Raw genomic sequence first — 112,650 nt, 5'->3', positions numbered from 1 at the left:
ATATTTTTTTATTAAAGTTAAGGGTTTTTTAATATTTGTTGTTTTTTTATTATAAATGTCAGTTCGATTTGATTATTTTTTCTCTTCTTATTTATTTTAAAATGTTCTAAATGAGCTTGCTCTATGCTATATTTATTAGAAGATTTTATATCTATGCGGCGGCTTAATTTTAAGCAGTATGTGTGGAAATAATTAATCTGTAGGATTATTGAACAAAGTTTATTTTAAAAAGACTAATGGAGGGATCTATCGATTAGTCAAAAAAATTTTATGGACTAATGGTTTTTGTAAATCATAGTTCTTTTTAACTCCCAAACGGTTATGTCACTTCTTTTGTATTTATATTTCAGCCGGCTGGTTTTAGTGGGTTGTGGCTAGTTTTTTGCTTTTATAAAACTCTCTTTATAAACAGCAATTTAGACAAAAGAAAACTTGTAAAAGATATCGGTATATAAAAGTAGATCGTACTTTTAGTACCAACAAATGGAATTTAAAAAATCTGATGCTTTAGAAGAGCAAAAGATTTAGTAAATAAACTAAGGCACTGTTATTTCAGGGTTTTAGTTGCTAAATAATAAAGATTACAGATTTATCAAATCTGAGTCTATGAAGGTATATAGGAAAAAAGATGTCAGATCTTTCATACGTAAACGAACACAGCGATGCATGGCAAACTTACTTGGCACAAATTGACCGTGTTGCTCCGTACTTAGACCACTTGGCTGAGTTTATTGACACTTTAAAACGTCCAAAACGTGCACTTATTGTAGACGTGCCAATTGTAATGGATGACGGTTCTATTCAGCACTTTGAAGGCTACCGTGTACAACACAACTTGTCTCGTGGTCCTGGTAAAGGTGGTGTTCGTTACCATCCGAATGTTGATTTGAACGAAGTTATGGCGTTGTCTGCATGGATGACAATTAAAACTGCTGTTTTGAACTTGCCATTTGGCGGTGCAAAAGGTGGTATCCGTGTTGATCCACGTAAATTATCTAATCGTGAATTAGAGCGTTTAACTCGTCGTTATACGACTGAAATCGGTCACATTATCGGGCCTCAAAAAGATATCCCAGCTCCAGACGTTGGTACAAATGCCAATATCATGGGTTGGATGATGGATACTTATTCTACAAGCCAAGGTTACACAGTAACTGGTGTTGTAACTGGTAAGCCAGTTCACTTAGGTGGCTCTTTAGGTCGTGTTAAAGCGACTGGTCGCGGTGTATTCGTTACAGGTCGCGAAGTAGCTGCAAAAATCAATTTACCAATTGAAGGCGCGAAAATCGCTGTTCAAGGTTTTGGTAACGTAGGTAGTGAAGCTGCTTTCTTATTTGTTGAATCAAAAGCAAAAATCACTCACGTTCAAGATCACACTGGCACAATTTTCAATGCTGATGGTATTGATCTTGTTGCATTACGTGAACACGTAAATGCAAACCAAGGTGGTGTTGGTGGTTTCGCTGGCGCGCAAGCAATTGCTGATGAAGATTTCTGGACTGCAGATGTAGACATCATTATTCCTGCTGCGTTAGAAGGTCAAATCACAGTTGAACGTGCTGAAAAACTTAAAGCTAAGTTGATTTTAGAAGGTGCGAACGGCCCGACTTATCCTAAAGCTGAAGACGTATTAGTTGAGCGTGGCATTGTTGTAGTACCTGACGTTGTATGTAACGCCGGCGGTGTAACTGTAAGTTACTTCGAATGGGTTCAAGACATGGCGAGCTACTTCTGGACTGAAGAAGAAATCAATGAGCGTTTAGACAAATTGATGGTTCAAGCTATGGATGACGTTTGGAACACAGCGAACAGCAACGCTTGTACTTTACGTACAGCAGCTTACATCTTGGCATGTGAGCGTATTTTAAAAGCTCGTAAAGAGCGTGGTATTTTCCCAGGCTAATCTGCGGAAATTACTTTTAGGAAAAGTGGTCTGAGCAAATATTAAGGATGTTATAGGGTTATTTGTTCAGCCTCTTTTTCTGAATGATTTAAATTTAAGTGTTATCGAATATATTAAATAAATACTGAGGTAAGCATGGAACAGCCAATTTCTGTAACTCGAAGCAACTTTAACGACTGGATGGTTCCAGTTTTTGCACCGGCAAATTTCATTCCGGTACGTGGTGAAGGTTCACGTATTTGGGATCAAGAAAATAAAGAATATATTGATTTTGCAGGCGGGATTGCAGTAAATGCATTAGGTCATGCGCATCCAGTGGCAGTAAATGCTTTAACAGAACAAGCAACAAAACTTTGGCATGTAGGTAACGGTTATACAAATGAACCTGTTCTACGCCTTGCAAAACAACTCACCGAAAATACATTTGCAGACAAGATTTTTTTCTGTAACTCAGGTGCTGAAGCAAATGAAGCTGCTTTAAAACTGGCTCGTAAAGTTGGTTTAGATAGCGGCGTTGCTGGCAAAAGTGGCATTGTGGCATTTAATAATGCTTTCCATGGCCGTACTTTATTTACCGTTTCAGCGGGTGGTCAACCTAAATATTCACAAGACTTTGCACCACTTCCAAATGGTATTAACCACGTTGCCTTTAATGATTTAGAAGCTGCAAAAGCGGTAATTAATGAGCAAACATGTGCAGTCATTGTTGAACCGATCCAAGGTGAAGGCGGCGTTATTCCTGCTGACATCGAATTTTTAAAAGGTTTACGTGCACTGTGTGATGAATTTGGTGCGTTACTTATTTTTGATGAAGTGCAAACGGGTGTAGGCCGTACAGGTGCACTTTATGCCTACATGAACTCTGGCGTTATTCCAGATGTGTTAACGACTGCAAAAGCATTAGGCGGTGGTTTCCCAGTGGGTGCAATGTTAACAACAGATAAGTTTGCTCCGCATTTTTCAGTGGGTACACATGGTACGACTTATGGCGGTAACCCGTTAGCAAGTGCGGTTGCAGGTGCAGTATTTGAGTTTATTAATACGCCTGAAGTACTCGAAGGTGTGAAGCATCGTCATCAATATTTCCTCGATGCACTAAATGCATTAAACGCTGAACATCAGATTTTTGAAGAAGTTCGTGGTCAAGGTTTATTGATTGGTTGTGAATTAAAAGCTGAGTATGCAGGGAAAGCTAAAGATATTACGACTTGGGCGGGTGAAGAAGGTTTACTTGCTTTAATTGCGGGCCCGAATGTGGTTCGTTTTACTCCGTCGCTTATCATTCCTGAACAAGATATTGATGAAGGGATTGCTCGTTTAAAAAGAGCGTTGGCAAAATTGGCTAAATAAAAAAAAGGAAAGCTAGCCATGATGATCGTCCGTCATGCCGAGTTTCGAGACCTTGAAGATATTTATAAATTAGCGGGTAAGTCGGGTGTAGGCCTGACTTCCTTGCCACAAAATATGGATACACTTTCGGCTCGAATTTCACGTACTCGCAATACTTTAAATGGCAATGTCCATAAAAGTGAACAAGGCTATCTGTTTGTTCTCGAAGATACAGAAGCTCAACGTGTTATTGGTTTAAGCGCAATTGAAGTTGCTGTAGGACTCATTGAGCCGTGGTACAACTTTCATGTTGGTACTCAAGTACACGCTTCAAAAGCATTAAACGTTTATAAGTCATTACCAACCTTATTTTTGAGTAATGACAGAACGGGCAGTAGCGAACTCTGTACATTATTTTTAGATCCAGAGCGTCGTGAAAACCAAAACGGTAAATTCTTATCGAAAATCCGTTTTATGTTTATTGCTGCTTTTAAGCAATATTTCGAGAAAAAGTTAATTGCTGAAATGCGTGGTTTTTCAGACGAAAATGGATGTTCTCCATTTTGGGATGCGATTGGTCACCATTTCTTTAATATGGATTTTTCAACAGCAGATTATTTAAGTGGAATTGGGCAAAAAGTATTTATTGCAGAGCTTATGCCACGTTTTCCAGTCTATGTAGATCTCTTGCCAAAAGATGCGCAAGAGGTGATTGGAAAAATGCACCCACAAACTTTGCCTGCTTACCATGTGCTTGAGTCGGAAGGCTTACGCTATCAAGGATATGTCGATATTTTTGATGCGGGTCCAACCATTGAAGCCAATATTGATGAATTGCGGGCAGTAAAAGAAAGTCAGTTCTTAAACGTCAAAATTACAAGTGAAGCTGCGGTCGGTAAGACCCAATATCTCGTTGCCAATGATAATTATCATGACTATAAGGCAATGTTGATGAAGCTTGATCTTGTTGATAACACTATAAATTTAACACATGAACAAGCTGAAAAACTCGGTGTACAAGAAGGTCACGTTGTTCGTGTGTTATCACTAAATCCAATGGAAGTATCCTGATGTCAAACTCTTTATTTATAAACGGTGTCTGGTTACAAGGCAGCGGCACAACATTTGAAAAAACAAATCCTGTTGATAACCAAACTGTATGGTCAGGTGCTGAAGCAACTGCTGCTGATGTAGAGCAAGCTTGTCAGGCAGCGCGTACTGCATTTCCAGCATGGGCACGTTTACCACTTGCAGAGCGTGTAGCGATTGTTGAAAAATTTGCGACTTTGCTTGAAGAAAATAAAAAGCATTTAGCAGAAGTAATTAGCCAAGAAACCAGTAAGCCATTTTGGGAAACACTAACTGAAGTTCAATCAATGATTGGCAAAGTTGCAATTTCAATTCGTGCTTATCATCAGCGTACAGGTGAAAGCTCAACTGAAATGGCCGATGGTGTAGCATCTTTACGTCACCGTCCACATGGTGTGCTTGCAGTTTTCGGTCCATATAACTTCCCGGGCCATTTACCAAATGGGCATATTGTTCCTGCATTATTGGCAGGTAATACTGTGGTATTTAAACCAAGCGAATTAACACCTTGGACTGCTGAAGAAACTGTAAAACTTTGGCAGCAAGCTGGTTTGCCAAATGGTGTAATGAACTTGGTGCAAGGTGGTCGTACCACTGGTGAAGCGCTAGCTGCTTCACATGAAATTGACGGTTTATTGTTTACTGGAAGTGCAAACACGGGTTATCACTTGCATAAGCAAATGGCAGGTACTCCTGAGAAAATCCTTGCGCTTGAAATGGGCGGCAATAATGCATTGATTATTGATGAAATTATTGATGTCGATGCTGTGGTTAATCTCACTATTCAATCTGCATTTGTTTCGGCGGGTCAGCGTTGTACATGTGCACGCCGTATCTTGGTGAAAAATGGTGCAGAAGGTGATGCATTTATTCAACGTTTCGTTGAAGTTGCTAAAAATCTAAAAGTTGGTCGTTGGAACGATGAGCAACAACCATTTATGGGTGGCGTTATCTCGTCAGTTGCCGCATCAAATATGATGCTTGCTCAGCAAAAATTGCTTGAGCTTGGCGCAAAAAGCTTGTTGCCAATGACGCGTCCACAAGAAGATAGTTCGTTACTTACTCCAGGCATTGTTGATGTAACAGGCGTCACAGATATTCCAGATGAAGAATATTTTGGTCCGCTTACGACGATTCAACGTTATGACAACTTTGAAGAAGCATTAAAAATTGCGAATGCAACTCGCTTTGGTTTGTCTGTTGGTTTGGTTTCACCAAAACGTGAACTGTTTGATCAAGTGCTTATTGAAGCGCGTGCCGGTATTGTGAACTGGAATAAGCCATTAACAGGTGCTTCAAGTGCTGCACCGTTTGGTGGGGTCGGAGCCTCAGGTAACCACCGCGCAAGTGCCTTTTATGCAGCTGATTATTGTGCTTGGCCAATGGCTTCACTTGAAAGTGACAGCTTAACCTTACCAGAAAAATTATCTCCAGGGATTGTGTTGCCTTAAACACTAGGGAAAGAAAAATGAAAGGATATGAAGTAAATTTCGATGGTTTGGTGGGACCAACACATCACTACGCGGGCTTGTCGTTTGGTAATGAAGCATCGACAAAAAACCGTAATAACGCCTCGAATCCAAAATTAGCAGCTAAACAGGGTTTGCTAAAGATGAAAGCCTTGGCTGACATGGGAATGAAACAAGGTGTGCTTGTTCCGCATGAGCGCCCACATGTTCCAATGTTACGCCGTTTAGGTTTTACAGGAGATGACATTAGTGTTGTTGCTCAAGCAATGCGTCATTCACCTGAACTATTATCATCGCTAAGTTCAGCTTCTCCAATGTGGACTGCAAATGCGGCAACTGTTTCACCTTCGGCAGATAGCCAAGATGAACGCGTGCATTTTACCGCAGCGAACTTAAATAATAAGTTTCACCGTTCAATTGAAGCTGAGACTACAAGTCAGGTCCTACAAGCGATCTTTAAAAATGAACGTCATTTTGTTCATCATGAAGCTTTACCACAAGTGGCCTTGTTTGGTGATGAAGGTGCAGCAAATCACAATCGTTTAGGTGGTGATTATGCTAAGCGCGGTGTTCAAGTATTTGTGTATGGTCAACAACATTTAAATAATGGCTTACCAGGACCAAAACGCTATCCAGCTCGTCAGACGCGTGAAGCAAGTGAAGCAATTGCACGTTTGCATCGTTTAGATGATGCGCATACCGTTTTTGTTCAACAAAATCCGGATGTAATTGATCAGGGTGTATTCCATAACGATGTTATCGCGGTAAGTAACCAACAGGTATTATTCCATCATCAACATGCATTCTTAAATCAAGATCAAGCTTTTGCTGAAATTCGTCAGAAAATGGCAAGTATCGGTGAAGATTTTATCTCGATTGAAGTTCCTGAAAATCGCGTTACTGTTGATGATGCCGTAGCAACTTATTTATTTAATAGCCAGATTTTGACTCGTCCAGATGGTGGAATGACCATTGTTGTGCCAGAAGAGTCTCGCCAGAATAAGGCAGTTTGGGGTTATCTGAATGATATGGTTCAGATGGGTACACCAATTGATGCTATTCAGGTATATGACTTACGCGAAAGTATGCGTAATGGTGGTGGTCCGGCATGTTTACGTTTACGCGTAGCTTTAAACGAAACTGAGTTAAATGCTGTAAATCCAAAAGTATTAATGAATGATCAATTGTTTGGAACCCTTAATCAATGGGTAGATAAACATTATCGTGATCGTTTAGCACAAGAAGATTTGGCTGATCCGCATTTACTCATGGAAAGCCGTATGGCACTCGATGAACTGACCAAAATTTTAGGTTTAGGTTCGGTTTATCCTTTCCAAAAATAATGAGGAGGTGACATGCAAGATTTTCTAGCATTAACCTTACAAGGTGAGCAGCCTAAAACCCGCGAAGGAAAACAAGATAATTTTTCTTGGCGTTGGTTGGGTGAGGGGATTCTTGAATGTACACCAAATGCACAGTACGACAAAGCTGTCGTACTGTCAGCTGGAGTACATGGTAATGAAACAGCACCAATTGAATTGTTATCTCATCTTTGCACAGATTTGTTTGTAGGACGTTTAAACCTTGCTGTGAGATTACTGTTTGTACTGGGTAATCCTTATGCAATGCGTCAAGGTAAACGTTATGTGCATGACGATGTAAACCGAATGTTTTGTGGTGGGTATAAAACTCTACCTGTGACTGAAGAATCAAAACGTGCTGAAGTTTTAGAGCAAGTGGTCACGACTTTTTTTCAGGAAAGTTCAAGCCAAGCAAAACGTTATCACTATGATTTGCACACCGCAATTCGCGCTTCTTTATTGCCAACGTTTGCTTTATTTCCCTATCAAACACATGCTTATGATGCTGATTTGACAGCGAGCCTTGAAGCAGCTGACCTAGATGCTTTAGTTTACCACAATGCGGTCGGTAAAACCTTTACGCATTTTACCAGTGAAAATTTTAAAGCTGCGAGCGCAACTTTAGAGTTAGGCAAAGCCTTACCATTTGGACAAAATGACTTGAGCCAGTTTGCTGCAATTGATGAAGTGATTCGTCATGTGGTTTCTGAGCAAGCCTTGCCACCACGTAATAAAACAAAAATTCGGGTCTTTAAAGTATCGGACTCTTTAATTAAAAAAGACGAAGATTTTCAGATGAACTTATCGGCTGAAGCACCAAATTTTTCGACTTTTACCAAAGGTGAAATCATTGCGACTCAACCTTCTGGCAATTATATTGTTGACCAAGATCAAGTCTGGATTTTATTTCCAAATCCAAATGTGAAACTTGGTTTACGTGCAGGTTTGCTTTTAACTGAAACCAGCTGAACATTTGATTTTTAAGAAATAAAAAAAGGGCAATGAATTGCCCTTTTTTTATTTATAAGATATTAGTTCGTACCGAAAAGACCTTTAACCCAAGATTTCTTTTCAGCTTTTTGTGTAGACGATTGAGCACCAGCATTTATATTTGCGTTTGTGTTAACTCCAACAGGACCAACGTTAACGCCAACATTTACACCAGTTTGAGCATTAATTGCATGTGCTGGTTGAGCTGCATTCAACTGTGCTTGGGCATCAGCTTTAGTATCAGCTACAAATTCTTTTTGCTCAGCTTGATTTTGAGCTACACGAGTTTTTACTGCATCTACATGCGCTTGAGCATTAGCTTGTTTTTCAGCAGTAAATTCTTTTTGGTCTGCTTGTTTTTCTGTAACTTTAGTCTTTACAGCATTAAAACCTGCTTTTGTATCAGCTTTAGCCTCAACTGCTAGGTTTTTAGTGCCGTTTGCAGCTTTAGTCGCTACATTTTTAGTACCTGTTACTGCTTCGGTAGCAAAATGTTTAGTACCTGTTGCAGCTTTAGTCGCTACATTTTTAGTACCTGTCGCAGCTTCGGTAGCAAAGTGTTTGGTACCCGTTGCAGCTTCAGTTGCTATGTGTTTTGTACCATTTGCAGCTTTAGAAGAAAGTTCAGTCACTTTTCCTGTTGTTTTTTTAGTTGCTTTAACTGTAGTGTCAGCAGCGACATGACCAGCATGCTTTGCTGTGCTACCTACAGTGTGTGCAGTATTTTTGACTGTATTGGCTACGCCACTAACAAGACCACCCGGTTGTACATTTACTTGAGCAGAAGCATCTGCATTAACGCCCGCACTTTGTGCAAAAATAGAAGCAGAAGCAAGAACACTTGCAGTAACGATAGCTGTTTTCATCATTTTCATTGCGATATCCTTCAAAGAATATACCCTTTTAGTGAGGTATTTCATAAACGCAAACGAATCATAGCCAAGGGAATATGGGCTTGGGAACTGACTTCATCAAAACGTTACAACAGTGTTACGTTGAGTAAACAGACTAGGGAGGAATTGTGGAGATTAATAAAAATTAATAATAAAGTGAAAAAGAACATTTATTTATTAGAAAATCTAATTAAGCAAAATGAGTTCTTATTATTTAGTTTTAAAAAAAATATATTTTAATTTTTTCATTTCGTTTTTTCGAATTTGTTCTCTATATCTTCAAATGTGATGTAAATCTCATTATTTATTGGAGTAAACGGCATAGTTATTGCTTATTATGAGAATAAGGCGCTTTTTAGCACTTTTTTGAACCATCTTCTGCCAGAAATATAAACGTACAGGGCAGAACTGTATTTTTGCTTATTCGGGATAAAGTTATTTTAACTTTTTAGTGGTTATGTATTTCATTAAATAGATTTTTCACATGATAAATCTATTAAGAAATGCTGCTTTATTTCAAATAATCAAAAATAAAAATAGATATCTATAAACAAAAAAACAGAGATATGACAGATGAAAATTATTGCTTCCCTTCTTGTAATAGTCGGCTTGATCGCCGTTGTTCTCTATTTAAAGCCCACAAGTGGTGCATCTGATGTGTTTAATTCTGCTTTACATGAGTCGAATTCGCCACAACCAGACACATCGTCTTTTCTTTCTAGACTTAAGGAGCCTACTCAACCTAAAAATCTATCTCAACATTCAACTCATCCTCAATCGGTATCAGCTGATACTGTTCCTTTTTATGACACAAAAAGTGATCCTTCAATTCAACCGATTGATCCAGAAAAAGATCCAGCAAATGAAATAAAAGCGAAATAAGTAAATTGTTAGTTGAAAAACTACGGAGAAAAATAATGCAAAGTAAAACGTTATTTCTATTAGGTCTATGTACGATTTTAAGTACAACTGCATCTGCTCTTCCTTTAGATTCTAAAGGTGCTAAACAGCGATTAAATCAGGCAGCAAAACAAAAAGTATTTCAGGGTAAAATCGATTTAGATGCCTTGGTTAATAATGATTCGAATGATTTAATTGTTGAATACAATATTGCTTCGGTGAGCGTGCCTTCCGGGTTAGAACGGCGAAGTTATATTGCAACAAATAAGAAAAATTTACAGGCAAGGTTTAACCGTGCTGGTGGTGTTCAAGTACTTCGGGACTACAATAATTTGCCTTTAGCTTTTTATCGGATTAGTAACCGCGAAGCTTTGGTCTCTTTACTCAATGATCCGAATGTTAAAGCGGTTTATCCAAATCGTATTAATCAAACCACGACCAATGAAAGTTTACCTTTAATTAATCAACCACAAGCAAATACCAATGGTTTCACTGGTGAAGGCTCTAGTGTGGCAGTGATTGATACAGGGGTGAATTATCTTCATTCTGATTTTGGTTGTACGGCAGTAAATACACCATCAAATACTTGTCGCGTTGTTTACTCATTTGATAGTGCACCAGATGATGGCGCTTTAGATGATGATGGGCATGGTAGTAATGTTTCAGGCATTGTGTCTAAGGTTGCCACCAAGACCAAAATTATAGGCATTGATGTGTTTAGAAAGGTCAGATCCCAAGGTAAATGGGTAAGCACAGCTTATGATAGTGATATCCTCGCAGGGATTAATTGGGCTGTAAATAATGCACAAACCTATAATATTAAAGCAGTTAATTTAAGCCTTGGCGTGCCGGGTGTTAAATATACCTCGGAGTGTAGCGACAGCAGTTATGGAACGGCATTTGCTAATGCACGAGCTGCTGGTGTGGTACCTGTAGTCGCTTCAGGCAATGATGCATTTTCAGATGGAATTTCATCTCCTGCCTGTGTTGCTGGTGCAGTAAGAGTTGGTGCTGTTTATGATAGTAATATTGGTGGTGTGTCATGGGGGAATCCAGTGAAATGTTCTGACCCAACAACAGCAGCAGACAAAGTGGCGTGTTTCAGTAATGGTGGTAGCCTTGTGACTTTATTGGCACCGGGAGCAATGATTACGGCAGGTGGCTACACTATGGGAGGTACATCTCAAGCGACACCACATGTGGCCGGTGCGATTGCTTTATTACGAGCGAATAGCGTAAGTCCAACAGAAAGTATTGATCAAACCATCAGCCGTTTAAAAACGACAGGTAAACCAATTACTGACTCAAGAACGGGCTTGGTTTTCCCGCGTATTGATTTACTGGCAGCAACAAATGGTTTAACCATTAATTAATAGCTTATTTATAATTTTTTAAATTAGGTCCAAGAAATTTTTAAAATAGCTATAACCCGTTGCAGAAGATAGCTTTTGCAACGGGCTTTTTATGAAAAAGTATTAATAACACTTTTCTAAATTTGCTGGATTAAAGTTATTTTGGAGTTTTTTGAAATTATTCTGAATTTCTGGATCTTGAATATTAAAAGTTGTTGAGCTTTTAGTCGTAGAGTTTGTTGCCTGATTTAATATGCCTGACTCATCAGGGTATTGTTGTGTAAATGATGTGGCTGAAATGAGCCCTTTATCATTAAATACCCAGTGTTCAGTGACGTGTCCGCCCCCTAAATATCCCGTAAATTCAATCATACAAGCTTGCTTATCTTGTTTAATGAGTTTGGCTACATTACCTGTAGTTGATGGATAAGCTTCGATATTGGTATCTTGCTCTAGAACTTGTGCCTGAGAATAAGATGAAGAAGGAGGTGCAGAGGTTGCACATGCAGTTAATGCTAAGCAGCATAGTGTTGAAAAGAGAAGTTTTTGACTATTCATAAGGCAGATTCCTAGCTCTTTATAGTTGATGATCAATAGTTCTAAATGAATATCTGTATTTATAAAAGCGCGAATTTATCGCGCTGTCCTAGCAAATTAGTTAGTTGTTGTGCTCGATTTACTTAGCTCACCTTGTTCAATTGGGATATTTTCACCGTTTCGACTACTGGTAATATTTTGCTTCGCTTGATCTATTTTATTTTCTGTAAAAGCTTTGGCTGTATCTGCTTTCTGCTGAACAACTTCTGCTTTTTCAGCTGTAAATTCTTTGGTGTTTTTCCACTTTTCGCTAATTTTATTTGAGGTTTTTTCAGAAGCTCCTTGAATAGAGTCTCCTAAATTTTGTATGCCTTTTCCAGTTTTATATAACAATACACGACCTAAACTTGGGTTATCACCATAAGGTTGTGCTTTAGAGGTTGTTTCACCCACTTGTTGTGGTTGCGTTGTTTCTGCAAATAAGGTCGATGAAGCCAACATAGAGGTCGCAATACATAAAATGTGTATGGTTTTCATTTTGGATAAATCTCCCCAACCAGAATCAAAAGATGAAGTGGTGATCTTACTGTTAAAAATAAAGCTTGTACTGCAATGAGATAAAACCCATACGATTTGATTACGATAAATCATCACTTGATCGCAATAAAGTAATTATCCCAATGACTCATAAACAAAATTCAGACTTAATTAAATCTAAAAACATATCTCGAGCTTTATGGTTGCTCACATTTTTATGCCAAAAAAATTGATTCTGCATAAAGGCAAGGTGTTCAAATTTATAGCCTCGAATATTGGTTAAATTTTTATATTGTTCATAAATACTCTTCGGTACCAAAGACACCCCAGAGCCTGCGCTGACGCAACCAATAATGGTGGCGTAACTGGTAATGCTAGTAATTGGAAGTGAAATATTTTTGAGCTTAAGCCATTCTTCAAGAGCTGCTCGGTAAGGACAGCCTTCAGTCCACATAAAAATTTCTTTACCAATCAAGTCTTCTTGGTTGTGGATTTCTCCCAAAGAATGAGATGCAATCAAGACCATTTCTTCTTGATAAATACTAAGTTTATTCAGCATAGGAAACTCAATATTGCCCGCTACAATTGCACCATCAAGTTTGTGTTGAGAAATATCGACTAATAGCTGTTTCCATGTGCCTGTAATAATTTGAATAGAAACTTCTGGAAAACGTTGATGATACTTCGCAAGTAAGTTAGGCAGACGAGTTGTGGCAGAAGATTCAATCGCCCCAATTTTTAATGGGCCAGAGGGTGGAGCATCAGGGTGAATACTACGTTTTGCTTCATCGCATAGCGCTAAAATTTTATGGCAATAATTAAGAAAAATTTCTCCAGAGGGCGTGAGCTTTAAACGTTTTCCTTCCCGATAAAACAGCGGTGCGCCTAATTCTTCTTCGAGTTGTTTAATGCGCGTTGTGATATTGGATGGTACACAATGTAGTTGCATTGATGCCTTAGCCATTGTTCCGCATTCAACCACGGTCTGAAACATTTTTAGCTGTGCGATATCCATATTTTATCATTCACTTTTAATGAATATTTGACTCAATATAAGTTAATTTTATTCAACTATCCATGCGCATATGATGAAAGTGTTCCATTTCATTAGTGCAGATTTAACATGGCAATTTCTCTTGCTGCCGAAACCCAGCCTCCCGCATTTAAGCTCTATTTATGTATTGCTGTGACCGTCTTTTGTTGGGGCTATTCACCTATTGGCGTACATAGTGCTTTGCATTCATATACACCGCAGCATATTGCCTTGCTCCGCTTTTTGATTGCATCGTTTTTTTTACTTTTATTGATTATGAAAAAAGGCATTCAACCTTTAAAGTGGAAAGATGCTCCTGCACTTGCTGTATTAGGATTTTTCTCTGTAACGCTTCATCATTTGCTTATAAATACGGGGCAGCAATATGTAACTGCAGTCGCATCTAGTATTTTGAGTCAATCTATTCCCTTATTTACTTTTATTATTTCAGCTTTGCTTTTTAAGGAAAAAATTAGTTTCAAACAATGGTTATGTATTTTGCTCGGTCTTTGCGGCGCCGTGTTGGTGGTTAGTGGAGATCATGGTTTTGGTGTACCGAGCCCTTATAGTTTATTAATTGTTTTAGCTGCAATTGCATGGGGTCTTTATTTTAATTTATATAAGAAATTTGCTTTAAATTATGATGCCTTGAGCATGATGTGCTACATCATCTGGTTCGGAACCATTCCTTTACTTTTTTATAGTGCTCATTTGCCTAGTGAAATTTTACATGCCACTTGGCAAGCCAATATGTCGGTTGTCCTATTAGGTATTTTTCCAAGTGCGATGGCTTATGTGCTTTGGGGTTATGTACTTAAAAATATGTCGTTAACGATTGCATCGAATTTTTTATATTGTTCGCCGATTGTCGCCATGAGTTTGGCGGTTCTTTTTTTAAATGAAAAACCATCAATGATGGTGTTGCTGGGTGGAGTAATTATTGTGGGGAGCTTGGTATGGATGAATTGGAAAAATAATTCTTGTACCAAGCTAAGTGGATAATAATGAGACAGTTATTGAGCGCTGATTTAAGAGTGAGAATATTAATTTCATTAAAAAGTCACTTAAATCAGCATGCCTCAATAGTTTTTAGAATTTACTTTAATTAATTTCACCATGAAAAGTTTGGTTATAGCCAAAAAATAAGGATTTATAATTAAATTATTCTACTCTTTCGACTTTTTCAATATGACTAGAGGAATCATACGTAATCTCAATTACTACTTTCTCTTTGTTAAGTGCGGAGTCTGAGATTGATACTGTTTCGTCAACGGAATCGAGTGATAATTCACTCGGCATTATATTGTGTAATGTCGACACGATTGTATTCGCTACTAAGCCGTTATATAAAGCCATTCCATATGCTTTTGGTTTATTGTTAATTTTATAATAAGTGATCGTATCTATCCTTTTATCACCAATGAGTCTACTTACTACGGGCGGATGGAATTTATTTAGAAATTCACTTCGAGACATTCCAACCACATTAATCTTTTCTATAGCAGGAGGGTTTGTAGTATCAGGTAAAGTGATCCGATGAGGATTTATAGAACAGGCTATTTGTCCAATGGATAAGATAGAAATAACAAGTAATAAAATATTCTTTTTCATTTATATAATCTTAATTAATAAAAGCAGCTAATTTATAACGATATTTTTTGAAAACATCAAATTATTATAAAGACTTATCTGCGAAAAATACTTACACGAATAAACGTCGTAAACAAGTTAGGGAATTGAATTAATTATTGCGCTACTGTGTAGGGTCATTATTATAAAAAGTTTTAATGTGGATGAACTGGGGGAATAGGCGTAGTATCGAATGAGCTATAGATCATTAAACTATCTGTAGATTGATGTTATGTCATGTGCTGCTTACTTTAAGAGAATGAGATGATTGTTGTTACCTTGACCTATAAAAAACTATTAGCCGAAGTTGATGCTGTACTCAAGGAGCATATTGCTTTTTTAGATCATTATTATGAGCAGAAGAAATTTCTGGCATCAGGGCGTCGAGAAAATAGAGTAGGTGGGATAATTTTAGTTTTAAGTTCTTCCATTCAAGAAGCCGAAGAAATCATGAAAAATGATCCGTTTTATATTCAAGATTTGGCTGATTATGATTTCATGTGGTTTGAGCCATCGAAAAGTTTAGAAGAAATTAAAGAGTTTGTTTGATTACATTAGAGAACTACTTAAATTTAAGTAGTTCTCTAGTCTTTTGGTTAATTTTTATTATTGCTCAACAATATAAATACTATTTTCGAATACATCTCCTTTACTTGTTTTAACTACACCAACACATAAATTGTCAGGAGTCTGTATAAAAGAAACTAAGGATGTATCTGCATTAGTTTTACAGTTCTTTTGCTTATTCTCATCAAATGCTTTTAAATTTAATTGATGTTGTAAATCTAAAGTGAATACTTGGCTAAGAGCGCCAAATGCTTGATCTGCTTTTTTCATAAATAATAAATTATTTTGAGCTTCCCATTCAGCTAAAGAAATACGTTCCTTGCTTACATAGTGATATAAGCGTTTTGTATCTGCATTATTGTCTGCCGCATTTTTAAATTGGGTCTTTAGACCAAAATTTACTTTTACAATTGGCTTTTCACGGAAAGAAAGGCGTGAATAAGGCACAATTTTAATTTCGGATGTCTGATTTAAATCTAATAATTTAAGTGTAGGATCTGCTTTATTTTGAGCGAGAGAATCGTTAATTTTTTGATTTGTTAATTGGTCAAATTTAATAGGTTGATTGATAGAGCTTTTTTCAATAGCTGAACTATTTGCATTTTTATCAATTGCCATTGCGACTCCTACTCCGATAAGGCCAAACATTCCAGAAACTGGACTGGCCGAAGCACTACTTGCATCACCAACTAATATTTGACTTTCCTTTACAAAGTAATCACCTGCACCTGATTCAGTCATTGAAGAAAGTTGTTCTGAAGAAACAGAAAGAGAGGTTTGTTTTCCCGCTGCTGGATATTGAATCGATTTAGTCGTTGCACATCCAGTAAATAATAATGTTGATATGAGTAATAAATTTAAGTTTTTCATTGCAATCATTCTTTATTAAGTTAGGTAATTATTTGTTAAAACTGGTTAAATTATGGATTAACTAAAATAAAAGTAAATAATTGTTATTTATTGAGCGTTCACAAATTAATCATTTATTATTTTGAATAAAATTAGAAAATAAAAGTATTAAAAAACCATGCTTCCGATTTAGATCGAAAACATGGTTTTAATAAAGCTTAATTATACAAAAATTAATTTCTATATAATCTTAACCCTGCAACACACTCACATCAGCAACAGCAGTAAACAAGTTACGTAACTGGGCCAATAAACGTAAACGGTTTGCCTTCAGGTCAGCATCATCTGCCATTACCATTACACCATCAAAGAATGCATCAATCGGCGCGCGAAGTGCTGCAAGTTTAGAAAGGGCAGCAGTGTAATCTTTTGCTGCAAGTAATGGTTCAACAGCAGGGGTAACTGCTTGAAGTTCAGCGAATAATGCTTTTTCAGCATCTTCAACCAAGTTTGCTTCAACTACAGAACCTTCTGGGGCTGCTTCTTTCGCAAGAATATTAGCAACACGTTTGTTTGCAGCAGCAAGTGCAGCAGCTTCAGGTAATGTACGGAAGTGGTTAACTGCATTTACACGTTTGTCAAAATCAAGTGGAGACTTCGGTGCAAGTGCTTGAACAGCTTGAAGTACGTCAACGGCAACGCCTTGGTCTTCGTACTTAGCACGATAACGACCTTCCAAGAATGCAACCGCATCAGCAAGAGTCTTGTCGTGGTCTTTAACGATGTCGCCATAAGCTTGAAGTGCAAGATTAACTAGCTCTTCAATTGTTATATCTAATTCATTTTCAATAATTAAACGTAAGATACCAATTGCTGAACGGCGAAGAGCAAACGGATCTTTAGAACCTGTCGGCGCTTGTCCAATACCGAAAATACCAACTAGGGTATCTAAGCGGTCAGCAAGAGCAATCGTTGTACCTGTTTTGGTTTTTGGTAAAACATCACCAGCAAATTTTGGTAAATATTGCTCACCTAACGCTTCTGAAACTTCAGTATTTTCACCTTCAATACGCGCGTAGTAAGTACCTGCAATACCTTGAAGTTCTGGGAACTCACCTACCAGTTCTGAAGTTAAGTCGCATTTAGCAAGTAATGCAGCTTTTTCAGCATCTGCTGGGTTTGCGCCAGTGATTGCAGATAATGCAACAGCAAGTTTCGCAATACGTGTTGATTTATCCCAAAGCGTACCAAGCTGCGCTTGGAATACCATGTTTGCTAATTTTTCTTTACGAGATGCAAGTGGTTGCTTTTGATCTTGTAAAAAGAAGAATTCAGCATCAGACAAACGAGGACGAACAACTTTTTCATTACCTTCAATAATTTGAGTTGGGTCTTTAGACTCAATGTTTGAAACAGTAATAAAGTAAGGCTGTAATTTACCTTCGCTATTGATCAAGCAGAAATACTTCTGGTTGTCTTGCATTGTCGTAATGAGTGCTTCTTGAGGAACAGCAAGGAAGCGCTCTTCAAAGTTTGCACGAAGAGCAACTGGCCATTCAACCAAGCTTGTTACTTCATCAAGTAAGTCAGCTGGAACAATTGCAGTCGCGTTAACTTCATCAGCTAATTTCTTTACTTGTTCTTGAATGATTGCTTGACGTTTTTCAAAGTTCGCAACAACATAAGCTTTTTCTAAAGCAGCTAAGTAGTCATTTGCATGCGCTAAAGTCACAGCTTCAGGTGCATGGAAACGGTGACCATAAGTTACATTGCCAGCTTTGTGATCTTGAATAGTCGCATCAACAATTTGATCGTCTTTGAGTAAAAGAACCCATTTCACTGGACGTACAAATTCGGTACGGCTTGCAGCAGAACGCATACGCTTAGCAATTGGTAAATTGTCTAACGCAGTTTGTAAAATCTGTGGAAGTAAAGCATCAAGGCTTTGACCTTTCACATCTTTTAAATAGCAAACTTTTTCAACTTTACCTGCTTGGAAAGTAGAAATCTGGTCAACTGTAATCCCTTGACCACGCATAAAGCCTTCGAGTGCTTTAGTCGGTTTGCCTTCTGCATCGTAAGCCGCTTGAACAGCAGGGCCATCAAAACGTTTTTGTGTATCAGCTTGAGCAGCATCGATATCAACAATTTTAAGCGCTAAACGACGTGGAGCTGCATAAGCTTCAATTGATGCGAAATTTAAGCCAGCATCTTTTAAGCCTTTTACCGTTTCTGCCTGTAATGCATCACGTAAAGTTTTCAAGCTTTTTGGTGGAAGCTCTTCACAGCCAAGTTCGAATAAAACAGTATGTTTGCTCATTAGTTTTTCTCCGCCTTTGCTGCTTCACTTTCAGCTTGTGCTTTTAGCTGTGCCAATACTTCATCACGTAAATGTGGTTCTGCCATTGGGAAGCCAAGCTCTGCACGTGCTTGTACATAACTTTGTGCAATAGCACGAGCCAAAGTACGTACACGTAAAATGTAACGCTGACGCTCAGTCACAGAAATTGCGCCACGTGCATCAAGTAAGTTAAAGGTATGAGATGCTTTAACAACTTGCTCATAAGCAGGAAGAGAAAGTTTTGCTTCAATTAAACGGTTTGCTTCTGATTCGTAAAAATCAAACAGTTCAAATAGTTTTTCAACTGGAGCGTATTCAAAGTTATAAGTCGATTGTTCAACTTCATTTTGATGGAATACGTCGCCGTAAGTCACAGTACCAAATTGGCCTTTGGTCCAAACAAGGTCATAAACCGAGTCAACACCTTGAAGGTACATTGCAAGACGTTCTAAACCGTAAGTGATTTCACCTGTTACTGGGTAACATTCAACACCACCGACTTGTTGGAAGTAAGTGAACTGAGTCACTTCCATACCGTTAAGCCAAACTTCCCAACCTAAGCCCCAAGCACCTAGCGTCGGAGATTCCCAGTTGTCTTCTACAAAGCGAATATCGTGAGTAAGCGTATCGATCCCGATTGCTTTTAAAGAATCAAGATAGAGCTGTTGGATGTTGTCTGGATTTGGCTTAAGTACCACTTGGAACTGGTAGTAGTGTTGCAAACGGTTCGGGTTTTCACCATAGCGGCCATCTTTTGGACGACGTGAAGGTTGAACGTATGCAGCATTCCAAGTTTCAGGCCCTAAAGCACGTAAGAATGTTGCGGTGTGGAATGTTCCAGCGCCCATTTCCATGTCGTAAGGTTGTAGTACGACGCAGCCTTGTTCGGCCCAATAGTTTTGTAGGGCAAGAATTAAGCCCTGAAATGTATCAATGTGCGAGATGGCGCGACTCATGTAGCATCCACGAATTTATGAGAAAAATTGCCCCTAAGTATAAGGATTTTGTGGGGGAGTGGCAAAGGCTAGTTTGGGAATTTCAGATTTGATGGCTTAGCTGCTTTTTTTATACTTTTGAATAGTAAAACCCAATATGTAATAGCGAAAATTATAGAAAAATAACTAAAGAAAATGATCATTTCTATTGGTGCGAATTCTAAGCACATTAAACTAAGAATTAACGTAGTAAGTATGATCGCACTAGTAATAATTGAGAAAAAATTTATGAAATTATACTTTTGCAAGAAAAGTTGACATAGATAAGCAGGTATAAACGCGAGTATGTAATAAGTCATTACAACCATAAAGAGTATCAATGGCATATTCGCAGCAGTTTTTAGAATTTCTAAAGTGAACCCTTCATATAGCATCATGGTAAAGATCCATAGAAGCCAAGCAGGTATAAATAAGTAGAGTGGAACTTTTAAAAGGCTATATAGAATTTGGCTTTGATCGGGATCTAAATTTTGAATGAAAATTTTAAAATTAGATTTTTTCATATAAATCAATATGAGTTTGATTCTTATAACTATGTATAGCATGAATAAAAGTTAATGTATTTGAAAATGTGATCAAATCAAAATGTTTAATTAATATAGTTCTGCTTATAAGGATTTTATATTCAATTAGCAGAGCGTTCATTCAATGTTGATGTTCTGTTCTTTGAACTTGGATTATAGGCAACCGTTACAGAATTTTTGTTATATTGAAGCATATTAAAAATTATAGAATCGAGAATTAATTATGCTGAAATTTTGCTGCAAACTCATTGTTTTATCCAGTCTTTTCTGTAGTCCGTGGCTATATGCACAAACCGAAACTGATGAGCAAGATGAATATAATCAATGTGTAGATCAGACCATTAAAGAAATGAAGCTTGAAAGTATTAATAACATGGTCGTGCATAGCTGTTCTGAACAAGTAAAAAAGATTTATGAGGAAAAAATTGTTGCTCTCATTGATCAAATTCGTACACAAAGCGAAGAATACAAACAGCCAGAGCGTTACCAAGATATTTTAAAATCTCAGCGACTTTGGAAAGCTTATGTAGATCAGGAATGTAGTAATGCAGGCTCATACATTGGCTCACCGATGTATTCGTATTGCCCAATGCAAGAGTATGCAGCGCGTGTAAAGCAGCTTGAAGAATACGTTAATTAAGACGGATTATTTTAAACGTCACCTCATGACGCTTAGCGTACTTCGCTGGATTAAATTTAAGAATGCAAAATGATATTTTTTAAACGATGCCATAAATGAGTCGTTTGATATGTCTGATCGCATTCGAGAAAAACTACAGATTCTTGCCGATGCTGCTAAATATGATGTGTCTTGTTCATCAAGTGGCAGTGACCGTAAAAACAAAGATAAAGGTCTAGGTGATGCCAGCCATTCAGGAATTTGCCATAGCTATACTGAAGATGGTCGCTGTGTATCACTCTTAAAAATTCTATTTAGTAATGTGTGTATTTTTGACTGCGCCTATTGTGTTTCACGTCGTTCTAATGACGTCCAACGTGCAGCATTTACAGTGCAAGAAGTCGTAGACTTAACCATTAATTTTTACCGCCGTAATTATATTGAAGGTTTATTTTTGAGCTCTGGCATTTTTAAATCAGCCGATCATACGATGGAGCGTATGCTTCAAGTCGTGAAGAAGTTGCGCCTTGAAGAAAACTTTAATGGCTATATTCATCTAAAAACCATTCCGGGAGCATCGCCTGAACTGATTCATGAAGCAGGTTTATATGCTGACCGTATGAGTATTAATTTAGAGATGCCTACCGAGGTTGGCCTAAAAACTTTTGCACCAGAAAAATCACATCAGGAAGTGCAAAAAGATTTAGGTTTGGTCCGTGACAGACTTATTCAGCTTAAAGATGAACGCCAAATCATTAAGCATGTGCCGAAATATGTGCCAGCAGGACAGACCACCCAAATGGTAGTGGGTGCTCATCAAGAGTCAGATCAAGATGTTTTGTTTATGGCAGACAAGCACTACAAAGAATTTAAACTCAAACGCGTCTATTTCTCTGGCTATATCCCAATTAATACTGAAAATAATTACTTGCCAGCAGTCGGTTCTGCACCGCCATTACTGCGGGAAAACCGCCTCTATCAGAGCGATTGGCTGATGCGCTTTTACGGTTTTCAGGTCAATGAAATCGTCAATGAAAAACATCCAAACTTAGATCTTGATGTGGACCCGAAATTAAGCTGGGCATTAAGGCATCCTGAACAGTTTCCAGTAGATTTAAATCGTGCAGATTATCAAATGATTTTGCGTGTACCGGGCATTGGTGTGAAATCTGCAAAGAAAATTGTGCAGGCTCGCCGTTTTGGAAAAATCCATATCGACTTACTTAAAAAACTCGGCGTAGCTTATCAGCGTGCAAAATTCTTTATTCGCTGTGAAGACAGCCCAAAGTTCCAAAAAGAACTTTCTTCAAGTTTTATTCGACAGCAGATTTTAACGCAGGGTTCCTCGAAATATGTGCAGCAACTCTCGCCACAATTAAGCCTTGGGTTTTAGTCATGTTTAATGATGAAGTGGCTTACTATTTTGATGGTTCAATGGTGGGGCTGCTGAGCTGTGTGTTTCGTGCATTTCAATTTAAAGAATTGCAGGTCAGGCTCTGTTTAAATGATGCGGCTCAACATGGCTTATTTGCCGATAAAATTGAGGTTTCAAATAACGAGCAACATGCCGAGCGTGTTTGGTCAGCACTGCAAAAAAAGCTTTCATCTTCTTCGTTAAAACAATTTTATTTTGCTTATTTATCTGAATCTTTAGATGCCTATCAGCATATATTTAATTACTGTATTTATGTGTTTAGTAGTCATTTTTCTGTAGAAAAAGATTATTCACATCCCAGTGTTTTAGCAATTGCACAGTGGACGAAAAAGGTCGGGCGAGAGAAGCATCGGATGGAAGCTTTTATTCGTTTTAAGAAAACCAAGGATGAGCTTTTTTTAAGTCTGGTTCGCCCCGATTTTAATGTTTTACCGCTTATCCAGCCGCATTTTAAAAGACGGTATCAAGATCAACGTTGGCTGATTTATGACGAGCAACGTAAGTTTGGAATTTATTATGATTTACGTGAAATACATGAAGTTTCACTCGAAGCCTCTGAGGTTGACCGTAATTTAAAAAATGGCATGAGTCAAAGCTTTCAGCTTGAATTGGATGAGCAAGAAGTTTTGTATGATCAACTTTGGAAAGATTATTTTAACAGCGTAAATATTACAGAACGCCAGAATATTAAGCTTCATGTGCAATATTTACCAAAACGTTACTGGCGTTACTTAAATGAAAAATTGATGGAATATTAAAGTTTTAAAATTATAAAGATTATTTTTAATAAGTTTTCTTGTTGTTGAAAGATATAATTTAAATGCACTTTATATAGCTTTGCGCGTATACTTTTGCCCGTTATAAATAACGGCATATCCCCAAAGGTGTACTGTGAGTGTTATACAGCGAGAATGGTTACAGATTTTAAAGCCAAATTTTAAGGTTTTACCTTTAAAGGAACGCTTACTTTGCGGTATTGGAGCGTTGTGTGGTTTAGCAATTTCTTCCTTAATTAGCTGGTATGTTCTGGGTGGAATTAATGCTTGGTATATCGCCCCAATGGGCGCCTCATCTGTTCTATTGTTTGCTGTACCGACCAGTCCCTTGGCTCAACCATGGAATGTGATTATTGGTAATACCTTAGCTGGAATTATTGGTGTTGCCTGTGCGCAGTGGATTCCTGATTTAACTACAGCTTTTAGTGTCGCAGTAGGTTTTGCCATATTTTTAATGATGACCACCGACTCTTTGCATCCACCAAGTGGCGCAGTCGCAATTACCGCGGTATTAGGTGGGGCGGCAATTCATAAATTAGGCTTTTATTTTATTTTTTATCCAGTTTTACTCAACTCGTTACTTTTACTTGGTTTCGCCATCTTTTTTAATAGATTAATTGGGCGGCATTATCCGGTTACTGCTCATCTTAATGACCGTAGTAAAGACCCTACACCGACTCAAAAAGTATCAATTCAACCCAAAGACATTGAGTATGCATTAGGGCATCACACAGAATTACTAGATATTAGTCAGTACGATTTAGAAAAAATTATTTTAGAGGCTCAGGAACATGCCAATGAGCGCATGGTAAATCAATATATCTGTCAGGATATTATGAGCCGTGATGTTATCAAACTACATGAAGATGACGACATTCATCAGGCACTCGATAAATTTAAACAAGTGAACTTGATGAGCCTACCTGTAGTAAATGCAGAAAACCATTTGGTGGGAACTTTAGCATTATATGAAGTTGTTGAATGGTTTAAGGGCGCAGCAGATCCAAGAAACTCTTGGCAGCACTATGTAAAACAAATTATGAGTCGTCGAGTGGTCACGGTACTGCCAACTCAACCTATTCAAGATTTGGTGCCATACTTTGTAGAAAAATCCTTTAACTATATTCCTGTGGTTGAAGAGCGTAAGCTCGTAGGAATGATCAGCCGTGCAGATATGATTGCTGCGTTACAGCAACAGTTAAATCAAAAGCTATAATTTTTAGAATAAAAAAAGCTACGGTTGATTAGGGGATGCAACCGTAGCGACCAAAATTATTAATTAACGTACTTGTTCTTCATTTACTGTTCGAACGGATTGTCGATAGCCTTCAATATGCTCTGGCTGTTTTTTCGGAATGACTAACCATAAAACCAGATAAACTAAAATTCCTGGAAAGGCCGCACTCATAACTGAGATCAAAACAAAAATGACACGTAGTAAAGTTACGTTCCAACCAAAACGTTCAGCAATACCACCCATTACACCGGCGATCATGCTGTGTCGGTTCGAGCGATATAAACCAGAACTGGCCATCTAATTCTCCTTAAAGATAAATAATTACAAGAAGCTATTGTGCTCTTGCTTAATAAAAATATGGAGGCGAAATAACGGGTTTAAAGTCCTCTCAAAAGTAAATTGGTTAAAATATGTAAAGGATTGGAATGATGGAAACCAACATCAACTAAAATGCACCTTTTCAGGGCTTAAGGGTTTATTGCAGCAATTGGTTAATGCCTGAAATGAATATAAACATGGCGGTTGCTGTTATCTGTGAATAATGTATATGTCTTTGAAGCGGTCTAGTTTTTTAGTTAAGTATTTAGTTGTAGGGGCTATGATGTGCCTGACACTGAGTGCTTGCGATATAAACCATGCCAACTCAAAAGATCACTCTAGTGCCAGCTCTAATTCTACGCATGAAGAAAATCTAATAAAAAATAGTACATCTACAAAAACATTAGATTATGTGGCAGGGCGTACTTTTTTACCCGAAGAAAATTTAGATCAAGCTAAAAAATTAAGCGGAACCTTATTGCAATATGTAGGGCGATATCACACCCGAATTTCATGTGAGGATGCTTTTGCTGATTGTGAATCGGGCGAAGCAGAGTACATTTTAAATTTATTACCCAATGGATCGGCTTATTGGAATGTTATTCATTTTGGCCGTGTGGGAAGTAAAGATGGGGCTAAAAGTGCCACTGTAAATGAATTATGTCCTTCTTTAAATTGGAAGGTAGATGAAAAAGAGCATGAGTTAACCATTCAATGTCCTTTATCTAAAGTTAATTTTTATTTTAATTTTGATTCAAATAAAAGATTGGTTATGAATCTGGAAAAACTGTTTTATAGCGATTATGGTAAAAATCGTGAATTTTTAGAGCAAAACTATTTTGTTCCAAATCAGGCTTATGTATTAACTAAAGAATAAATATTACTTGAATAAAAAAGAGCGCAATATAAATTGCGCTCTTTTCGTTTCTCTATTTAAAAATCATTAGTAGTCGAAGCTAAAGTGTTCAACTGGTAATGATGTTAATGTGCGAGAGCTTGTCACCATCGACTCTGCATGACCTTGAGTACGAGGCAACATACGGTCAAAGTAGAAGTCTGCAACTTTGATTTTAGCTTTATAGAATTCAGGTGTTTCTGCACCGTCACCTGCTTCAAGTTTTTCAGAAGCAATGACTGCTTGTTGCGCCCAGAAGTAAGCCATCATCACGTAACCTGAGAACATTAAAAAGTCTACAGAAGCAGAAGATACGATATCACGGTCTTTACGTGCAGCAAGCATGATACGAACAGTTAATGTATTCCATTGAGCACAAAGCTTAGTTAAGTCCCAAGCAAAACGACGTAAGTATTTATTACGTGCGTGCGCAGCACAGAATTTTAAGATTTCAGCAGTGTAGTCACGAACCACTTTGCCTTTTGAGCTAAGCAATACTTTACGACCAATCAAGTCAAGTGCTTGAATGCCTGTTGTACCTTCGTATAGCGTTGAAATACGAGCATCACGAGCGATTTGTTCCATGCCCCATTCTTTGATGTAGCCGTGGCCGCCGTAAACTTGCATACCGTTATTTGCAGCTTCTAAACCAAGTTCAGTCAAGAAACCTTTTAAAATCGGGGTATAAAAACCAAGCTTGTCATCATAGTCTTCATAAGCAGCTTGGTCGCCACGTGTTAATGCATCTGTCATTTTGTCTGCAAGTTTTGCAGCATGATAGATCATTGAACGACCACCTTCAGCAATTGCTTTTTGAGTCAACAATAGGCGGCGTACGTCCGCATGATGAATGATTGCATCAGCAACTTTATCTGGATCTTTCTTGCCTGAAAGCGCACGCATAGACATACGGTCTTTCGCATAAGGTAACGCACCTTGATAAGATAACTCAGCATGTGCAATACCTTGAACAGCAGTACCAATACGTGCTGTGTTCATGAAAGTAAACATTGCATGTAGACCTTTGTTCACTTCACCGATTAAATAACCAGTTGCATTATCAAAGTTCAACACCGCAGTAGCAGAAGCTCGGATCCCCATTTTGTGTTCGATTGAACCACAGGCTACTGTATTACGTTCACCAACACCGCCATCAGCAGTAGGGATGAATTTAGGTACGATAAATAATGAAATACCACGAGTACCAGCAGGAGCATCTGGAAGACGTGCAAGTACGATGTGAATAATATTTTCAGTTAAGTCATGTTCACCGGCAGAAATGAAGATTTTTGTACCAGAGATTTTATAAGTGCCATCTGCTTGAGGTTCAGCTTTAGTTTTAACTTGACCTAAGTCAGTACCACATTGAGGCTCAGTTAAGCACATTGTGCCGCTCCAAGTTCCTTCAACAAGTTTAGGCATATAGGTTTGTTTTTGCTCATCAGTACCGAATTGCAAGATAGTATTCATACAACCTGAACTTAAGCCAGGGTACATCGTAAATGACCAGTTTGCAGTACCCATCATTTCTGATTTAATCAGATTTAATGACATTGGTAGGCCTTGACCACCAAATTCTTCTGGATAAGAAAGACCTTGCCAACCGCCCATTACGAATTGGTCATAAGCTTCTTTAAAGCCTTTAGGCGTTCTCACTTCACCATTGTCAAAATGGCAACCTTCTTCATCACCAGGCTGGTTAAGTGGCGACAATACGTTTTCACAATAATCTGCCGCACCTTCAAGAATCATATCAACTGTATCTGGATCTGCATTTTCACCATTTGATAAAGTTTTATAGTGAGCAGGGTAATCTAATACTTCATTCATTAAGAAACGAATATCATGTAGCGGGGCTTTATATGCTGGCATGGCTTTAATCCTAATTTTGAATCATTGTGGGATTATCTGAATCGATGATTTGATTATTCACTCACCTGATAAAAATACAATGATAATCACATCCGAAAGAAATGTCAGAAAAGCGAATTTTGTCGAAAATAAATACACCCGAAAATACATTTTCTGCTACATTCAGGACTTATACTTTTATGTGAAAAAACAACTATTTTTTATTTTTAGCAAGTTTTGCTAAAAAGATAAAGCTATAAGGTTTTAAAAAAGGTTATGCATTTAAAATATCTCAGTTTATGTTTATTTAGTTTGGGTTTGACCGCATGTGCGCAGCATAACCTACGTCCATCAGTGGCATCTGCCAACTTAGATCAAAAAGTCATTCAGGGTATGAATGCAATGTATGAATACCCAAGCTATGACTACCGCGGGCATTTTAAAGTTAATGTTGATCCAAATCAGCCTAAGAAAATCAGTACTGTAGAGAAAACGGTTCAGCTTGATGCTGGAGTGCAAAAAAAAGTAGATCAATATTTACGTGAACAAAAAACTAATTTGAATAAAAAACAGAAGCAGGCGCTTTATGCTGCAATTGCAAATGAGCAATCTATTTCGGGTGTATCTGACGAATCACGTTCAGAAAAAGTAAATGCTGTATTAATTAATTTATTAAATGATCTCCAATTTAGTTACGATGGTTCAGTTCATTACCGTCAAAAAATGGGGTCGTTAAATCTCACTGCAAGATATGAGAAACCGACCTTACTAGTACAGGCAAAATTGCCAATGGTACTTGATCTGAAAGACTATAAATTTTACGTTAATTATTTCGGATTAATGCCTTATCTCGTAAATAAAGACAATCAAAATAACTTGGCGTATGTCGATTTTTCAAAGTATAAAAATCTGTTTACAAACGTCGATATGAAGAAGTTTGTTGAATATGCAAAAGCTTCTAGCGCGGTATCTTATCGTTTGGCTGAACCACAAAATTTACAGCGTTTACCCATTACCGATGCTGACCGTAAAGCCGGAATTGTAGAAAAAATTCGTTTAAAAGATACGGTCGAAGAGTTATTGCTGCAATCGGAACTCTATGGTCAAGTCAATGAAAAATATTTGCAAAAAAATGTTTTAGGGTTTGATGACCAAAAGGTTGCCGAATCTATAGCAACTGAACTTGCTGCTTCTGAAGCTAAGAAAAAGGTGACTGGTGCTGAGGGGCAGAGGGTTTCTTCTGAAGATGCAGCGGCTGTCAGTCAGCAACTCTACTCACTTATTAATGCTCATTTTGGCAATACATTGGCTTCTGAGGAAGGTGATGAAGACCAAGCAAGTGCAGCTCAAGATGTGGCAGCAGCAGAAGCAGCCTCTGATTCAGCTCAAGCCGAAGACGTTGCTGTGGCAAATGCTGAACCAACTGCACAAGATGAAGAAGTGGCTACACTTACAGAAGAGCAGTGTGTTGAATTACAGTCTCTTAAGAAACCAGTTGCCTTAGGTGATGTTAATTACTGTCAAATTTACGGTATTAATGTGCTTGATCAGAGCGCTGTAAATACCGAAAAAACTCAGTTGAAAGCTCGTCAAGCTGCACTAAAACAAACTTTTGCTGCTTATGATCAGAACCAGTTTGTGAATGATGATGCATTTAAAGCTTTATGGTTAAAACATAAAGCCGAGATTGAGCAAGCTTTACCAAAACAAAGAAATCCAATTAAGATTGATGTTGGACTTGATGAAAAAGGCCGTTTAGTTAACGCAGATTATGATGTTGCCTATACACCAGCCGAGTTTAATCATCGCTTTAATATTAAAATGGACATGCAAATTTTAAATTATGGTAAAGCCACTTCAATTGACCAGCAGCAGCTTAAACAAGCTAAATCAGTTGCTGAAGCAAGCAAAGGTTCGCTATTTGAAAACTTCGTAAAAGGCTTTAGTGAAAAACTTGGGCAGAGTGATGTTTCTGAACATCCAGTTGGCTTACATAGCGATGTACAAGATTTAGATTCTAGTCTGGCGCTGTTGGCTAACCAAACTTATGATGCAACACGTGCCTATGACAAAACGTATAAAGCTGTGTTTATTGCAAAATTGACTGCCGAAAAACCGTCATATATTCATTATTATTCAGTTCAACAGTTGCAAGAAATTGCTGAAGTTTATGCTTATTGGTTCTCTGAAGAAGAAACTTATAATCCTCAAGGTAAGGCTTTAGAGCATATAGAAGCATTGCAGAAAAAGCATCATCTTGAGCAAGAAGAGCAATTTGATAATGATTTAGGTCGTGCTGTGGACCATATTGTGATTACGACAATACAAGGTGAGGCAGGGCGTGAAGCATGGCAAAAATTACAGAAGCAATATAAGCAGCCTGAGCAGCTTTTCTCAAAGCAATATCAGTTAAAATTTGAACAACAAAATGGTGCTTCTGCTGAGGAAAAACCATTGTTGTCACAAACGGCTGATATTTTAGGGAAGGCTTATGCTGCTGCGCGTAAACAGCAACTTACGGAAAAAACAATTCAGAATTTAAAACCTGAACATAATGAATTTATTGATTATGAGATTTTCCGCGATGTTTACCAGCAAATGGTTGTGACCAAAAAATAATAAATGCAGTTAAAAAAGAACCTACTTAAAGTAGGTTCTTTTTTGTTTTATAGAAAATCTTTTAATTCAGGTCTCACACCATTCCAGATATAGAAGGCTTCAATAGCCTGACCCACTAACATTCCAAAACCTTCTGAATATGGCACATTGCGTTGTTTAGCTTGCTCAAGGAAGCTGGATGGCTTGCCATAAGCCATTTCATAGGCATATTTGAACTCTAAATTTTCAGGTAGTTGTAGTGCGTCACCTGAAAGGCTCGCAGAAGTTGCATTAATTACAATGTCAAAACTCCCTTCTAACTCACTTAGAGAAATTGCTTGTAATTGAGCTTGAGAAACTGCTGCTTTCAAGTCATCTACAAGTTGCTCTGCACGAGCGAGAGTACGGTTTGCAATCACAATCTTTTTAGCGCCAGCCTGTACCAGTGGGTAAATAACACCACGAGTTGCACCCCCAGCTCCTAAAATTAAAATATTTGTATTTTCTAGGTTCCAGTCTAAGGCTTGAATTGCGGCCACTAAGCCTTGGCCATCAGTATTATCGCCGTGCAATTTGCCATTCTGCATCCATAACGTATTCACCGCTTTCGCAATTTGAGCGCGTTCGGTTAACACGTCACACAAGGCAAAAGCTTGTTCTTTAAATGGTACGGTAACGTTCATACCACTTCCACCATTTGCAAAGAAACTACGCATACTCGGTTCAAAACCATCAAGAGGGGCAAGACGTTTTTGATAGTCGAGATCAACACCTGTTTTTTGAGCGAAAGCATGATGCAATTCAGGAGAGCGTGATTGTTCGATTGGGTTGCCAATTACTGCAAACTGTTTGGTCATTCTTATATCCAAAATTTTAAAATGGCATGAAGCAGTTAAAAACGTGTGCTGAATATTCAGCAGGCCTCACTATAAGCCAAATTGGAATAAGAAAAAATATTTGAATGAGGTTCAGAAAAGTGAAAATAAAAAAGGAGATTCTCTAGGGTGGAAGCCAAAGAATCTCCAAAAAGCAAAAAATTAAGCGACTTTTTCTTTTAAATTTAACCAGTCACGTGGTTTTAGGTAATAGTCAGTTAAACGTTTCTCTGGCGAGTCTTCATCCCATTCTGGGCGATACGACCAACCTGCAAGGTTAGGGAGGCTGACTAAAATAGATTCGATACGTCCACCTGTTTGTAAGCCAAACAATGTTCCACGGTCGTACACTAAGTTATATTCGACATATCTACCGCGACGGTAAATTTGGAACTCACGCTGAGCTTCGGTGTAAGGCTGTTCACGATGTTTTTCAAAAATTGGTAAAATGGCATTTAAATAACCATTGCCTACAGCTTGAATATATTTAAAGCAAGTTTCGAAATCCCAGCCATTGAGATCATCAAAAAATAAACCACCAACACCACGTTGTTCATCACGATGTTTTAAATAGAAATAGTCATCACACCATTTTTTATGTTCAGCGTAGACATGGTCACCAAAAGGCTGACATAGGTCATGTGCAGCTTGATGCCAATCGATAACATCTTGCTCATCTGGATAAAAAGGCGTTAAGTCAAAACCACCGCCAAACCACCAAATCGGATCTTGTCCTTCAGGTTCTGCAACGAATAAACGTACATTGGCATGAGAAGTCGGAATATTCGGGTTTTTAGGGTGAATCACTAACGAAACTCCCAGTGCTTGAGCCTTAGCGCCAGCAATTTGAGGGTGTCTTTCTGTAGCGGAAGCGGGCAGTTTACTAATGTTGATGTGAGAGAACATCACACCACCTTTTTCAATCACTGTACCATTTTGCAGTACGCGTGAACGTCCACCACCACCTTCAGGACGTTCCCAATCATCAATAATAAATTCACTCGTACCGCCACCAGCTTTTTCTTGTTGTTCTAAACCAGCACATATACGGGCTTGTAAATCGAGGAGAAATTCGCGGACACGTTGAATATCTGTGGAAGTCGGATGTTGCATAATGACCCTCAAAGATGATTGAGATAGGAGATAGATACATCAAAACACAAAACCATAAAAAAAGTAAGGGATTTTTAAGAAATGTCTCAAAAATCCCTTGTGATTGCTTTCTTAATATTTATTTTTTTAAAAAATCATCTTTTTGGTAAAGGTGATCCATACGTTCACGTTTGGTTTTTAAATATTGCTCATTAAAAGGGTTGCGCCCAACCGTTAATGGAACACGGTCAACAACATTAATTCCTTGATCTTTGAGTGCCTGAATTTTCAAAGGATTATTGGTAATTAATTTAACTTCTTTTACTTCTAAATGATCGAGCATGATGCTACACATGTCGTAACGACGTGCATCGGCAGGTAAATTTAAAAGTAAATTAGCATCTACGGTGTCATGCCCCTGATCTTGTAAAGCATAGGCGCGAATTTTATTTGTAAGCCCAATACCACGACCTTCTTGACGTAAATATAAAATAACGCCTTGGCCTGCCTCGTTGATGAGCTTTTGAGTTGCCTGCAATTGAGGACCACAGTCGCATTTTAATGATGCAAAGGCATCACCTGTTAAACATTCTGAATGTACACGAACCAAAACAGGGCCTGTAGGGGGATTTTCTAACCCTTTAGAAAGTGCCACATGTTCTTCACCTGATACTGGATCTTGAAACACAGAAATATTGAATTCACCAAAAGCGGTCGGGAGTTTTGATGTTGCAATGAACTCTATAGGCACAGATTAACTCATCTTTTAACCGAAAACGGTTTAAAGTATAGCGTAATGCTGGGAGATTGGTCGAATTGTCATAATCATTTTGCACACTAAGGTTTTCTTTTTTGTATAAAGATGACGATAATAGTTGATAAATAGTCAGATTATTCAGGATAATCTGCCAACCATACCCATGATGTATGAGAGACTGCTTTGCATGACCTCGTTCGCAAATGTGGCTGATTGAAGGTGACTTCATTCGATTGTATGATCGACCCATTTTGACCCAGCTTAGGATTTGCCAGGCTTATAAAGGCTTTGCCACATATGTTGTATACCGAAATTCCAACTCAACGCCCTGTTACGCCATTGTTAGATGCAATTGATCATCCTCAACAATTACGTCAGCTCGAGCATAGCCAATTGGTTCAAGTGGCTGATGAGTTGCGTCAATATATTTTATATGCAGCAGGCCAGAGTGGTGGCCATTTCGGTGCTAATCTCGGCGTGGTTGAGCTGACGGTTGCGCTGCATTATTGCTTTAATACACCAAATGACCGATTAGTTTGGGATGTAGGACATCAGGCCTATCCGCACAAAGTCCTGACAGGTCGTCGTGAACAAATGACGACGATTCGTTCTAAAAATGGTTTAGCAGCATTTCCAGCCAGAGAAGAATCAGTTTTTGATACATTCGGTGTAGGGCATTCATCAACAGCAATTTCAGCTGGTTTAGGAATGTCGTTAGCACGTCGTTATCAAAACGACCCATGTGAAGTGGTTTGTATTGTAGGTGATGGTGCAATGACAGCGGGTATGGCATTTGAAGCCATGAACGATGCTGTTGCACATAATGCCGATTTAATTGTTGTGCTCAATGACAATGACATGTCAATTTCGTGTAGTACAGGTGGGTTTGCTAAACATTTGGCTGCAATTTGGGAAAAAGGCCATTTAGTTAACGTTAATGAAGATGGCGAAGCGTATATACAGCCACATCCAAAATGGACTTATAACTCTCGTTTGCATCAATCAGCAACAGATGCGGCCGATAATTTATTTAAAGCAATTGGTTTTGATTACTTTGGTCCATTCGATGGCCATGACGTAAATCAACTGGCCCAAGTATTTAATGCTCTAAAGAAGCGTAAAGGCCCACGTTTAGTCCACGTCTATACTAAAAAAGGTAAAGGTTTCACTCCAGCAGAAGCGGATCCGATTACCTATCATGCAATTAGCAAAATTAATGCGACTTCAGCAGGTAAAACACCACCTAAATATTCTGATGTATTTGGCCAGTGGTTATGTGATGAGGCGGCGCAAGATGAACGTCTACTCGCGATCACACCTGCGATGTGTGAAGGCTCAGGCATGGTTCAGTTTGCTAAAGAATTTCCACAGAGATTCTTTGATGTTGCGATTGCTGAACAGCATGCTGTAACACTTGCAGCAGGAATGGCTTGTGAAGGCTTAAAACCTGTTGTTGCAATCTATTCGACGTTCTTGCAGCGTGGTTACGATCAGTTTATTCATGATGTTGCATTACAAAATCTTGATGTGACTTTCGGGATTGACCGTGCTGGTTTGGTTGGTGAAGATGGTCCAACTCATGCAGGTGCATATGATTATGCATACATGCGTACAGTTCCAAACATAGTCATTATGGCGCCAAAAGACGAAAATGAATGCCGTCAGATGCTTCATACAGCCTATGTCTATAATGGACCAGCGGCAGTACGTTACCCGCGTGGTGCAGGTGTAGGTGTTGAAATTCAGCAAGAGTTGACTGCTATTGAGTTAGGAAAAGCTGAAATCGTTGCTGAAATTAAATTTGCTTGTGATGAACAGATTACAATTTTGGCATTTGGTAGCCGCGTTATGGTTGCCATAGAAGCTGCTGAACAATTTGCACAAAAACATGATGTGGGTGTGCGTGTTGTAAATATGCGTTTTGTGAAACCACTTGATGAAAAAATTATTCGTGATTTGGCTGAGCACACACATTTATTTGTCACTGTTGAAGAGCATGCGGTTATGGGTGGTGCGGGAAGTGCGGTAAATGAGTTCATGGCTCAAGAACAAATTGTGAAACCTATCATTAATTTAGGCTTGCCAGATTTGTTCTTACAACAGGCTTCACACGGACAAATGTTGCAAGACTGTGGTCTAGACGCTAAGGGTATTTTGAGCTCAATTGAGAAAGTTTGGCTCAAGTTAAATCAGGTCGTTTAACCCTCAATAAAATTTTTGAAACATTTTCCCCCTAAAAGCGCATATATTTGCTAAAATATTTGCGCTTTTATGCATTATTCTTTGTCAAAATCTTCAAATTTGTCTAGTGGGTGTTCAATGGAACCTATGGTGGTTATGGCTGCGCGTGCGGCTCAAACAGTTGGTCAAGAGCTTTTAAAAGCGCATCAAAATCGTCATAAACTCGATTTACAAGTTGAAGAGAAAGGCATTGATGGCCCAGTAACGCGTGTAGATCGTTATTTAGAACAGTTAGCGATTGATACGTTACGTAAAAGTTATAAAAACCATAGCTTCTTAGGTGAAGAGTTTGGTTTACAAGAAGGTAAAGGCCATGATGCAGAGTGGTGCTGGGTAATTGACCCGCTTGATGGCACACAAAACTTTATTAATGGTTTCCCTCATTTCTGTATTTCAATTGCAGTTCAGCATAAAGGCGTTACTCAACACGGCGTAATCTACGATCCAGTACGTGATGAGTTATTCTCTGCTAGTCGTGGTCGCGGTGCAGTTATGAATCAACGCCGTATTCGTGTAAATGTAAAAGATAGTTTAGAAAATACATTCTTAGCAGTAGGCCATCCTTACCGCGCTAAACGTGCTGGCGAAATCGTATCTTATGCAGAGCAGCATTTCGCATCATTACTAGCTGTTACTGAAGCAGGCGCACAAATCCGTCGTGGTGGTTCAGCTGCTCTAGATTTAGCGTATGTAGCTGCAGGTCGTTTCGATGGCTTCTTTGAGCTTGGTTTAAAGCCATGGGATATCGCTGCGGGTGAACTTATTCTTAAAGAAGCGGGCGGTGTAGTTGTTGATGCACGTGGTGGTAATAATTCACTTGAAAATGGTCAAGTACTCGCATGTTCGCTTAAATTGCTAAAACCTTTAATGCAAACAGTTGTTCCAGCTTGGGATAAAGCTGCAAAATAATTTGGTTTATTATTAATAAAACCCTCTGCAATCAGAGGGTTTTATGTTTTAAATAAGGATTAAAATTAAGTTAATTCAAGAAATATGCATAAAGTTGATTAAAAAAGGTGACTTTTAAATTATTTCTGCTATAATCCGCCAACGCACTTAAATTTCCGTTCATTACCTGAACATTCTGTTCTATTCATTGTAAGCGCACGCTGTCCATAGAGAGGACCATTACTTGCGCCCCAATCGCTCAGCGATTCTTCAGGTTCGGCCGTAATCAAGCGTGCGTTTAGTCCACATCGTCGTTACTCGGATTGCTGCTGAAAAAATGTTTCAGCTAACTTTGCTTTGCCGCTTTTTGCCGATGTCTATTTTTTTGTATTTATTAAAAATGGAGCACCCACAAGGGTGAAACTCTCTATGAGCAAAACTTTTGCCGAATTTTCTTTGCATGAAACCTTACAACAAGCGCTTGAAGGTTTAGGTTTTACTGCCCCGACTCCTGTGCAAGAACAAGCAATTCCTGCTGCTTTAGAAGGTAAAGACCTTCTTGTATCAAGCCAAACTGGCTCTGGTAAAACTGCTGCATTCTTACTCCCAACATTAAATGCTTTAGCTGGTCAAGAGACTGTTGTACCGTTCAAAGACCGTATGAAAGCAGTAACTCAACCGAATATCTTGGTAATTTCACCAACTCGTGAATTGGCTCAGCAAGTAAGTCAAGATGCAATTGCATTTGTACGTCACATGAAAGGTGTTCGTATTGCTGCCATTATGGGTGGTATGCCATTTGCAAAACAAATTCAACAATTAAAAGGCGCGCAAGTTGTTGTTGCAACACCTGGTCGTTTACTTGACTTGGTAAATCGTCGTCAAATTAAATTAGATCAAGTAGATGCTTTAATCGTTGATGAAGCGGACCGTATGCTTGACCTAGGTTTCTCTGAAGACTTAGAAGCAATTAGCGAATTAGCGGCTAACCGTAAACAAACATTAATGTTCTCTGCAACATTTGCTGACCGTATTATTCGTCTTGCATCATGCATGATGAAAGATCCTATGCGTATTGCAATTGAAACAGGTCATTCAACCAATACTGATATTACACAAACATTGCATTGGACGGATGGCTTCGAACATAAGAAAAAATTACTTACCCATTGGTTAAGTGATGAAAACTTAGATCAAGCTGTTGTTTTTGCTAGTACGCAAGAAGATACAGATATGTTGGCAGAAGAACTTGCTGAAGCAGGTCATTCTGTAGTTGCACTTCATGGTGCAATGCCACAAACAGTTCGTAACCGTCGTTTACGTAGTATTCGTGAAGGTCGTGCAAAAATCTTAGTTGCAACTGACGTTGCTGCTCGTGGTCTTGACGTTCCGACTATTTCTCACGTAATTAACTTCGGTCTTCCGATGAAGCATGAAGATTATGTACACCGTATTGGTCGTACTGGTCGTGCTGGTCGTACTGGTCAAGCAATTACTTTAGCGACTTATCGTGAACGCGGTAAGATTCGTGCACTTGAAGAATATTTAGAAGCGCGTTTAAGTGTTTCTGAAATTGAAGGCTTAGAGCCATCTCCACCTCCTGCTCGTTCAGGTCGTGATGGCGGTGGTCGTGGTCGTGGCGGTAATGGCGGTAGCCGTGATGGTCGTCGTGGTGGCGGCGGTTTCGGTGGCGGTCGTCGTTTTGAAGGCGAAAGCAACTTCAAACGCCGTGAAGGTGGTCGTGATGACCGTCCACGTCGTAGCTTCGATGATAAACCACGTGGTGAGCGTCCAGCATTTGGTGGTGAAGATCGTCCACGTCGCGAGTTCAATTCAGACCGTCCACGTCGTGAAGGTGGTTTTGAAGATCGTCCACGTCGTGAGTTCGGTTCAGATCGTCCGCGTCGTGAAGGTGGTTTCAATGATAAACCGCGTTTTGACTCGAATGATGACAACCGTGGTAATCGCGTAGATTATAAACCACGTCGTGAAAGTGGTTTTGGTGATCGTCCAAAACGTAGCTTCGGTGGTGAAGATCGTCCACGTCGTAGTTTTGATGACAAACCACGTGGCGAGCGTCCAGCGTTTGGTGGTGAAGATCGTCCACGTCGTAGTTTTGATGACAAACCACGTGGTGAACGTCCAGCGTTCGGTGGTGAAGATCGTCCGCGTCGCGAGTTCAACTCAGATCGTCCACGTCGTGAAGGCGGCTTCAGCGATAAGCCACGTGGTGAACGTCCAGCGTTTGGTGAAGATCGTCCAAAACGTAGCTTTGGTGGTGAAGATCGTCCGCGTCGTAGTTTTGATGACAAACCGCCGCGTCGTAAATTCGACCGCTAATCAAAATTTAGTTTGAAAAAAAGGCCAGTAAAAATACTGGCCTTTTTTATTTTTCAGTTTTGTTATAAACTAACAAAATGTGAATTGGTTCAATTTTTTATTAAATAATGCGTAAAAGTAAGCGAAAAGAGACAATAATGGCACAGTTGAAGAACCTTCTGGTTCAGCATGGGTTGCCTTATCTTTTTATTGCACTCGTTTTGTGCAATGGGGTTTACTTCGCCTACGCTTTTGTAAATGGAAGTTCTGTTGAGCAATTCCAAGCTTCTGAATTGACCTCTTTTTACGAACATACTTCTTCGACTTCTCTCAAGTAAGTTAGCTTTGCTTTTGTCAAAATTACAACAAGTTTGCTAATTTTCAGTGTTATAGTATGCGTGCATAAAAGTGCAGGAACGATTGCCATTATGAATAATAAAACTCCTCTCTCGACTCAACCGCTTATTGAAGTGAAGAACTTGAGTTTTAATCGAGGGGAACGCGTCATTTATGACAATATTAGTTTAAATATACGTCGAGGCCAGATTACGGCCATTATGGGACCTTCTGGTACAGGTAAAACAACTTTATTACGTCTGATTGGTGGACAGTTAGTTCCAGATCAGGGGGAAGTTTTACTCGACGCTAAAGATATTGCCAAAATGTCTCGTCAGGAACTTTTTTCCGCTCGTGCACGTATGGGAATGTTATTTCAGAGTGGAGCTCTATTTACGGATATGTCCGTTTATGAAAATGTGGCGTTTCCAATCCGAGCGCACACAAAGCTTCCTGAAAATCTCATTGCTGAACTGGTTGCATTAAAACTTGAATCGGTGGGTCTACGTGGTTCTGAACAATTAATGCCGACAGAACTTTCAGGTGGTATGAATCGTCGTGTAGCATTGGCTCGCGCGATTGCACTTGATCCCGATTTGATCATGTACGATGAACCTTTTGCTGGTCAAGACCCAATTGTGAAAGGTGTTTTGACACGTTTAATTCGTTCACTACGTGAAGCGTTAGATTTAACAACAATTATTGTTTCGCATGATGTTGCAGAAACATTATCGATTGCTGACTACATCTATGTGGTAGCTGAAGGAAAAATTCAGGGAGAGGGTACACCTGAAGAGTTGCAAAAACATGCTTCTCCATTTGTACACCAATTCTTAACAGGTTCGGCAGAAGGACCAGTTGAATACCAGTTTAGTCATCTAGCTTATTTAAATAACGAGGTTCGTCCATGAATACGATTGCCTGGTTAGGTAGACTCGTTATTGAGCGGATTCGAGGCATTGGTGCTGCGGCACATATGCTCTTGCAGATTATTTTTTCACTTCCTAGCAAGGGTGGTTTTGGTCGTTTTGGTTACCAAATGCACCGCGTAGGTGTGATGTCCTTACTTATTATTACCGTTTCTGGTTTGTTTATTGGTGCGGTTCTTGGCTTGCAGATGTATAGCATTTTGGTCACTTTCGGTGCTGAGTCAATGTTGGGTACAGCGATTTCGTTAACCCTACTCCGTGAGCTTGCTTCTGTGGTTGCTGCATTGCTATTTGCAGGACGAGCAGGTTCTGCATTGACTGCCGAAATTGGTTCAATGAAGCAAAGCGAACAGCTTGCCAGTATGGAAATGATCGGGGTTGACCCTTTAAAGCAAATCGTATCACCACGTCTTTGGGCTGGTATTGTCAGTTTGCCAATGTTAACTGTGATATTTGCCGCCATTGGGATTATTGGTGGCAAGATGGTCGGTGTTGACTTTTTAGGTGCTGATGAAGGCTCCTTCTGGAGTGGCATGCAAAATACAGTGCGTTTCGGGCATGACATTATCAATGGCACGATTATTAAAAGTATTGTTTTTGCTTTGATTTGTACATGGGTCGCTGTTTATCAAGGCTATGCTTGTGATCCGACACCAGAAGGCATTGCAACGGCAATGACCCGGACGGTTGTGTATTCTTCATTATGTGTTTTAGGTTTTGATTTCGTGTTGACTGCGGTCATGTTCGGAGGGATTTAATGAAATCACGTAGTAGTGAACTGGCCGTTGGTATCTTTGTTATTATCTTCGGTATTGCATTGTTTTTCTTAGCAATGAAAGTTAGTGGGCTTGTTGGTACTAACTTAAGTGATAGTTATACCATGAAGGCTCAATTTGATAACGTCAATGGGCTAAAGCCACGTGCTAAAGTAACAATGAGTGGGGTTACAATTGGTCGTGTTGATTCAATTACGCTTGATCCGGTTACGCGTTTGGCTACCGTAACATTTGGTTTAGATGGAAAATTGACAAGTTTCAATCCTGAACAATTAAAAGAAGTTCAGAAGAATGCGCTGGAAGAGTTGCGTTATAGCTCAGATTATACTCAGGCTTCTCCAGAGCAACAAAAAGCAATGGAACAGCAACTGACCAGTAACATGACCTCCATCACAAGTATTGATGAAGATGCTTATATAATGGTAGCAACCAATGGTTTGTTGGGTGAAAAATATTTGAAAGTTGTACCTGGTGGTGGTGTGAACTACTTGAAACGAGGTGACACGATTTCAAACACTCAAGGAACTATGGATTTAGAAGATTTAATTAGTAAATTTATTACTGGTGGTGGGGCTGGTAAAGTTGCTGCCGGTTCAGGCTCAACAGAAGCGAGTGCTCCTGCAAGCACTGATAAAGATAGTGCACAAGCCTCATTTGTTGAGTAAAAGATTATTTGAAGGAGTGGTTCCTGGTGAATACGTTGTTTAAACAAACCCTGACAGCAAGTCTTTTGTCTACCATGATTGTGGGTACAGCATTTGCTGCACCTTCAGAAGCACCACCTGATTTTATCAAGCGTGTTGCTGATGGTTTGATTACTCGTTTGAAAGCTGATCATGCAAAATTGCAAAATAATCCAGCATTAGTGAAGAGTATCGTACGTCAGAATTTAGACCCGTATGTTGATTCACAAGCATTTACTCGTATTGTAATGGGTACTTATGCAACAAATCAGTATAGTACAGCGGCACAGCGTGCTCAGTTCGAAACTAACTTCCGTAATACTTTAATTGAAAATTACGGTAGTGCATTTGCTAAATATACGAACCAAAGCTATACCATGCGCCCTTACAAGGCAACTGCGGGTAAAAACCCAGTAGTGACATTGGACTTCAGTCATAACGGCGACAAAATTCCAGTATCTTTCCAGTTAGCTGATAAAGGTACACAGTGGAAAATCCGTAATATCAATGTTTCTGGCATTGATTTGGGATTACAGTTCCGTAATCAGTTTGCTGCAACAGTGAAACGTAATGGTGGCGATTTGAATAAAGCAATTGCAACCTTCCAACCGGATGCGGATGCTGCTGTTAATCAGAACAAACAAAAATAGTAGGTGAAGAGTGGTTCAGTATCTCAACCAACAATTGGTTGTTTCGGGAAAAATTGATTTTGAAAATGCGGAACAACAGTATCAAGCAGGTTTAGCTATCATCAAGAAGCAGCAAAGCTTTCCTCTGGTGGTAGATTTAACAGAGCTTGAGCATGGTAGTACCTTGGCATTGGCTGTTTTAGTTCAATGGTTGCGAGTGACTCCACAAAAAGCTGGTTTGCATTTTAAAAATGTACCCGAAAAAATGCTGAAGATCATTCAAGCCTGCCATTTGCAGGAAGATCTACATTTGATCTGATGTTCTAGATGTAAAAAAGCACCTATATTTAGGTGCTTTTTTATGCTTTGGACTAGCATTTTATTACAAAGCTTAAATCCATTTTTTCCAGCGGAAATAAATAATAGGGCCAATAAAGAAACCGATAATAATCAGTAAAACGATGATGAAACTAGTCGTACCATGGGCAAAAGGAAGTACATCTGTGTTCATCCCATAGATGCTGGCAATAAGCATCGGAGGAGCTAACATACTTGGTAAGATCGAGAATCGACGGATCGTGTCATTCTGTTCGGTATTAATGAATCCAGACGTTGTATCAAGCAAGAATCGTACTTTTTGGAATAAGAAAGCATCATGTTCTACGAGTGAGCGGACATCTTCACTCAATTCTCGAATATCAGCATCGTAAATATGACTGCCTAATGCTCGAGGACGTGATAAAAAAGTAAGTACACGTCGTAAATCAATTAAACAGAGCTGAGCTTTTCCTAGCATGTCTTCTTGTTGAGCTAGGCGCGTAATCATGTCATCTAGATCTAGAATTTGTTCACGTTGGTGATTGTTAAGAACCTCTGTCGAGTATTTTTCTAAATCTTTGTGGATATCTTCTAAGATATCCGCAAGCTCATCGAGCTTTGCTTCAAGAAGACCTAATAAAATCCATGTTGGATCTTTATAGTCCATGTCGTAGTCATTTCGGCGAGCACGCGCACGAAAGGCACGAAACGCAACTAATTTTTCTCCCCGCATCGTAAAGAGACGGTCTTTATGTAAAATAAATGCGACCGTTTGTACCATCGCTAAAATGTGTGATGAATCTTCTGCATCACCATCCACTTGATAGTTTTTATTTTTCGTTAAAAAATAAGTACTGATATGCAAAATACCATCATCATCACGGTAGAATCGTGCTGAGGATGAAATATCTTCAAGCGATTTTAGTGTGGGTAAATTTTGGTCATAGGCATCTAGTACCCATTGTTGCTCTTCTTGCGAGGGTGCAATAAGATCAAGCCAGACTAATTCGGGATGTAGATCAAATCCACCATTGATGGTGGCATCTTCCAGACTTCCGCGTTCTGTGGCATAAAAGGCTTCAAGCATGTGTCTTTTTTCCTCACGCAGTCTGATGGAAATGGATGGGTGTATTTTAGACAAGGATTTGCCGAAAAACACTTGCCAATACGCTATTTTGCAAAAAAAAACTCTATCGATAGTTTAGTTTGTCAGCATGACAGTTCAATAAAACGGTTTTTTACACTATGAATTCAATTTGTATTTTCTGTGGTTCATCTCTTGGTTCAAACCCAATTTTCCAACAAATTGCCAAAATTACAGGTGAGGCTATTGCAAAACAAGGTAAGACCTTGGTTTATGGCGGCGGTCGCTCAGGCTTAATGGGCGTTGTCGCTGATAGTGCCTTGCAGGCAGGTGGACAAGTCATTGGCGTGATTCCTCGTGCTTTGGTCGATCGTGAGTTAGCTCATCCGGGCTTAACCAAATTATATGTGGTCGAAAATATGCATGAGCGCAAAACCAAAATGGCGGATCTCTCCGATGGTTTTATTGCTTTACCTGGCGGTGCGGGTACATTGGAAGAAATCTTTGAACAATGGACGTGGGCGCAATTAGGTATTCATCAAAAGCCATGTGCTTTCTTAAATGTAGCTGGCTTTTATGAAGATTTACTTAAAATGATTCAAGGAACGGTAGATAATGGATTTAGCCAAGCACGTTTCGTTGATAAATTGATCGCATCAGACAAAATCGAAGATATTCTTCAACAATTTGAACAATATCAGGCTCCTGCTCCCAAATGGGCAAATGCTGATGTACAGCCATAAAGAGGTTAAATAGGTGAAAACAATTACGGTCGCTGCTGCAGTGATCTTGAACGAGCAAAATCAGTTGTTGCTCGTAAGAAAGCGTAATACCCATGCTTTTATGCAAGTGGGTGGTAAGCTGGAGCCTAATGAGCCGCCAGAGATTACAATGCAGCGAGAAATTTTAGAAGAAGTTGGAAGTTCTTGTGTAATTGAGCAATTTCTTGGTCGTTTTGAAACAGCAGCGGCGAATGAACCTGATCATATTCTGGTCAGTCATTTATATCTGGTTCAACTCGATCAGGCTCCTAAAATTGCTGCCGAAATTGCAGAAATGAAATGGGTTGATTTAAATGATTCAGAAACACACCTTGCACCATTAACCCGTGAAATTGTTATTCCTTGGTGTGAGCAGCATTTATCTACAGTTTAATCATTTTAACTGGTCAGAGTTGCCGCTAGACAAGCGGCATAGATAGATGTGCAGCCTAATTGTTTAAGTGCTTGACTGAGCGCATGAATAGAGCTTCCAGTGGTTATTACATCATCAATAATAAGAACACGGCGATAACGCCGTTTTTCTTGACTAAGCGCAATAAATTGTTGCTCAATGTTCTCAAAGCGTTCCAGTCGAGAAAGCCCTTTTTGCGAATGTTCAGCAAGACGTTGTACTGGCTGCCAAACAGGTATTTTTAATTGTTTGCTTAAGATGTTTGCAAGTAACAATGACTGATTAAAACCACGTTCGATTAAACGTTGATTTGAAATAGGCATAGGTACGATAGCTTGTATCTTGGGAAATTTGAGTTGTTGTAAAATTTCACCTAACAAAATTTCATAATGTAATTTTTGTTCATATTTAAACTGCTGAATGATCCGGCTAACTGGATAAGCATAATCACAGGCCACAAGAACTGATTGATCATTGCGTTGAATTGTTTGTTTAAGCCAAGGTAATTGCTTCCAACAGTCCTTACAGAGCGAATGTTTTTCACGTACATCTGACTCACATAACAAGCAAGGTGAGAGTAATTGAATAAGATGCTGTGGGTTTAAGAAACTAAACATACGCGTAGCGAGGCGCTTCTGGAAGCCAACGTTTTAGTAACGCATCTGCTTGTTCTGGATAATCTTTTAAGACTTGCTGAGCTACATAGTGAGCTTGACTGAGTAAGTGGTCATCTCGCTCTAAACGAGCAACTCTAAACCCCATATCCCCAGTTTGTTTCGTACCTAGTAATTCACCCGGTCCGCGTAACTCAAGATCTTTTTCTGCGATCACAAAGCCATCATTACTTTCTCTTAAAATAGAAAGTCTCTCTTGCCCATTTTGAGAAAGAGGCGTTTTATATAAAAGTACACAAAAGCTGGCTTGAGCGCCTCGACCTACGCGACCCCGTAATTGGTGTAGCTGAGAAAGTCCTAAACGTTCGGCATTTTCAATGACCATAATAGAAGAGTTGGGAACATCGACACCAACTTCAATGACAGTGGTTGCAATAAGAAGCTGTAACTCATTATTTTTGAACGCTTGCATGACCGACTGTTTTTCGTCAGCTTTCATTTTGCCATGCACTAAGCCAATATTAAGCTCAGGAAAGCGTTCCTTCATTTCTTGATAGGTAGCTTCGGCGGCTTGAGCATCTAAAGTTTCAGACTGCTCAACCAGTGTACATACCCAATATGCCTGTTTCCCATCTCTACAATTAGAAGCAATTCGTTGAAGTACTTCTTCGCGACGATCAAGTGGAATCGTAACGGTTTGAATTGGAGTACGGCCTGGTGGTAATTCATCAATAATTGATGTGTCTAAGTCTCCATAGGCACTCATTGCTAGTGTTCTTGGGATAGGAGTGGCTGTCATGACGAGTTGGTGCGGGGTGAATTGCTCAGCACCTTTATTACGTAAAGCTAAGCGTTGATCCACACCAAAACGATGTTGTTCATCAATGATTACTAGCCCTAATTTAGCGAAGCCAACATTGTCTTGAAATAAGGCATGTGTACCAACAATAAGTTCCGCGTGGCCTTCTTTAATCTGTTGTTCTGCTTGGGCACGGGCTTTACCTTTTTGTTTGCCAGATAGCCACGCAACTGTAATGCCTAATGGTTCAAACCAACGTTTAAAATTCAAATAGTGCTGTTCTGCAAGAATCTCAGTCGGGGCCATTAATGCAACTTGCCAATCCGCTTCTAAAGCATGGCAAGCTGCTACAGCAGCAACTAAGGTCTTTCCGGCACCTACGTCACCTTGTACTAGGCGCAGCATAGGTTGTTGTTGTTTTAAGTCATTTAGAATTTCTTTAGATACACGTTTTTGTGCATTGGTCATTTGAAAAGGTAAAGCTTCTAAAAGCTTTTTAGCTAATATTTTACTACTTGAGAAAGCAGGGGATGCAATTTGACGAATATAAGCACGGCGATTAAGTAAACTAATTTGGTGTGCAACCAGTTCTTCAAAAATAAGTCGCTGTTGGGCTGGGTGTGAACCTTGGGCCAACTGGAGCATATTGGCATCAACAGGTGGCTCATGAATGTAATACAAAGCCTCTTTAAGCGCATAGCCATTAGTATATTTTTTTGGGAGAAGCTCTGGTAAGGCATCACTATGATGCTTTAAAGCTTGTTTTACATATTCACGCAGTTTGGGTTGAGTTAGCCCATCAGTACTTGGGTAAATTGCTGTAAGCTGAGTTTTTGGTAGAGGTGTATGTTCATGAATAAGCTGAATTTCAGGATGATACATCTCAAGCCCGCGAGCGCCGACGCGAACTTCACCAAAAATACGTAAGCGATGACCCGGTTTTATTTTGTCAGTCAGGTTTTTATAAATATGATAAAAGCGTAAGGTGATTTTACCGAATTCATCTTGAACCAAGGCGGCCATAGATTTTCTTTTTCCCGGAGGAAAATCAATTGATCTGACTTCACCTTCAAGTAAATAGCTACGCCCAACCACAAGTTGATTCATTGCAATAACCGTACTGCGGTCTTCATAATCACGTGGCAGATGAAACAGTAAATCATCTGTGGTAAAAATATTTAGTTTTTCGAGTAGGGCTGCTGAAGCCGATCCAACGCCTTGTAACTGATGGACTGAAGTCATGTCCCCTCAACGAGTTTTCTATGCATATATTATTTATCGGTTATGGTAAAACATCTCAGCGTGTTGCTAAACAACTATTTGAGAAAGAACATCAAATTACCACAATCAGCCGTAGTGTAAAAACGGATAGTTACGCAACACATCTTGTTCAAGATATCTTTAAACTTGATTTAAGTAAAATTGAACCTGTGGATGTGGTATATATTTTACTTTCTCCAAACGAGAGTACGGTTGAGGGCTACCAACATACTTATGTCGATAGTATTGAACCGATTCGAGATGCATTAAAAATACATCCAGTAAAAAAAATAATCGTAGTGTCGTCTACACGGGTATATGGTGAAAATGCAGGGGAGATCATTGATGATTTTAGTGAAATTAAGCCAAATGATGCACAAGGCCATATATTGCGTACTATGGAACGCCTTTGGCAAAAACACTATCCAGCACAATGTGTAATTGTTCGCCCAACTGGGATTTACGGAACCTCAGTTGCCCGTTTAAAGAAGATGGCTGAAAATAGTCAAAGTTATCCAAATATACATTATAGCAATCGAATACATATTGATGATTTAGCAAAGTTTTTGGCTTTTATTGCGGACTATGAAAATCATCAAGCCAGCTATATTGTGACTAATAACCAACCATTGCCTTTGCATGAAGTTATCGTGTGGTTCCAAAAACAATTGGGATTGCCAGAGTTAACATTAGAATCAAACCAAATCTCAGGTAAACGAATTTATGCGAAATATTTGCCTGAAACGGGTTTTCGATTAGAGTATCCAATTTGCTTTAATGACTATTTATTATGTTTAAATGTTCATAGCACTAAATAAAATTTTGATTAAACTTTAAATAAGAACAGAAATACCTGATGAGGCAGTCAAATTGCCGATAAAGATAAAAAGTTTGAAAGTGAAAAGAATTTGTTTAGCTCTTATTTTGAGCGTAACAGCTGTTGCGAGTTGGGCCGAGGATCAGGTGTGGTGTGCATATGATCCGATTGGTTCCCAAGGGGATATTACACGTCGTTTAAATGACATTCGATTATATGCTCAGCAATATCAAGTCAAATTTAAAGTGGTGACCTATCAAAAAGAACAACAGGCCATACAAGCTTTTGATGATGGTAAATGTTCAGGTTTAGCGGCATCTAATTTTAATACTTATCGCTATAACCAGTTTATGGGAAGTACCGCAGGGATTGGGCTTATTCCTAATAATCGTACTGCTAAAAGCTTATTACAGCTTTTGAATCATCCAACAGTCGAAAAAAGATTAATTTCTAAGGATTATGAGGCAGTAGGAATGATTCCTGTTGGCACGGCCTATATGGTCCTAAAAAATAAAAAAATCTCTAGAGTTGCTCAATTAAGAAATCAACGTATTGGTGTGTTACCAAATAATCCACCACAACAAGCATTGGTACGAAGTGTAGGTGCTCAGCCAGTTTACGTTGATTTATCTAATGCGATTGTGCAGTTTAAGCAAGATAAAATCGATATTGTTCCAGCTCCCATATATGGACTATTACCATATAACTTACAAAAGGAGTTTGGACCAGATGTTCAAGTCATTAACTTTCCTTTAGCATATTTTGGCGTTAATTTAATTATTAAGCCGCAAGCTTATCCTGCTAATTTTGGTCGAAAAATACGAGGATGGTTTGTTCAAAATAGCCAATTGCTGACTAACCGTGCAACTCAGTGGGAAAATCATTTACCTGCCTATTACTGGGTAGACGTTTCTTTTTATGAAAGGCAGAGCTACGACGTGATGGTTGCCAAAATACGTAATCAGTACGTGCTTTCAGGTTATTACGATGCTTATTTTGTTCAACTTATGAAGCGTTTACGTTGTATGGATGATCCACGCTATTTTGAATGCCCAATTCGCTAATAAAATAAAAGGCAACCGAAGTTGCCTTTTATTTTGACTCAAAATTTTAAGATTTTTTACGTTTTAAACGTCGTTTTGCTTGTTGAGATGCCATCGCTTCAAGCGCATCTTTTAATTCTTCGTCAGTAAAGGTCGTGATGTGCTGCAACATTTGTAAGGTTACTTCATCAAGAACCAACTGTGCGCCAGCAGCCATTTGACGGAAATTGTCATCAAACTCGATTTGGCCTTGGTCGTTTGTACGAATGTAATTTTGCTGTGTAAGAACTTTTAAGAAGCTTTGGAATAAAGCTTTGTCGAAGAACTCTGGCGAATTAAATTCATATAGAACTGACAAACGTTGTCCGAGTAAATGACTTAATTCTTCAACCTGTTTAGCAGAAATATTACCCGAACCACGTTGAGTAATGAGCGCAAGCGTCATGTAGTAACGCTCAAGACTTTGCTTAACAGGCGTAGCTAAAACAACAAGCTGATTATGCTCTTCAGTGTTTGGTGCAGAGCTAATTAAATTACCTTCATCATCTTGCTGAATAAGGTTTGATTGAACCAATGCATTTGCATATTGCTCAATTTGTTCTTTAAGTTCGCTACTCTTCCATTTAAGGAATAACTCTGCTTTCAAGAATGGATACAGGGTGTAGATCACATTGGTTAAATCTGAACGGCTGATTTTTCCATTGTGTTCAACAAGTGATGCAACCAATGAAGGTAAAACAAAGGCATGCAAAATGTTATTACGGAAATAGGTCAGAAGTACCGCTTGGTTATCTTCAATCGCAATAATATCGCCGAGCGCATGCTGAACTCGTTTAATGAGCTTAAGCTTTAAACCATACGCAATAATTTCTTTACCAGAAAGCGGCGTTACTTCCATACGTTGGTCATATGGGAAGTTCGACGCTAGATTGCGGTAAGCTTCAAGCTGCTTAATACAAATTTCTTCATCAAGCGTATGCTTTGGAGTTGCAAGCAAAATAATAGAAAGTAAAGAGACAGGGTTAATCACCACAGCTCGGTTAATGTTTTCTAAAATTGCATGTGCAGAGCTATTTACGGCATCTGAAACCGCTTGAGGAATTGGGTCGTCATTTTTCTCGATAAAAACATTTTCTGCATTATGTTGCTTGAGCAGGTCATCAAGAAAAACAGGTTCACCAAAGTTCACGTGGACTTTACCGAAAATACGTTCAATTTTTCGTAAGGTTTTCACAATACCAAAAATTGATTCAGCTTCTTTCGGTTTACCTTGCATTTCGCCTACGTAGGTCGAGCCTTCCATTAGGCGTTCATAACCAATGTAGGTTGGTACAAATACAATTGGCTTTGTACGGCCACGTAAATGACTATGAACCGTCATAGCAAGCATGCCAGTCTTAGGTGGTAATAGGCGTCCTGTGCGCGAACGTCCACCTTCAATAAAGTATTCAAGTGGCGTGTTACGTGACAAAATACTATATAAATATTCTTTGAATACGGTTGTATAAAGCCCATTGCCGCGGAAAGAGCGGCGAATAAAGAAGGCACCACCACCACGTAAAAGCTGACCAACGAAAGGCAAGTTTAGGTTATCACCCGCAGCAATATACGGAACCATAAGGCCACGTCTATAAATCACATAAGACAATAATAAGTAGTCAATATGGCTGCGGTGGCAAGGTGTGTAAACCACTTCATAATCTTTTGCCAGTTCACGAACGGTACTGAAGTTATGCACATCTACGCCGTCATAAAGCTGGGTCCATAAGCGCGTTAAAGCGAGATCGGCAAAGCGGACTGCTGAATGTGAATAATCTGATACGATTTCATTGACATAACCAATCGCGCGACGCTCAGCTTCGAGCATACTAACTTTCCCGCGAATACTTTCACGGCGGATTGCTTCTTGAACATCACGAGATTTGACAACCGACTGCATGACATTACGGCGATCCGATAAATCGGGACCTAAGACCACTTCACGCTGACGATCTAAGTAATCATTTAACGTACTTACAATATAAGTGGCTGGTGAAAGGTTCGGATAATGCTGTTGAGCATATTCAACCAATTCACGTAGCGATTGTGGTTCATGAAACTCTAAATAAGATTGGCGACCATGTAAGCCAATGTTGACCAATTGCTTAACGGTGCTTGGTGTAGCCCATGTATCTGAAAATAAAAGCTTAAACCAAGAGTCTTCTTTATCTGGAGAACGACCCCATAAAACGGTAACTGGAACAAGCTCTATATCAAGTTCAGGATTTTCTTGTAAGACTTCAATCAGTTTTAGTAAGCGTGGTGGAAAAGCATGGGGAGGAGGATTCAGTAAATTATTTTCATCATTGTGCTGTAAAAATAAAACTGATGCTTTTTCCTGATGAGTGCCAACAACTAATGGGTCTAACGCAGGTTTTAAATTTAAACGACGCGTTTCTCCATCAACCACCAAAGCATTGCTTCGAGAGTGGTTTTGTAAGACATAGCACACCACTTTTTGGCGCTCAGTCTTTGCTTCTGCTTCTATTGTTTCTGATACTGGTTCAGTAGGAACTTCCCCAAGAACATGTGGTGTTACCACGAGGTCAAGTAGTTTACTCGAAAGCCGACGATACATTTGACCAAACCCACTCTTGGACATAAGAACTCCTACTTCTTAAAGACAAATCCCAGCACCAAATGCGGAGGGTAATTATTTTGAGGCATTTATTAAAAAAAACAATATGCTACTTTCTTATAAATTATAATGCTTTTGGCATATTTTATCGTTAAAAATCGTATTTTTAGCTGTTATATGAGCAATGTTCATCAGAAGTTGACTGATTGTTCCATGTTCAAATAGTTTTTTATGGCACAATAGATTCTACACATCTGTCCTTTAATACGATTTTTTACCTGAAATATGAAGGTATCTCTCATGAATGCGTTAACCCAAGAACTAGTCGAGCTTCTCACTTTAGAAAAGCTAGAAGAAAATATTTACCGTGGCATGAGCCGTAATCTTGTCGGTAAACGTGTCTTTGGTGGACAGGTTTTGGGTCAGGCTTTACGTGCAGCATCTTATACAACGGATCGCCCAGCGCATTCTTTACATGCTTACTTTTTATATGGTGGCGATATTAATGCTCCAATTATCTATGAAGTAGACCGTTTACGGGATGGAAAAAGCTTTGTAAGTCGTCAAGTTCGTGCGATTCAGCATGGGCGAGTTATATTTTCAGCAATGGTGTCTTTTGCCAATCCAGAAGAAGGCTTGAACTATCAACATCAAGAACCTGAGTATCCTGCACCGGAAACACTTAAATCTGAAAATGAGCTAAAACAGGGTATTTTAAACTTTGTACCTGAAAATGTTCGTGCTAGTTTCATGCGTGAGCGTCATGTAGAAATTCGCCCAATTGATCCAGTCAATCCATTTCAGCCACAACCTGAAGCTCCCTATAATGCGCACTATATTCGTACCCATGATCGTATTCCAAAACAATTAGATGATATTGCCTTGCATCAAGCAATTGTTGCCTTTTATTCAGACTTTACCTTAATGACAACAGCTTTAAGACCGCATGGCTTGAGTTATATTTCTCCAAGTTTGCAATGTGCAAGTATTGATCATGCAATTTATTTCCACCGTCCATTGCGCGCAGATGAGTGGATGCTTTATGACATGGAAGCCACAGTGAGTGCGGCTTCAAGAGGTCTTAATTTTGGTCGTATGTGGCAAAATGGCCAACTTGTATGCAGTACCGTACAAGAAGGTTTAATTCGTTTGCGGGAAATTGAAACCCAATAGACCTATTGAAGAGCCATCTAACCAGATGGCTTTTTTATTTTTAATGGGAACGATGTGACAAAAAATTGCTCGAATGAAAAGCAACCTCATGTCATATTGTAAAAAGGTATGCCAACTGAAAAAAATAATGCTGATATGAACTTAAATACACAAATTCTGATTGCCGCCATTTTAGGTTTAGCCTTTGGTTTCCTACTCACCATGTATCCAGACACAGCTTTTGTAAAACATAGTTTATATGGGCTTGGAATATTAAGTAGTGTTTTTATCGGGCTTCTTAAAATGCTTTTGGTGCCCTTAATTTTCAGTTCGATTGTTGTGGGGGTATCAAACCTACAAGCGGGCGGACAGTTAGGGCCAGTCTGGAAAATCACATTTTTATGCTGTTTAACTACAACAACTTTAGCCTTAATTTTAGGTATTAGTTGTGCTCATTTATTTGAGGTTGGACGTGGCATAGATATTTCTATTTTTCAGACATCTATGCAAAATTATCAAGCACCGGATAGTTTAAACCCGGCAAGTTTTTTCACTAATTTTATTCAAAATACTTTAATCAATCCATTTAAAGCATTTAGTGACGGCAACGTTTTAGCCGTTGTGGTCTTTGCTTTATTTGTCGGTGTCGCTTTGGTGCAGGGTGGGGAACGTTTCAAAAGTATTCGTGTATTGAGCCACCAGTTCTTTGAAATGATGATGCTGCTCGTTGGCTGGGTCATGAAATTAGCGCCTTTGGGTATTTTTGCTTTATTAGCAAAGTTAATGGCAACCGAAGACATTTCAGTATTAAGTCGTTTGGCTGAGTTTGCAGTTGTTGTAACAGGCACAACCATTTTCCATGGTGCTGTTGTTTTACCACTACTGCTTTGGATTTTTGGTCGCATGAGCCCTTGGACTTTTTTCAAAGGAACACGTACAGCATTAATTACAGCATTTGCAACCAGTTCTAGTTCTGCCACGATGCCACTTAGCATGAAGTGTGCACAAGAAAACTTAGGGGTACGCCCTCAAACAGCGGGATTTGTTATCCCACTTGGTACTCAGCTTAATATGGATGGTACTGCTCTATATGAGGCGGCAGCTGCACTGTTTGTAGCAAATTTGGTGGGTCTAGATTTAAACCTGACACAGCAAATTATCGTCTGTTTAACAGCAATGATCGCATCACTTGGTGCACCTGGAATCCCAAGTGCTGGCATGGTGACGATGATTATGGTTTTACAATCGGTAGGTTTACCAGCTGAAGCAATTGCCATTTTACTGCCAATTGACCGTTTACTAGATACGGTGAGAACGGTGGTAAATGTACAAGGCGATATGATGATTAGTGTGGTTGTAGATCGTTATACCAAAGATAAAGATATCAGTGTCTAATATCTCGAAATAAAAAAGCAGGATTTAAAATCCTGCTTTTTTTTATTTTTAAGCAGCTTGAAGTTCTGCTCTTTTTGCTGCTGGAGATTGCGATAAATAACTAACCGCATCTTCAGTGCTACCTTCTTTTACTGGATCATACCAAGGCATGAGGTAATCAATTTGTTGAGCAATAAGCCAAAATGGATTTGGTAATACTTGGTTATCTTTGCGACTAATCTTAAGCCATTCTATAGCAACCCATACTGGGAAAAATCTTGACTTGGCTGCATCAGCAAAGCGTGGATCTTGTTTCATGATGTGTGCAGCACCGTCTACCCATAAACCCAGTACCAGTACAATCACTGCGAGGCTTAAATAGTAGCGTGGAATATATCCACCACCCAAATGGCGGTACAAATCAAAGGCTACGGTACGGTGTTCAATTTCTTCTGAACCATGCCATTTAACCAGATCGACCATTTCAGGGTCAGCGCCTAATTCTTCCCAGCGTTTGTTATAGAGAGCATATTTGCCTAATACACAGGTCATATGTTCAACAGTGGCAATAACGCCTAAACGGAAAAGGTCCCATTGCTCTTGTAGAGCTTGAGGGACTTCTTTATCGAAAGGCTTATCTGCTAAGGCTTTGGTAAATAGATAATTCATAATGTCCAGATTTCTCTGGATATCAATATTGCGCGCACTTAAATATTCTTTATTTGCAGAAGTATGTGCATTGGCATGCATAGCTTCCTGACGTATAAATGCTTGTACATCCTGCTTGAGTTTTTCATCTGTGATTTGCGGTAAAACCTTGTTATACAAACGGCAAAACCAGAACTCTCCAGCAGGCAAGATGTTATTAATCTCATTAATAAAATAACTTGCGAAAGGCTGATTAGGAATCCAGTCGACAGGGGTATCTTTCCAGTCAAATTTCACTTTACGTGGAAGAATTTTATAATCAATAGAAGAACCTAAAGCCTTGTTCTTCAAAAAAGATAACAATTTCATCATTTAGTCCTGATTTTTAACTCGATGAAGTTATAACGAGTATAAAAAAAGCCCCTACATTTGTGTTTAGCAATAGGGGACAATTGAGTATAAATTTAATGAAAAAATTGTATCTGTTATGACAATTTAGCTTTCAGCATCTTCATCTGTCGCTTCAGGGATTGAATCGACATCAAATTCTGGCTGTTGATCTAGCGTAAAATGCAGACGTCCACCCATGACACTTGCAAGCTCTTCCAAACCTAATTTGTTAAGGGAAGAGAAAAGCTGAATGGAAAAATCAAGCTTCATTTTTTTAAGTTGTTGTTTAACTTCAAGCAATACTTTATTTGCAGGACCACGATTAAGTTTATCTGCTTTCGTTAAGAGAATATGAACGAATAGATGACGCGAATAAGCCCACTCTAACATCATCATGTCAAAATGTTGTAGAGGGTGGCGAATATCCATAAGTAAGACTAAGCCTTGTAAGCTTTTACGGTGAATTAGATAGTTTTCTAATTCCTTTTGCCATACTTTTTTCATATCTTCAGGTACAGCTGCATAACCGTAACCTGGAAGATCGACTAAACGCTGATCAGGATTACCTAGACTAAAGAAGTTAATCATCTGGGTACGACCAGGCTTTTTAGAAGCACGGGCAAGTTGTTTCTGATTAGTTAATGCATTAATAGCACTAGACTTACCCGCATTTGAGCGTCCTGCAAAAGCAATTTCGTAGCCACTATCTTCAACACAAAGTGCCAATTTAGGTGCACTCATTAGAAACTCAGCTTGGCGTAACCAGTTTAGAGATTGCACAGCATAGGCTGTGATCGCCGGATCTGGTGCTTTTTCATAGCTGATCTTTTGCTTGGGTGCGAGTCTGGCTTTGGTGTCTTTCGATTTTTCACTACGACGCATAAAAAATAACTTTTTAAATGAGAGGGCTCGCGCCTAGTATAAAGGAGCTTGGGTATTCTTGCTAATTTTCAATAAATCAACTTATGAAAATCAATAAAAGCTAGATTTCTAAAAACGCAATAGGGGAATTAGCAGGAGCAGATTTTGATTGCTGCAAAACTTCTCCGAGGGTGTATTGGTCTAGGCTTTGATAAAAGCTCTCTAGAGCTTGATCTAAAATACCTTTTAAACCACAGTGACTGCGTAATACACATGGTGGTGTATTGCATTCAACGATTTGATTGTCGCCTTGTAATATTCGAACAATTGAACCCAAATTGGAGTTAAGTGCATCTGGGTTTAAGCGAATTCCACCGCCTTTTCCACGAATGGTAATAATCCATTCTTGTTTGCCCATAAAGTGAACAACTTTAACCAGATGGTTTTGTGAAACATGCAAATCTTTCGCGATTTCTGCAATCGTGTAGGGTGCATCACTTGGGCGTGCAACATACATTAATATTCGTAATGCATAATCGGTAAATTTATTAAGCTGCATGATCACCAAAAATGGAAGAGAAAAAGGATGATCATCTTAGCCTGAAAGTTTAAATAAGAAAACTTTCAGGCAAGAGGTTTTTACATTACAGCGTTAAAGGAGCTGAAACCTGTACTTGATCGCCCACTCTATAATGCTCAAGCAAGATGTTCGAAACTGAAAATTCAGTATGGTTTTCTTCAGGCTGAACGTCAAAGTGATATGAGTTATTTTCTTGAGCTTCTGTAAATTTAAAAGCTTTGGGTTGTTCAAGTTGTTGCTCTGGAACTTGTACCTTAACCGAAATAAAAGCATTTGCAGGACTAGTTAGTACGTCCTCATGATCAGTTGCTTTTAAAGTGAAACGTTTGCCAGATTCAAGAGGATCAATTTGTGTAATTTCAAATGGACGCCAGCCAGCCCATCCACCTTTTAAGCTCTCAAGTTGTTCATATTTTTGTTTTTCAACGCCAATCAAGATATCTGCCAATTGTAGATAAGCTTGCTTCCACGCTTCGATAAGTTCTGATTCAAATGGCACGTTAAGTACTTCACTAATTGAATGAAGTAGGTTGTCACCAACAATTGCATATTGATCAGGTTGGATGTCTAAACTTACATGTTTAGTGGTGATACGTTCAACAGCTTTAGCTAGAACAGTAGGGTTCTCAATATTTTCTGCATAAGCAAGAACGGCAGCTGCAAGCGCACGTGGCTGACGTAAGCTAGTTTGGTCATCTAAGTTAAAAACATTTTTTAATTCGGGATTGTTATTAAGCATACGCTTATAAAAGTATGTAGTCAGCGTAACACCGTGTTCACGTAAAACCGGTACAGTAGATTTAACAAGTTCAATTTGTTGTGGAGTCATGGCTAGACCTTATTTATCTGGCTATATAAGATGTATTTAAAATACATCTTTAAAAAAGTAATGGCAATAGCTTTTCGAGAAAAACCATAAAAAAATTAGGGGATATAAAATCCCCTTAAATTAACATTATGTTATTAAATGTTTTTATTTACCAAATAAAGAACCAAGTAGGCCTCGAACAAGTTTTTGACCTGTACTTCCTCCTAAACTGCGCGCAGCACTTTTTGCAAAAGTTCCAACAATATCTTGGGTGAATTTGGCTCTTTCACGCGCTGCTCGTTCTTCCTCTTTTAATTGATCACGTGCCAATCTTTCCTGCTCTTTCGCCTGCTTTTTTGCTAGGGTTTCTTGCTCTTTCGCTTGTTGTTTTGCAAGCTCGGCATTTTGTTGCTGCTGTTCGCGTTCAGCCACTTTATTTTGTAGCATTTCATAGGCGCTATCACGATCTACAACCTGCTCATAAACTCCAGCAATAATACTTTGTGAGATTAAAGCTTGACGCTCTTCTGGAGTGATTGGTGTAAATGCAGAGTAAGGAGGCATGACCCAACCACGCTCAACAATTTGTGGAGTACCTTGCTCATCTAGGCAGCTAATGAGTGCCTCACCAACACCAAGTTCAGTGATCGCTTCATCAACTTTAAAGTTTGGATTGGCTCGGAAAGTATCTGCTGCGGTTTTTACCGCTTTCTGATCTTTAGGGGTAAATGCGCGTAGGGCATGTTGAACGCGATTACCAAGTTGACCTAGAACACTTTCAGGTAAATCGAGTGGATTTTGGGTAATGAAATAGATACCGACTCCTTTAGAACGAATTAAACGTACAACTTGTTCAATTTTGTCTTGGAGTGCTTGGCTGGCATTGTCAAATAATAAGTGAGCTTCATCAAAGAAAAACACGAGTTTAGGTTTATCCATATCACCGACTTCTGGAAGCTGTTCAAATAGTTCTGAAAGCATCCATAAAAGGAAAGTGGCATATAGCTTAGGTGTATTCATGAGCTTGTCAGCCGCAAGAATATTAATGTAGCCATGACCATTTGCATCGGTTTGAATAAAATCTAAAATATTTAAAGCAGGTTCACCAAAAAATTGCTCTCCACCTTGGTCGGCAAGGGCGAGTAAATTACGCTGAATAGCGCCTAGGCTTGCTGGAGATAAATTGCCATATTCTGCTTTAAACTCGGCTGCATGTTCACTCACAAAAGTGATCATGGCTTTTAAATCTTTAAAATCTACTAATAGTAGACCTTGGTCATCTGCAATACGGAATACAGCAGATAGCACACCCTCTTGAGTATCATTTAAATTGAGCATACGAGCCAATAAAATTGGCCCAATTTCAGAAATGGTAGTACGAATAGGGTGGCCTTGTTGGCCAAATAAATCCCAAAAAACAACTGGATTAGCTGCGAAAGGAACGCTATCAATCTGCAAAAGCTTTAGTCGCTCATTAAATTTATCTGAAGCTTCTCCCGCTTTGGCGAGACTCGAAACATCACCTTTAGCATCGGCAAGAAATACCGGTACACCAATTCGAGAAAAACTCTCTGCTAGAACTTTTAACGTAACTGTTTTACCTGTACCCGTGGCGCCCGCAATAAGTCCATGGCGGTTAGCAAACTGGGAAAGTAAAACAATTTCTTTGGATGTGTCATTAATATTTTTAGCAATAACAATCGGTGTACCCATATATTTTTATCCTGTGGTTCGAGTCACTATGATCTTGTCGTTTTACAGTTGTTTCAGTGCATTTTCGATATCTTGTATTAAATCTTGTGGATCTTCTAGTCCTATACAGAAGCGAACCAATAATCCTTGTTGTAAATGTGTATTCTCAAGTTTTCTCATCATTTTTAAATCATAAAGCATAATCAGACTAACGGGTCCTCCCCAGCTAAAACCAAGCTTAAATAACGCTAAGGCATCGCAAAAACGACGTACTGCTGTAATGTCATATTCAGGTTTGAAAATAACACTGACTAGACCAGCACTTTGATTATCTATGCAGATTTCTTGCCAATATTGATGGCCTGGGGCGGCCTCATCACTTGGATGTAGAACTTGTGCAAATTGAGATTGGTTTTTTAGCCATTTAAGTAAAGTTTGAGCATTGGCTGATTGTTGTTCATAACGTAAAGACATATGAGCAAGACTGCGTTGGACTTGAGCTGCATCATCTCCTGAAACTGCAATACCTAAAATGGCATGTGTACGGAACAGGCGGTGATGAAGTTTCTCATCACGAGTTACAATGCTACCCATTAAGATGTCACCACCACCACTCGGATATTTGGTGAGTGCATGCACGGTTAAATCGACTGATAGATGTTCATCAGAAAAATTAAAAGCATTAAACGCAAGCCCAGCTCCCCAAGTGTTATCTAGAGCAGTTAATACACCGTGCTTTTTAGCTTTTTTGACTAGATTCTTAAGATCAGGAAATTCTAGAGTAACTGAGCCTGCTGCCTCTAACCACAACAGTTTGCTTCTTTCGGTTGGTTGAAAGCTTGAGGCGTCAATAGGGTTGTACACTTTGACAATAACGCCATATTGATTTTGCAGATGATTTAAATGCTCAAGGTTTGGTCCATAAATGTTATCTGGTACCCATACTTCATCATTAGTACTTAAAAATGCTGAGTTCACAACATTAATTGCTGATAAACCACTTGGTGCAAGCAAACAATGCAATCCACCTTCAATTTGCGCAATATTGTCGCCTAAGGTGAAGGTAGTAGGAGTGCCGTGTGTCCCATAGCTATAGTCGTAGTCATCCGTCCAATGACGATCAAAAAGGTGCGAAGTTGATTTAAAAATAATAGTAGATGCACGAAATAAGGGTGGTTGCACTGTTTCAATAAATTGCGGAGCCTTTCTTTGTGCATGAATGAGGCGAGTCTGGAAGTCGTTATGCTTTTTCATAGTGCTTTGCATTTTCAATAATAAAGTTAGATTAAGAGAAATTTAGATTCTTCGCTAGATTTACGAAGTTTTATAAGACGTTTCGTTACAGTAGGCCCATAAAATAAAAACTTGGCTTTATTTTTGCAAAGACCACTACAACATTCTAACAACAATAGGTTTAAGCGCATGAAGTCGCATTTACGTGTTCACTATTTTCAACATATCGCGGGTGAGGGATTTGGAAGTTGTTATTCATTTTTAAAAGCCCACCACGCGACAATTAGCTCTACAGAGTTTTTTGCACTTCCGGTTGATCGGTCACTTGAAATAGAAGCTTTGCCTCGAATTGATGAGGTTGATTTACTATTGGTCATGGGTGGCACCATGAGTGTAAATGATGAGGCAAACTTCCCATGGCTAAAGATAGAAAAAAGATGGTTGCGCCGTTATTTGGCAGCGGGAAAGCCAGCTATTGGTCTTTGTTTAGGGGGGCAGTTAATTGCTAATGCGTTAGGGGCTGCGGTAAGCCGTAATCGCTATCAGGAACTTGGATGGTCAACAGTTCAGAGAGTTGCGAATCTACCTCAAGAAAGCTTCCCATTACCAGAGAAAATAAAGGTGATGCAGTGGCATAGCGAGACATTTGAAATACCTAAAGGTGCTATACATTTGGCTGAAAATCAGGCCTGTCGCAATCAGATGTATCAGATTGGGAAAAATGTACTGGGTTTTCAGTTCCATCCAGAGATGACACCAGCAGCTCTAGCGCTTTTACTTGAAGATGAAGAAGAGCTTTCTATTTTTGATGGAGAATATGTTCAACCTACGCGTGAACTATATTCTTCCGAAGCACAAAAATTTGAACAAGGTAATCAACTTCTAAATAAAGCAATTGAATTTGTAATAAGTGCTTAGTTTAGTTCCCAATACTCGATTAAAGCAGGTTTTGTGGAGAAAATAGAAAAAGAGAATTGCATAAGACTTAAACAATCGTTATAATGAGCGACCCTCAATAGGAGGGGCATTTACTGCGAAGAAAGTGGTAAATGTGCATTACAGTCGTGGCATCGATCATGACCTTAGTGATTTTCACTGCCTTTGACACTTACCAATGGGTGAGATGCGTCAAAGGTGATTCTTTATATGTTTGGCTTGGAGTTTACTGGTATGTCTAACCAGAGAATTCGTATCCGTTTGAAGTCTTTTGATCATCGTCTGATTGATCAATCTGCTCAAGAGATCGTAGAAACCGCTAAGCGTACTGGCGCACAAGTTTGTGGTCCAATTCCGATGCCTACTCGCATCGAACGCTTCAACGTTCTTACTTCACCGCACGTTAACAAAGATGCGCGTGACCAGTACGAAATCCGCACCTACAAACGTTTGATCGACATCGTTCAACCTACAGATAAAACTGTTGATGCATTGATGAAATTAGATCTTGCGGCTGGTGTTGATGTTCAGATCGCTTTGGGTTAAGGCTTTCGGTTGATTAACTTTTAAGTTAATTAGGCCGCTTTTTTAGAGGTTTATGCACATGGCTATTGGTTTAGTCGGTCGCAAATGTGGTATGACTCGCATCTTTACAGATGCAGGTGTTTCTGTACCTGTTACAGTCATCGAAGTCGATCCAAACCGCATTACGCAAATCAAAACACTTGAAACTGATGGTTATCAAGCTGTTCAAGTAACTACTGGTGAACGTCGCGAATCTCGCGTAACTAACGCTCAGAAAGGTCACTTCGCGAAAGCTGGTGTTGCTGCTGGTCGTTTAGTTAAAGAGTTCCGTGTTACTGAAGCTGAGCTTGAAGGTCGTGAAGTTGGCGGTACTATTGGTGTTGATTTGTTCACAGTTGGTCAAGTAGTTGACGTAACTGGTCAATCAAAAGGTAAAGGTTTCCAAGGTGGTGTTAAACGTTGGAACTTCCGTACCCAAGACGCTACTCACGGTAACTCAGTTTCTCACCGTGTATTAGGTTCTACAGGTCAAAACCAAACTCCTGGTCGCGTGTTCAAAGGCAAAAAAATGGCTGGTCACTTAGGTGATGAACGCGTAACAGTACAAGGTCTTGAAATCGTATCTATTGACGCTGAACGTTCTGTTTTAGTTGTTAAAGGTGCAATTCCTGGTTCAACTGGCGGTGACGTGATTGTACGTCCTACCATCAAGGCCTGAGGGGAAATACCGTGAATTTGAAAACTGTTTCCGGCTCTGCTGTTGAATTGTCTGAAGTTGCTTTCGGACGTGAATTTAACGAAGCTCTTGTACACCAAGTTGTTACTGCTTACTTAGCAGGTGGTCGTCAAGGTACTCGTGCTCAGAAGTCACGTGCAGACGTTTCTGGCGGTGGTAAAAAACCATTCCGTCAAAAAGGTACTGGTCGTGCTCGTGCGGGTTCTACTCGTAGCCCAATCTGGGTTGGTGGTGGTAAAACTTTTGCTGCTCGTCCACAAGATTGGTCTCAAAAAGTAAACCGTAAAATGTATCGCGGTGCAATGCAATGTATCTTAGCTGAACTTGTTCGCCAAGATCGTCTTGTACTAGTTGAAGAGTTTGCTATTGCAGCTCCAAAAACTAAAGAATTGCTTGCAAAGCTTGGCGATTTAAATGCCGCTCGTGCATTGATCGTTACTGAAGCTGTAGATGAGAACTTATATCTTGCAGCACGCAACCTTCCGCATGTAGATGTGGTAGATGCTACTGCAATCGATCCTGTAAGCTTGATCGCGTTTGATAAAGTTGTGATGTCTGTAGCTGCTGCTAAGAAAATTGAGGTAGAACTCGGATGAACAACGAACGTATCTATCAAGTCCTTAAAGGACCAGTCTTCTCAGAAAAGGCACAAGTTTTAGGTGATACTGTTGGCGTTCAAGTATTTAAAGTAGATATTAATGCTACTAAACTTGAAGTTAAAAAAGCAGTTGAAAAACTTTTTGGTGTAGAAGTTGTTAAAGTTAACACTACTATTACTAAAGGTAAAACTAAGCGCTTTGGTAAAACATTAGGACGTCGTTCTGATGTTAAAAAAGCATACGTCACCCTGAAAGCTGGCCAAGATGTTGAAATGGCTGACTTGGGCGATACCGCTGAAAGCGCAGCGGAATAAGGACGAAAATTATGCCGATTCAAAAATGTAAGCCAACGTCTCCAGGACGTCGCTTTGTAGAGAAAGTGGTTCATGACCACCTTCACAAAGGCGCGCCTTACTCACCGTTGGTTGAAGCAAAAAAACGTACTGGTGGTCGTAATAATAACGGTCACATTACAACTCGTCACGTTGGTGGTGGTCATAAGCAACACTATCGTATCGTTGACTTTAAGCGTAATAAAGACAGCATCCCAGCTGTTGTAGAGCGTATTGAATACGATCCTAACCGTACAGCACATATTGCTTTGTTGAAATATGCTGATGGTGAGCGTCGTTATATCATTGCTCCTAAAGGCTTACGTGCTGGCGATAAAGTACAATCTGGTAACGATGCTCCAATTCGTCCAGGTAACTGCTTGCCACTTCGTAACATGCCTATCGGTTCTACACTTCATAACGTTGAACTTAAAATTGGTAAGGGTGCGCAATTAGCGCGTTCTGCTGGTGCTTCTGTTCAGTTGTTGGGTCGTGATGGTTCTTACGCGATTGTTCGTCTTCGTTCAGGCGAAATGCGTAAAATTCATGTTGAATGCCGCGCTGTAATTGGTGAAGTTTCTAACCAAGAAAACAACCTTCGTTCATTGGGTAAAGCTGGTGCTTCGCGCTGGCGTGGTGTTCGTCCTACCGTACGTGGTATGGCGATGAACCCAGTTGATCACCCGCACGGTGGTGGTGAAGGGCGTAACAAAGGTATTCAACCTGTAAGCCCATGGGGTCAAAAAGCTAAAGGGTACAAGACACGTACCAATAAGCGTACGACTAAGATGATTATTCGCGACCGTCGCGTCAAGTAAAGGAATCTGACTAATGCCTCGTTCTCTGAAAAAAGGCCCATTCGTCGATGCGCACTTGTTCGCTAAGGTTGAAGCGGCTGTTGCTAGTAACTCTCGCAAGCCGATTAAAACTTGGTCTCGTCGTTCGATGATCCTTCCAGATTTTGTTGGTCTAACAATTTCTGTTCATAATGGTCGTAATCACGTTCCAGTAATTGTTACTGAGCATATGGTTGGTCATAAACTCGGTGAATTCGCGCCAACTCGTACCTATCGTGGTCACGGTGTTGACAAGAAGTCTAAACGTTAATAGGTGTCATGATGGAAGTAACTGCTAAATTACGCGGTGCCGCTATCTCGGCACAAAAGGCACGTTTGGTTGCAGATCTTATTCGCGGCAAATCTGTTGCGCATGCTTTAAATATCTTAAACTTCAGCAATAAAAAAGCTGCTGTTTTAGTAAAAAAAGCATTGGAATCTGCGATTGCAAACGCTGAACACAATAACAGTTTAGATGTTGACGATCTTAAAGTTTCTACGATTTACGTTGATGAAGGTGTTAGCCTTAAACGTATTATGCCACGTGCTAAAGGCCGTGCAGATCGTATTACGAAGCGTACTTGTCACATCACCGTTAAGGTAGGGGTTTGATATGGGTCAGAAGGTTCATCCAATCGGTATCCGCCTAGGTGTTGTGAAACGTCATAACGCTAACTGGTATGCGAGTCCGAAACAATACGCTGAATACTTGCTTAAAGATCTTCAAGTTCGTGAGTTTTTAACTAAAAAACTTAAGAATGCGATGATCAGCAACATTCTTATCGAACGTCCATCAGGCGCTGCTAAAGTAACAATTAGCACAGCTCGTCCTGGTATCGTAATCGGTAAAAAAGGCGAAGATATTGAGAAATTACAGCGCGAACTTACCAGCATTATGGGTGTTCCTGCGCAAGTAAGTATCAATGAAATTGATCGCCCAGACTTAGATGCGCGTTTAGTTGCTGAAGCAATTGCTTCTCAATTGGAAAAGCGTGTAATGTTCCGTCGTGCTATGAAGCGTGCGGTTCAAAACACTATGCGTGCTGGTGCTAAAGGTATCAAAGTTGAAGTGTCTGGCCGTTTAGGTGGTGCAGAGATTGCTCGTACTGAATGGTATCGTGAAGGTCGTGTACCTTTGCATACATTACGTGCAGACATTGACTATGCAACTATGCGTGCAGAAACAACTTACGGTACGATTGGTGTTAAAGTTTGGATTTTCCGTGGCGAGATTTTAGGTGGCATGAAACAAGTCATGAACCCTGCTCCTGCTGAAGATCGTCCAGCTAAACGTGGTCGTGGTCGTGGTGAAGGTCAAGAGCGTCGTGGTCGTCGCGGTGACCGTGCTGCTGACAAGGGAGAATAATCCATGTTGCAACCTAAACGTACCAAATTCCGTAAGGTGCACAAAGGCCGTAATACTGGTCTAGCGCATCGTGGTAGTACAGTATCATTTGGTTCGATTGCAATCAAAGCAACTGAACGTGGTCGTATGACTGCGCGTCAGATTGAAGCTGCACGTCGTACTATTAGCCGCCGTATTAAGCGTGGTGGTAAAATCTTTATTCGCGTATTCCCGGATAAACCAATTACTCAAAAGCCTCTTGAAGTGCGTATGGGTAAAGGTAAGGGTAGCGTGGAATACTGGGTTTGCCAGATCCAACCAGGTAAGATCCTGTACGAAATTGAAGGTGTGAACGAAGAATTAGCGCGTGAAGCATTTGCTTTAGCTGCTGCTAAACTTCCGTTTAAAACCACTATCGTGACTCGGACGGTAATGTAATGAAAACTAAAGATTTACGTGAAAAGTCGGTAGAAGAGTTGAAAGCTTTGCTTGATGAGCAACAGCTTAACCAATTCCGTCTTCGTATGGCGAAAGCAACTGGTCAGTTGGGTAAATCGCACGAAGTGCAAGTTGCTCGTAAGACAATTGCTCGTATTAAGACACTCCTTACCGAAAAACAGGGGAACGGACAATGAGTGAAAAAACAGTCCGCACGTTAACCGGCAAAGTCGTAAGTGACAAAATGGATAAATCTATTGTTGTTCTTATTGAACGCCGCGTTCAACACCCGTTGTATGGCAAGTCAATTCGCCGTTCAACTAAGTTACACGCTCATGATGAGAACAATGTTGCTAAAATTGGTGATGTTGTGACAATCAAAGAAAGCCGCCCAATTTCTAAAACTAAAGCTTGGACTTTAGTGGAAGTAGTTGAAGCAGCTGCTGAGTAATTCGACGTTCTTGTTGCATCATCGGTCAATTTCGAGTACTCTTTGAGCCTTTCGAAATTGTGACCGGTGATGCTCGGTTTTGGAGTAGGGCAATGATTCAAACCGAAACTATGCTCGACGTAGCAGACAACAGTGGTGCTCGCCGCGTACAATGTATTAAAGTACTTGGTGGTTCACATCGTCGTTATGCTTCTGTTGGCGACATTATTAAAGTTACTGTAAAAGAAGCAATCCCACGCGCACGTGTTAAAAAAGGTGACGTGATGAATGCGGTTGTAGTTCGTACTAAATTCGGCATTCGTCGTCCAGATGGTTCTGTGATCCGTTTTGATGATAATGCTGCAGTTATTCTGAACAACAACAAAGCTCCGATTGCTACTCGTATCTTCGGACCAGTGACTCGTGAACTTCGTACTGAACAGTTCATGAAAATCATTTCATTGGCTCCTGAAGTTCTATAAGAGGCAATCATGGCTAAGATTAAAAAAGGCGATCAAGTTATCGTGATCGCAGGTAAAGAAAAAGGCAAACAGGGTACTGTATTGTCTGTTTCTGAAGACCGCGTTAAGGTTGAAGGCCTTAACTTAGTGAAGAAGCATCAAAAGCCGAATCGTGTAACTGGCGCTGAAGGCGGTATCGTTACTCAAGAAGCTTCGCTTCATATTTCAAACGTGGCAATTTTAAATGCTACAACCCAGAAGGCTGACCGTGTTGGTTACCAAGTGATTGATGGCGTGAAAACTCGCGTTTATAAATCAAATGGTGAATCAGTGGCGGTAGCGAAGTAATAGGTTGAAAAGGCAATGGCCAGACTTAAAGCACGTTACAATGATGAACTTAAAGCAAAGTTAAAAGAAGAACTTAGCATTAAGAACGTGATGGAAATTCCACGCATCACAAAAATTACCCTAAACATGGGTGTAGGCGCAGCTGCAACTGATAAGAAATTATTAGATGGCGCTGTAGTCGACATGCAATTAATTGCTGGTCAAAAACCAGTAATTACACTTGCTCGCAAATCTATCGCTGGTTTTAAAATCCGTGACGGTTGGCCGATTGGTTGTAAAGTTACTTTACGTGGCGACCAAATGTACGAATTCTTGGACCGTTTGATCTCAATCGCAATCCCTCGTATCCGTGACTTCCGTGGTTTCTCTTCGAAATCATTTGATGGTCGTGGTAACTACTCAATGGGTTTGAAAGAGCAAATCGTTTTCCCTGAAATCGATTTCGATAAGATTGATCGTATTCGTGGTATGGATATTACTATTACTACGACTGCTCGCACCGATGACGAAGGCCGTGCGCTTATGCGTGCATTCGGCTTCCCGTTCAAATAAGAGGTCGATATGGCTAAGAAAGGTATGGTTAATCGCGAATTGAAACGCGAAAAAACAGTTGCTAAATACGCTGCAAAACGTGCTGAATTAAAAGCTACGATTGCAAACGTAAATGCAAGTGAAGAAGAACGTTTCGAAGCGATGTTAAAGTTACAAGCGTTGCCACGTAATGCATCTCCGGTACGTCTTCGTAACCGTTGTGGTTTAACTGGTCGTCCTCATGGTTACTTCCGTAAGTTCGGTTTAAGCCGTAACAAATTACGTGACACAGTAATGCAGGGTGATGTACCAGGCGTTGTTAAGGCAAGCTGGTAAGGAGCGACTAAATGAGTATGCAAGATACCGTTGCCGACATGCTAACACGTGTTCGTAACGCACAAATGGCTAAGAAACAAACTGTTTCTATGCCTTCTTCTAAGTTGAAAGTTGCAATTGCAAACGTACTTCAACAAGAAGGTTATGTTTCAAACGTAGAAGTTGCTCAAGAAGAGACAAAATCTACTTTGACAATTACTTTAAAATATTTCGAAGGCAAACCAGTTATCGAAATGGTTAAGCGCGTAAGCCGTCCAGGTCTTCGCCAATACCGTGGTAAAGATAAACTTCCAAGCGTTAAGCAAGGTTTAGGTATTGCAATTGTTTCTACAAGCAAAGGCATCATGACTGATCGCGCTGCACGTGCTGCGGGCGTTGGTGGTGAAGTTATTGCTTTTGTTTCTTAATAGGTGATTCCTCATGTCTCGTGTGGCTAAAGCCCCAGTAACTGTACCGAATGGTGTAACAGTTACTCAGAACGGCCGGCAGGTCGAAGTGAAAGGCAGCAAAGGTACGTTGTCTTTCAACCTGCATGCGCTGGTCGAGCTAAAACAGGAAGAAGGTAAACTTCAACTTGCTCCAGTTAAAGAATCGAAAGATGCTTGGATGCAAGCTGGTACTGCTCGCGCTGTATTGAATAACCTTGTAAAAGGGGTTAGTGAAGGCTTCGAACGTAAGTTGCAGCTAGTTGGTGTTGGTTATAAAGCTGCGGTTAAGGGTACTGTTGTAAACCTTAACCTTGGTTACTCACACCCAATTGACTACGCTTTACCTGAAAGTGTAACAGCGGAAACTCCAACTGCAACTGAAATCATTTTGAAATCAGCAAACAAGCAGTTGTTAGGTCAAGTAGCGGCAGAAATCCGTGCGTATCGTGCTCCTGAACCATATAAAGGTAAAGGTGTTCGCTATTCGGATGAAGTCATTCTTCGTAAAGAAGCTAAGAAGAAATAAGGCGCGAGGTTCTTATGAACGAAAAGAAACAAACCCGTTTGCGTCGTGCGAAAAGCACACGCTTGCACATCCGTGCATTGGGTGCGACTCGTTTGTGTGTAAACCGCACTCCGCGTCACATCTATGCTCAAGTTATTTCAGCAGATGGTGGCAAAGTTTTAGCGCAAGCTTCAACTTTGGATGCATCTTTACGTAGCGGTACTACAGGTAATGTAGACGCGGCTACTAAAGTAGGTGCTTTAATCGCAGAACGCGCGAAAGCAGCTGGTGTAACTAAAGTTGCATTTGACCGTTCTGGTTTTAAATATCATGGTCGTATCAAAGCCTTGGCTGATGCTGCTCGTGAAAACGGCTTGGAGTTCTAATCATGGCTAAAGTTGAACAAAACGAAGGTCTTGTTGAAAAGCTGGTTGCCGTTGATCGTGTAGCCAAAGTTGTTAAGGGCGGTCGTATCTTCTCTTTCACAGCATTAACTGTTGTGGGTGATGGTAATGGTCGTGTTGGTTTTGGTCGTGGTAAAGCACGTGAAGTTCCAGCTGCTATTTCTAAAGCACTTGAAGCTGCACGTCGCAACATGATTACTGTAGACCTTGCAGGTACTACTTTACAACACCCTGTGAATGCTCGTCATGGCGCAAGCCGCGTATACATGCAACCTGCTTCTGAAGGTACTGGCGTAATCGCTGGTGGCGCAATGCGTGCCGTTCTAGAAGCTGCGGGCGTGCATAACGTACTTGCTAAATGTTATGGTTCTACTAATGCTGCAAACGTAGTAAACGCAACTTTCAAAGGTTTGCGTGATATGACTTCTCCTGAGAAAGTCGCTGCGAAACGTGGTAAATCAGTAGCAGAAATTCAAGGGTAATCAATCATGAAAACGATTAAAGTTACCCAGACTAAATCTTCTTCACATCGCTTGAAAAATCACAAGCTTTGCTTACAAGGTTTAGGTCTGCGTCGTATTGGTCATACTGTAGAAGTGCAAGATACGCCTTCTAACCGCGGTATGATCAACAAAGTCTACTATATGGTTAGTGTAGAGGAATAAGCCATGACTCTGCGTTTAAATGAGCTTGCGCCTGCGGAAGGTGCAAAACGTGAAAACCGTCGTTTAGGCCGTGGTATCGGTTCTGGCGTTGGTAAGACTGGTGGCCGTGGTGTCAAAGGTCAAAAATCACGTAAAAGTGGTGGCGTTCGTCCAGGCTTTGAAGGCGGTCAAACAGCGATTTATCGTCGTTTACCTAAATTCGGTTTCACTAGCCAAATCGCTTTAAAAACTGCTGAAGTACGTTTATCTGAGTTAAGCAAAGTTGAAGGCGACATCGTTAGCCTAGAAACTTTGAAAGCTGCGAATGTTGTTCGTCGTGACCAAGTTCGTGCTCGTATCGTACTTTCTGGTGAAATCACTCGTGCATTCACTGTTCAAGGTGTTGCATTGACTAAAGGCGCTAAAGCTGCAATTGAAGCAGCTGGCGGCAAAGTCGAGGAGTAATCTCGAGTGTCTATGTCTCCTAGTTCTTCAGGTCATGTCAACATGATGAAAGGTCAGCCATTTCACGTGAAATATCGTGAAATTATTCGCCGGATGAGTTTTCTAATCGGTGCATTGCTGGTCTTTCGACTAGGAGCGCATATTCCAGTACCAGGCATTAATAATGCTGCGTTAGAAAATTTATTTCATGCGAACCAAGGAACTATTCTTGGGCTATTCAATATGTTTTCTGGCGGTGCTTTAGAGCGAATGTCTATTCTTGCTTTAGGAATTATGCCTTACATTTCTGCATCAATTATTGTGCAGTTAATGTCTACTGTAATTCCTTCACTAGAAGCCTTGAAAAAGGAAGGTGAGCAAGGTAAGCGTAAAATTAATCAATATACGCGTCAGGGTACGTTGTTGCTTGCAGTGGTTCAGGCAGTTGGTATGTGCGCAGGTTTGATTGGTCAGGGTATTACTCTGTCAGTTGGTCTTGAGTTTTATATACCAGCGGTTACTTCACTTGTCGCTGGAACTATGTTCTTAATGTGGCTAGGTGAACAAATCACTGAAAGAGGTATTGGTAACGGTATCTCAATGATTATTTTTGCTGGTATTGTTTCTGGTTTGCCTAAATTAATTATGCAATCAGTTTCATCAGTAGATAATGGTCAGACAAGCTTAATTGGTCTTGTGATCTTTGGTCTTTTGTCTGTAGGTGTGCTGGCTGCCATTGTGTTTATTGAAAAAGCACAACGTCGTATTCCAGTAAATTATGCACAAAAGCAACAAGGTCGTCGTATATTTACAGCACAGCAGACACATTTGCCATTAAAAATTAATATGGCTGGTGTGATTCCTGCGATTTTTGCAAGTTCTTTACTATTGTTCCCAGCGAGTCTTGGTCAATGGGTAGGAAGTGCAGATGCAAATGCTGGATTAATTAAACGTAGCTTACAAGATTTAGCTTTAGTATTGTCGCCTGGACAGCCTTTGTATTTGGTGCTCTTTGGTGCGTTAATTATCTTTTTCTGTTACTTTTATACGGCTTTAGTATTTAGCCCTAAGGAAGTATCAGAAAATCTAAAACGCAGCGGAGCTTATGTGCCTGGTATTCGCCCAGGTGAGCAAACTGCTCGTTACTTAGATCATATTCTTAATCGTTTGACGTTTATTGGTGCGATTTATATTACGGTCATTTGTTTAATGCCAATGATTCTACAGAGTTCTTTTGGAATCCCATTCTCTTTGGGTGGTACATCATTACTAATCGTAGTTGTCGTTGTTATGGACTTCATGGCTCAGCTACAAGCGCACTTAACATCTCATCAATATGATAATCAAACATTAATGAGAAAAACGACTGCTCATCCTAAGGGATAAGCGCACTTAGAGGTTTCATCATGAAAGTACAAGCTTCTGTAAAGAAAATTTGTGGTAGCTGTAAAGTTATCCGTCGTAATGGGGTTATTCGCGTAATTTGTAGCGCAGAACCTCGTCATAAGCAGCGTCAAGGTTAATCTAATCAAGACCTGTTGATTTCAGTAGGCGAATTGGGTTAATATCCGCCCCTCAAGATTTTGTGGGGCGGTTGATTATCTCTACTGCCTTTTTGGAGAAAGTGAATGGCTCGTATTGCCGGTGTAAACATTCCGGATAACAAGCATGCTGTTATCTCCCTCACTTACATCTTTGGTGTCGGTCGCCATACTGCTAAGAATATCTTAGCTACAGTTGGTATTACTGAAACTACTAAGATCCGTGAGTTGGACGATGCTCAGCTTGATGCGATTCGTGCAGAAGTTGCTAAGGTTCCTACCGAAGGTGACTTACGTCGCGAAATTTCCATGAACATTAAACGTTTAATGGATTTGGGTTGCTATCGCGGCCTTCGCCATCGTCGCAGCTTGCCTGTCCGTGGTCAACGCACCAAAACTAACGCACGTACCCGTAAAGGTCCGCGCAAACCGATTAAAAAGTAAGATTTCTGGAAGCTAAAAGATGGCTAAAGATACTCGCACACGCAAGAAGGTCACTCGTACCGTCTCTGAAGGTGTTGCACACATTCACGCGTCTTTTAATAACACCATTGTTACGATTACTGATCGTCAAGGTAATGCATTGGCTTGGGCCACCTCTGGTGGACAAGGCTTCCGTGGTTCACGTAAATCAACTCCGTTTGCTGCTCAGGTAGCTGCTGAAGTTGCTGGTAAAGCAGCTTTAGATTACGGTTTGAAAAATCTGGATGTCCTTGTAAAAGGTCCTGGTCCAGGTCGTGAGTCTGCGGTTCGTGCATTAGGCGCAGTGGGTTATAAAATTAACAGCATTACCGATGTGACGCCAATTCCTCACAACGGTTGCCGTCCACCTAAAAAACGTCGCGTGTAAGGAGAAACATTCATGGCTCGTTATATTGGTCCAAAATGCAAACTCTCTCGCCGCGAAGGGACAGACCTGCAACTTAAATCTGGCGTTAAACCATTTGACGTCAAAACTAAAAAAGCTAACAAAGCACCTGGTCAACATGGTCAGGCACGCGGTGGTAAGCAATCTGAGTATTCACTACAATTACGTGAAAAACAAAAAGTCCGTCGTATTTACGGTGTGTTAGAACGTCAATTTAGTAACTACTATAAAGAAGCAGCTCGTGTTAAAGGCGCAACAGGTGAGAACTTGTTGAAATTGCTTGAAAGCCGTCTTGATAACGTTGTTTATCGCATGGGTTTTGGTTCTACACGTGCAGAAGCTCGTCAGTTAGTAAGTCACCGTAGCATTACTTTGAATGGTCGTCGTGTAAACATCGCATCTATTCAAGTTAAAGCTGGTGATGTAATTGCGGTTCACGAAGGTGCTAAACAACAATTGCGTATTAAAAACGCGATTGAGTTAGCTGCACAACGTGGTATTCCAGCTTGGATGGATGTTGATCATTCTAAGCTTGAAGGTACGTTTAAAGCTGCACCAGATCGTGCTGATTTACCTGCTGAAATCAATGAAAGCTTGATTGTAGAATTGTATTCTAAATAATCCTTGAGGTAGCAATAATGACGCGTACTGCAAACGAGTTTCTAACTCCGCAAGCGATCAAGGTCGAAGCGGTTAGCGGGACCTCGGCAAAAGTGATTCTAGAACCTTTAGAGCGTGGTTTTGGCCACACTCTAGGTAATGCTTTACGTCGCATTCTATTGTCTTCTTTACCTGGCGCTGCTGTGGTTGAAGTTGAGATAGAAGGTGTCGAGCACGAGTACAGTACTTTAGAAGGCTTGCAGCAGGACATCGTCGAGCTCTTGCTGAACCTAAAAGGATTGTCTATTAAGCTGTTCGATCAAAATGAAGCATATTTAACATTAGAGAAACAAGGTCCTGGCGAAATTACTGCTGCTGACCTTCGTTTACCTCATAATGTTGAAGTGGTTAATCCAGAACATTTAATAGGTACTTTGAGTGCTTCAGGCTCATTAAAAATGCGCTTGAAGGTTGCTCAAGGTCGTGGTTATGAAACATCTGATTCTCGTTTCCCTGAAGGTGAAACACGTCCTGTTGGTCGTTTGCAATTAGATGCTTCTTATAGCCCGATTAAGCGTGTTTCTTACACCGTTGAAAATGCGCGTGTAGAACAACGTACCGATTTAGATAAACTGGTAATCGACCTCGAGACAAATGGAACGGTTGATCCTGAAGAAGCAATCCGCAAAGCGGCAACAATCTTGCAACAACAAATTGCAATTTTTGTTGATCTTCAGAAAGACCAAACTCCAGTTGCTCAAGAGCCTCGTGAAGAAGTTGACCCAATCTTGCTTCGCCCAGTAGATGATCTAGAGCTTACTGTTCGTTCTGCTAACTGTTTGAAAGCAGAAAATATTTACTACATTGGTGATCTTGTTCAACGTACTGAAGTTGAGTTGTTAAAAACTCCTAACCTTGGTAAAAAATCGTTAACAGAGATCAAAGATGTTTTGGCATCGAAAGGCTTACAACTCGGTATGCGTCTTGAAAACTGGCCACCAGCTAGTCTTCGTATGGACGACCGTTTTGCCTATCGTAGCCGTTAATTAAGTAGGACTATCACCATGCGTCATCGTAATAGTGGTGTGAAATTAGGCCGTACAAGCAGCCATCGTAAAGCGATGTTCCAAAACTTGGCTAATTCTTTATTTGAACACGAGTTGATCAAAACAACTGTGCCTAAAGCTAAAGAATTACGTCGTGTTGCTGAGCCTTTAATCACTCTAGCAAAAAACGATACTGTAGCAAATCGTCGTTTAGCATTTGCTCGTACTCGTAATGCTGCAACTGTAGGTAAATTATTTACCGTACTCGGCCCTCGTTACAAAGAACGTAACGGCGGTTATCTACGTGTTCTTAAAGCGGGCTTCCGTGCTGGTGATGCAGCACCGATGGCTTACGTTGAGCTTGTAGATCGTGAAGTGAATACTTCAGCTGAATAATTGATTTTATTCAAAAAAGACCGGTTTTATACCGGTCTTTTTTATTTTTGTTAATTAATAAAATTATAAAAATGTCCCCAAGTGACATAAAAAAACGGATAAACGGTCAAACTTGACATTGTGTATTGTCAAATTTGTGCTTTAATAAACTTATATTCTCAACAATGGGTATAAAAATAAAATGGAAAAGCAAGTTGATATTTTAATCATTGGCGCAGGTATCTCAGGAATTGGAGTTGCTGCCCATTTATCAAAAAATTCTCCACAACGCCAATTTGAAATTTTAGAGCGTCGTGAATCTTTTGGTGGAACATGGGATCTTTTCCGTTATCCAGGCATTCGCTCAGACTCAGATATGTCCACATTTGGTTTTAATTTTAAACCATGGTGTAAAGCGAATGTATTAGCTGATGGTGCTTCTATTAAAGGGTATTTAGGCGAAGTAATTGATGAATATAAATTAAAAGAAAAAATTCACTTTGGTCATCGTGTACTTTCTGCTAATTATGATTCTGAATCAAAGAAATGGCAGGTTGTAATTGAAGATGGTAAGAAAAAACAACAGACTTGGATTGCTAATTTTGTTGTAGGTTGTACCGGTTATTATAATTATGATCAGGGATATGCTCCTTCTTTCCCAAATCAAGAAGCTTTTAAAGGGCAGCTTATTCACCCACAGCATTGGCCTGAGAATTTAGATTACACAGGGAAAAAAGTCGTTATTATTGGTAGTGGCGCAACTGCAATTACTTTAGTACCGGCAATGGCTAAAGGTGGTGCTGGTCATGTCACTATGTTGCAGCGTTCACCAACGTATATTGCTAGTGTACCGTCTATCGACTTCGTTTATGAAAAAACGCGTAAATTTATGTCTGAAGAAACAGCTTATAAATTTACCCGTGCACGTAATATTGGTATGCAGCGCGCTATTTATGCATTATCGCAGAAACATCCAAAGACTGTACGTCGTTTACTCTTAAAAGCAATTGAAGTGCAGTTGAAGGGTAAGGTAGATATGAAGCATTTTACACCTTCATATAACCCTTGGGATCAACGTTTGTGTGTGGTACCTGATGGCGATTTGTTTAAAATTTTGCGTGAAGGTAAAGCAAGCGTAGAAACTGATCAGATTGAGAAATTTACCGAAAAAGGTATTCTACTTAAATCTGGTAAACACCTTGATGCTGATATTATTGTTTCTGCAACAGGCTTACAAGTTCAGATTATGGGTGGTGTTCAGGCCACTATTGATGGGAAAGCAATTAATTCATCTGAGCATATGCTTTATAACGGTGTGATGTTAAGTGATGTACCAAACATGGCTATGATTATTGGTTATGTAAATGCATCGTGGACCCTTAAAGTTGATATCGCTGCGGAATATATTTGTCGCTTGTTAAATTATATGGATAAAAATCACTATGATGAAGTGATTCCATCTGGTGATAAAACTGAAATGGAAGAAGATACTGTAATGGGTAAATTGTCTTCAGGTTATATTAGCCGTGCGGCACATGAACTTCCAAAACAGGGTAAGCATGCTCCATGGCAGGTGACTAATAACTATTTAGAAGATAGAAAGTCGCTGAAAAATTCAAAATTTGAAGATGGTGTTCTACATTTTCATAAACGTTCAGAAGCTAATGAGCGTAAGCCAAAATTAGTATCTTAATAGGTATTAGATAAAGAAAAGGGGCGTAATGCCCCTTTCTTATGTAGGTATTAAAGTGTTCTTGAAATTAACTCTTTCATGATTTCATTGGTACCAGCATAAATTCGATTTGCTCGGTGGTCTATATAGGCACGTGCAATTGGATATTCAAGCATGTAACCATAACCACCATGTAATTGAAGACACTCATCTACAATTTTTGAGAACATGTCTGAAATTTTATATTTAGCAGCTGCGGCAGCTTCCACACTCAATTTTTCTTCAAGTTGTAATTCCATACAACGATCTAGATAGGTACGGCAGAAATCTATTTCTGTTCTAAGTTCAGCAAGTTTAAAACGCGTATTTTGAAATGCACTAACAGGTTTGCCAAATGCTTTACGGTCTTTTGTATATTGGACAGTATGCGCAAATGCAGCTTCAGCGCCTGCCTGACAAATAATAGCGACTAGCATTCGCTCCCAAGCTAACTCTTTCATGAGCATAATAAAGCCCATGCCTTCCATACCTAAAAGATTTTCTTTAGGAACACGAACGTTATCAAAAAATAATTCGCACGTATCTTGGCCTTTCATCCCAATTTTATTAAGAGGCTTACCTTTACTAAAGCCCGCTCGGTCTGCTTCAACAATAATGAGTGATAAGTTCGCTGAACCTTTGTCATTATTACCAGTTTTACAAACCACTACGACCATGTCACATAAGTAGCCATTCGTAATGAAAATTTTAGAACCATTAATGACATAATCATCACCATCAAGAACGGCTGTGGTTCTTACTGCTTGTAAATCAGAACCAGTGCCTGGCTCAGTCATGGCAATAGCTGTGACCACTTCTCCTGTTGCCATCTTCGGTAGCCACTTTTGTTTTTGTTCTTCATTACCAAAGTTATTCACGTAATTGGCAACAATATCTGAATGCAAAGAGAAGCCCGTACTAGAGTCCATAGCATAAGCTTGTTCTTCGATTAAGATCATACTGTACAGGCGGTCTACTCCGGAACCACCATATTGTTCTGGCATTGTGGTACACAAGAGGCCTAATTCTCCAGCCTTATTCCAAAGATCGCGATCAACATGTTGCTGTTTTTCATATTTTTCAATATTGGGAACAACTTCTTTTTCATAGAATTTACGAACTGTTTCGCGGAAGGCCTCATGCTCTTCGTTAAATAGTTTTCTCGGTAACATATTTGGAATGGGACGGATAGCACCAGATTGCATTTGTATTTCTTCCTTGGTTCAGATGAGATGTTATGAACTTAAACATACGGAAGCCTTGCTTATGTAACAATGTGATGAATGCTCAATTATGAGTACAAGATGATAAATTTGGTCAATTTGATATTTTTAGCGATCTTTGGAATGTGATCAGGTAAACTAAGCGCACTATCAACGCAGATGGGGAAATAAATGTCTGACGAAATGACCTTGGAAGAACGTAAAGTAATTTATCGAGCACGCCGCGGCTTAAAAGAAATTGACGTCTATTTTGACCCTTATGTAAAAAACTATTATCTAAAAGCGGATTCGGCAGAGAAGGCGTTATTTGCAGAGTTAGTTGAACAGGAAGATCCTGATTTACTCGATTGGTTCATGGAAGTTTCTGAACCTCCACGTACAGAGTTACGTGAATTTATTTATAAATTAAAACAGTACGTTCATGGCTAAACTGTTTTGATAAAAGAATTAAATTTTGAGCTGAAATATAGTCGTTTCTCGATAATATTTCAGCTTTTTATTGGCTTGAGTTTAGCCATCCTACTTTATCAATTGTTATCACCCATTTGGTGGTTGATTACTTTCATCCTTTTATCTATAAGTTTTCTATTTTTTTTAAGACAATCACAAATTTCTCAAATTGCATATTTAGACCAAAAATCGTGGTCAATTGCATACTCCTCACAAAAGATAATTTCTCGTGTGGAAATTTCTAAAATAATTGATTATCAGCTGTTTATGGTTATTTATCTTGAGGGGGCACCTATAAAGGTAGCCATAATTTGGTTTGATCAACTTCCTTTGCAGCATTGGAAAAAGCTAAAAGTCTTACAGAAACTTCATTAATTGTTAGACAATTCTACATTTGTATATTTATTTAAAATTTATAAAAAACAATAATTTAATCTTTATTTTTTTGCTTGAGTTTAAGATTGTCTAATTAAAAATTAGAAAAAAGCTAAGGAAATACAATTGTCTGACAATTTCACCTATGGGTATCTAGTTGATCGGTTAAAGTACAAACACCAACGTAAAGTGTGTCGGAGGTCTCAAAATGGAGATGCCAACATGGTCGTTCTTGGTCATTGCCATCATTTTGGCAGTGGTGATCGGAAGAGCAGGAACTTTACTCAGGGAACATCTTAACAAAGTTAATTTTAACAAAGTTAAGAGACAGAGGATGCAAGGTCGTCGATCAGTCAATTATTAAATTGCTTAGTCGATTAATTTCATCAAGTGTCCAGTTTATAACTGGGTGCGATTGTAGTAAAGGAGGTCTCTCATGGAGATTTCAATGTGGATGTTTCTGTTAATTGCAGTGCTTATGGCTGTGGTAGTAGGAAGAGCAGGAACTTTACTTAAGGATTATCTAGAACAAAAATAATATAAGCCGTTAAAAGCTTATCTCAGTTAATAAGTAGCATGTGCTGAACCGTCGCAATGCTACTTTTTTTTGCCTAAAATTTCTGTTTCCCTGAAAAACTGTCAATTTTATCTGCTGTGAAGTATGTCAAAGTATAAGCGCTACAATTAGAGTAATTACTCTTTTATTCAAGATATGCATCTGCTAATGTACATCTGAAAAGGAAAAAACAAATTACATAGAGGACAGGAAGATGTCTAAAGTCCAAAAAATAAGCCAAGGTTTGGCGGTAAGTTTGCTTGCAGCTTCAGTATTATCAGGTTGTTCATACGTCGTGAAAACCGGAGCAAATGTTGCTTTAGGTTTTACGGAAAAGCACGTCGTTCCACCTATTTTAGCAATGCAAGATGCTGAAATGGTTTGTAATACGGGTAGTGCATTAACACCTGCAATTATGTCTACCAAAGGTATGGGTGCAGATCCAACGCGTGTTGCTGTATTAATGTATGCCGCATCAGGTGTATGTGCGGAAAACCAAGCCTTAGAACAGGAATTACGTTATTTACGTGCATCAAAAGCGGGTCAAGTAACCGAAGCTCAAGATGCTCGTATTGCTCAGAAACGTTGGGCAGCCATCGCTGCTGAGCGTCAATATACGGGCTATAAGTTGTTCGCTGACCGTTGGGAATCTAAATATAAATATCATTTAGGTGATTCTTGTCCAACGATGCGTAGTGATACTGATCAAACTGTATATTTACTTGGAATGATTAGTGGCCTTCAGGCTGTAACCAATGACATTAACTCTGGTGGTGCAGTCAATGTTCCAAAAGATATTGCGGCTATTGTAGAGCGCGGCATGGTTTGTCTAGATAATGAAAAATTCTGGGGCGCACCTAATGCAACACGTGCTGTTATTTGGACCTTACTGCCTGGGGCTGATGAAGGGAAACCGGACCCATATCAAACTTTAAAACAGTCAGTTCAAATTGGTGAACAAAAGGGTGTTCGCCTGTCCCATGCTTTGTATGCGGTAGCTGCCCAAGCAAGTGGTGATGATGCAAAAATCCGTGATGCATTAAGATCATATGCCGCATCTCAAGCTGATGATAAGCCTGTCAATCCGAACTTTAAGTTAATCGATAGTATGGCTGGTTTGATAGTACGTGGTATTTCTGACCGTTACTGGACTGAGCATACAGGTGTGCGTACTGGAGATGATGGTATGTCACATTTCTGGGATGATAAGAATGAAGGTGCAGCAGAGTTAGATGAATTGTTTGATGGAGGGGCCGCATCTGAAGCTCCTGCAGACTCATCTGCTCCACCAGCAGCGCAGTAAAAATATTTGAAAGGTTAACTTCTTGCGAGACTGTTGTTAAGTTTTACAATGGTAGCAAGAAGTTTAATTTCAAGGAGTGTGCCATGAAGGATCATGTACTGAATCATAAAGTGCTTTTGGTCGCAGTGTGCATTTCTGTGTCTGCCTGTCTACAGGTGTTTCCTGATACATTTATTTATTGGCGTGAAAGCCTACTTGGCGAATTTTGGCGTTTGTGGACAGCGCACTGGGTACACGTTGGGTGGATTCATTTCCTTTTAAATATGATGGCATTTGCCTGTTTGCCTTTTATCTTCCCGCATACCAAAGCGTGGCATCTTTTAAGTCTGCTTTTCCTTTTGCCACCGTTCATTAGTTTGGTTTTCTATTTTTATTTACCTTATATCGAAGCATATGCAGGGCTGTCTGGTGTGTTACATGGGCTCTATACAGCAGTTGCTTTAGTTTACTTGCAATATCGGAAAGAACGGAATTTTGCTTTTCTGGTTTTAGGATTAATTATTGCAAAACTGATATGGGAAAATACCTTTGGTCAAACAGGAACGGCTCAGTTAATTGGAAGCCCAGTTTTAACTGAAGCTCACTTATATGGCGCGATTGGTGGCGCAATCTTTGGTGGGTGCTATTGGCTGGTACAGAGATTAAAAAAGAAATATTGACAATACGAACTGTTAAAAAAGTGATTTTAGTCATTCTTTATTAATAAAGTTTGATGCAAATTTGATCGTTGAATAAAGGGATTGGTAGAAGGGGTATGGATTTAACCCCTGACCAAGAAAATTGCATGACTCAAGTCTTTATTTTTTAAGGACTTGAGAGAACAAAATTGGAATATTTATGCAAGAATATCAAGAAAAAAGATCTGGATTAGGTCTGTTGGGTTATATCTGGAACGAGTGGATCTCAACATTCGTCATCCTCACTCTGCTATTAATGACTTTAATAATTGGTACCGGGGAAATGATCCACGGACAATTATTACGTATCGGGGAGCGTCTTTATGGTGACCCTGCTATAGGCATGCAATATTCATTTTTGCGTGCTGAACCTGAAAAGCCGACTTGTGATCGACATCCAAATATCGATGCCCAAGTAAAAGAACAAATGAAAGCGAATGCATCTGATGATTTCTCGAGTTTCTTTGGTGCAGCATCGGAAAGTGATGTCCGTGCATCGCTACTCGCTGCGCAGCAACAATGTGACGAGAAATACCAGGCATATGACAAGACAATTAAATATATCGAAGCTAACCCTGGTGTGCGTACTTACCGTGCCATCGAGACAGGTTTCTTTGGTATTTTTAAATTTGGTACAGAAAATCGCGCAATTTTACTGATTTTTATGGTTTTGATTTCTGCGATTACAGCATCGTTAAAATTTCACCATATTGGCTTACGTAATCCGGCAACAAAAATAGATTACAAAGTCTATTCCATCTTTATGGTGGTTGCTAATGCGCTACTCAGTTTCTCTGTAATTAGCCAGTATCGTTCAGTTATTAATTCTGGGGTAATACCGACCTATGAAACAGTAACTATTTACTGGATATGGATGATTCTATTTGTTGTTCTGACCTTAATTAGTCTTTATCAATTATTTGTTTCACCTCCACCAAAACGTGAAGGCGGTAATATTGGCTTAGCCTTACTAAGCGTGCCTTTATATGCTTATATGGGTTTGATTACGGGTATCGTATTCACATTCTTTATGGATTATCCAATGGGGCAAGGGATTTACCTTGGTTTATTGGTTGAGTTTTCAGGTATTTTCCTAAACCTTGCCTTGTTTATTTGGGCAGGTATGCTTCTAACTCAAACACGTGTTATGGATTTATTCCTTAATGTGCTTCGTCCATGGAATTTGGCACCAGAAACCCTAACATGGTTAATTCTAATTGCTGCTGCTGTACCAACGGCTTATACAGGCGCATCAGGTATCTTCGTTATTGCGGCAGGTGCAATTATTTATAAAGAAGTTTGGAATGCAGGTGCTCGCCGTCAATATGCTTTGGCTGTTTCTGCAATGTCAGGTTCTTTAGGGGTAGTTGTACGTCCATGTCTACTGGTCGTTTTAATTGCCATGCTTGATAGCCGTCATGTAACGTCCGATGAATTGTTTGGCCATGGTATTTATGTATTTTGGCTAACAGCATTTATTTTCTTGGGTGTCTCATTACTATTGGCTGAAGAAAAATTCCGCGTGAATTCACCAAAAGTAGCGATTCCGGGTATGTTACGTGCCTTTGTACCCGTAATCCCATACATTCTGATTACTGTTGTTGTTCTTGCGATCTATAAATATGCGCTAGACACAGGAATGAATGAATTTACTGCACCAGTAATTTTGCCATTAGTCCTGATTGCAATGATCTTGTATGACAAATTGGTCGCTACAAAAGAAACTCCGGCAATCAATATTCATGAAGCAATTGTTCGTGAACACGAACAAAAATCTCCATTCTTACGTGCGCATGATCCGCATAGTTCTCAATACCGTCTTGGTTTTGGTGGAGCCCTTCGTTTTGCAACCTCAGAAACAGTCGGCCATATTGGTGCACTAATTATCTTGATGGCATTGTCTGCAAGTGTAGGTGGTTTAATTGAACGTTCTGAAGTGGTTGAATTATTGCCGACTCATTTAGGCAGTATCTATATATCACTGGCATGTATTGCACTGCTACTTGCGATTATTGGTATGTGTACCGATCCATTTGGTGCTGTAATTTTAGTTGCTGCAACCATTGCACCTGTGGCATACGAAAATGGTATTCATCCAATTCACTTCTGGATGATTGTATTAGTTGCATTCGAGTTTGGTTATGTAACGCCACCAGTAGCCTTGAACCATCTCTTAACGCGGTTGTCCGTCGGAGATGATGAAGTTAATGCGGCGGATGCTGAAGCGAAAGAGAAATATACAAGCTTCTACTACCGTTATGAGCGTTGGTTATTACCAATTATTGTCTTGTTCTCATCATTGGTATTGGTTACTTATGTACCGTATGTGTTCAAGTTATTCGATTGGTATAAATAACTTAAATTAAAGTATCTGTTATACAAAAAAGCCCTCCTAAATGGAGGGCTTTTTTAGTAGTAGAATTCAGTAAATTTTGGAAAAATGATGGCTAGAATTATTTTAATTAAAATAAAAAAGCTAAAGATGAATAACTTTAGCTTTTTAAGTTCCCATTGAAAAACTATTGCTGTTTGAGCTGAGCTTCAAGCAATTTAACTTGTTCTTCTTTGAGTTTCGTTAATTGATCTGCATCTGCATGCTGAGCTTTTAATGAACTTTCTTGATCTTGCAACTGACGATGGATGTCATCGAGTTTAGACACTTCTTCTTTTGCTAAAGACTCTTGAGCAGGTACAGGCTGTTTAAGCACATCTTCATTCACAAGTTGTGATGAACTTGCAGCCTCTGCTGTCGGTTCAGAAGCTGATGATGGATCAGTGGTTTTAACAGGCGCAGGTGTCGAAACAGGATGAGGATCAACCATTGGTGCGGCTGACTCGGTTTTTTTGAAAAACCATTGTGCAGCGAAAAAAAGCACTACGAGAATGCTTAAGCCCCCAATTAAAATCCACAATAGTTTTGAGTTTTGTTTTCTTTGTAGTGGCATCTCTAAGACCTTTAGTCAGGACGACGAGGCTTGAACTGTATTACTCCAACTTCATCAGGTACAGCAGGTGCTTCAGGCTCATCAATATGAGTCGGACGATTTTCGCTATAACCGCATTCGATACATTCAATCCATTCGTCTTCAGCGGTGGTTAGCATGACAATCCGATCTGTTGCTTCACATTTTGGACATTTAGCCCCAGCAATGAAACGTTTTTTCATCTTTATCACCCTAACCACACGATCAATTTAGGCCCATAGTTTAAGCGGTTTTGCTGTCATTCGTCCAACCTTGATGACGTAACAATGCATCAATTTTAGGTTCACGGCCACGGAAATTAACAAATGCTTCAAGAGCAGTGTCTTTTCCGCCTACAGCTAAAATCGCCTGACGGAATTCTTTACCCGTTTGAGTGTTGAAAATGCCTTCATGTTCAAAACGGTCAAATGCATCACTAGCTAACACTTCTGCCCATTTGTAAGAGTAATAACCAGCCGCATAACCACCAGCAAAAATATGGCTGAAGCTATGTTGGAAACGGTTGTATCCGACCGTAGGAACGACAGCATATTGGCTACGTATTTCATTTAAAGTCTGCTGAATTTGCTCACTGTTCAGTGCTGGTGTTTTCGTGTGAATTGTTAAATCAAACAAGGCAAATTCAAGTTGACGTAAAGTCTGCATGCCAGATTGGAAGAAGCGGGCATTTAATAAAGCATCGAGTAATTCTTGCGGTAAGGTATGTTTACTCTCAATGTGCTCACTTAATACATCTAGACTTTCTTTATCCCAAGACCAGAATTCCATGAACTGACTTGGAAGTTCTACCGCATCCCAAGCAACACCATGAGTACCTGCAACCGAAATGTTATCTACCTCGGTCAGCATGTGATGTAAACCATGTCCAAACTCATGGAATAAGGTGATGACTTCATCATGAGTCAGTAAAGCAGGCTGATCACCTACTGGAGGTGTAAAGTTACATACCATGTAGCAAATTGGTTTTTGCAGACCGTGAAGAGTCTGCATGCGTGAGCGGAAACCATTCATCCATGCACCACCACGTTTGCCCGTACGTGCATAGATGTCAAAGAAGAATCCACCAATTACTTGGCCTTGGTCTTCTAACTCAAAATAACGTGCATCTGGGTGCCAGACAGGTGCTTGTCGCTCAATGATGTTAATACCATATAAGCGCTGTACGATCTGGAATAATCCTTGAATGACTTTAGGCGCAGGGAAGTAAGGTTTTAACGCTTCTTGAGATAAGTTGAACTGTTGTTGTTTAAGCTTTTCAGAATAATAAGTGGTATCCCAAGGTTGAAGTTCATCGACACCATCTTGTTTGGCAATATCTCGAAGCTCAGCAACTTCTTGGAGAGCAGGGGCACGTGCATGTTCGGCTAGATCAACTAAAAAGTCATGTACCGTTTTTACATCTGGTGCCATTTTGCTTGCAAGAGAATATTCAGCGTAGTTATTGAAACCAAGTAGCTTCGCCATTTCCTGACGAAGACTTAAAATTTCTTCCATAATTTTGCTGTTATCAAACTCAGTTTGTTCAGACTGATCAGATGCACGAGTAACATAGGCTCTGTAAAGCTCTTCACGCAAAGCGCGGTCATCTGCATACGTCATGATTGCAAAATAAGCTGGGAAATCTAGAGTTGCTACAGCTTGATCGAGTTCACGTTGTTTACCGTATTGTTTTAATAACTCAACATTACTTTCAGGAAGACCTTTTAGCTCAGTTTCTGTAAGCGGTTTAAAGTATGCTTGTGTTGCATCAAGCACATGGTTAGAAAAATCAGAAGAAAGCTGTGAAAGGCGAGCAGAAATATCTGCATAGCGTTTTTTCTCTTCACCCTCTAAAGCCACACCAGAAAGTTTAAAATCACGTAAAGCAAGTCGAATAGCACTTTGTTGGGCTGGACTAAGAGAGGTATAACCCTGACCATCATGGATATGCTGATAAGTTTGATAGAGCGCCGTGTGTTGACCAAGTTGAGTGTAATATTCACTCAAAGCTGGCAATAACGATTGATAGACTTCTCTGGTTTCAGCATTGTTCATTACCGCATTTAAATGTGATAAAACACCCCATGATTCACTGAGGTTATTTTCAAGTGTATCGACTTGTTGAAGTACGGCAAGTTGTTGAGCGGTATCGGTAGGTACACCTGTAAGCGTATTTAAAAATTCTTGGCCTGCTTGAATTGCTTGTTGGATGTCTTGTTTTAAATTTTCTAATTCAATTTGATCAAAACGCGGAGTTGGTAAGGTCGCTTGCTGTAAAGTCATTGCTGTTAGCCACATTATTTTTTAAACATGTTATTAGATGTAGGTCCTCTCAAGCCAGAAATCAAGTTTAATGTGCAAAATAAGCTTTTTAAAAAGAAATAAGTCCCAAAATCGGGACTTATTTCTAGGCTAGCAACATCTAGTGTTTAATTATTCAGCTTTTGATTTTGCATTGGCCTTTTTCTTTTTAGGCTTAGACTTTTTCTTTACTTTTTCTGGTTTACTTTCGGCTTTTGCAGAAGGTTTTTTACCAGACTTTTTAGTATAAGAACTCGCCTTGGCTTTTTCTTTCTTTTTATGAACAGGTCTTTCACCATCACTACTTGTTGGTTTACTGAAAACTTCTTCAGTTGCCTGTGAAGATGTTTTAGTTGTCCGTGGAGCTCGGCTACGAACGACTCTTCCTGCATGCGTGACTTGTTGAAGAAGTTGGAAGTCAATTTTACGTTCTTCAAGATTTACGCCAGCAACCTGAATTTTAACTTCATCGCCTAAACCAAAGATTTGACCACGATTTTGACCTACCAGATTTTGGCTCGCTTGGTCATAAATAAAGAAGTCATCGCCGAGTTGGCTAATATGAATCATGCCATCGACGTATAGATCTTTAAGTGTAATGAATAAACCAAATTCGGTTACTGCACTTACGATACCAATAAACTCATCACCCAAATGCTGTTGCATATAGTGACACTTCAACCAAGTTGTTACGCTACGAGAAGCTTCATCTGCACGGCGTTCAGTTTGAGAAAAATGTTCACCAGCATCATCTAGCGCAGCACCAGAGAGTGGATAAGGCTTTTGTTTCAAGTGTGCCTTAATAGCACGATGTAATAATAAATCTGGGTAACGACGGATTGGCGAAGTGAAATGAGTGTAGGCTTCATAAGCCAAACCATAGTGTCCCGCATTTTTTGCGCCATAATAAGCTTGCATCATTGAGCGTAATAAAACGGCATGAATACTTGGTGCATCAATACGGTCTTTGGTCGCTTCAATCACTTTTTGATAGTCTGCTTGAGTTGGTTGATCAGGGAAGGGTAGACCAAGCAATTTCACAAAGTCTTTTACTTTCTGAATACGTGAAAACTCTGGAGCTTCATGCACACGATATAACATTGGAACATCATGTTCTAATGCATATTCAGCTGCAGCAACGTTAGCAAGTAACATACATTCTTCAATGAGCTTATGTGCTTCATTACGTGTACGTGGCAAAATTTCTTTAATCCCGCCCAGCTCATCAAAAGTCATGTACGTTTCAATGGTTTCAAATTCCATTGCATGGCGGTCAGCACGCAAGTTTTTCAAAATTTGATAAAGCTGGAAAAGTGTATTTAAAGATTTATGAACATCACGATCTTTTGGAATCGCATCTGTTGCGCCTTCAAAGTATTGCGCTACCTGGGTATAGGTTAAACGTGCTTTTGAATGCATAACCGACGGATAAAAATCGTAACCAGTTACACGGCCTGAACGAGAGAGCTTAAGGTCACAGACCATACATAAGCGGTCTACATGAGGGTTCAGAGAACACAAGCCGTTTGACAGAGCCTCTGGTAGCATTGGTAATACAAAGTGGGGGAAATATACCGAAGTGCCTCGTTCCTCTGCTTCTTCGTTGAGGGCTGAGTCTAAGCGTACATAATGGCTGACATCGGCAATTGCGACAACTACACGGTAACCACCACCCGGACGTTTTTCTGCATAAACTGCATCGTCAAAATCTCGAGCGTCTTCACCATCAATTGTAACTAATGCTAAATCTCTTAAATCAATACGACCTTCACGATCTTGAGCTGATGGCTCTTTAAAACTTTCTGCTTCTTTTAATACTTGATCTGGAAATTCATATGGCAGACCAAATTCAAGAATGGTTTGTGGAATGATAATTTCTGTATCAGCTTTGTCTGCCATAGACTGAATAATATGTGCTGTTGAAAACTCTTCACGGGTCGGATAGCTATCAATTGCAACACGTAGCATATCGCCAACATTCGCCCCAGCATGTTTTACGAGTTCTTTTTCTAAAGGAATAGGCTGATGCTGATTAGGATTGTTGGGTTGAATAAAATATTCACCCTCATGAACTGACAATTTACCAATTAATTGTTTAACACGATGCTGTAAAACTTCTGTGATAAAACCCCAAGGTTTACCTTTACGGTCTACTGAAGTCTGGCGCACTCTAACTCGGTCACCATTAAATACTAAACGTAATTCACGTTCAGGAAGTAAAAGATCGGTTTGACCATCAATATGTGCTGTACCTAAACCTTTACTATTAATATAAACAGTTGCTTCATATGTTGGTTGATCTGCCACCAACTGAAATTTAAAACCGTCTTTCATGATTTGGCCATCACGAACCATAGCACTTAAACGATGACTTAATGCTTCGATACTTTTTTGGTCATGAATATTAAAATGATCGACAAGCTCTGCATGAGATTGTGGTGTTTGCAACTGCTCCAACGTATCTAAAATCAGAGTACGGCTTGGAATAGGATTGTCATAACGTTCAGCTTCAGCTTTCGCTTCAGGGTCAGCCCAGTTTTTTGTCATGTCGTTTTGTTTCACGCTTGGCAGATAAGTCTAGCATAAGCCATGCAGACCCGAACTGCACGTTCAGGTTTGCAATAATGTGTTATGCACTACAGTATTTTGATGAAGAAATAATATCTATCTTAACAAGCGTTTGATCGAAAAAGACGAAAATAATGAGGAAATTGCTTAAAAAATAATTCATTGAACTAAAAAACAAGAAAATTTCAGTATGATGACTTGAACAATGTGGTTTTAGTTTGTATTATGGCGGCTCGTTCCGGTGAGGTGGATGAGTGGCTGAAATCACTTCCCTGCTAAGGAAGCATACCTATTACTGGTATCGAGGGTTCGAATCCCTCTCTCACCGCCATTTACTTAATGCGCTCATAGCTCAGCTGGATAGAGCACTTGGCTACGAACTAAGGGGTCGGGAGTTCGAATCTCTCTGAGCGCACCAAGTAAAACAGAACGAATCGCTGAAAGGCACACAAGTTACGCGCTCATAGCTCAGCTGGATAGAGCACTTGGCTACGAACTAAGGGGTCGGGAGTTCGAATCTCTCTGAGCGCACCAACTTGAAGAATTAACCGCTTTTATAGCGGTTTTTTTGTGCTTGTTTTTTGGTAATTTTAATAAATCTAAATTTATAACTTTTTAATTATATTAGAGATAATCATAAATGAACCTAGCTTTATTTGATTTTGATGGCACCATCACTCATAACGACACATTCAGCTTATTTCTTAAATTTTCTTTAGATAGAAAAACACAACTCGTCGGTGGTATTCGGCTTGCACCGTATATAGCTGGCTATAAACTTGGTTGGGTAACGGATAAAACCATTCGAACTAAGCTCTGCCAAGTAGGATATGTGGGGTATGACGCGAACTCCCTAAAAGATATGGGGCAAGAGTTTGCTAAAAAGGTACTTCCTACATGTGTTCGTGAAAATGCTTTGGAGCGTATTCTCTGGCATAAACAACAAGGTGATCAGATTGTTGTTGTATCAGCATCATTAGGCGTTTATTTAGAAAGTTGGTGTCATTCTTTAGGTTTAGATGTTATATGCAATCAACTTGAAACACATAATGGTATTTTAACAGGCCATTTTATTGATGGTGATTGTGGTTATTTAGAAAAAGTAAATAGAATAAAAAATAAATATGATTTAAGCCAATACCCGACCATATATGCTTATGGTGATACTCCTAATGATTATGCAATGTTGGAATTAGCACATAAAAAGTATTATAGATGGCAAGAGATTGATTAGTATTAAATTAATATTTGAAACTATATTAAATCAGAAAGCCACTTATAAAAGTGGCTTTCTTTTAATGATATTAAACAGTATGGAACGAATTATCTAAGAAGTTATCAGTAAGTAATGACTGAGGTACGATAGTATGCGTTGTATTTGTTACGGTAGATACTGTAGAAGTTACTCCACCGAGTAAGCTGCCACTTGTTAATCCACCAAGTAAATTAGAAATGACATCTAAGCCACCTTGACCAGTCACTCCACCAGTTAAGCTACCCACGATATCCGTTACGATACCAATAGGGTTTTCTGTGCCACCAGTAACGCCACCAGTTAAACCGCCTAGAAGGTCAGTCACTACGCCAAGAGGGCTATCACCACCAGTCACTCCACCAATAGTGCCTGTTACACCGCCAAGGATTTCTGTTAATAAACCAGTTGCAGTAGAGCCATTAGTAATAAGTGTACCGATAATACCAGTCGCTGATTCAGTTGCACCTTGAATATCACCACCGACTAAGTCAGATACAACTTCAAGAGCACCATTAACTGTGTCGCGAGAAGTTTCAAAAGTTAGTGTGCCGAGGTCTGCAATTTCAGAAACAGGATGTTCTACTTGTGGAAGAATACCGATAATCGTATCCGCTACGGTATCAATACCAGTGTTTATAATCTCAGTTTTTAGGCTTTCAACGCCTTGAAGAATATCGATACCGCCTTGAACTACGTCGATCACTGGAGAGATTGGAGATGTGCCGCCACCAATACCACCTGTTACGCCGCCGATGATGTCGGTTACGACTTCAAGTGGATTGCCACCAACGCCACCGATGATATCAGTCACAACCTCAAGAGGATTACCACCAACGCCGCCTGTTACGCCACCGATGATGTCAGTTACGACTTCAAGAGGATTACCACCAACACCGCCTGTGACACCACCAACTACATCTGTAACGCTTCCTACAACACCAGTGATAATACCAGCAGCAGTTGTACCATTATTGATAAGTGTACCCAGAATACCAGTTGCTGATTCAGTTGCACCTTGGATATCTCCACCAACTAAATCAGAAACAACTTCAAGTGCGCCATTTACAGTGTCGCGAGAAGTTTCGAAAGTTAATGTGCCGAGGTCAGCAATTTCAGAAACAGGATGTTCAGTTTGTGGAAGGATGCCAATGATTGTGTCGGCAACAGTGTCGATACCTGTATTAATAATTTCAGTTTTTAGGCTTTCAACGCCTTGAAGGATATTGATACCGCCTTGAACTACGTCGATTACTGGAGAAATTGGAGATGTACCGCCACCGATACCACCCGTTACACCGCCCACTACATCGGTAACACTTCCAACTACACCAGTGACAATACCTGTAGCAGTTGTACCATTGTTGATAAGTGTTTCAACAATTCCAGTTGCTGACGCAGTTGCGCCAGAGATATCTCCACCTACTAAATCAGAAACAACTTCAAGAGCACCGTTTACTGTGTCGCGAGAAGTTTCAAAAGTTAAGGTGCCAAGGTCTGCAATTTCAGAAACAGGATGTTCAGTTTGTGGGAGTACTCCAATGATTGTTCCAGCAACAGTTTCAATGCCAGTGTTGATAATTTCAGTTTTTAGACTTTCGACACCCTGAAGAATATCGATACCGCCTTGAACGACATCAATGACTGGGGAAATTGGCGATGTTCCACCAGTCACACCACCTGTTACGCCACCAATAACACCAGTGACTACTTCAAGGGGATTGCCGCCAGATACTCCTCCAATCAAACCACCAGTTACACCACCCACAACATTGGTTACTGTTTCTAATGGATTTGTAGAACCGACAGTACCGGTTACAGTGCCAACCACATCAGAAACTAAGCCTGTTGCTGTATGCGTAACTGTATTAGTTACTGTAGAAATAACATTTGAAAGTAAGCCTGATGTTGAAACGTGTGCATCAACAGAAGAACCCGTGTTTACAGTGGTATTTACCGATACAACATTACCCAAGTCTTGAGTAACTTTTGAGATCGAAGATACGAGATTTTTTAGTAAAAACATGTTGGTCTATTTCCTATATAATTATGTATTTTTAAGTAAGTATTATTTATTGCGCTACATAATTAATGAGATGTATATCTCAATAATTGGAATTTAGTATTGGTTAGATATCAAAAGCTGTCAATGTGTATTTTTAGTCACATTTTTTAATATTAAATAATATTTAAAGAAATAATAATTCATTTAATTTAGACGTAAAAATAATAATGGTTTTTATATAATATTTTTTTAATTAATTATATTTTTTCTTATATTTCCACTTATTTGAAGCAGTATATTAGATAAATTTTACTTAGGTCTATAATGTTAGGGCTTAGCTAGAAATATATTATTTCTATAATGTTGAGTGAAATGGTCGACTTTAGCTTTTAGATATGTGGCGAAATACGTCAAAAAGTCTATAAAACTTATTTGAAAAAAAATATTTCAAATACATCTTAGGTAAGAAAGTCTTCAGTAATTTTAGCTACTATTTTATGTAAAAGAGGGGTGTGGCTAAGAACTAGACGGTTGATGACAGAAAGATGAAAAAAGGCTTCCTAAGCCTTAAAAAATGCGTATAATGCGCAACATCAAGTACGCGCTCATAGCTCAGCTGGATAGAGCACTTGGCTACGAACTAAGGGGTCGGGAGTTCGAATCTCTCTGAGCGCACCACTTGAAGAATTAACCGCTATATATAGCGGTTTTTTTGTGCCTATTTTTTTTCACTTCTACTAAAAGCCAGTGCTCGTGGCAACCAGCTTTGAACAAAATTAAAAGTAGAAAACTAGCCAAATGTTTTAAAACGATTTTCATCTTCAATAAAAGCTTTTTCTCCGGCTTCTCCTTCGATTGAACCAAATACCAATTGAGCTCTTAATTTCCAATGAGCAGGAACATTAAAAGCAGCATTAATTTTCTCATCAATGATTGGATTGTAGTGTTGCAAAGAAGCTCCAATACCTTGTTCAGTCAGTACGTTCCATACTGCAAATTGTGCAATTGCTGTTGAGTGCTCAGACCAGATTGGAAAATTATCTGCATATGCTTCAAATTGCTCTTGTAGACCTTTAATCACGTGTTGGTCTTCAAAAAATAAAACTGTACCTGCACCTGCCGCAAAACTTTGAATTTTCTGCTCAGTTCCAGTTAGGGCTTCTCCTGGAATAATCGTTTTTAATACATCTAAAACAATATTCCAGAAATTTTGGTGGGACTGATCAAATAAAATCACAACGCGAGAAGACTGGGAGTTAAATGCAGATGGGCTATGTTTTACAGCTTCTTGAATTAATTTTTCAATTTCAGTTGGGGACTGTTTTAAGTTCTTTCCTATTGAATAAATTGAACGACGTTTTTTAATTAATTCTAAAAAGCTTGGTTCATTTGAAAAGTTCGTCTCTTGAGTGGCTTGCGTAACCACATCTTTTGAGACAGTTGCTTTTTGATTTAAGCCAAATAATTTTGCAAAAAAAGACATGAGACATTCCACTAAGAAGGTGATGCTCTTATTGTAGAAATTTTAAAAAGTGAAATAAGCTCAAAAAATATGAATCTACGTTCCATATATGCAACGAAAAATATTTTGCAACTGAACTATAACTACTTCTTTTAAACAAAACAAAAAATAGCCTTTGATTCATTTTAAAGCTGAAATGAATATGCTCTAATAGTTTCGATTTATTGAGTATTGATGCATTGCAATGACTGAGCAAAAAACAGCTTTATCTTTACGTTACTATTTGAATTTAGAAGAATCACAAGATGGATTTTCGTTAGTAACATTTGGGAAAAAACAATTTACCCGTTTTCTAACACCTGCGATTAGTATTGCAATTATTATTTGGGGACTTTATTTAGGTTTCTCTGGGGTTGGCCGATATTATGTCGGATTAGGCTTGTTTTTTTTGGTGATGCAAGGGCTGATGCGTTATTGGCTTTTACCGATGCTATTTAAACGTCAATTTGTTCGTTACCAGTTTGGAAAGAGTGAGCAAGGAATCGATCTTTATCAAGATTATTTTGAACTTTATTCCAGTGAACGTAAGCAAGTAGTGCAATATGCGGATGTGCAAACCTTTGCTAAAGGTAAGTTGACATACATGCTTGAGTTAAAAAACAAAACTGTAATTATTGTGCCAAAGCGAGCATTTGCACAGGTTTCAGATCAAACGATATTTGAAAATACATTTAAGAAATAAATTATTGGAATTATTAGCCGCAACAACAAAGGAAGCCTCATGAATACACGTCCTTCAAAAATCGTTTGCGTAGGCAGAAGCTATGCTGATCATGTCAAAGAATTAAATAATGCTATGCCTGACAAGCCGATATTATTTATTAAACCACCTAGTAGTTTGATTGGTTTAAATGACGGTATTTCCTGGAATCCAGCTTGGGGCAGCTGTCATTTTGAGTGTGAATTAGTTTTACGCATTGACCAACCTTTAAAAGGTGAAACAGATCCTGCAAAAGCATTAAAAGCGATTGGTGCGGTGACATTAGGTCTTGATTTAACAATGCGTGATTTACAGAATGATCTGAAAAGTAAAGGTCATCCATGGGAACGTGCAAAAGCTTTTGATGGTGCTTGTGTATTGGCTGACTGGGTAGATTTGAGCGAAATTACAGATTGGCAAGAAACTAAATTCACTTTCCATATTAATGATGAGTTACGTCAAGATGGCAATACGGCATTATTAATGTTTACCATCGGTGATCTATTAGCTGATATTAATCAGGTCTTTTCACTAGAACCGGGTGATGTAATTATGACAGGTTCACCTGCTGGTGTTGGGGCATTACACTCGGGTGATCAGTTAAAAATGATATTAAAAGGTGCAACGCAAGATTTTGTATGGAAAACTTTTGTGAAAGCATAAGCTATTCCTAAATTTTCTAATTTTTAACCCTATTATTTTTTCAATAATAGGGTTTTTTATTGTCTAGAAGTGGAAGACATTTATATTAATAAATCGTCTTATTTTCTATTTCTCTTCAAACACTGTTGAAAGAGGAATAGAAAGTTTTGCAGCCAAATAATCATTAGACTCAATAAGCGCTGGTCCAATTTTTTCCATCCATTCATCGTCATCATGCACATTTTGGACATCTTGACGTAAAGGCAATGGGTACGGAAGGGCTGTGAAAAAACTCCAGAAATCAACTTGGGATAAATTACGCGCTAGAACATATTCATCTTTATCAGTACGTTTAACTAAATTTTGTTCTTCTAGTAAAAGCACATAAGCAGGCCAGCGACCAATTTCTCCACGGCCTAAAATTTCTAAAGCTTCTTTATCACTTACACTTTCACCCAGCTTTTGCTTTTTATAAAACAGCTCAAGAATATCTAATAACATTAGAACAGGATGTCGTTTTTGCTCTTTACCTGAGTGAAAAGCAGTTAAAGCAAAACTAACTTCTACACCCAGTAAAATAATATTCCATGAAAGAAAGATCCATAACAGGAAGATAGGTACCGCTGCAAATGCGCCGTAGATCAGTTCATAGCTGGTGAAATTTGACATGACGAAGCTGAATAGGTTTTTGAGTATTTCAAAAAGTACAGCACTTAAGCAGGCCGCTATACCAGCTGCATAAACTGGAACTGTTCGATTCGGAATAGTCCAATACAAAATAAAAAAGCCAACAATGGTCAATAAGAAAGAAATTAACCAGAGTATAAATGATCCATCAAGTTGATATCCTGCAAAATTATTGCTGAGAATATTCATGGAAGCGACAGTCGAGGAAATGACGAATGCACTTCCTAAGATAATCGGGCCTAAAGAGATGATGGTCCAGTAACGCATGAACCCCATAATGCCACTACGAGTTTCTTTTACGCGCCAAATGCGATTAAAAACGGTTTCAATTGAGGTCAGCATTAAAACGGTAGTGACGAATAAAAATAGCACACCAATAACGGTCAGGTTGCTCGATTTCTCTGTGAAAGCATTTAGAGCTTTATCAAATGCAATAGTGCTCTTGGGTAAAAAATTACTATAGATTAAATGTTGGAGCTGTTGTCTTGCAGGTTCTAACGCTTTAATTGATGAGATAATAACTAAAAAAACCGTTAACATTGGTACAACTGCGAATAGTGTTGTATAGGTGAGGGAACCAGCTTGTTCACGGCACCGATCAGCTTCAAAACGTTTAAATACATATAAAACGAACTGAAACCAGGTTTTATTATAAAAAGGAAGCTTACTTAAAAAACGTTGTAACATGCGTTGTCTATCCCGATTTTTTTAATCATCATGTTGGGCGATTAATAGCTTATCAAAGTATGAGCTGAAGAACTCAAATCGTAGATTAAAGCAAAATAATAACTTATAGAATTAAAGTCGTTCTGTAAGTTTACTATGCGCTATAGAAAAAATTGTAGCCATAATCTTTTCAGAAAAGTTGACTTTCTGTTGTGTGATCATAAGATTCATCAAAAGTTGATGAACCTTTTACTCAACGAATTTGAGAAATTTGCTCGTGTTGCCTTTAACGCTAAACAATCAATCACCTCTAGAATTTCATAAAATTGGTTTCGCCAAAAAAATAAAAAATACCGTATAGTGTTCTTTTTAACAAAATTTATGAAACCGATGCAACCTTACATTCTTGTACTCTATTACAGTAAATATGGTTCTACTAAAGAAATGGCGCATTTAATTGCCAATGGTGTTGAGTCTGCGGGTATGTCAGTGAAAATTCGGACGGTGCCAAATATTGCTCCGGTCGTCACGGTAGCTGAACCAAGTATTCCAGCAGAAGGCGATATCTACTGTACGTTAGATGATCTAGCGAATTGTGCAGGTCTGGCGTTAGGTTCCCCAACTCGCTTCGGCAATATGGCAAGTGAAATGAAATATTTTTGGGACCAAACGACGAGTCTTTGGCTCAATGGAGCATTACATAATAAACCTGCTTGTGTTTTTACTTCTTCTGGATCAATGCATGGTGGGCAGGAGAGTACTTTACTCACGATGTTGCCGCCGTTATTTCATCACGGGATGATGATTCTGGGATTACCAAATGCAATTCCAGCTTTATCTAACACTAAAACAGGTGGAACACCGTATGGGGCAAGTCATGTAAGCGGACCCCGCCATGACCAGAGCTTAAGTCAGGATGAAAAGATTTTGTGTGAAGCTCAAGGTAAGCGTTTGGGTGAAGTTGTTAAAAAGCTGGTGGTTTCTCTTTAAACAGCCAAAAAAAAGAGCGGATATCCGCTCTTTTTTATTTGCACAATTTATTCTTTTACAAAAGTAACTTTACCATCTGTAAGAGAAAGAACACGTGCTAATGACTCAACTCGGTAGCCTTTTTCAAGCAATAAATCACGGCCCGGTTGGAATGATTTTTCAATCACGATACCAACTCCCACAACCTCTGCATTTGCTTGGTGAATTAAATCAATTAGTCCTAATGCTGCTTGACCATTCGCCAAGAAGTCATCAATAACTAATGCTTTATCAGTTGAATGAAGGTGTTTGTTTGAAATCGCAATCGTGCTTTCAGTTTGTTTAGTAAAACTAAATACTTTAGAGCGATATAAGTCATCTTTTAGCGTCAATGACTGATATTTACGAGCGAAAATTACAGGTACACCAAGTTCCAAACCTGCCATGATTGCAGGTGCAATACCTGATGCTTCAATGGTAATAATCTTGGTAATCCCTGCATCTTTAAAGCGAGCGGCAAATTCTTTACCAATCTGCTGCATTAATACAGGATCAATTTGGTGGTTTAAGAAAGCGTCGACTTTCAAGACTTGATCAGATAGAACGATACCTTCTGTTAAGATTTTCTGTTCTAGTGCGTGCACGGGAGAATCCTCTAGACGGATGCTTTTAAAGCAAATGCGTATTTTAAAAAGCATCCGAAAAAATGCAAGCTTTAATTCGTTTTACCTGTATAACTTGTTAATAACAGGCCATAAGAAGTTTTACCATCAACATGGCTGACTTTAACTGGTAAGTAGTCCAATTTAGGTGCTAACCAGAAAATAGTATTACGGTCTGGTTTACCATGTTCTAAAACAACTTTTACAGTATCAAATGTGCCATAAGAAGTTTTAATTTTCTCATTGCCTTGTTTTACAAAACGACGATTTTCAACTTCTTTTGCATCGGCAAGAGGATATGAAGTTTTAAGTGAACCATTTTTTAAATCTTCACGCACTTGTAATTCTGCATTTAACTCATCAAGTACACCAGCCTGCCAAGCAAATGAACGAGCTTTATCGTCTTTCTTGGTAGAAATAGTTTTGCTGTTTGGATTAAAGTTAATATTCATGGTGTTGTTATGAATCAAAATTTTGCTCGTACGGCTAAAACTTTGAGATCCAATTTTACCATTAGCAAAACTAAATTTACTTGTTTCACTTGCAGAAGCAATTCCACCAGCTTTTGCCGTGAAATTATAAGTCCAATTATTACCTTGCTGGCTTAAGGTACGTGTAGCCGAACCCATACCTTTATTATTATAAGTGAACTGATAATTTGCCTGAAATGGGCTCATGGCAAGTGCATGGCTTGAGAAACCTGCAAAAAGCAAAGTTGTTGAAATACCTGTTGCGATGCCAAACGATTTCAGAAATTTTGTTGCCATAAGTAAATATCCTTGTACAGACTGAAAAGTCAGTGCTGATGCATCTATAACTTAAACATATTATGCCTGTTGATCATGGAGAAAAAATCAGGATTTATGCTAAATGTGTAATCTATTTGTGTTTTTTCGCAGTTAATTCATTTTTATTCATCACAGCGCTATACATCTTTTTGCTGGATTGGTGTGATTTCAGAATCTTCTAATTCATCTTCAAAATCATCGTCCTGATCACGGTAAAGTAATGCTGCTAAATTCACATTTCCAAATACAACTAGCTCAGCCTCACGAACTCGTGCGTAATTTACATGTACTTTACTTAATGTCTCGATAATACTGGCTTTTTTACCAAACCAGCGATTGAGATCAAGGAATATCAGTTCATCACGTTCTTCTGCTACATTAAAACGTTCCAGAATCATTCCTAAAGGATCTTTTTTCAAAATTTTATGGTAGTAAAAAACCGCGGCTTTTACGGCAATCTTCTGCCAAAAGTTTTTATATTTCGCTTCAATAATTTGTGTATTACTAATTTGTTCAAAAACTAAAAGCTGTTGTTCTTGATTAAATTCCATCTGAATCAGTTTTAAATCAACAGATAGTGTCGTCTCTAGGCCTTTTACATGCATGGTTGCATATAACCTTAACCAGTCATGATAAAGATCAGCGTGGAGGTCATCTAGAAATTCAACATTATTGGTGACATAACGTTGTAAAGTCGCATTCAGAAAGGTTTGTGATAACGTAAAATCTCTTTCTTCTTCAATAAATGCTTCTGCTTTTTGGTAGACCTTTTTAAGGCGTCTGACTAATGAGGAAAATAGCGTTTGCATAAAAGAACTTCCAGAAGATAATTTACTTAAGAACCAACACAATCTTTATTATGATAAAAAACGAGTTTTGATATTGCAGTGTAACAAATTTAATTGATACATTTTGACAAAATGAAAATGGATAAAACTCTATATTTGAAGTGAATCACACTTTTATCCAGATTTGAATATCAGTTTATATTTTATTCGGTTTAAACCGTGGGGATAAGGCATTTATATGCTTTTAAGATTATGTTGAACAAAAGAAGTCTATCTATAGAGCCTTTTTACCATTGGTGGCAAGACCGAGTCTTTATTGCTGCAACAATATTGGCAATTTTACTGCATATTTTTGTGTTACTCATCCACTTTGCCATGCCTAGCCCGTCAGAGCAATCTACTAAAGAAATTGCAATTTCAATTCGATCAAGCAATGAGCCAGTTCAGCAGGCAGATTTTTTAGCACAAGCGGACCAGCAGGGTTCGGGCACATTTCGTGAAGCTCACCGTACCTCTAGTGATACTCCAAATCCGATGCCTAATGATGCTTCAACTGGAAATGCAGAGTTAGAAAGTTTGCAAAAGGTTCAGCAACAAAGAGAGCTTAAATTTGAAGAAAAAGTCTTAATGACTGTTTTGAGTTGGCAAAAACAAGCTGATGCGAGTCAAAGGAAAAAAGAACTAGAACAATTACAAAGTCAATTTCAGGCAAAAGCTGCGATGGTTGCGAGTCTTGAAGCACAATATTTACAACGTAGACAAGATTTTAGTCGGCAACAAAAAATCAAAACAGTAGATGGAATTCAAGCGAAAAAAGATGCTTCGGCTGCTTATTTAGATAAGTTCCGTGAAAAAGTAGAGTTGTATGGTAATCGCTATTATCCAGAAGAAGCCAAACAACAACAGCTAAGAGGCGAAGTCCGTTTAATGGTGATTTTGAATGCTCAAGGCGGAATTCGTGCAATTCGATTACTTGAAAGCTCAGGGCACTCTATATTAGATGAAGCAGCTAAGTCTTCAGTACGTCGCGGTGCACCATTTGGGCATTTCGATGCCAATATGAAAGATATTTCTGAATTACGTATTGTACGTACGTGGCGTTTCGATCCGGCTCAAGCAGAATTTGAAGTACATTAATAAAAATGTGGATAAGTCTTAGCTTATCCACATTGATTATAATTAATTAGAAAAAATCCCATCTGAAGACAGATTATGTTTTTTTTCTAATCAATAATGATTAAATCTGTTCTTGGTAAGGATTTTCGATATTCAGCTTTGCTAGAATTTCGACTTCAATCCCTTCCATTTCCTCTGCATCTTCATCACTGGTTTCATGGTCATAGCCAAGTAAATGTAAAACACCATGTACTAAGAGATGTGCAAAATGGTTTTGGGCAGTTTTTTTCTGTTCTAATGCTTCTTGTAATACCACTGGAATACAAATAACTAAATCACCTAGAGGTAGGGCATCTAGCATTGGTAAAACTTCTTCAGGAATATCACTTGGAAATGATAAAACATTAGTTGGTTTATCTTTCTCTCGATATTGCAGATTAAGTTGTTGGCTTTCTGCTAAATCGACACAAGCAACGCCAATTTCGCAATCTTCTTTATAACCAACGTGGCGTAAAGTTGTCTCAATAATTTTTTTGAGTTGAGCTCGTTTGAGCTCTAACTCAGGTGATTGAAAGTCTTGTTGTAAACTTAAACTGATTTTCAAAATAAATCCTTAAGCATCCTGATGTTGCAAGTCTGCTGCTGTATCGTTTTCAGCAACTAATGCCTCTTGACGTGCTTTGCGTTCAGCACGTGCTTCAGCATTAAGACGCTGTTGTTCACCATCCCATCCTTCATACGCTTCAACGATTTTTTGAACCAGTTGGTGACGTACAACGTCACGGGAATGGAAACGGGTAATATGAATTTCTGTAATATTCTCGAGTACGCGAAGTGCGTGTGCCAAACCAGATTGTTGACCTCGAGGTAAATCTACTTGAGTAATGTCACCTGTAATCACTGCACGAGAGCCAAAACCTAAACGGGTCAAGAACATTTTCATTTGTTCTGGTGTTGTGTTTTGAGCTTCATCCAAAATGACAAATGAATGGTTAAGTGTGCGCCCACGCATATATGCAAGAGGTGCAACCTCAATGACTTGACGCTCGATTAACTTAGCAACTTTTTCAAAGCCAAGCATTTCGTAAAGTGCATCGTAAAGAGGACGTAAATAGGGGTCAATTTTTTGGGTTAAATCACCGGGTAAGAAACCCAGCTTTTCTCCAGCTTCTACAGCAGGACGTACAAGTAAAATCCGCTGGATTTCGTTACGTTCTAGCATGTCTACGGCGGCAGCAACTGCTAAATAGGTTTTACCTGTACCAGCAGGGCCTACACCAAAAGAAATATCGCTTTGTAAAATACGTTGTACATAACGTTTTTGATTGGCACCACGTGGATTAATGCGGCCTTTTCGGGTCTGGAAATAGACATCAAGCGGCGCATCGTGTTCATCCATTTCGTCACCAACCAACTCGAAATTGCGTTCAGTTTGTGATGATTGAATGAGCAGGTGTAATAGATCAGCACTGATTTGCTGGGATACCTCAGACTCTTCGTAGAGTCGTTGCAATAATGCTTCGGCTCTCCCAACAGCATCTATTTCACCATCTATGTGAAAAACATCTCCACGATGAGTAATTTTGACATCTAAACGCTGTTCAATTTGCTTCAGGTGCCCATTATAGGCACCTAGAATGCTCTTTAAACGTTCCATTGAAATTTCAGGAAATGTTACGGTACGTCGAATCGCTGCAGTCAAGAGAAAACCTTTCAGTAGACTTTAGAATACCTCTACATTACGCCACGTCAGGTTCAAGATTCAAGAGCTCACCGTAAACAAAATTTAAAGTTTTAATTTCAGTAATCTCGATCTCTGCAAAACGACCAACCCATGTTGCATCACCAACGAAAGTGACTAGACGTGTATTGTCAGCAGTACCAATTAAAATATTAGGGTCTTGATCAGATACTTTTTCAATAAGTACACGTTCAATTTTACCTAACATGGCATCTGTTTTTTCAATACTAGACTGCTTAATGACTTTCTGAACTTGAGCTAAACGCTCTTTTTTAACTTGCTCAGGTGTGGTGTCTGGCAAGTCTGATGCTGGTGTACCTGGGCGTTTCGAATAAACAAAACTATACGAGTGATCGAAATCTAAATCTTTGATAAATTGCAATGTTTCTGCAAAATTTTCATCAGTTTCGCCAGGGAAGCCAATAATAAAATCGCTTGATAAATGCATGTCTGGACGAATTTTACGTAGCTTCGCAATTTTATCGATATAAACATCAATCGTGTGATTTCGCTTCATTGCCTGTAAAACATCATTCGAACCACTTTGAACAGGCAAGTGTAAATGTGACACCATTTGAGGTAAATCTTCATAACACTGAATTAGCTCATCAGAGAACTCAAGTGGGTGCGATGTTGTATAACGTAAGCGTCCAATACCCGGAATTTCTGCAACGAGTCGTAACAATTCAGGGAAGGTACAGATGCCACCTTCGAAGGTTTCACCACGGTAACCATTTACATTTTGACCAAGAAGTGAAATTTCACGGACACCTTTTTCAGCAAGGCCTGCAATTTCTGCAAGTACATCATCTAAAGGTCGAGAAACTTCTTCACCGCGTGTATATGGAACTACACAGAAAGAGCAGTATTTAGAACAGCCTTCCATGATAGAAACAAATGCTTTAAAGCCTTCTACGCGTGGTTCTGGTAAAAAGTCGAACTTTTCAATATCTGGGAAAGAAATATCAACGAGTTTGATTTTGTCTTTTTTAGGTTTTTCTACTTGAGCATTATGTTGATCAAGCATTTGTGGTAAACGGTGTAATGTTTGAGGGCCAAAAATCATGTCGACATAAGGCGCACGTTTTTGAATATTGTCGCCTTCTTGAGAAGCAACACACCCACCGACACCAATCACAAGATCTGGATTTTTGTCTTTTAGTTTGCGCCAGCGCCCTAATTCACTGAATACTTTTTCCTGTGCTTTTTCACGGATAGAACACGTATTCATAAGCAGGATGTCTGCTTCATTAGGGTTGCTCGTTAAAATGTAACCGTGAGAGTCCCCTAAAAGGTCTGCCATACGGTGACTGTCATACTCATTCATCTGACACCCTTGAGTTTCAATATAAAGTTTTTTTATTGAAACATCAGTGGTGTGCGTTGGCTGGGTAACAGTGTTTTCTGAGGCAGCTTTGGCACCATTGGGAATGAAGGTTTGAACCGTCATGCAGGCTCCTAACAGATCGATCTAAAAAAGAATAAATTTGCCCAAAATGGGTCAAACCATTCATTATAGCAGTATTTGGACCGAACCGATAACAGTAAACCTTTAGAAGGTGACACCGTTTTTTTGAAGTAAATTATGTGAATTTTAATGATGTTGAATCATAGAGTTACATAACACAACAAAAGAAAGCACGAAGACTAATTAAACTATGCTTTGAAGGTGAATAGTCAGGGTTTAACACATTTATGAGACCAAGTAGAAAGAGCTCATCAATCCATAGTCGTGTAATGAAAAATAAATATATGCATCGTAGCTGGTTAGGAGCTATGTGTTTACTTGGTTGTTCATTTACCTATGCTGCCGAAGAGCAGTTCAATGATGCATTAAATGCTGCAAATAGTGGCAATACCGCGTTATTGGACCAATATCAGCTTGCTATGCAAAATGATGTATTGGGGTACTATCCAGAATATTGGAAACTTAATACCAATCTTGGCTTTCAACCTTCAGCTTCGATTGTAAGTTTTGCTCAACGTTATCCTCAATCAGCAATGGCTGAGAAATTGGCAGCCGATTATGTTGAAGAAAAAGTTAAACAAGCTGACTTCGCATCTGCACAACCTTTACTATCTTATGTCACCAATCCAGATCAGGCCGAAAACTGTGCATTGGCACAGGTGAGAGCCAAAACTGGTGATGCATTAGTTTTCGCTGAATATAAAGATGTATGGTTAGCCACCGAATCGCAACCTGAATCTTGTGTGGGTCTAGGACGCTTGATGTTATCTAGCCCATTAATGAGTCAGCAAGATAAGCAACAGCGCCTTTGGGTGCAGTTACGTTCTGGTTTAACAGGGCAGGCCCTTGCTACGGCGCAGACTTTAGGTATGAATTTGTCTTTGACTCAGCTTAATCAAATTCAGGCTAACCCACTCAATTATTTGTGGAGCGCGCCTAAAGCAAATGATACAGACTATGCTTATTTAATTTTTGCATTAGGTCGTTTGGCTAATAATGACTTACCTAACGCTTTTTCGAACGTACAACGTGTCGCTCAAGGTACACCAGAGAATATACAAAAGTATTTATATAGAACTGTGGCTTATATTGGTGGCACCACGGTCATGAAAAATAATTTCAATCGTGAAGTTCTTCAATATTTTGATGCAAGTTACGGTTATCCTCTAAGCCCTGAAGAAGCTGAAATTTATGCGCGTCAGGCAATTCGATTTGGTGCGTGGGAAAGTTTAATTCGTGCTATTGATGCTATGAGCGTGACACAAAAACAAGAAGATCGCTGGCAATATTGGCTTGCTCGTGCAACAGAGCAGCGCAATGACAGTAATTCAAAAAATACTGCGCAACGTATTTATAAGAAATTAGCTGACAGTGGCGATGACTATCATAACCTGTTAGCTAAAGATCGTTTGGGTGAACGTTATAATCACCAACCTTATGATGATCAACCAACAGCAAGTGATTTAAGACGTTTAGATCAGAATGTTCACTTTAACCGTGCTTTTACTTTAAGACGTATCAATGCAAATCCAACTTATACCAATCGAGAATGGAACTGGGCCGTTCGACAAGCTTATCTTCAACATGATGATGGTGTGTTGTTAGCTGCTGCAAAGCGTGCTCATGATATGGGATGGTATGACCGTGCAATTTACGCAGCAGATCGTACAACAAATAAACATAATGATACGTATCGCTATGTGACCCCCCATAAGACTAATGTCGTAAGTCATAGTTACAATGCAGGAATTGATCCAGCGTGGGCTTATGGTTTAATGCGCCAAGAAAGCCGATTTGTTACCTCTGCACGCTCGCATGTTGGAGCGGGTGGACTTATGCAAATTATGCCTGATACGGCAAAGTTGATTGCACGTCAAATGGGCGAAACCTATAATCCAGCGGCATTAAATGAAATGAATACCAATATTCGTTATGGTACATTTTATCTGTCGATGATTCAGGGACAATTAAGCAATAATCCAGTTTTGGCAACGGCAGGTTATAATGCTGGACCTAATCGGGCAAGACGTTGGCAACCGGACTTTCAATCAATTTCGGCTGACCAATATACAGAGACAATTCCATTGTTAGAAACCAGAGACTATGTCAAGCATGTTATGACGAATGCAACACATTATGGTGTGATATTGGGGCAAGGGGCTCAATCATTATCACAACGTATGAAAGTCATTCCAATGCGTACATCGCCTTAAGTTTAGGTGGTTGATGATGGATCTTCTTTTAATTGGCATATTCAAGTTTTAATTAAATGAAATATAGATATTTGGAACTTCGTTCAATTTTGCAACTTGCATGGTGGCTTATCTGTGCAGGGGTAGGATTGATGAGTTTCGTTTTGCATGCCGAACCTGTTAATTTACAGGGATATGTGATGCACGTACAAATGACACCTGCCGCATGTGCGTTAGATCCCTCTAAACAAAAACAACGTAAATGTCTTGAAGGATATTCACTGACAATTACGGGCCTTATGCCAGAAACAAATCAGACTGATTGTTCAACAGAAAGTTCGGCAGCTCTTTCCCCATTGCAAGCCAAAGTCGTAGCTCGGGTCATGCCTGACAATAATGCGCGTGTACAGCTTTGGAAAAGTGTCGGGGGATGCGTTCCTATGAATGCAAGTCAATATTTCCGGACAGTCATTAACTTTGCTGAACGTTTAAAAATTCCAGCTAGTCTTACCAGTTCGACAAATGTTGAAATTCAACAGTCGGCCTTAAAACAGCAATTTACTCGTCTTAATCCGAGCTTGCCTCAAAATGGTATTCGTTTGACTTGTCAGTTATCACGTTCAGATGTTGTTTTAACGGAAGTAAAGGTGTGTTACACGGTAAAAGGCCAATATAAACAATGTGCAAATCATGTGGTATCGAATTGCCCTGGTGAAATCACGATTAAAGGTAGTTACTAAAGGTAACTATCATTTCGTGAAAAAATGCTGACCATACATTGAATCTATTTGTAAAGATTAATTTGTATTTTCTATCAGACTTTTGGTGAAAATGAGTCGCTTTTACATGCATCTGCCACATCTTTAGAGTACAATCTTTGCCGTTTATGATGATTTGGTTAGATGGAATTCCTATTTAGCCCGATTAAGGACACTCATTGGAGACAATTACATGAAGCAACCCGTTCGTGTTGCCGTGACTGGCGCTGCAGGTCAAATTGGTTACAGCTTATTATTCCGTATCGCAAGCGGTGAAATGTTAGGTAAAGATCAACCTGTTATTTTACAATTGCTTGAAGTTCCAGTTGAAAAAGCTCAACAAGCGCTTAAAGGCGTAATGATGGAACTTGATGACTGTGCTTTCCCTTTATTGGCTGGCATGATCGGGACTGATGATCCGAAAGTTGCATTTAAAGATGCTGACTACGCTTTATTGGTAGGTTCTCGTCCACGTGGTCCTGGTATGGAACGTGCTGACTTGTTAAAAGTTAACGGTGAAATTTTCATCGGCCAAGGTCAAGCATTAAACGAAGTTGCTAGTCGTGACGTTAAAGTATTAGTTGTAGGTAACCCTGCAAACACTAACGCTTACATCGCTATGAACTCTGCTCCAGACCTTCCAGCGAAAAACTTTACTGCTATGTTGCGTCTTGACCACAACCGTGCGTTGACTCAAGTTGCTCAAAAAGCTGGTGTTGCAGTTGCTGATATCGAACACTTAACAGTTTGGGGCAACCACTCTCCAACAATGTATGCTGACTACCGTTTTGCAACTGCAAATGGCGAAAGCTTAAAAGACAAAATCAACGATGCGGCATGGAACAAAGATGTGTTCCTTCCAACTGTTGGTAAACGTGGTGCTGCGATTATTGAAGCACGTGGTTTGTCTTCTGCTGCTTCTGCTGCTAACGCTGCAATTGACCATATGCGCGACTGGGCACTTGGCACAAACGGCAAATGGGTAACTATGGGTATTCCATCTGACGGTTCTTATGGTATTCCAGAAGGCGTTATGTTCGGTTTCCCTGTAACAACTGAGAATGGTGAATATAAAATCGTTCAAGGTTTAGAAATCGATGAATTCAGCCGTGAGCGTATCAACTTCACTCTAAACGAGCTTGAAGAAGAACGTGCAGCAATTGCTGACATGTTGAAATAATTTATCTTTTTGATAAGTTAAAAAAAGCACTCTTTTTAGAGTGCTTTTTTATATTTAATCATTTGAAACAAAACACAAAAAACAACAAGAAAATATAAACATTATCATGCATATAAAAAGGTTTTATTGTTAGATTAGTTAATAGATGATTTAAAACAAGTTATAGGAGAATAACAATGTTTGAACAGCAACCTACTTTAGAGCTTTTATTTGATCAGCTGGGTTTAGATTCAGATGAAGCAAGCATCGAAAACTTTATCAAAACACATCAATTGCCTGCTGAACAGAAATTACATGAAGCTTCTTTTTGGTCAAAAGGTCAAAGTGATTTTTTAAAGAGCCATTGGGAAAAAGATGATGAATGGATTGTGGTGATTGATGAACTTAATGAACAACTACACGAAGATAGTGTGAAAAAATAAACGAATAAAACAAAGGCCTGTTTTACATTCAATATATAAAACAGGCCTAATTACATTAACTGTTTAATGTGTCTTTATTTTTAATTGATCCTTGTACCATGGCTCATGACGGACAAGATCAAATACAGGTTGGCCATGAAGCAATTCAAGATCACACGTGCTTGTTGATAAATATTTAGTTAACCAATGGCGTGTCAATGCCGACTCTTGTCGAGCGGCTGACGCATAAGCCAAGAAGAAATATATATCAGCATGTTCATGATGTGCTAATGGCTTCAAAATTTGTTGAGTAATCAACGCAAAACGTTTTTCTTTATTTAGTTCAAAATAAAGCATATACGCTTTGGCCAAGTGTAGAGACAAATTAAGATATAAGCTCAAAGGCATTTCTTCATATTCCATACGAGCTTGTTCAAGCAAAACAATCGCTTCTTGTAGAAAATGAAGTTGTTCTTGGCGAACACGACTTAGTAAGACAAGTTGCATGCGTAACTCGGCACGCTCCAAAGCAAGTTCAGGCGTATTTTCAGTCAAATAAAGTTGGTCTGTTTCACCAATTCGGTTCACAATTGTTTTACTTTCAATAGACATACGCCATTACCTTCTTTAATCAATAGCTTTTATATCGGGTTCATTTGCCAAATTTAAAGAGTAACCATTAAACCCAAATCGAATTTCCGCTACGAAGCCAAGCTGTGATAGAGAGTCTTTGTTGTTTTGAAGTTAATACTTCATGTAATAAATTGCTTTGAAATATTACAAGTCGATTTGGCTCTGGATTAACGATATGCCACTTCTCATTTTTATCTTGCAGTCGTAATTGACCACCCCAATCTTCTTGCCATTCTGGATGTAAATAATAAACGGTTGAGATAATACGATCATTTTTTTGTTGAGGATTGTCTCGGTGTAAAGCATAAAACTCACCCAAACCATAACGGGCGAAATGAGCTTCCACTTCTTTAATTCCTAAATAGAATGCTTGATTTAGATTTTGTGAAAAAGAAGTTAAGGTTTCAATATGTTGCTGAGCAATAGGAAGTTGATCATTAATCCAGAGAATATGATCGCTACGAATATTGCTCATCACGCCGTTTTGAATGCCAGCTTCTCTAAATTCATCAATATGATGGCTACACTCGTTAGCGACTTGAGCGCGATATTGATCCGAATAGGCTTGATTAATAATCGCAAAGCCATGCGTATTTAAATCATCTAGAATTTGATCCAGATCCCATGAGTCCGGAAGCGGGTGAGAGAGCATATAACCTCGAGTAGATCGTAAAAATATCAAGCCGCTCTATTTTAGATGATCACAACCTTACGAAAGAATATTTTTTTCATGTTAAACTATTTGTTGAATTGAGGAATTAAAGTCAACATGAATTACCGTCACCATTTCCATGCGGGCAACTTTGCAGATGTTATGAAGCATGTGCTTTTGCTACAGCTTCTCAACCGTTTAAATGCTAAAGATAAACCTTATCGTTATATCGATACGCATGGAGGTGCAGGAAAATATGATTTATCTCTGGCACCTGCACAAAAGTCTGGAGAGTTTCTTACAGGCATTCACCGTCTAGTTCAAATATCTGAAATGGAAAAGCGTCAGGCACCTGAAGCAATCCAGCAATATTTGAAGTTGGTAGAACAGCTACGCTCTGAAGAAGGCAAAGGTAGTTATCCGGGCTCACCATGGTTTGCTTTGCAAGGCATGCGTGAAATTGATAAGGCAACAATTTTTGAAATGCAACGCGATGTATTTCAACAATTGCGACACAACATTTATGATAAACGTGCAGGTTTACATGAACGTGATGCCTACGAAGGTCTACTTGGCGTAATTCCGCCAAAAGAAAAACGTGGCTTGGTCATGATTGACCCACCTTACGAATTAGAGCGTAAAGATTTTCCGCAATTAGTTGAACTGTTACAACAAGCCCATAAGAAATGGCCAACAGGTGTTTTTGCAGTTTGGTATCCAATCAAAGACCGCGCGATGATTGAACGTTTTGAAAAGAAAATGTTTAAAACAGGAATTCGCCGTCAGTTAGTCTGCGAAATTTGTGTATGGCCAGATGACACACCTGTAGGTTTGAATGGTTGTGGTCTATTAGTGATTAACCCACCTTGGCAGTTCTCTGAACAAGCTGATCAGGCTCTACAGTGGTTATTCCCGCATCTACGCATGCAAGAAACTGGTGGTCACGCTGCTGTTCGCTGGTTAGTAGGTGAGTAACAGTTAACTTAAATCAATGCACATGTTTGGAATAGAAAATAATGACAAATGCGCCTAAACCAGAGCAAGATTTAACTCATAATGAACATTCATTTGATGGGATTACATTCGAAGTGGTTGAAGAAGAGGATAATCCGGAAGGACAAAAAGTGAAGCGCCGAGGTATTTATCTTTGGCCTAACTTAATTACGACAGCCGCTTTGTTGTCTGGTTTCTATTCCATCATTGCAAGTATGAATGGGGATTTTACCCAAGCTATTTATGCCATTTTTATAGCAGCGCTTCTAGATGGTCTAGATGGTCGAGTTGCTCGCGCGATTGGTGCACAAAGTGCTTTTGGCGAGCAATATGATTCCCTTTCTGATTTATTAGCTTTTGGTGTGGCTCCGGCAATGCTGATGTATAGCTGGAGTTTGCATGATTTAGGCCGTATTGGGTTAGCATGTTGTTTTGTTTATACAGCATGTGCAGCTTTCCGTTTAGCACGTTTCAATGTACAAATTGGTGTTGTTGATAAGCGCTATTTTATTGGGATTGCAAGTCCACTCGCTGCCATTATCATTATTTCCCTTGTGTGGGTTGCTCGCGATTATCCTTTCATTTTTGATTTACGTGATATTGCGATTAAAAGCATTAATGCTGTGATTATGGTTGTTGTGGGATTGCTCATGATTTCCAATATTAAATATTATTCTTTCAAGCAAATGGACCGTAAACGTGTTCCCTTTGTAGTTATGTTGCCAGTAGTACTGATTTTTGCGGCAATCACTTATAATATTCCAATGGGCATTTTGACTGTTTCAATTCTCTATGCTCTTTCTGGTTTTGTTACGACACTATTTGCACGCAAGAGTAACGAAACAATAAAAACATAAAATAGAAGAGGTTCAGTATGCCTAAGTTGATAAGTCAAATTAATCAATTACAGCAGCTGGGCCTGAATGCTAAAGAGGGGGTTGTATATCAGCCTTCTCGCGGCTTTTTTAAAATAGTTTATCAAGGCTTAATCCTTCCAAATCTTCCTGCTCCACTGCGTTACTTTAATTACATTAGTCTAGTTGGGCAGCCACGAATTCCCCTTTGTTATAACGCTCACACCATTACGACTTCGGCAATTGATACTGCAACTGTGCTTGTGAGTAATAGCCAACATAGTGTGGGACATTTAAAAACTTATTCTATTCGGCGGCAGTGCCAGTTTGACTCAGAACAATACAAGTTTGATAAAACAGACTTGATTGAGTGGAAAATCCCAAAGATCCATCTTCAACGATTAGACCTAGAAATGGGTTGCAATCTTACTATTCATATTTCAGAAAATATCTCTAATAATTCTGCATTGCAGTGGGGTGTTTCGGACTATTGGTCAACACTATGTTTATGTGAAGGTGAAGTTTTTTATAAAGGGCAAAAGTATCAAGTTGAAGGGTTGGGACGATTTAAACACGCAAGAGCCCTGCATTTACCATTCTTATCTTTATGTTTCTACACATGCCAAATTATTAATTTAAATGAAACGACTCAGCTTGCATTTTCACAAATAAGAAATCAGTGGAATATCATCTTATGTTCAAGATTAGATATTCAAGAATTTGGGAAGCCTGTTGAGAGCTTTACTGAAGATGTAAATTTACATATCCATCGCGTTTATCCAAAAGTTAGAACACCGAATGGTAAAGAGATGTATTTACCCAGAGAATTTTCTTGGCAGTGTAAAAAAAATGGAAAAATTATTTTTGAACTCTATGCACAAAGCCGTGGTGACTACAAGTTTGGATTAGCTGCTGGATATGTAGGAAGCTTTCAATACCAATTAAGTTGGAATGAACAATGTCTACAAGGTGAGGGGGGGTATTGTGAATATATTGATTGTCGCCCACTTAGGTGGCAGGAAAAGAATCAAGACGAGAAAATTTTAGATAAATTGATGCTTTTACAACCATGTTTATATAAAAAATGATTATTTTTAGCATTTTTGATTAAAAAGCGAACTTTCGTTGCAC

At 39.3% G+C, this 112,650-nt stretch carries 115 protein-coding genes, 4 tRNA genes and 3 pseudogenes; 82 read left to right on the top strand and 40 right to left on the bottom strand.

What is annotated here, in order from left to right; genetic code table 11:
- The first annotated feature begins 628 nt into the window (after positions 1 to 628).
- The 6 genes from I7H67_RS14620 to astE all read left to right on the top strand — a co-directional run bounded on the left by I7H67_RS14620 (position 629) and on the right by astE (position 8,120).
- Positions 629 to 1,903, top strand: coding sequence for a Glu/Leu/Phe/Val family dehydrogenase (locus I7H67_RS14620; RefSeq protein WP_013196743.1), 1,275 nt, complete (start codon positions 629 to 631; stop codon positions 1,901 to 1,903).
- Positions 1,904 to 2,038: 135 nt separating this feature from the next.
- Positions 2,039 to 3,253, top strand: coding sequence for an aspartate aminotransferase family protein (locus tag I7H67_RS14615; RefSeq protein ID WP_198308169.1), 1,215 nt, complete (start codon positions 2,039 to 2,041; stop codon positions 3,251 to 3,253).
- A gap of 18 nt (positions 3,254 to 3,271) precedes the next feature.
- Entirely contained in the window at positions 3,272 to 4,303 is a 1,032-nt protein-coding gene (gene astA, locus I7H67_RS14610; RefSeq protein WP_005301103.1) for an arginine N-succinyltransferase, read from the top strand.
- Entirely contained in the window at positions 4,303 to 5,772 is a 1,470-nt protein-coding gene (gene astD / locus I7H67_RS14605) for a succinylglutamate-semialdehyde dehydrogenase (protein WP_151827898.1), read from the top strand. The genes astA and astD overlap by 1 nt, the downstream gene beginning before the upstream one ends.
- A 17-nt stretch (positions 5,773 to 5,789) precedes the next feature.
- The gene (astB, locus tag I7H67_RS14600) at positions 5,790 to 7,133 is read left to right on the top strand and encodes an N-succinylarginine dihydrolase (RefSeq protein WP_004789725.1); all 1,344 of its coding nucleotides are present in this window, start codon (positions 5,790 to 5,792) and stop codon (positions 7,131 to 7,133) included.
- A 12-nt stretch (positions 7,134 to 7,145) separates the two neighbouring features.
- Positions 7,146 to 8,120, top strand: a complete 975-nt coding sequence (gene astE / locus I7H67_RS14595; RefSeq protein ID WP_192454551.1) for a succinylglutamate desuccinylase — start codon at positions 7,146 to 7,148, stop codon at positions 8,118 to 8,120.
- Between the two features lie 62 nt (positions 8,121 to 8,182).
- Here the strand turns inward: astE and I7H67_RS14590 are convergent, their stop codons facing one another.
- Complete coding sequence (locus tag I7H67_RS14590; RefSeq protein ID WP_191900412.1) at positions 8,183 to 9,016, bottom strand: hypothetical protein; 834 nt, start codon at positions 9,014 to 9,016, stop codon at positions 8,183 to 8,185.
- 591 nt (positions 9,017 to 9,607) lie between these two features.
- Here I7H67_RS14590 and I7H67_RS14585 point away from each other — a divergent pair.
- Both I7H67_RS14585 and I7H67_RS14580 read left to right on the top strand, forming a co-directional pair.
- Positions 9,608 to 9,916, top strand: coding sequence for a hypothetical protein (locus I7H67_RS14585; protein ID WP_198308168.1), 309 nt, complete (start codon positions 9,608 to 9,610; stop codon positions 9,914 to 9,916).
- A 35-nt stretch (positions 9,917 to 9,951) separates the two neighbouring features.
- The gene (locus I7H67_RS14580; protein ID WP_013196748.1) at positions 9,952 to 11,307 is read left to right on the top strand and encodes a S8 family peptidase; all 1,356 of its coding nucleotides are present in this window, start codon (positions 9,952 to 9,954) and stop codon (positions 11,305 to 11,307) included.
- A 102-nt stretch (positions 11,308 to 11,409) separates the two neighbouring features.
- On the opposite strand, the gene I7H67_RS14575 is transcribed toward I7H67_RS14580, so the two are convergent.
- From I7H67_RS14575 to I7H67_RS14565, 3 genes are all read right to left on the bottom strand, one after another.
- Positions 11,410 to 11,844, bottom strand: a complete 435-nt coding sequence (locus I7H67_RS14575; RefSeq protein ID WP_198308167.1) for a hypothetical protein — start codon at positions 11,842 to 11,844, stop codon at positions 11,410 to 11,412.
- Between the two features lie 96 nt (positions 11,845 to 11,940).
- Positions 11,941 to 12,360 (bottom strand): hypothetical protein, encoded by a 420-nt coding sequence (locus tag I7H67_RS14570; RefSeq protein WP_013196750.1) that lies wholly within the window; start codon positions 12,358 to 12,360, stop codon positions 11,941 to 11,943.
- Between the two features lie 148 nt (positions 12,361 to 12,508).
- On the bottom strand, positions 12,509 to 13,375 hold the full coding sequence (locus I7H67_RS14565) for a LysR family transcriptional regulator (protein ID WP_151823156.1): 867 nt from the start codon (positions 13,373 to 13,375) through the stop codon (positions 12,509 to 12,511).
- Between the two features lie 108 nt (positions 13,376 to 13,483).
- On the opposite strand from I7H67_RS14565, the gene I7H67_RS14560 reads away from it, so the two are divergent.
- The gene (locus I7H67_RS14560; RefSeq protein ID WP_198308166.1) at positions 13,484 to 14,395 is read left to right on the top strand and encodes a DMT family transporter; all 912 of its coding nucleotides are present in this window, start codon (positions 13,484 to 13,486) and stop codon (positions 14,393 to 14,395) included.
- A gap of 159 nt (positions 14,396 to 14,554) precedes the next feature.
- On the opposite strand, the gene I7H67_RS14555 is transcribed toward I7H67_RS14560, so the two are convergent.
- On the bottom strand, positions 14,555 to 15,004 hold the full coding sequence (locus I7H67_RS14555) for a hypothetical protein (RefSeq protein ID WP_013196753.1): 450 nt from the start codon (positions 15,002 to 15,004) through the stop codon (positions 14,555 to 14,557).
- Positions 15,005 to 15,286: 282 nt separating this feature from the next.
- On the opposite strand from I7H67_RS14555, the gene I7H67_RS14550 reads away from it, so the two are divergent.
- Positions 15,287 to 15,571 (top strand): YciI family protein, encoded by a 285-nt coding sequence (locus I7H67_RS14550; RefSeq protein ID WP_198308165.1) that lies wholly within the window; start codon positions 15,287 to 15,289, stop codon positions 15,569 to 15,571.
- 57 nt (positions 15,572 to 15,628) lie between these two features.
- Here the strand turns inward: I7H67_RS14550 and I7H67_RS14545 are convergent, their stop codons facing one another.
- From I7H67_RS14545 to glyQ, 3 genes are all read right to left on the bottom strand, one after another.
- Positions 15,629 to 16,459, bottom strand: a complete 831-nt coding sequence (locus I7H67_RS14545; RefSeq protein ID WP_013196755.1) for a hypothetical protein — start codon at positions 16,457 to 16,459, stop codon at positions 15,629 to 15,631.
- Positions 16,460 to 16,688: 229 nt separating this feature from the next.
- Positions 16,689 to 18,758 carry a glycine--tRNA ligase subunit beta gene (glyS, locus tag I7H67_RS14540; protein WP_198308164.1) on the bottom strand — a complete coding sequence of 690 codons (2,070 nt, stop codon included), beginning with the start codon at positions 18,756 to 18,758 and terminating at the stop codon, positions 16,689 to 16,691.
- Positions 18,758 to 19,735 (bottom strand): glycine--tRNA ligase subunit alpha, encoded by a 978-nt coding sequence (gene glyQ / locus I7H67_RS14535; protein WP_002044989.1) that lies wholly within the window; start codon positions 19,733 to 19,735, stop codon positions 18,758 to 18,760. The genes glyS and glyQ overlap by 1 nt, the downstream gene beginning before the upstream one ends.
- A gap of 786 nt (positions 19,736 to 20,521) precedes the next feature.
- Here glyQ and I7H67_RS14530 point away from each other — a divergent pair.
- The 4 genes from I7H67_RS14530 to I7H67_RS14515 all read left to right on the top strand — a co-directional run bounded on the left by I7H67_RS14530 (position 20,522) and on the right by I7H67_RS14515 (position 24,344).
- Positions 20,522 to 20,938 (top strand): lysozyme inhibitor LprI family protein, encoded by a 417-nt coding sequence (locus tag I7H67_RS14530; protein ID WP_192836296.1) that lies wholly within the window; start codon positions 20,522 to 20,524, stop codon positions 20,936 to 20,938.
- 109 nt (positions 20,939 to 21,047) lie between these two features.
- Positions 21,048 to 22,310, top strand: a complete 1,263-nt coding sequence (locus I7H67_RS14525) for a putative DNA modification/repair radical SAM protein (protein ID WP_033848824.1) — start codon at positions 21,048 to 21,050, stop codon at positions 22,308 to 22,310.
- Positions 22,311 to 22,312: 2 nt separating this feature from the next.
- Positions 22,313 to 23,110, top strand: coding sequence for a TIGR03915 family putative DNA repair protein (locus tag I7H67_RS14520; RefSeq protein WP_198308163.1), 798 nt, complete (start codon positions 22,313 to 22,315; stop codon positions 23,108 to 23,110).
- A gap of 133 nt (positions 23,111 to 23,243) precedes the next feature.
- Entirely contained in the window at positions 23,244 to 24,344 is a 1,101-nt protein-coding gene (locus tag I7H67_RS14515) for an HPP family protein (protein ID WP_198308162.1), read from the top strand.
- A gap of 63 nt (positions 24,345 to 24,407) precedes the next feature.
- On the opposite strand, the gene I7H67_RS14510 is transcribed toward I7H67_RS14515, so the two are convergent.
- Positions 24,408 to 24,662 carry a PspC domain-containing protein gene (locus I7H67_RS14510; protein WP_004789692.1) on the bottom strand — a complete coding sequence of 85 codons (255 nt, stop codon included), beginning with the start codon at positions 24,660 to 24,662 and terminating at the stop codon, positions 24,408 to 24,410.
- A gap of 250 nt (positions 24,663 to 24,912) precedes the next feature.
- On the opposite strand from I7H67_RS14510, the gene I7H67_RS14505 reads away from it, so the two are divergent.
- Positions 24,913 to 25,560 carry a hypothetical protein gene (locus I7H67_RS14505; protein WP_198308161.1) on the top strand — a complete coding sequence of 216 codons (648 nt, stop codon included), beginning with the start codon at positions 24,913 to 24,915 and terminating at the stop codon, positions 25,558 to 25,560.
- A gap of 66 nt (positions 25,561 to 25,626) precedes the next feature.
- On the opposite strand, the gene I7H67_RS14500 is transcribed toward I7H67_RS14505, so the two are convergent.
- A complete protein-coding gene (locus I7H67_RS14500; RefSeq protein WP_005301163.1) occupies positions 25,627 to 27,450 on the bottom strand; it encodes an acyl-CoA dehydrogenase C-terminal domain-containing protein in 1,824 nt (607 codons plus the stop codon).
- 255 nt (positions 27,451 to 27,705) lie between these two features.
- Between I7H67_RS14500 and I7H67_RS14495 the strand changes: the two genes are divergently transcribed.
- Positions 27,706 to 30,048, top strand: coding sequence for a hypothetical protein (locus tag I7H67_RS14495; protein ID WP_198308160.1), 2,343 nt, complete (start codon positions 27,706 to 27,708; stop codon positions 30,046 to 30,048).
- A gap of 47 nt (positions 30,049 to 30,095) precedes the next feature.
- Here I7H67_RS14495 and aroE read toward each other — a convergent pair whose 3' ends face one another.
- The 3 genes from aroE to ribA all read right to left on the bottom strand — a co-directional run bounded on the left by aroE (position 30,096) and on the right by ribA (position 32,745).
- The gene (gene aroE / locus I7H67_RS14490) at positions 30,096 to 30,884 is read right to left on the bottom strand and encodes a shikimate dehydrogenase (protein WP_198308159.1); all 789 of its coding nucleotides are present in this window, start codon (positions 30,882 to 30,884) and stop codon (positions 30,096 to 30,098) included.
- Between the two features lie 180 nt (positions 30,885 to 31,064).
- Positions 31,065 to 32,015: an oxygen-dependent coproporphyrinogen oxidase gene (hemF, locus tag I7H67_RS14485; RefSeq protein WP_005301171.1), complete on the bottom strand. Its 951-nt coding sequence runs from the start codon at positions 32,013 to 32,015 to the stop codon at positions 31,065 to 31,067.
- A 118-nt stretch (positions 32,016 to 32,133) separates the two neighbouring features.
- Positions 32,134 to 32,745, bottom strand: a complete 612-nt coding sequence (gene ribA, locus I7H67_RS14480) for a GTP cyclohydrolase II (RefSeq protein ID WP_005301174.1) — start codon at positions 32,743 to 32,745, stop codon at positions 32,134 to 32,136.
- A 303-nt stretch (positions 32,746 to 33,048) separates the two neighbouring features.
- Here ribA and dxs point away from each other — a divergent pair, with 303 nt between their 5' ends.
- The 9 genes from dxs to I7H67_RS14435 all read left to right on the top strand — a co-directional run bounded on the left by dxs (position 33,049) and on the right by I7H67_RS14435 (position 41,871).
- Positions 33,049 to 34,953 (top strand): 1-deoxy-D-xylulose-5-phosphate synthase, encoded by a 1,905-nt coding sequence (gene dxs / locus I7H67_RS14475; protein WP_198308158.1) that lies wholly within the window; start codon positions 33,049 to 33,051, stop codon positions 34,951 to 34,953.
- 117 nt (positions 34,954 to 35,070) lie between these two features.
- Positions 35,071 to 35,901, top strand: coding sequence for an inositol monophosphatase family protein (locus I7H67_RS14470; protein WP_004789677.1), 831 nt, complete (start codon positions 35,071 to 35,073; stop codon positions 35,899 to 35,901).
- 408 nt (positions 35,902 to 36,309) lie between these two features.
- Positions 36,310 to 38,220 (top strand): DEAD/DEAH box helicase, encoded by a 1,911-nt coding sequence (locus I7H67_RS14465; RefSeq protein ID WP_198308157.1) that lies wholly within the window; start codon positions 36,310 to 36,312, stop codon positions 38,218 to 38,220.
- A 107-nt stretch (positions 38,221 to 38,327) separates the two neighbouring features.
- On the top strand, positions 38,328 to 38,537 hold the full coding sequence (locus I7H67_RS14460; RefSeq protein WP_192454536.1) for a hypothetical protein: 210 nt from the start codon (positions 38,328 to 38,330) through the stop codon (positions 38,535 to 38,537).
- Between the two features lie 90 nt (positions 38,538 to 38,627).
- Positions 38,628 to 39,446, top strand: a complete 819-nt coding sequence (locus tag I7H67_RS14455) for an ABC transporter ATP-binding protein (RefSeq protein ID WP_005301184.1) — start codon at positions 38,628 to 38,630, stop codon at positions 39,444 to 39,446.
- Positions 39,443 to 40,222 carry a lipid asymmetry maintenance ABC transporter permease subunit MlaE gene (mlaE, locus tag I7H67_RS14450; protein WP_005301186.1) on the top strand — a complete coding sequence of 260 codons (780 nt, stop codon included), beginning with the start codon at positions 39,443 to 39,445 and terminating at the stop codon, positions 40,220 to 40,222. Before I7H67_RS14455 ends, mlaE begins: the two co-directional genes overlap by 4 nt.
- The gene (locus tag I7H67_RS14445; RefSeq protein WP_005301188.1) at positions 40,222 to 40,905 is read left to right on the top strand and encodes an outer membrane lipid asymmetry maintenance protein MlaD; all 684 of its coding nucleotides are present in this window, start codon (positions 40,222 to 40,224) and stop codon (positions 40,903 to 40,905) included. Before mlaE ends, I7H67_RS14445 begins: the two co-directional genes overlap by 1 nt.
- Positions 40,906 to 40,931: 26 nt before the next feature.
- Positions 40,932 to 41,573, top strand: coding sequence for a phospholipid-binding protein MlaC (locus tag I7H67_RS14440; protein WP_049837391.1), 642 nt, complete (start codon positions 40,932 to 40,934; stop codon positions 41,571 to 41,573).
- 10 nt (positions 41,574 to 41,583) lie between these two features.
- On the top strand, positions 41,584 to 41,871 hold the full coding sequence (locus tag I7H67_RS14435; RefSeq protein ID WP_004789663.1) for a lipid asymmetry maintenance protein MlaB: 288 nt from the start codon (positions 41,584 to 41,586) through the stop codon (positions 41,869 to 41,871).
- A 72-nt stretch (positions 41,872 to 41,943) separates the two neighbouring features.
- On the opposite strand, the gene I7H67_RS14430 is transcribed toward I7H67_RS14435, so the two are convergent.
- Positions 41,944 to 42,957 (bottom strand): CorA family divalent cation transporter, encoded by a 1,014-nt coding sequence (locus I7H67_RS14430; RefSeq protein ID WP_004789661.1) that lies wholly within the window; start codon positions 42,955 to 42,957, stop codon positions 41,944 to 41,946.
- A 158-nt stretch (positions 42,958 to 43,115) separates the two neighbouring features.
- On the opposite strand from I7H67_RS14430, the gene I7H67_RS14425 reads away from it, so the two are divergent.
- Complete coding sequence (locus I7H67_RS14425) at positions 43,116 to 43,697, top strand: TIGR00730 family Rossman fold protein (protein WP_198308156.1); 582 nt, start codon at positions 43,116 to 43,118, stop codon at positions 43,695 to 43,697.
- Between the two features lie 13 nt (positions 43,698 to 43,710).
- Positions 43,711 to 44,109 (top strand): NUDIX hydrolase, encoded by a 399-nt coding sequence (locus I7H67_RS14420; protein ID WP_151744428.1) that lies wholly within the window; start codon positions 43,711 to 43,713, stop codon positions 44,107 to 44,109.
- 5 nt (positions 44,110 to 44,114) lie between these two features.
- On the opposite strand, the gene I7H67_RS14415 is transcribed toward I7H67_RS14420, so the two are convergent.
- Together I7H67_RS14415 and recG are read right to left on the bottom strand one after the other, a co-directional pair.
- Positions 44,115 to 44,744: a ComF family protein gene (locus tag I7H67_RS14415; protein WP_198308155.1), complete on the bottom strand. Its 630-nt coding sequence runs from the start codon at positions 44,742 to 44,744 to the stop codon at positions 44,115 to 44,117.
- Entirely contained in the window at positions 44,737 to 46,782 is a 2,046-nt protein-coding gene (gene recG / locus I7H67_RS14410) for an ATP-dependent DNA helicase RecG (protein WP_198308154.1), read from the bottom strand. The genes I7H67_RS14415 and recG overlap by 8 nt, the downstream gene beginning before the upstream one ends.
- 20 nt (positions 46,783 to 46,802) lie before the next feature.
- On the opposite strand from recG, the gene I7H67_RS14405 reads away from it, so the two are divergent.
- Positions 46,803 to 47,618, top strand: coding sequence for an NAD(P)H-binding protein (locus I7H67_RS14405; protein ID WP_198308153.1), 816 nt, complete (start codon positions 46,803 to 46,805; stop codon positions 47,616 to 47,618).
- A 79-nt stretch (positions 47,619 to 47,697) separates the two neighbouring features.
- Positions 47,698 to 48,681 (top strand): putative solute-binding protein, encoded by a 984-nt coding sequence (locus I7H67_RS14400; protein ID WP_151826563.1) that lies wholly within the window; start codon positions 47,698 to 47,700, stop codon positions 48,679 to 48,681.
- A 46-nt stretch (positions 48,682 to 48,727) separates the two neighbouring features.
- Here I7H67_RS14400 and plsB read toward each other — a convergent pair whose 3' ends face one another.
- Positions 48,728 to 51,301, bottom strand: a complete 2,574-nt coding sequence (gene plsB / locus I7H67_RS14395; protein WP_198308152.1) for a glycerol-3-phosphate 1-O-acyltransferase PlsB — start codon at positions 51,299 to 51,301, stop codon at positions 48,728 to 48,730.
- 276 nt (positions 51,302 to 51,577) lie between these two features.
- On the opposite strand from plsB, the gene I7H67_RS14390 reads away from it, so the two are divergent.
- Both I7H67_RS14390 and I7H67_RS14385 read left to right on the top strand, forming a co-directional pair.
- Positions 51,578 to 52,450 (top strand): acyl-CoA thioesterase, encoded by an 873-nt coding sequence (locus I7H67_RS14390; protein ID WP_003653674.1) that lies wholly within the window; start codon positions 51,578 to 51,580, stop codon positions 52,448 to 52,450.
- Positions 52,451 to 52,558: 108 nt separating this feature from the next.
- The gene (locus tag I7H67_RS14385; protein WP_005301217.1) at positions 52,559 to 53,824 is read left to right on the top strand and encodes a dicarboxylate/amino acid:cation symporter; all 1,266 of its coding nucleotides are present in this window, start codon (positions 52,559 to 52,561) and stop codon (positions 53,822 to 53,824) included.
- Positions 53,825 to 53,872: 48 nt separating this feature from the next.
- Here I7H67_RS14385 and I7H67_RS14380 read toward each other — a convergent pair whose 3' ends face one another.
- From I7H67_RS14380 to I7H67_RS14350, 7 genes and pseudogenes are all read right to left on the bottom strand, one after another.
- Complete coding sequence (locus tag I7H67_RS14380; RefSeq protein ID WP_151988639.1) at positions 53,873 to 54,823, bottom strand: metal-dependent hydrolase; 951 nt, start codon at positions 54,821 to 54,823, stop codon at positions 53,873 to 53,875.
- A 123-nt stretch (positions 54,824 to 54,946) separates the two neighbouring features.
- A complete protein-coding gene (gene yihA, locus I7H67_RS14375) occupies positions 54,947 to 55,723 on the bottom strand; it encodes a ribosome biogenesis GTP-binding protein YihA/YsxC (RefSeq protein WP_004789642.1) in 777 nt (258 codons plus the stop codon).
- Between the two features lie 100 nt (positions 55,724 to 55,823).
- Positions 55,824 to 56,261, bottom strand: a complete 438-nt coding sequence (locus tag I7H67_RS14370) for an RrF2 family transcriptional regulator (protein ID WP_005301222.1) — start codon at positions 56,259 to 56,261, stop codon at positions 55,824 to 55,826.
- An 85-nt stretch (positions 56,262 to 56,346) separates the two neighbouring features.
- Positions 56,347 to 57,111, bottom strand: coding sequence for a globin domain-containing protein (locus I7H67_RS14365; protein WP_013196777.1), 765 nt, complete (start codon positions 57,109 to 57,111; stop codon positions 56,347 to 56,349).
- Between the two features lie 2 nt (positions 57,112 to 57,113).
- Positions 57,114 to 57,226 (bottom strand): annotated as a pseudogene (locus tag I7H67_RS14360) (hypothetical protein); the annotation flags it as partial.
- Between the two features lie 29 nt (positions 57,227 to 57,255).
- The gene (locus I7H67_RS14355; RefSeq protein WP_198308151.1) at positions 57,256 to 58,803 is read right to left on the bottom strand and encodes a helicase HerA-like domain-containing protein; all 1,548 of its coding nucleotides are present in this window, start codon (positions 58,801 to 58,803) and stop codon (positions 57,256 to 57,258) included.
- Positions 58,804 to 58,845: 42 nt separating this feature from the next.
- Positions 58,846 to 60,036 carry a PLP-dependent transferase gene (locus I7H67_RS14350; RefSeq protein ID WP_198308150.1) on the bottom strand — a complete coding sequence of 397 codons (1,191 nt, stop codon included), beginning with the start codon at positions 60,034 to 60,036 and terminating at the stop codon, positions 58,846 to 58,848.
- 168 nt (positions 60,037 to 60,204) lie between these two features.
- Between I7H67_RS14350 and I7H67_RS14345 the strand changes: the two genes are divergently transcribed.
- From I7H67_RS14345 to I7H67_RS14200, 30 genes and pseudogenes are all read left to right on the top strand, one after another.
- On the top strand, positions 60,205 to 60,933 hold the full coding sequence (locus I7H67_RS14345; protein WP_198308149.1) for a type 1 glutamine amidotransferase: 729 nt from the start codon (positions 60,205 to 60,207) through the stop codon (positions 60,931 to 60,933).
- A 252-nt stretch (positions 60,934 to 61,185) separates the two neighbouring features.
- On the top strand, positions 61,186 to 61,497 hold the full coding sequence (gene rpsJ / locus I7H67_RS14340) for a 30S ribosomal protein S10 (protein WP_000070912.1): 312 nt from the start codon (positions 61,186 to 61,188) through the stop codon (positions 61,495 to 61,497).
- Between the two features lie 58 nt (positions 61,498 to 61,555).
- The gene (rplC, locus tag I7H67_RS14335; RefSeq protein ID WP_004639526.1) at positions 61,556 to 62,194 is read left to right on the top strand and encodes a 50S ribosomal protein L3; all 639 of its coding nucleotides are present in this window, start codon (positions 61,556 to 61,558) and stop codon (positions 62,192 to 62,194) included.
- 11 nt (positions 62,195 to 62,205) lie between these two features.
- Positions 62,206 to 62,808 (top strand): 50S ribosomal protein L4, encoded by a 603-nt coding sequence (rplD, locus tag I7H67_RS14330; RefSeq protein ID WP_003653663.1) that lies wholly within the window; start codon positions 62,206 to 62,208, stop codon positions 62,806 to 62,808.
- Positions 62,805 to 63,125 (top strand): 50S ribosomal protein L23, encoded by a 321-nt coding sequence (rplW, locus tag I7H67_RS14325; protein ID WP_003653662.1) that lies wholly within the window; start codon positions 62,805 to 62,807, stop codon positions 63,123 to 63,125. Before rplD ends, rplW begins: the two co-directional genes overlap by 4 nt.
- A gap of 11 nt (positions 63,126 to 63,136) precedes the next feature.
- Complete coding sequence (rplB, locus tag I7H67_RS14320) at positions 63,137 to 63,961, top strand: 50S ribosomal protein L2 (RefSeq protein ID WP_005301260.1); 825 nt, start codon at positions 63,137 to 63,139, stop codon at positions 63,959 to 63,961.
- Between the two features lie 13 nt (positions 63,962 to 63,974).
- Positions 63,975 to 64,250 (top strand): 30S ribosomal protein S19, encoded by a 276-nt coding sequence (gene rpsS, locus I7H67_RS14315; protein ID WP_001138119.1) that lies wholly within the window; start codon positions 63,975 to 63,977, stop codon positions 64,248 to 64,250.
- 11 nt (positions 64,251 to 64,261) lie between these two features.
- The gene (rplV, locus tag I7H67_RS14310; protein WP_004639524.1) at positions 64,262 to 64,591 is read left to right on the top strand and encodes a 50S ribosomal protein L22; all 330 of its coding nucleotides are present in this window, start codon (positions 64,262 to 64,264) and stop codon (positions 64,589 to 64,591) included.
- Between the two features lies 1 nt (position 64,592).
- Positions 64,593 to 65,409: pseudogene (gene rpsC, locus I7H67_RS14305) on the top strand (30S ribosomal protein S3).
- Positions 65,349 to 65,762: a 50S ribosomal protein L16 gene (rplP, locus tag I7H67_RS14300; RefSeq protein WP_002049688.1), complete on the top strand. Its 414-nt coding sequence runs from the start codon at positions 65,349 to 65,351 to the stop codon at positions 65,760 to 65,762. Before rpsC ends, rplP begins: the two are co-directional and overlap by 61 nt.
- Positions 65,762 to 65,959, top strand: a complete 198-nt coding sequence (gene rpmC / locus I7H67_RS14295; protein ID WP_000849928.1) for a 50S ribosomal protein L29 — start codon at positions 65,762 to 65,764, stop codon at positions 65,957 to 65,959. Before rplP ends, rpmC begins: the two co-directional genes overlap by 1 nt.
- Positions 65,956 to 66,213 (top strand): 30S ribosomal protein S17, encoded by a 258-nt coding sequence (rpsQ, locus tag I7H67_RS14290; protein ID WP_001291845.1) that lies wholly within the window; start codon positions 65,956 to 65,958, stop codon positions 66,211 to 66,213. The genes rpmC and rpsQ overlap by 4 nt, the downstream gene beginning before the upstream one ends.
- 92 nt (positions 66,214 to 66,305) lie before the next feature.
- Positions 66,306 to 66,674 carry a 50S ribosomal protein L14 gene (gene rplN, locus I7H67_RS14285; protein WP_001982634.1) on the top strand — a complete coding sequence of 123 codons (369 nt, stop codon included), beginning with the start codon at positions 66,306 to 66,308 and terminating at the stop codon, positions 66,672 to 66,674.
- A gap of 9 nt (positions 66,675 to 66,683) precedes the next feature.
- Positions 66,684 to 67,001, top strand: coding sequence for a 50S ribosomal protein L24 (rplX, locus tag I7H67_RS14280; RefSeq protein ID WP_002116820.1), 318 nt, complete (start codon positions 66,684 to 66,686; stop codon positions 66,999 to 67,001).
- Positions 67,002 to 67,016: 15 nt separating this feature from the next.
- Positions 67,017 to 67,553, top strand: a complete 537-nt coding sequence (rplE, locus tag I7H67_RS14275) for a 50S ribosomal protein L5 (RefSeq protein ID WP_004789621.1) — start codon at positions 67,017 to 67,019, stop codon at positions 67,551 to 67,553.
- A gap of 9 nt (positions 67,554 to 67,562) precedes the next feature.
- Complete coding sequence (gene rpsN, locus I7H67_RS14270; protein ID WP_004789619.1) at positions 67,563 to 67,868, top strand: 30S ribosomal protein S14; 306 nt, start codon at positions 67,563 to 67,565, stop codon at positions 67,866 to 67,868.
- Between the two features lie 11 nt (positions 67,869 to 67,879).
- Entirely contained in the window at positions 67,880 to 68,275 is a 396-nt protein-coding gene (gene rpsH, locus I7H67_RS14265; protein WP_004789617.1) for a 30S ribosomal protein S8, read from the top strand.
- Between the two features lie 13 nt (positions 68,276 to 68,288).
- Entirely contained in the window at positions 68,289 to 68,822 is a 534-nt protein-coding gene (gene rplF / locus I7H67_RS14260; protein WP_005301272.1) for a 50S ribosomal protein L6, read from the top strand.
- Positions 68,823 to 68,836: 14 nt separating this feature from the next.
- The gene (gene rplR / locus I7H67_RS14255; RefSeq protein WP_003653654.1) at positions 68,837 to 69,187 is read left to right on the top strand and encodes a 50S ribosomal protein L18; all 351 of its coding nucleotides are present in this window, start codon (positions 68,837 to 68,839) and stop codon (positions 69,185 to 69,187) included.
- 2 nt (positions 69,188 to 69,189) lie between these two features.
- On the top strand, positions 69,190 to 69,687 hold the full coding sequence (rpsE, locus tag I7H67_RS14250) for a 30S ribosomal protein S5 (RefSeq protein WP_003653653.1): 498 nt from the start codon (positions 69,190 to 69,192) through the stop codon (positions 69,685 to 69,687).
- A 6-nt stretch (positions 69,688 to 69,693) separates the two neighbouring features.
- Positions 69,694 to 69,870 carry a 50S ribosomal protein L30 gene (gene rpmD, locus I7H67_RS14245; protein ID WP_000849088.1) on the top strand — a complete coding sequence of 59 codons (177 nt, stop codon included), beginning with the start codon at positions 69,694 to 69,696 and terminating at the stop codon, positions 69,868 to 69,870.
- Positions 69,871 to 69,873: 3 nt separating this feature from the next.
- Positions 69,874 to 70,314: a 50S ribosomal protein L15 gene (rplO, locus tag I7H67_RS14240; protein ID WP_004789613.1), complete on the top strand. Its 441-nt coding sequence runs from the start codon at positions 69,874 to 69,876 to the stop codon at positions 70,312 to 70,314.
- 45 nt (positions 70,315 to 70,359) lie between these two features.
- Complete coding sequence (gene secY / locus I7H67_RS14235; RefSeq protein ID WP_171056864.1) at positions 70,360 to 71,679, top strand: preprotein translocase subunit SecY; 1,320 nt, start codon at positions 70,360 to 70,362, stop codon at positions 71,677 to 71,679.
- A 20-nt stretch (positions 71,680 to 71,699) separates the two neighbouring features.
- Positions 71,700 to 71,816, top strand: coding sequence for a 50S ribosomal protein L36 (gene rpmJ / locus I7H67_RS14230; protein ID WP_000867907.1), 117 nt, complete (start codon positions 71,700 to 71,702; stop codon positions 71,814 to 71,816).
- A 105-nt stretch (positions 71,817 to 71,921) separates the two neighbouring features.
- A complete protein-coding gene (rpsM, locus tag I7H67_RS14225) occupies positions 71,922 to 72,278 on the top strand; it encodes a 30S ribosomal protein S13 (protein WP_004789609.1) in 357 nt (118 codons plus the stop codon).
- 19 nt (positions 72,279 to 72,297) lie between these two features.
- The gene (gene rpsK / locus I7H67_RS14220) at positions 72,298 to 72,684 is read left to right on the top strand and encodes a 30S ribosomal protein S11 (protein WP_001040166.1); all 387 of its coding nucleotides are present in this window, start codon (positions 72,298 to 72,300) and stop codon (positions 72,682 to 72,684) included.
- Positions 72,685 to 72,696: 12 nt separating this feature from the next.
- Complete coding sequence (rpsD, locus tag I7H67_RS14215) at positions 72,697 to 73,323, top strand: 30S ribosomal protein S4 (RefSeq protein WP_003653643.1); 627 nt, start codon at positions 72,697 to 72,699, stop codon at positions 73,321 to 73,323.
- 17 nt (positions 73,324 to 73,340) lie between these two features.
- Complete coding sequence (locus I7H67_RS14210) at positions 73,341 to 74,348, top strand: DNA-directed RNA polymerase subunit alpha (protein WP_003653641.1); 1,008 nt, start codon at positions 73,341 to 73,343, stop codon at positions 74,346 to 74,348.
- Positions 74,349 to 74,366: 18 nt separating this feature from the next.
- Entirely contained in the window at positions 74,367 to 74,744 is a 378-nt protein-coding gene (gene rplQ, locus I7H67_RS14205; RefSeq protein ID WP_002049717.1) for a 50S ribosomal protein L17, read from the top strand.
- Positions 74,745 to 74,925: 181 nt separating this feature from the next.
- Positions 74,926 to 76,416 (top strand): flavin-containing monooxygenase, encoded by a 1,491-nt coding sequence (locus tag I7H67_RS14200; RefSeq protein ID WP_198308148.1) that lies wholly within the window; start codon positions 74,926 to 74,928, stop codon positions 76,414 to 76,416.
- Positions 76,417 to 76,466: 50 nt separating this feature from the next.
- Here I7H67_RS14200 and I7H67_RS14195 read toward each other — a convergent pair whose 3' ends face one another.
- Positions 76,467 to 77,639, bottom strand: a complete 1,173-nt coding sequence (locus I7H67_RS14195) for an acyl-CoA dehydrogenase family protein (RefSeq protein ID WP_198308147.1) — start codon at positions 77,637 to 77,639, stop codon at positions 76,467 to 76,469.
- Positions 77,640 to 77,828: 189 nt separating this feature from the next.
- Between I7H67_RS14195 and I7H67_RS14190 the strand changes: the two genes are divergently transcribed.
- The 5 genes from I7H67_RS14190 to I7H67_RS14170 all read left to right on the top strand — a co-directional run bounded on the left by I7H67_RS14190 (position 77,829) and on the right by I7H67_RS14170 (position 83,374).
- Entirely contained in the window at positions 77,829 to 78,086 is a 258-nt protein-coding gene (locus I7H67_RS14190; protein WP_017388310.1) for a succinate dehydrogenase assembly factor 2, read from the top strand.
- Positions 78,087 to 78,092: 6 nt separating this feature from the next.
- The gene (locus I7H67_RS14185; protein WP_198308146.1) at positions 78,093 to 78,482 is read left to right on the top strand and encodes a hypothetical protein; all 390 of its coding nucleotides are present in this window, start codon (positions 78,093 to 78,095) and stop codon (positions 78,480 to 78,482) included.
- Positions 78,483 to 79,252: 770 nt separating this feature from the next.
- The gene (locus I7H67_RS14180; protein ID WP_003653630.1) at positions 79,253 to 80,341 is read left to right on the top strand and encodes a hypothetical protein; all 1,089 of its coding nucleotides are present in this window, start codon (positions 79,253 to 79,255) and stop codon (positions 80,339 to 80,341) included.
- A gap of 83 nt (positions 80,342 to 80,424) precedes the next feature.
- Positions 80,425 to 81,000 carry a rhombosortase gene (gene rrtA / locus I7H67_RS14175; protein WP_017390202.1) on the top strand — a complete coding sequence of 192 codons (576 nt, stop codon included), beginning with the start codon at positions 80,425 to 80,427 and terminating at the stop codon, positions 80,998 to 81,000.
- Between the two features lie 178 nt (positions 81,001 to 81,178).
- A complete protein-coding gene (locus I7H67_RS14170; RefSeq protein ID WP_198308145.1) occupies positions 81,179 to 83,374 on the top strand; it encodes a TRAP transporter large permease subunit in 2,196 nt (731 codons plus the stop codon).
- A 163-nt stretch (positions 83,375 to 83,537) separates the two neighbouring features.
- Here I7H67_RS14170 and I7H67_RS14165 read toward each other — a convergent pair whose 3' ends face one another.
- From I7H67_RS14165 to rnr, 4 genes are all read right to left on the bottom strand, one after another.
- Entirely contained in the window at positions 83,538 to 83,963 is a 426-nt protein-coding gene (locus I7H67_RS14165) for a hypothetical protein (RefSeq protein WP_198308144.1), read from the bottom strand.
- 11 nt (positions 83,964 to 83,974) lie between these two features.
- A complete protein-coding gene (locus I7H67_RS14160; protein WP_004639498.1) occupies positions 83,975 to 84,184 on the bottom strand; it encodes a YheV family putative zinc ribbon protein in 210 nt (69 codons plus the stop codon).
- A 40-nt stretch (positions 84,185 to 84,224) separates the two neighbouring features.
- Complete coding sequence (locus tag I7H67_RS14155) at positions 84,225 to 86,279, bottom strand: M3 family metallopeptidase (protein ID WP_198308143.1); 2,055 nt, start codon at positions 86,277 to 86,279, stop codon at positions 84,225 to 84,227.
- A 135-nt stretch (positions 86,280 to 86,414) separates the two neighbouring features.
- Complete coding sequence (gene rnr, locus I7H67_RS14150; protein WP_191900438.1) at positions 86,415 to 88,829, bottom strand: ribonuclease R; 2,415 nt, start codon at positions 88,827 to 88,829, stop codon at positions 86,415 to 86,417.
- A 261-nt stretch (positions 88,830 to 89,090) separates the two neighbouring features.
- Between rnr and I7H67_RS14145 the strand changes: the two genes are divergently transcribed.
- The 4 genes from I7H67_RS14145 (at position 89,091) to I7H67_RS14130 (ending at position 90,084) form a co-directional block, all read left to right on the top strand.
- Positions 89,091 to 89,181 (top strand) — tRNA-Ser (locus I7H67_RS14145).
- A 10-nt stretch (positions 89,182 to 89,191) separates the two neighbouring features.
- Positions 89,192 to 89,268: transfer RNA gene (locus tag I7H67_RS14140), tRNA-Arg, on the top strand.
- Positions 89,269 to 89,307: 39 nt separating this feature from the next.
- Positions 89,308 to 89,384 (top strand) — tRNA-Arg (locus tag I7H67_RS14135).
- A gap of 106 nt (positions 89,385 to 89,490) precedes the next feature.
- A complete protein-coding gene (locus tag I7H67_RS14130; protein ID WP_005301324.1) occupies positions 89,491 to 90,084 on the top strand; it encodes an HAD-IB family hydrolase in 594 nt (197 codons plus the stop codon).
- A 70-nt stretch (positions 90,085 to 90,154) separates the two neighbouring features.
- Here the strand turns inward: I7H67_RS14130 and I7H67_RS14125 are convergent, their stop codons facing one another.
- Entirely contained in the window at positions 90,155 to 92,128 is a 1,974-nt protein-coding gene (locus I7H67_RS14125; RefSeq protein WP_198308142.1) for a hypothetical protein, read from the bottom strand.
- A gap of 580 nt (positions 92,129 to 92,708) precedes the next feature.
- Between I7H67_RS14125 and I7H67_RS14120 the strand changes: the two genes are divergently transcribed.
- Positions 92,709 to 92,785, top strand: a tRNA-Arg gene (locus I7H67_RS14120).
- Between the two features lie 112 nt (positions 92,786 to 92,897).
- On the opposite strand, the gene I7H67_RS14115 is transcribed toward I7H67_RS14120, so the two are convergent.
- Complete coding sequence (locus I7H67_RS14115; RefSeq protein ID WP_198308141.1) at positions 92,898 to 93,590, bottom strand: nitroreductase family protein; 693 nt, start codon at positions 93,588 to 93,590, stop codon at positions 92,898 to 92,900.
- Positions 93,591 to 93,813: 223 nt separating this feature from the next.
- On the opposite strand from I7H67_RS14115, the gene I7H67_RS14110 reads away from it, so the two are divergent.
- Both I7H67_RS14110 and I7H67_RS14105 read left to right on the top strand, forming a co-directional pair.
- The gene (locus I7H67_RS14110) at positions 93,814 to 94,311 is read left to right on the top strand and encodes a YcxB family protein (RefSeq protein WP_005301331.1); all 498 of its coding nucleotides are present in this window, start codon (positions 93,814 to 93,816) and stop codon (positions 94,309 to 94,311) included.
- A 39-nt stretch (positions 94,312 to 94,350) separates the two neighbouring features.
- Positions 94,351 to 94,992, top strand: coding sequence for a fumarylacetoacetate hydrolase family protein (locus I7H67_RS14105; protein WP_198308140.1), 642 nt, complete (start codon positions 94,351 to 94,353; stop codon positions 94,990 to 94,992).
- A gap of 105 nt (positions 94,993 to 95,097) precedes the next feature.
- Here the strand turns inward: I7H67_RS14105 and I7H67_RS14100 are convergent, their stop codons facing one another.
- Positions 95,098 to 96,345 carry a YihY family inner membrane protein gene (locus I7H67_RS14100; protein ID WP_016140126.1) on the bottom strand — a complete coding sequence of 416 codons (1,248 nt, stop codon included), beginning with the start codon at positions 96,343 to 96,345 and terminating at the stop codon, positions 95,098 to 95,100.
- A gap of 360 nt (positions 96,346 to 96,705) precedes the next feature.
- Here I7H67_RS14100 and wrbA point away from each other — a divergent pair, with 360 nt between their 5' ends.
- Positions 96,706 to 97,314: an NAD(P)H:quinone oxidoreductase gene (wrbA, locus tag I7H67_RS14095; protein WP_023274375.1), complete on the top strand. Its 609-nt coding sequence runs from the start codon at positions 96,706 to 96,708 to the stop codon at positions 97,312 to 97,314.
- Positions 97,315 to 97,361: 47 nt separating this feature from the next.
- Here wrbA and I7H67_RS14090 read toward each other — a convergent pair whose 3' ends face one another.
- The 3 genes from I7H67_RS14090 to I7H67_RS14080 form a co-directional block, all read right to left on the bottom strand.
- Positions 97,362 to 97,937, bottom strand: a complete 576-nt coding sequence (locus I7H67_RS14090; protein ID WP_004789579.1) for a xanthine phosphoribosyltransferase — start codon at positions 97,935 to 97,937, stop codon at positions 97,362 to 97,364.
- Positions 97,938 to 98,008: 71 nt separating this feature from the next.
- Complete coding sequence (locus I7H67_RS14085) at positions 98,009 to 98,722, bottom strand: DUF3108 domain-containing protein (RefSeq protein ID WP_004789577.1); 714 nt, start codon at positions 98,720 to 98,722, stop codon at positions 98,009 to 98,011.
- Positions 98,723 to 98,880: 158 nt separating this feature from the next.
- Complete coding sequence (locus I7H67_RS14080) at positions 98,881 to 99,552, bottom strand: hypothetical protein (RefSeq protein WP_004789576.1); 672 nt, start codon at positions 99,550 to 99,552, stop codon at positions 98,881 to 98,883.
- A gap of 231 nt (positions 99,553 to 99,783) precedes the next feature.
- On the opposite strand from I7H67_RS14080, the gene I7H67_RS14075 reads away from it, so the two are divergent.
- A complete protein-coding gene (locus tag I7H67_RS14075) occupies positions 99,784 to 100,668 on the top strand; it encodes an energy transducer TonB (RefSeq protein ID WP_151988624.1) in 885 nt (294 codons plus the stop codon).
- A gap of 100 nt (positions 100,669 to 100,768) precedes the next feature.
- Here the strand turns inward: I7H67_RS14075 and ybeY are convergent, their stop codons facing one another.
- From ybeY to miaB, 3 genes are read right to left on the bottom strand one after another with little or no spacing between them, the layout of a single operon-like run.
- Positions 100,769 to 101,251, bottom strand: a complete 483-nt coding sequence (ybeY, locus tag I7H67_RS14070; RefSeq protein WP_004789571.1) for an rRNA maturation RNase YbeY — start codon at positions 101,249 to 101,251, stop codon at positions 100,769 to 100,771.
- A 9-nt stretch (positions 101,252 to 101,260) separates the two neighbouring features.
- A complete protein-coding gene (locus I7H67_RS14065; protein ID WP_004789570.1) occupies positions 101,261 to 102,349 on the bottom strand; it encodes a PhoH family protein in 1,089 nt (362 codons plus the stop codon).
- Between the two features lie 37 nt (positions 102,350 to 102,386).
- On the bottom strand, positions 102,387 to 103,838 hold the full coding sequence (gene miaB / locus I7H67_RS14060; protein WP_005301343.1) for a tRNA (N6-isopentenyl adenosine(37)-C2)-methylthiotransferase MiaB: 1,452 nt from the start codon (positions 103,836 to 103,838) through the stop codon (positions 102,387 to 102,389).
- 287 nt (positions 103,839 to 104,125) lie between these two features.
- On the opposite strand from miaB, the gene I7H67_RS14055 reads away from it, so the two are divergent.
- The 4 genes from I7H67_RS14055 to I7H67_RS14040 all read left to right on the top strand — a co-directional run bounded on the left by I7H67_RS14055 (position 104,126) and on the right by I7H67_RS14040 (position 108,408).
- Positions 104,126 to 106,069 (top strand): lytic transglycosylase domain-containing protein, encoded by a 1,944-nt coding sequence (locus tag I7H67_RS14055; RefSeq protein ID WP_198308139.1) that lies wholly within the window; start codon positions 104,126 to 104,128, stop codon positions 106,067 to 106,069.
- 56 nt (positions 106,070 to 106,125) lie between these two features.
- Positions 106,126 to 106,788 carry a ribonuclease T2 family protein gene (locus I7H67_RS14050; protein WP_198308138.1) on the top strand — a complete coding sequence of 221 codons (663 nt, stop codon included), beginning with the start codon at positions 106,126 to 106,128 and terminating at the stop codon, positions 106,786 to 106,788.
- 211 nt (positions 106,789 to 106,999) lie between these two features.
- The gene (locus I7H67_RS14045) at positions 107,000 to 107,986 is read left to right on the top strand and encodes a malate dehydrogenase (protein ID WP_003653591.1); all 987 of its coding nucleotides are present in this window, start codon (positions 107,000 to 107,002) and stop codon (positions 107,984 to 107,986) included.
- 176 nt (positions 107,987 to 108,162) lie between these two features.
- Entirely contained in the window at positions 108,163 to 108,408 is a 246-nt protein-coding gene (locus I7H67_RS14040; RefSeq protein ID WP_002119522.1) for a DUF2789 family protein, read from the top strand.
- A gap of 63 nt (positions 108,409 to 108,471) precedes the next feature.
- Here the strand turns inward: I7H67_RS14040 and I7H67_RS14035 are convergent, their stop codons facing one another.
- A complete protein-coding gene (locus I7H67_RS14035; RefSeq protein WP_151988623.1) occupies positions 108,472 to 108,999 on the bottom strand; it encodes a hypothetical protein in 528 nt (175 codons plus the stop codon).
- A gap of 67 nt (positions 109,000 to 109,066) precedes the next feature.
- Complete coding sequence (locus tag I7H67_RS14030; protein WP_004789561.1) at positions 109,067 to 109,672, bottom strand: 2OG-Fe(II) oxygenase; 606 nt, start codon at positions 109,670 to 109,672, stop codon at positions 109,067 to 109,069.
- Positions 109,673 to 109,789: 117 nt separating this feature from the next.
- Between I7H67_RS14030 and I7H67_RS14025 the strand changes: the two genes are divergently transcribed.
- The 3 genes and pseudogenes from I7H67_RS14025 (at position 109,790) to I7H67_RS14015 (ending at position 112,617) form a co-directional block, all read left to right on the top strand.
- Complete coding sequence (locus tag I7H67_RS14025) at positions 109,790 to 110,647, top strand: 23S rRNA (adenine(2030)-N(6))-methyltransferase RlmJ (protein WP_004789560.1); 858 nt, start codon at positions 109,790 to 109,792, stop codon at positions 110,645 to 110,647.
- 41 nt (positions 110,648 to 110,688) lie between these two features.
- Positions 110,689 to 111,522: a CDP-diacylglycerol--serine O-phosphatidyltransferase gene (gene pssA, locus I7H67_RS14020; RefSeq protein ID WP_004789558.1), complete on the top strand. Its 834-nt coding sequence runs from the start codon at positions 110,689 to 110,691 to the stop codon at positions 111,520 to 111,522.
- A gap of 17 nt (positions 111,523 to 111,539) precedes the next feature.
- Positions 111,540 to 112,617: pseudogene (locus tag I7H67_RS14015) on the top strand (DUF6670 family protein).
- Positions 112,618 to 112,650: the final 33 nt, after the last annotated feature.

Origin of the sequence: Acinetobacter sp. ACIN00229, from assembly GCF_016106645.1 — a bacterium.
Taxonomy (GTDB): Bacteria; Pseudomonadota; Gammaproteobacteria; order Pseudomonadales; family Moraxellaceae; genus Acinetobacter; species Acinetobacter oleivorans.
This window is presented reverse-complemented; position numbering and strand designations above follow the sequence as displayed.

Bases quoted from the DNA above. Each gene is read 5' to 3' on its own strand.
- I7H67_RS14545 (WP_013196755.1), bottom strand. From the start codon at position 16,459: ATGAAAAACTTAAATTTATTACTCATATCAACATTATTATTTACTGGA.
- astA (WP_005301103.1), top strand. From the start codon at position 3,272: ATGATGATCGTCCGTCATGCCGAGTTTCGAGACCTTGAAGATATTTAT.
- pssA (WP_004789558.1), top strand. From the start codon at position 110,689: ATGACAAATGCGCCTAAACCAGAGCAAGATTTAACTCATAATGAACAT.
- rplW (WP_003653662.1), top strand. From the start codon at position 62,805: ATGAACAACGAACGTATCTATCAAGTCCTTAAAGGACCAGTCTTCTCA.
- I7H67_RS14365 (WP_013196777.1), bottom strand. From the start codon at position 57,111: ATGACTCCACAACAAATTGAACTTGTTAAATCTACTGTACCGGTTTTA.
- recG (WP_198308154.1), bottom strand. From the start codon at position 46,782: ATGACTTCAGTCCATCAGTTACAAGGCGTTGGATCGGCTTCAGCAGCC.
- I7H67_RS14165 (WP_198308144.1), bottom strand. From the start codon at position 83,963: ATGCCACTACAAAGAAAACAAAACTCAAAACTATTGTGGATTTTAATT.
- rpsS (WP_001138119.1), top strand. From the start codon at position 63,975: ATGCCTCGTTCTCTGAAAAAAGGCCCATTCGTCGATGCGCACTTGTTC.
- astD (WP_151827898.1), top strand. From the start codon at position 4,303: ATGTCAAACTCTTTATTTATAAACGGTGTCTGGTTACAAGGCAGCGGC.
- mlaE (WP_005301186.1), top strand. From the start codon at position 39,443: ATGAATACGATTGCCTGGTTAGGTAGACTCGTTATTGAGCGGATTCGA.
- I7H67_RS14085 (WP_004789577.1), bottom strand. From the start codon at position 98,722: ATGGCAACAAAATTTCTGAAATCGTTTGGCATCGCAACAGGTATTTCA.
- I7H67_RS14050 (WP_198308138.1), top strand. From the start codon at position 106,126: ATGAAATATAGATATTTGGAACTTCGTTCAATTTTGCAACTTGCATGG.
- I7H67_RS14025 (WP_004789560.1), top strand. From the start codon at position 109,790: ATGAATTACCGTCACCATTTCCATGCGGGCAACTTTGCAGATGTTATG.
- rpsN (WP_004789619.1), top strand. From the start codon at position 67,563: ATGGCTAAGAAAGGTATGGTTAATCGCGAATTGAAACGCGAAAAAACA.
- I7H67_RS14525 (WP_033848824.1), top strand. From the start codon at position 21,048: ATGTCTGATCGCATTCGAGAAAAACTACAGATTCTTGCCGATGCTGCT.
- rplN (WP_001982634.1), top strand. From the start codon at position 66,306: ATGATTCAAACCGAAACTATGCTCGACGTAGCAGACAACAGTGGTGCT.
- I7H67_RS14130 (WP_005301324.1), top strand. From the start codon at position 89,491: ATGAACCTAGCTTTATTTGATTTTGATGGCACCATCACTCATAACGAC.
- I7H67_RS14110 (WP_005301331.1), top strand. From the start codon at position 93,814: ATGACTGAGCAAAAAACAGCTTTATCTTTACGTTACTATTTGAATTTA.
- I7H67_RS14495 (WP_198308160.1), top strand. From the start codon at position 27,706: ATGCATTTAAAATATCTCAGTTTATGTTTATTTAGTTTGGGTTTGACC.
- astE (WP_192454551.1), top strand. From the start codon at position 7,146: ATGCAAGATTTTCTAGCATTAACCTTACAAGGTGAGCAGCCTAAAACC.
- I7H67_RS14530 (WP_192836296.1), top strand. From the start codon at position 20,522: ATGCTGAAATTTTGCTGCAAACTCATTGTTTTATCCAGTCTTTTCTGT.
- rplV (WP_004639524.1), top strand. From the start codon at position 64,262: ATGGAAGTAACTGCTAAATTACGCGGTGCCGCTATCTCGGCACAAAAG.
- I7H67_RS14570 (WP_013196750.1), bottom strand. From the start codon at position 12,360: ATGAAAACCATACACATTTTATGTATTGCGACCTCTATGTTGGCTTCA.
- I7H67_RS14180 (WP_003653630.1), top strand. From the start codon at position 79,253: ATGTCTAAAGTCCAAAAAATAAGCCAAGGTTTGGCGGTAAGTTTGCTT.
- rplQ (WP_002049717.1), top strand. From the start codon at position 74,367: ATGCGTCATCGTAATAGTGGTGTGAAATTAGGCCGTACAAGCAGCCAT.
- dxs (WP_198308158.1), top strand. From the start codon at position 33,049: ATGTTGTATACCGAAATTCCAACTCAACGCCCTGTTACGCCATTGTTA.
- I7H67_RS14390 (WP_003653674.1), top strand. From the start codon at position 51,578: ATGAATGCGTTAACCCAAGAACTAGTCGAGCTTCTCACTTTAGAAAAG.
- I7H67_RS14580 (WP_013196748.1), top strand. From the start codon at position 9,952: ATGCAAAGTAAAACGTTATTTCTATTAGGTCTATGTACGATTTTAAGT.
- I7H67_RS14405 (WP_198308153.1), top strand. From the start codon at position 46,803: ATGCATATATTATTTATCGGTTATGGTAAAACATCTCAGCGTGTTGCT.
- I7H67_RS14190 (WP_017388310.1), top strand. From the start codon at position 77,829: ATGTCTGACGAAATGACCTTGGAAGAACGTAAAGTAATTTATCGAGCA.
- I7H67_RS14470 (WP_004789677.1), top strand. From the start codon at position 35,071: ATGGAACCTATGGTGGTTATGGCTGCGCGTGCGGCTCAAACAGTTGGT.
- yihA (WP_004789642.1), bottom strand. From the start codon at position 55,723: ATGCGTCGTAGTGAAAAATCGAAAGACACCAAAGCCAGACTCGCACCC.
- glyQ (WP_002044989.1), bottom strand. From the start codon at position 19,735: ATGAGTCGCGCCATCTCGCACATTGATACATTTCAGGGCTTAATTCTT.
- I7H67_RS14125 (WP_198308142.1), bottom strand. From the start codon at position 92,128: ATGTTTTTACTAAAAAATCTCGTATCTTCGATCTCAAAAGTTACTCAA.
- I7H67_RS14425 (WP_198308156.1), top strand. From the start codon at position 43,116: ATGAATTCAATTTGTATTTTCTGTGGTTCATCTCTTGGTTCAAACCCA.
- miaB (WP_005301343.1), bottom strand. From the start codon at position 103,838: ATGACGGTTCAAACCTTCATTCCCAATGGTGCCAAAGCTGCCTCAGAA.
- wrbA (WP_023274375.1), top strand. From the start codon at position 96,706: ATGAAACCGATGCAACCTTACATTCTTGTACTCTATTACAGTAAATAT.
- rplC (WP_004639526.1), top strand. From the start codon at position 61,556: ATGGCTATTGGTTTAGTCGGTCGCAAATGTGGTATGACTCGCATCTTT.
- rplE (WP_004789621.1), top strand. From the start codon at position 67,017: ATGGCCAGACTTAAAGCACGTTACAATGATGAACTTAAAGCAAAGTTA.
- I7H67_RS14430 (WP_004789661.1), bottom strand. From the start codon at position 42,957: ATGCTTGAAGCCTTTTATGCCACAGAACGCGGAAGTCTGGAAGATGCC.
- rpsH (WP_004789617.1), top strand. From the start codon at position 67,880: ATGAGTATGCAAGATACCGTTGCCGACATGCTAACACGTGTTCGTAAC.
- I7H67_RS14030 (WP_004789561.1), bottom strand. From the start codon at position 109,672: ATGCTCTCTCACCCGCTTCCGGACTCATGGGATCTGGATCAAATTCTA.
- rpmJ (WP_000867907.1), top strand. From the start codon at position 71,700: ATGAAAGTACAAGCTTCTGTAAAGAAAATTTGTGGTAGCTGTAAAGTT.
- I7H67_RS14565 (WP_151823156.1), bottom strand. From the start codon at position 13,375: ATGGATATCGCACAGCTAAAAATGTTTCAGACCGTGGTTGAATGCGGA.
- I7H67_RS14080 (WP_004789576.1), bottom strand. From the start codon at position 99,552: ATGCAAACGCTATTTTCCTCATTAGTCAGACGCCTTAAAAAGGTCTAC.
- rrtA (WP_017390202.1), top strand. From the start codon at position 80,425: ATGAAGGATCATGTACTGAATCATAAAGTGCTTTTGGTCGCAGTGTGC.
- rplR (WP_003653654.1), top strand. From the start codon at position 68,837: ATGAACGAAAAGAAACAAACCCGTTTGCGTCGTGCGAAAAGCACACGC.
- I7H67_RS14040 (WP_002119522.1), top strand. From the start codon at position 108,163: ATGTTTGAACAGCAACCTACTTTAGAGCTTTTATTTGATCAGCTGGGT.
- astB (WP_004789725.1), top strand. From the start codon at position 5,790: ATGAAAGGATATGAAGTAAATTTCGATGGTTTGGTGGGACCAACACAT.
- I7H67_RS14615 (WP_198308169.1), top strand. From the start codon at position 2,039: ATGGAACAGCCAATTTCTGTAACTCGAAGCAACTTTAACGACTGGATG.
- rpmD (WP_000849088.1), top strand. From the start codon at position 69,694: ATGAAAACGATTAAAGTTACCCAGACTAAATCTTCTTCACATCGCTTG.
- rpsQ (WP_001291845.1), top strand. From the start codon at position 65,956: ATGAGTGAAAAAACAGTCCGCACGTTAACCGGCAAAGTCGTAAGTGAC.
- rpmC (WP_000849928.1), top strand. From the start codon at position 65,762: ATGAAAACTAAAGATTTACGTGAAAAGTCGGTAGAAGAGTTGAAAGCT.
- I7H67_RS14590 (WP_191900412.1), bottom strand. From the start codon at position 9,016: ATGAAAATGATGAAAACAGCTATCGTTACTGCAAGTGTTCTTGCTTCT.
- I7H67_RS14105 (WP_198308140.1), top strand. From the start codon at position 94,351: ATGAATACACGTCCTTCAAAAATCGTTTGCGTAGGCAGAAGCTATGCT.
- I7H67_RS14170 (WP_198308145.1), top strand. From the start codon at position 81,179: ATGCAAGAATATCAAGAAAAAAGATCTGGATTAGGTCTGTTGGGTTAT.
- I7H67_RS14550 (WP_198308165.1), top strand. From the start codon at position 15,287: ATGATTGTTGTTACCTTGACCTATAAAAAACTATTAGCCGAAGTTGAT.
- secY (WP_171056864.1), top strand. From the start codon at position 70,360: ATGAAAGGTCAGCCATTTCACGTGAAATATCGTGAAATTATTCGCCGG.
- rnr (WP_191900438.1), bottom strand. From the start codon at position 88,829: ATGACAAAAAACTGGGCTGACCCTGAAGCGAAAGCTGAAGCTGAACGT.
- I7H67_RS14055 (WP_198308139.1), top strand. From the start codon at position 104,126: ATGAAAAATAAATATATGCATCGTAGCTGGTTAGGAGCTATGTGTTTA.
- I7H67_RS14115 (WP_198308141.1), bottom strand. From the start codon at position 93,590: ATGTCTTTTTTTGCAAAATTATTTGGCTTAAATCAAAAAGCAACTGTC.
- I7H67_RS14575 (WP_198308167.1), bottom strand. From the start codon at position 11,844: ATGAATAGTCAAAAACTTCTCTTTTCAACACTATGCTGCTTAGCATTA.
- I7H67_RS14560 (WP_198308166.1), top strand. From the start codon at position 13,484: ATGGCAATTTCTCTTGCTGCCGAAACCCAGCCTCCCGCATTTAAGCTC.
- glyS (WP_198308164.1), bottom strand. From the start codon at position 18,758: ATGAGCAAACATACTGTTTTATTCGAACTTGGCTGTGAAGAGCTTCCA.
- aroE (WP_198308159.1), bottom strand. From the start codon at position 30,884: ATGACCAAACAGTTTGCAGTAATTGGCAACCCAATCGAACAATCACGC.
- I7H67_RS14620 (WP_013196743.1), top strand. From the start codon at position 629: ATGTCAGATCTTTCATACGTAAACGAACACAGCGATGCATGGCAAACT.
- rplF (WP_005301272.1), top strand. From the start codon at position 68,289: ATGTCTCGTGTGGCTAAAGCCCCAGTAACTGTACCGAATGGTGTAACA.
- I7H67_RS14460 (WP_192454536.1), top strand. From the start codon at position 38,328: ATGCGTAAAAGTAAGCGAAAAGAGACAATAATGGCACAGTTGAAGAAC.
- I7H67_RS14345 (WP_198308149.1), top strand. From the start codon at position 60,205: ATGAAGTCGCATTTACGTGTTCACTATTTTCAACATATCGCGGGTGAG.
- rplO (WP_004789613.1), top strand. From the start codon at position 69,874: ATGACTCTGCGTTTAAATGAGCTTGCGCCTGCGGAAGGTGCAAAACGT.
- I7H67_RS14075 (WP_151988624.1), top strand. From the start codon at position 99,784: ATGTTGAACAAAAGAAGTCTATCTATAGAGCCTTTTTACCATTGGTGG.
- I7H67_RS14160 (WP_004639498.1), bottom strand. From the start codon at position 84,184: ATGAAAAAACGTTTCATTGCTGGGGCTAAATGTCCAAAATGTGAAGCA.
- I7H67_RS14155 (WP_198308143.1), bottom strand. From the start codon at position 86,279: ATGTGGCTAACAGCAATGACTTTACAGCAAGCGACCTTACCAACTCCG.
- I7H67_RS14385 (WP_005301217.1), top strand. From the start codon at position 52,559: ATGCCAACTGAAAAAAATAATGCTGATATGAACTTAAATACACAAATT.
- rpsD (WP_003653643.1), top strand. From the start codon at position 72,697: ATGGCTCGTTATATTGGTCCAAAATGCAAACTCTCTCGCCGCGAAGGG.
- I7H67_RS14045 (WP_003653591.1), top strand. From the start codon at position 107,000: ATGAAGCAACCCGTTCGTGTTGCCGTGACTGGCGCTGCAGGTCAAATT.
- I7H67_RS14445 (WP_005301188.1), top strand. From the start codon at position 40,222: ATGAAATCACGTAGTAGTGAACTGGCCGTTGGTATCTTTGTTATTATC.
- I7H67_RS14585 (WP_198308168.1), top strand. From the start codon at position 9,608: ATGAAAATTATTGCTTCCCTTCTTGTAATAGTCGGCTTGATCGCCGTT.
- I7H67_RS14210 (WP_003653641.1), top strand. From the start codon at position 73,341: ATGACGCGTACTGCAAACGAGTTTCTAACTCCGCAAGCGATCAAGGTC.
- I7H67_RS14415 (WP_198308155.1), bottom strand. From the start codon at position 44,744: ATGTTTAGTTTCTTAAACCCACAGCATCTTATTCAATTACTCTCACCT.
- I7H67_RS14195 (WP_198308147.1), bottom strand. From the start codon at position 77,639: ATGCAATCTGGTGCTATCCGTCCCATTCCAAATATGTTACCGAGAAAA.
- I7H67_RS14100 (WP_016140126.1), bottom strand. From the start codon at position 96,345: ATGTTACAACGTTTTTTAAGTAAGCTTCCTTTTTATAATAAAACCTGG.
- I7H67_RS14355 (WP_198308151.1), bottom strand. From the start codon at position 58,803: ATGGGTACACCGATTGTTATTGCTAAAAATATTAATGACACATCCAAA.
- I7H67_RS14370 (WP_005301222.1), bottom strand. From the start codon at position 56,261: ATGCAGCTTAATAAATTTACCGATTATGCATTACGAATATTAATGTAT.
- I7H67_RS14555 (WP_013196753.1), bottom strand. From the start codon at position 15,004: ATGAAAAAGAATATTTTATTACTTGTTATTTCTATCTTATCCATTGGA.
- rpsE (WP_003653653.1), top strand. From the start codon at position 69,190: ATGGCTAAAGTTGAACAAAACGAAGGTCTTGTTGAAAAGCTGGTTGCC.
- I7H67_RS14350 (WP_198308150.1), bottom strand. From the start codon at position 60,036: ATGAAAAAGCATAACGACTTCCAGACTCGCCTCATTCATGCACAAAGA.
- I7H67_RS14505 (WP_198308161.1), top strand. From the start codon at position 24,913: ATGTCTTTGAAGCGGTCTAGTTTTTTAGTTAAGTATTTAGTTGTAGGG.
- rplX (WP_002116820.1), top strand. From the start codon at position 66,684: ATGGCTAAGATTAAAAAAGGCGATCAAGTTATCGTGATCGCAGGTAAA.
- I7H67_RS14520 (WP_198308163.1), top strand. From the start codon at position 22,313: ATGTTTAATGATGAAGTGGCTTACTATTTTGATGGTTCAATGGTGGGG.
- rplB (WP_005301260.1), top strand. From the start codon at position 63,137: ATGCCGATTCAAAAATGTAAGCCAACGTCTCCAGGACGTCGCTTTGTA.
- rpsJ (WP_000070912.1), top strand. From the start codon at position 61,186: ATGTCTAACCAGAGAATTCGTATCCGTTTGAAGTCTTTTGATCATCGT.
- I7H67_RS14465 (WP_198308157.1), top strand. From the start codon at position 36,310: ATGAGCAAAACTTTTGCCGAATTTTCTTTGCATGAAACCTTACAACAA.
- I7H67_RS14510 (WP_004789692.1), bottom strand. From the start codon at position 24,662: ATGGCCAGTTCTGGTTTATATCGCTCGAACCGACACAGCATGATCGCC.
- I7H67_RS14035 (WP_151988623.1), bottom strand. From the start codon at position 108,999: ATGTCTATTGAAAGTAAAACAATTGTGAACCGAATTGGTGAAACAGAC.
- rpsM (WP_004789609.1), top strand. From the start codon at position 71,922: ATGGCTCGTATTGCCGGTGTAAACATTCCGGATAACAAGCATGCTGTT.
- I7H67_RS14380 (WP_151988639.1), bottom strand. From the start codon at position 54,823: ATGATGAAATTGTTATCTTTTTTGAAGAACAAGGCTTTAGGTTCTTCT.
- rpsK (WP_001040166.1), top strand. From the start codon at position 72,298: ATGGCTAAAGATACTCGCACACGCAAGAAGGTCACTCGTACCGTCTCT.
- hemF (WP_005301171.1), bottom strand. From the start codon at position 32,015: ATGCAACATCCGACTTCCACAGATATTCAACGTGTCCGCGAATTTCTC.
- I7H67_RS14455 (WP_005301184.1), top strand. From the start codon at position 38,628: ATGAATAATAAAACTCCTCTCTCGACTCAACCGCTTATTGAAGTGAAG.
- rplP (WP_002049688.1), top strand. From the start codon at position 65,349: ATGTTGCAACCTAAACGTACCAAATTCCGTAAGGTGCACAAAGGCCGT.
- plsB (WP_198308152.1), bottom strand. From the start codon at position 51,301: ATGTCCAAGAGTGGGTTTGGTCAAATGTATCGTCGGCTTTCGAGTAAA.
- I7H67_RS14500 (WP_005301163.1), bottom strand. From the start codon at position 27,450: ATGCCAGCATATAAAGCCCCGCTACATGATATTCGTTTCTTAATGAAT.
- I7H67_RS14200 (WP_198308148.1), top strand. From the start codon at position 74,926: ATGGAAAAGCAAGTTGATATTTTAATCATTGGCGCAGGTATCTCAGGA.